Origin of the sequence: Paenibacillus wynnii (genome assembly GCF_030812855.1) — a bacterium.
Classification (GTDB): domain Bacteria; phylum Bacillota; class Bacilli; order Paenibacillales; family Paenibacillaceae; genus Paenibacillus_AQ; species Paenibacillus_AQ wynnii_A.
Window position 1 is genome coordinate 1 of sequence record NZ_JAUSTK010000008.1, and the last position, 115343, is coordinate 115343.

The following is a 115343-nucleotide window of genomic DNA, read 5'->3' on the forward strand; positions in this document are numbered from 1 at the left end:
GAAGTGCAGCAATGCATGGAGCTGACCAATACTAATCGGTCGAGGGCTTATCCAAATATCTAACACGCAGATTCGTTTCGGATTCAGTTTTCAGGCGATCAAGCCTGAAAATATATTCCCTGATAGCTCAGTTGGTAGAGCACTCGACTGTTAATCGAGTTGTCACAGGTTCGAGCCCTGTTCGGGGAGCCATATGGAGAGGTGTCCGAGTTTGGCCGAAGGAGCACGATTGGAAATCGTGTAGGCGCCACAAGCGTCTCGAGGGTTCGAATCCCTCTCTCTCCGCCATATATTTTCTTAGTAGTTTGGCCCGTTGGTCAAGGGGTTAAGACACCTCCCTTTCACGGAGGTAACATGGGTTCGAATCCCATACGGGTCACCATTTTCCACTTGATTTTATAGGTTGAAATTTGGTATGATAACAATTGTTCGTTTATGGAGGCTTAGCTCAGCTGGGAGAGCATCTGCCTTACAAGCAGAGGGTCGGGGGTTCGAACCCCTCAGCCTCCACCATCAATTTTATATTGCTTATGACGCGGGGTGGAGCAGCCCGGTAGCTCGTCGGGCTCATAACCCGAAGGCCGCAGGTTCAAATCCTGCCCCCGCAACCAATTTGGAACCGTGGTGTAGTTGGCCTAACATGCCTGCCTGTCACGCAGGAGATCGCGGGTTCGAATCCCGTCGGTTCCGCCATTTATATCTTGTACTAAGGCTCGATAGCTCAGTCGGTAGAGCAGAGGACTGAAAATCCTCGTGTCGGCGGTTCGAATCCGTCTCGAGCCACCATAAGCCTTACAACAGAATACGCCGGTGTAGCTCAACTGGTAGAGCAACTGACTTGTAATCAGTAGGTTGGGGGTTCAAGTCCTCTCGCCGGCACCATCCTTGGAGGATTAGCGAAGTGGCCAAACGCATCAGACTGTAAATCTGCTCACGTAAGTGTTCGGTGGTTCGAATCCATCATCCTCCACCAGTTTTAGGGGCATAGTTTAAGGGTAGAACAACGGTCTCCAAAACCGTTGGTGTGGGTTCAATTCCTGCTGCCCCTGCCAATAATTTTTAAAGTAATATGGCGATCGTGGCGAAGTGGTTAACGCACCGGATTGTGGTTCCGGCATTCGTGGGTTCGAGACCCATCGGTCGCCCCATTTTCTTTAAAAGTTAGTGTATTGAGAAGTTTAGTTTTGTATCATATGGCGACCGTGGCGAAGGGGTTAACGCACCGGATTGTGGTTCCGGCATTCGTGGGTTCGAGACCCATCGGTCGCCCCATTTTATTTTTTATTTGTATGTTGGGGATTAGCCAAGCGGTAAGGCAACGGACTTTGACTCCGTCATGCATAGGTTCAAATCCTATATCCCCAGCCATATTGCGGACGTGGCTCAGCGGTAGAGCATCGCCTTGCCAAGGCGAGGGTCGCGGGTTCGATTCCCGTCGTCCGCTCCAACTGTTTTATGGCGCCATAGCCAAGTGGTAAGGCAAAGCTCTGCAAAAGCTTTATCCCCAGTTCAAATCTGGGTGGCGCCTCCATTACTTTATGCCGGCGTGGCGGAATGGCAGACGCGCTCGACTCAAAATCGAGTGGGAAACCGTGGAGGTTCGAGTCCTCTCGCCGGTATCTTAAATAGGCTTATAAAATTGCTTTGGAGCAATTTTATAAGCCTATTTTTTGTTTCCAGTTTTTTGCCCGTAACCTATCATATGATGTTTTAATGCTAACTGAGAAATATAAATATAAAAGTGGTGACACAGCGGAGGAAATGCCTTATTATTTATAGATAATTTTAATGAAACAGTTTTTAAATATTCATGATACACTAGATTGGATTGCTGAAGATCCGAATCTAGGCGGAACGGAAGGGGGAAATTAGTATCCTATTTCTGAATGAGGTAAGTAAAAGCTTCAAGCTGCGGGACGGGCTATATAAGGCTGTCGATAATGTTTCACTCGAGGTCAATGCGGGAGCAGTACATGGCATTATCGGTGCAAGCGGAGCCGGGAAGTCTACGCTGCTGCGAATGATTAATTTACTGGAACAGCCCGACCAGGGAACGGTAACCATAGATGGGCTGCAATTGATGGGATTGCCGGATAAGCTGCTACGAAAAGAGAGGCAGAAGATCGGGATGATTTTTCAGCAATTTAATTTAGTATCAAATGCAACGGTCAGCCGCAATGTTTCCATCCCTCTGGAGCTGGCAGGACTGCCGAAGCAAGAGCGGATAAAGCGCGTGAAGGAGTGTTTGATTTTTGTGGGACTGGAGGACAAAGAAGACCAATATCCCGCCCAGCTCAGCGGTGGACAGCGGCAGCGTGTAGCTATCGCGCGTGCTCTGGCTAATAGCCCGAAACTGCTGCTCTGCGATGAGCCAACCTCTTCACTTGATCCTACAACTACTGTGGAGATCCTAAATGTACTGAAGCATGTAAATTCAAGACTTGGGGTAACCATTGTAATAGTCACTCATGAGATGGACGTCATCAAAACCATATGTAGTCACGTATCCGTGATGGAAAGCGGTCGAATCATTGATTCGTTTTCAAGGGAAGACGGAGAATTCCGTCCTGCCGCAGAAAGCTTTAGTTCCTATCGGGAAGAGATTATCGGTAAAGAGAGAGAAGCATATGCTAGATAGTATGATTAAGTATCAGGCACAAATGTGGCAATCGATTGGGGAAACTTTTGTGATGGTAGGAATATCGGTTAGTGCTGCACTGCTGCTGGGACTTCCTCTGGGGACACTGCTGTTTTTTTGCCGAAAAGGCCAGCTCTATGAGAATAAGTACTTGTCTTTGATACTGAACAGCATGGTTAACATTGTACGATCATTTCCCTTTTTGCTGCTGGTCGTTGCTCTGATTCCCCTAACCCGCATAATTGTAGGAACAGCCATCGGTACGATTGCTGCGACAGTACCTTTATCCATTGTCGCTATAGCTTATTACTCACGTTTGGTTGAGCAATCTTTGTTGGAGGTACCAAGAGGTACGATAGATGCTGCCCTGTCTATGGGAGCCTCTAAGCTGGGGCTTACCTTTAAATTTCTGTATGTTGAAGCCCGTACGGGACTGGTGCTCGGATTGACAACCTCGACGATCAGCTTTATATCTTTCTCGACAGTGATGGGAGTTGTCGGCGGGGGCGGAGTCGGAGACTTTGCAATCCGTTACGGCTACCAGCGTTTTGAGACTGAAGTGATGGTCTATGCGATTCTAGTTATGATCGTATTGGTACAATTGGTTCAATTCACTGGAGGTTCCTTGTCGAGATTCCTTGATAAAAGATGATGATGTGTAAATTAATAACACAACTATTCGTACTATAAAATGGAGGCTAGCTGCACTAATGAAAAAGTTAATAATAATGGTTCTTACACTTACGGTTATCATTGCAGGTTGTGGGGAGAAGAAAGCATCTGAAGGAAGCCAGGCTCCGGATTCAGCGGAGTCTAGTAAGTTGAAAGTGGCGACTCTGATTCCTCCGATGACGGATATTATGGATATTGTGAAACCATTGCTGAAAGAGGATGGTATCGAGCTTGAGATTGTAATATTGTCGGACAACGTGCAGCCGAATGAGGCGTTAGCCAATAAGGAAGTTGACGCTAACTTTTTTCAACATGTTCCTTATATGGAGCAATTCAATGCCAGCAAGGGTTCTGAGCTTGTTGCGGTCCAGCCTGTTTATAATGCGATTTACGGAGGTTATTCCAAACGTTTTAAAAATATCGGAGAATTACCGGATGGATCAACTCTTGTAATGGCAAATGATCCATCGAATATAGGGCGTTCCTTGGTAATGTTCGAGGCGGCGGGGTTAATCAAGCTGAAGGAAGGCGTAGGTATTCAAGCAACTCAGGCAGACATTGTAGAGAATCCAAGAAAGTTTGTGTTTGAGGAAGTGGATTTGCTGATGCTGGCCCGTATGCTGGATGATGCTGACTTGGTGGCCATGACTCCGGCTTACGCCAGTCCGCTTGGACTTACACCGAAGAAGGATGCACTGATAACGGAAAATGAGGACTCCGAGTTCTCCATAAATCTGGTTTCTCGCAAAGATAATAAGGATTCTGCAGCAATCAAAAAGCTGGCCGAACGGATGAGTGGTCCTGAAGTGAGAAAGTTTCTAGAGGACAACTACGCAGATATCGCGATTCCAGCTTTTAAATAAAAGAATCTTCCCAATGTATAAAAGTGATTTACCAACAGCAGGCTTCCTGAAATAGGAGGCTTGCTTTTTTTGCTAATAAATTAGGTATTTTGTCTTATTTTGTTTTCTATTTTATCTAATTTAAAGATAACAATAACACAATACAAAACTATAAAAACAAATACAGAACATATTCAAATGAATATAGGGCCTGTATAATATATTATTAAGCGCTTACAATGTAATATATTAGTATTTTTGAACCGTATTCATTAGATTTTTTGCTAAAATAGCAAAGGGAAGGGTGATGACAAAAATATATATTTGTTATTTTTTATTTGGTGAAATACATGATTCTTAGGAGGGTTCTCATGAAAGGTTCAACGAAATGGCTAGCTTCCTTCATGGCTGCGGCAATGATTGGAACCTCGCTTGCTCCAGCTTACGCGGCTACAGGCGAGGCAGGAAATGCTTCATCTACTCCTTCTGATTTGCAGGGGCACTGGGCAGCTACTGATATTAGTCAATGGATGAATAACGGCGTCATTAGCGGTTATCCAGATGGGACATTCCACCCAAATCAGAGTATCACCCGCGCAGAGCTTGTGACTATTATTAATCAAGTATTCGGTTTTACCGCTGAATCAACCATTAATTTTACTGATGTTTCAGCTAGTAGTTGGTATGCGCAACAACTCGCTATCGCTAAGGAAGCTGGTTATTACCATGGCTTTGAAAAGAATCTGGCTCGGGCCACAACGGAAATGTCCCGCCAAGATGCAGTGACACTGCTCGCAAGGGCATTTAGCCTGGCTACTGGGGAGAATTCGGCGTTTGCCTCGTCCTTTAAAGATTCAGCTGATATTCAGAAATACGCAGTTGAAGCTGTAAATGCCTTTGCAGGTAAAATCAGCGGATATCCGGATGGTTCCTTTAAGCCAGAAGGTAAAATAACCCGTGCTGAAGTGGTAACGCTTCTAGATCAACTGGTATCAGGGTATTATGCAACAACGGCTTACCATGAAGCTGCTGTCATTAATGGAAGCGTAGTCATTAATAAAAACGGAGCGAACCTGAAGGGAGCGACTATCAACGGGAATCTTTATCTCGCACCCGGTATCGGCAACGGTGAAGTTACACTTGACGGGATAACGGTTAAGGGAACCACTTATGTATGGGGTGGCGGAGAGAACACAATCACTTTCAATAACGCCAATCTTGGCAATGTGCAAGTGAACCGCCCGGATGGTTTGGTTCGAGTGGTGACAACCGGGGAGACACAGATTGATAATATCTCAATGGAAAGCAAGTCTCGCCTAGAGCTTGGGGCTGGTTCGAAAATCGATGAAGTCACAGTTAATCAATCAGTCGCCTTATTGATTGCGGACGGAGCCTCAATTACCAACTTGACGGTTAATCTAGATGCAGCCGGTACGACAATTGTCGGTAAAGGCAATATTCCGAATGCCATTGTTCGAGCTCCCGGCCTCACCGTCAACGGTGAAGTGGTTGCGGCAGGCATGGTTGCTGTGGCAAACGGTGTACCGAAATCGGTCTCTCCAACGACACCAACGACGAATAACGGTTCTGGCACTGTAACCCCAGCACCTATATCTACAGTCGACTTCGTTGACTCGAAGGCTACAGCTGAGACCAAGTCTCTTTTCACCTATCTTCAGGATATCCGCGGAAAGAATATATTATTTGGACAGCAGCACGCTACAACCGAAGGGATGTCAATCACAGAAAAGAACGGTACCCAGTCTGATTCTCTTAATGCGGTGGGTGCTTATCCTGCGGTTTTTGGTTGGGATACGCTCAGTCTCGAGGGGCATGAGAAGCCAGGAGTATCGGGTAACTTTGAGCAAAGCCGCGACAACCTGATCGATGTAATGAAAAAAGCGTACGCCCAAAACGGTGTGCTTAACCTGAGCTCACATATGCCGAACTTTGTGACAGGCGGAGACTTCTATGACCTTAAAGGCAACGTAGTATCAACTATTCTCCCCGGTGGTTCGAACCATCAGGAGTTTAATCAGTTCTTAGACAATATCGCCGATTTTGCAACAAAACTGAAGACTGACGATGGCAAACCGATTCCGGTTATTTTCCGCCCATTCCACGAGCAAAGCGGTAGCTGGTTTTGGTGGGGGGCAGCCTTCACTACAAAAGATGAATATAAAGAAATCTACAGATATACCGTCGAATATCTACGTGATCAAAAAGGTGTTCACAACTTCCTCTATGCCTACTCGCCAGGGGGAGGTTTCGGGGACAATGAGGAGAAATACCTTGAGACTTATCCAGGTGACGAGTATGTAGATATCATTGGCTTCGACAGCTATTATAACGGGGAAGGCCAAGGCTGGTTCGACAGTGTTGTTAAGGAAACGAAGCTTGTCTCCAAAATTGCTGATCGAAAGAATAAAGTGGCAGCACTTACGGAATTCGGTTATCAAAAAATGCAGGTTAGCGGAAATACAACGACTGACTTCTATACACGTTTGGCTACTGCGTTGAAGAGTGATCCTGACTCCAAGCGCATGGCTTATATGTTGACTTGGGCGAACTTTGGTGCGAACTCTATTTATGTACCGTATCCAACAGGTGACCCTGCTCATGAACATGAGATGCTTGCAGATTTCAAAAAATTCTATGATGATGAGTATTCGATATTTAGCAACGGGGTAACCGGCGCTTATAACCGGAGTGTAAATGCTGCGGTTGAAAAGCCGTTGATGCATATCGCTTCACCTACGAACCAAGGTACGATCAGCACGAATACTACGAAGGTTCGAGCCCGTGTTTTAAATGAAACGCCTGCAAAGGTTGTATACACTGTTAACGGCTCCACTACTGAAACACCAATGACGTTGGAAGCTGACGGCTTCTTGTATTCAGCAGATTGGTCACCGGCTGCCAGCCTCAACGGCAAGTCGAATACTATTACTGTTAAGGTGTATGGCGCTGACGGTACGGTTCTACAGGAACAAACCAATACGGTCTTCGTGAAAATTGGTGAAGTATTAATCCATTCGTATACTTTTGATCAAGATATCCTAGGCGTACAAAATAATGGAGGGTATCAGGCTGATGTTTCGTCTCTCTCCCACAGTACTCTGGATGGCAATGGTGTTCTTGAATTGGGTGTTACAAACGCTGTTTATAGTGATAATTGGCAGGAGATGAAGCTGGAGTTGACCAACGCGAAGTCGGTCATTAACAGTGATACCTTAGCCGATGTGTCACGTATCAAGTTCGATGCGTGGATACCGGTATCAGCGGGAAGCCCGAAAGCTACCCCAAGTATTCGTGCTGTAGTTATGCTTCCACCTGATTGGGATAACAAATACGGAATGGAAACCACACAGGTTGCTCTATCGAACATGCAAAAGGTAACCATTGACGGTGTTGAATACGCGAAGTTCTCCCCGACCATCGATTTGCCGGATGCAGCCAAACGCGCAGCGGCAGGCGATATTGCACTTTCCCTGGTGGGCAGTGGTTTGGATAGCGATACTACTTCGTTCCCGGTGTATATCGATAATATCCAACTTTACAGCACCTTTGCGGAAGCTACAGCTGATCCCGCTGTAGTTGACGACTTCGAAGGCTATCTGGGAAGTAACCTTTCATTGCAGACCAAATTTGTTCATGCCGGAGGAGATATTGCTTCAGCATCGCTAGATGCGGGCCATAAGCAAAGCGGCAGCTATGGATTAAAGTACACCTATACATTGGGCGGCAATGGGTACACGGGTATTACCAAATCGATGGGCAGTGCAGACTGGTCTGGCTTTAATGCCCTTCAGTTCTGGTATCAGCCGGATGCACAGGGTCAAAAGCTGGTTATTCAGATCAATGCCAGCGGTAAAACTTATGAATATTACCCGGACACCAAGACTACAACGGCACAATTCGTCACGGCGAAATTCAGTGATTTCAAACCGGCTAACGGTGCTACAGGTACGTTGACCAAATTGAACTTGAAGGCTATTCAAGCGTTCTCGATTTATACGAATGCCGTACCTAGCGGTACAACACTGACGTCGGATATGTATTTTGACGATATCAAAGCGGTGAATGATCCTAATGCAGGAACAGTGCCGAGCGGCAGTGCCGGCGGAGGAATTGCTCTTGGTACACTGTTTGACTTTGAAAGCTCGCTGCAGGAGTGGGGATTTGGTCAAAACACCTTAGCTACCAACCTTGCCAACTCTACAGATGGAAACAGTAAGGTACTTAGTGTTGATTTCCCAAATACCTTGCCAACGAATACCAACTTTGAGCTAAATAATATTGGGAATAGAGATCTGAGTAACGGGAGTACGTTGAAGCTGAAAGTCCGTATATCATCCGGCTCAGCAATAGCTAAGCTATTTATTAAAACTGGTGGTGGCTGGGCTTGGGCAGACTCGGGTGAACAAACACTGACCACGGATTATCAGTGGATCACTATTGATTTGAACCAGAGTACGATCGATAAAACCTTGATTCAATCGATGGGGCTCCAAATCTCTTCTCCGAGCGGCACCAACTCACCTCTAACGGTTTATGTAGACGACGTTATTCTAGAATAGAGTTGGTTTAAAAAAGAGTACTTGAGATTACAACCTCAAGTACTCTTTATTTTTATTTCTCCATGTATTGGAGTATTGGTTATTCGATTTCCCGCAGCCGCTCAACAATCGTGGATTTCGTCAGCATCCGGTAGGCTCTCATAGTTACAGAATACGCTATGACTAGCAAGACAGGTACGACCATGATAAACGGCAGCCAGCTCATTTGGAAGACCGTAAATGCCATGTTCTCCGTAATACTCTTGGAAATGCTGTAGGTCACTAGCACACCTGCGGTAGAGGTGATGATCACTGTAAAGAGCACGTTATACACCCCTTCATATACAAGCATTTTCTTCAGTTGCTTCTTGGTCATTCCTATGCTCTCCAGAACAGCAAACTCATTTCTGCGGGCAATGACTCCTGTAAGGACGGTATTAATGTAGTTGAGAACTCCGATAAGCGCAATAACAAAGCTAAGACCATAACCTAGGGTCTGAAAAATAGTGATAAAACCGGCAAGCTCTAATCTATAATCCTCTCTGGATTTGAGAGTCAGCTCATCCGTAGTACCGGTCATGGCCTTAGCGGCCTGCTCCACATCATCCAGCTTGGTCGAATCGGCTTGCAAGGTTGCCGAAAGGATCATGGAGGGGCTACTTTCCTTAGGCAGTTCCTTTTTAAGCTCGGAAGAAGGAAGGAAGGCATTATAGCCAAAGGATGAATAAATCTTTGTAGTTGCAGCATATAGTGCGTCTGTTTTTAAGATTGCCATGACTTCATAGCTTTTGCCCAAACCATCATATTTAAGAATATCACCGGGGTGATAATAGGTAACGGAAGCATCTTCACCCACGAGGGACTCCGTTACAATTACGTAATTTCCAGATTCAAATTTTTGCTGATTAAATGACCCTTCGATGATATCCTTCTTTATTAGGTCAAACCAACCAGAATCTAATCCATAAAGCGAAAGTTGAATATAACCTCCTTTTAATGTCTCGGTGATAGAAGGGTGAGGATTAGGTGAAGCCGCTATGGGTTCGAGAACTGCTCGAACCGCAGCGTCAATAGCGTAAGGCTCGAATTTGTAATACACGTTGTCTATTCTCTTCACCCCATCAATGCTCCCTAAGGTGCTGCTGAATTCCTCCGAAAATTTAAAGGGATCACCTTGTCGTTCTCCTCTATGACTGATGAGGGGCTTATTGAATACTACAAAATCTCCCGATATGAAAGAACTCAAGTACTTATTAACATCTAACGAAGAAATAATAGTAAAGATTGTACTGAATAAGGTAATGCTTAAAGACAAGGAGGAAAGCATCAGGATAAGCTTCTTTTTACTTCTGAATAAGTTTGAGAGCGCCATGCTGTTAAGCTTTGCCCCGTGATTAGATTTTTTGGATTTTTTCTTTCCACCAATAGGTACTCCTGAGAACCTCACTGCTTCCACAGGGGAGATTCGAGAGGCGATCTTGCCCGGCTTGCTGGCACCAAGCCATACCGTAATATAGGAGAATATAGCTGCACCGATAAATATGATCGGACTAACAGAATACGATGCTTCCACGGACTGGCTGGAAAAAGAGTTCATCAACGGGGTCAACAGGCATCCGATTCCATAGCCTGAGGCAAGCCCGAACGGCAGCGCGATCAGATATAGCAACTGTGCCTGAACGGAAATGATCTTTCTCAACTGTCTGGGTGTGGTTCCAATGGTCTTCAACAATCCGTAGAACTTCACATCCCGCACCACTGAGATATAAAAGATATTATAAATCAGTAAATATCCGCTCAGCATAATGATGAAGAGAACAGCCGCATAGGGAACCAGGTTCATCCAATCCTCGGCGAGAGAGACGGAGGCATAAGCCCAGTTTATTCCGATGGGTACATCCAGTTTCGTATCCACAAGGACTTTTTTCAATTTCTGCTCAATATTGAAGGAATTGTTGAACATTACGCTTAGCTGTGAAGTGTTAACATAAGAGCTGTTAGCGATGGAGGTGGATGGATCTATAGAAGAAATGTATTTTTGAGTAAAAGCCTCTGAAACAAAGGCCAGCCCGGCCATAGCCAAGTGCTTATCCGCTTCATAATACCCCGATAGAACAAATTCCCGGCTCAGGACTTTATCACCTGTATCGATTTCTAGAGTTACCCGCTGCCCTAATTCATGGACAACACCAAGCTTATCCAGTTCCCAAGTGTTCAGGGCAATCTCGTCTTCGCCTGAGGGCAGTCCACCTTCGATAAATTGGATAAACCCATGCTTGGCATAGTTTTTGTCAACTTGCAGGACCTCTACAGGGTTGTCCGCGAAAACATTGTTTTTCATTCTGCCAACTAGAAGGGAGACCCCGTATTCACGGATGGAGGGATGCTTGCGCAGTATCTCTAGTTCCGATGGGTTCAAATATTTGAAGCCTCCATGAAAATCACTGCCTACCGTCCGCATTTGGGCCTGTTCCATCGACTTGTTAATACTAAGGGCCATTGTAAATATACTGGTGATCAGAAGCGTAGTCAGAATAACGGCACATATAATTGTGAGATTACGCATTGAATTGGCTTTTAGGCTTTTGACGGCAAGGCGGCGGATAGTTGTACGGTTATTGGTTCCGATCATATAGGACTCACGTTCCGGCCTGCCTGAGCGTTCCCGGAGACCAGTGTTCCGTCTTCAATACGAATGATCCGGTCTGCGGTTTGCGCAATCTGCTCATTGTGTGTAATCATTACGATCGTTTGGTTGAATTTCTCGCTCATCTGCTTCATAAGGATAAGGACTTCTTGACTGGTTTTACTGTCGAGATTGCCTGTAGGTTCGTCCGCCAGAATAATGGAGGGTTTGGTGGCTAAAGCTCTGGCAATGGCGACCCGCTGCTGCTGGCCTCCCGACAGATTAGCGGGTAGATTGTTAACTTTCTCTTGAAGGCCCAGAGTGTGTATGACCTTATCAAGGTACGCCTGGTCGATCTTTCCGCCATCAAGTTCTATGGGCAAGATTATATTCTCAAGAACATTCAGAATCGGAAGCAGATTATAGCTCTGAAAGACGAATCCAACGGATCTGCGTCTGAATATAGTGAGTTTGTCATCTTTCATAGCAAAGATATCATGCCCGTCCACGTAAACCTTGCCTTCTGTGGCCCGATCCAGCCCGCCAAGCATATGTAAAAGCGTACTTTTGCCGCTGCCACTTGTACCGACTATGGCCACGAACTCACCTTTCTCCACAGTCAGTGATACGCCGTCCAAGGCTTTAACGGTCGTGCCACCTTTTCCGTAATACTTCTTCAAATTTTCTATTCTTATAATACTCATAAGTTCTTCCCCCTAAGTAATTTGTACCTTTCACATCTCTTAAGGTAACAAACAAATCTGACAGCACCGTGTCTGAAATCTGACGGTATTGACACATTCATATTCGGGGTAAGAAGACTGAGAAGACCGAGCCTTTGCTAACCTCAGAGGCAGCTTGAATATACCCCCCTTGAGCGGTAATAATTTCTTTAGCCAAAAATAATCCAATACCGACACCCTCAAACTCACGAACATTTTGGCCTCGATAGAACCTTTTGAATACAGAGTGAAGCTCTTCTTTGGGGATGCCGATTCCGGTGTCTGAAATATCTATGCGGGTGAACATTTCGTTGCTTTCAGCCGTAAGAAGTATTTTGCCGCCTCGTTCTGTATATTTCACAGCATTCTCCAGCAGGTTGAACAGAGCTTCGCTTGTCCATTTTGGATCGTAACGGGCTTCTATACTAGGATCACAAGTCATGCTGATAAGGATGTTCTTGCTCTCCGCCTGATCATAAACCTGGGATACGGTCTGCTTGATCATTTGAACAACAGGATGGTTCTCCATACGGAGAGAAATCATGCCTGATTCCAGTCTGGAGAGCTTGATTAAGGATTGAATAAGCCAGTTCAATTTATCCGACTGCATCATAATTTGATTAACATAATGCAGAGTATCCTTATTCAGTTCGGGTACCTCACTAAGAAGTTGGCTGTAAACCATGATATTGGACAAGGGCGTCTTGGTCTGATGGGAAATATCTGAGATCAGTGCTTTTATCTTATTCTTTTCCTGTTCTAGGTTCTGCTCATTCGCTTTGGAGATATCTATGTACCGCATTAATTTATGTTCTATAGAAGAAAGAGAAGTCTCATCATAATAAGTTAATTGTTCTCGACCATGGATAGCACCGTCAACCATCCTATCCAAGTTATCCATATAGGAGGTGATTTGGCGGCGAAGCAAGATAACCCAAACGGCACCTAACCCTAATATACAAACTAAGAATAGACAGGTGAGCTTCAACAACCTGGGATCCAGTCCTGTCACTAAAGTGATGCTGATGATGTAGATGAAGACCAAAAGAATAAAAATCATCGAAAAGAGGACATTTATCTTACCCGTATGATGAATAAGTTTGCTTTTTTTCATGGATGGTTACCGTCCGCCCACTTATAGCCCAAGCCATAGATTGTTTTAATGTATCTAGGAGAGGAGGGATCATCCTCTATCTTGGCCCGTAATCTTTTGATAGCAACGGTCAGCGCATTCTCATCTACAAACTCAGCTTCTTGGCTCCAGATCTTGTCCATTAACTGTTCTCTTGTCAAAATATTTCCCGAATGAATCACCAGAGTCTTCAGCAGCTTCTGTTCGGTTTTGCTAAGTACCAGTGGACGGTTGTTTTTATAGTACTCCATCTTGTTAAAATCAAAGGCTAAGGAACCCAGAGTTATTTGATCCTCTCTGTGATTCTCAGCTCTTCTAAGTACTGCCATCACCCTGGAGCGCAGAACCATCAAGCTGAAAGGTTTCGTGATATAATCATCGGCTCCCAGTTCAAACCCTGTAACGATGTCCGGCTCCATGTCGTTAGCGGTAAGAAAGATGATCGGCATTTGCGATGTTCTCCGTATTTTCTCGCAGTAATCCAAGCCGCTTCCATCGGGAAGGTTAATATCCAGAATCATCAAGTCTATATCATGTGACGAGACGATTTTCTCCGCAGTAGCAATATCATATGCTTGTACTATGGCTAGATCATTTTGCGAAAGTGTTAGGGCGATCCCCTTATTCAGACTGCGGTCGTCCTCAACGATTAATAATGTCCTCATTGCGGCTCTCCTTCATCAACTTGGCTGTAATATAGACTAATTATACCCCAACCAGCCCTTTTGTGGTCTGCAGTCGTAGAGTCTCCCCGCCTAAGGTCCAGTACTAAAAACCGTCCACGGTCTGTTTTGAAAAGCTTGGGATTGATCTAGAATAAGACTATAAGGTTGAGGTTAACGAAAGGCGGTGAGAAAAAATGCAAAGTAGAAAAGGAAATGGATTAGCGATTGTATTTATTGTACTCGGCGCAATTATGCTGATGGGTATCGCGCTTCCTCTGATTCACGGAATCTTCAGGCTGTTGTTCCCTGTATTGCTGGTCGTTCTCGGGTATTACGGAATTAAGAGCGGACGCAAAGTCATTGGTTGGATCGTGCTTTTCATCGGTATTATGTCTTTAATCTCCAAGCTCGCTTGGTTGATTGGACCATTACTTGGTCTGGCATTAATCGTATGGGGCATCTCAGTTTTGAAGGGCAAGAGAAGAAATACTTACTAAAGGAAACGAATACCTAAATACCTAATCGAAAATGAGGAGGGAGCAGGAAAATATGAGCGTTTTTCGTCGCATGCGGGATATAACCGTAGCTAACTTAAATGAACGACTGGAGCAAAGCCAAGACCCGGTGAAGCTGATCGATCAATTCCTTCATACTACACGTGATGAGATTGGCGAGGCCGAGAGGTTGTATCAACAATATGCTTCTCACACTAAGCAGCTGCAGCAGCAAGTAAATCAAGCCACTTCAATGAGAAATAAACGTGAGGAGCAGGCACTCCTTGCACTAAAAGCCGGTGAGGATCACTTGGCAAAGCTGGCCCTGCAGGAAAAAATCATTCACGAGGAAAAGTTGGAGCAATACAGCGGACTTTTGGAGCAGAGCCAGCAATCACTGTTTGATCTTGAAGGTCAGCTGAACGAGCTGAAAATGGAGTATCAAAATGTATACAGCAAACGACAGTATTATGCCGCTCGGATGGAAACATTACGATTGCAGCAGCGCATGAATCAAAGAGCCGGAGCCTTTGGCAACGGCGGCGACGTACCCAAAATGTTCGGTCGTCTGGAAGACCGTATGAGTGATTGGGAGCTGGAAGCAAAGAGTCTGAGTGACTTGCGGCGTATGGGGCAAGAGTATGCTGTGCAGGCAGGAGAGACTGTGGCTACAGTCCTTGAAAGAGAATTAGCACGTCTAAAGGAAAAGTTGAACAATGACAGAAAGGAGTAGCACAATGACCCGATTGTATCGTTCAACCCGTGACAAAGTGATGACAGGCCTGGCTGGTGGATTGTCTGAAACGCTCGGAATCGACTCCACGCTGCTACGCATTCTGCTGGTAGTAAGCATTCCTTTTACAGGGGGGGCGGTAATTCCCGTATACTTCATCGCAGCGCTCGTTATTCCGAAGGAGCCTACACAATATAATCCTTTTGGTGCTGGCCCCGGGATGCAAGGCAATGCCTATGGCGGGTATTACACGGAAAGACCTGAGCAGGCTTATGGACCCTATGGGCATGGACGTTCCGGGGGTTGCGGACGCCAGTCTAACCCAGCGCCTAACTTTGACAAACAAAATGCCTATTCAGCTCCTGACTCTGGCTTAGATGCCATGATGAAGGACATTGAGAAAAAGGCTCTTAAAAAAGAAGTAGAAGAACTCAAACAAAAACTGTCTAAATACGAGAAGGGAGAAGTGTAAATTATGGGAGTTTTCAAAAGAATTAAAGATATGACTAAAGCGTCGGTAAACGACATGTTAGATAAGGTAGAGGACCCAATTGTGATGCTTAACCAATATCTGCGCGATATGGAGGCTGAAATTCACGAGGCGGAGGTAACTGTAGCGAAGCAGATGGCGAATGAACGCCGTATGAAGCAACGTGTTGATGAAGCTGCTAAGATGTCCGCACAACGCGGAGCACAAGCAGAGCTGGCCTTGAAGAACGGGCAAGAGGAAGTTACACGCAAGCTGCTTGAGGAAAAAATCTATTTTGACCAAAAGCAAGTAGAATACAGCGAACTTCATGGGCAAGCGGAAATACAAGCCAAGGAATTGGTACAACAGCTGCATGAAATGAAGGATGAATTCTATAAGCTGCGCAACAAGCGCAATGAGCTTGTATCCCGTGCCCAAATGGCTAAAGCTAAAAAGCAAATGTCACAGATCAGCAGCGTACATTCCATTGAGAGCGGCAGTGCATCCCTAGGCTTCCACCGTATGGAAGAAAAGATTATGCAGCTTGAAGCAGAAGCTGATGTTATGCGTGCCCCTTACAGTCCTTCGGCAACTGTCTATAGCAACCCTATTGATGCCGAGAAACAACTGAAAGTGGAAGAACAGCTTGCCGCATTGAGAAACAAGTTGAATGATTCACCAGCAGCACCGTCCTTGGAGAAAAAAGAAGAATAAAGCCTGTTCCACATTTACAGGCTTGTATGATATGCTAAACAAGGTAAAGCCATACCGTGTGGAAATTCCATACCGGCATGGCTTTTCCGAACGTTTAAGCTTACTTGCTTTTAAATGAATAATATAAGCCGAATATAAGTCATGTAGAGGAAGTTTGGAACTGGAGGAGCGTTAGCGCTCGCCTTTGTTCTCGGATTTCAACCGCGAAGAGCGGTCCAAATCAAGAAATCTGGGAACAACAGCGGCCGGAAGTCCAAACGTTCCTCGTAATGACGTTATTCACCGGCCCTTTAAAACTTTTAGGAGGTGCGAGATGGATAAGCGGAGCCGTATAATTGCCATAGGACTGATCGGAGTAGGCTGCTTGATGATTTTTGGCAGATGGATCGGCTTTTTTTCCATAGTCGCACTTCTGTTCTTGCTGCTTGGTATTTACCGAGTTACGTCGGGAAGAATCAAACAAGGCTACACCTTGCTCGGGATCGGAGCAATAATGCTGATGTTGGAGCACTTAGTGTTGGTGCTTGGTATATGTCTAATCTCCCTGGGAATGTTTTTTACGAAATCCAGAAAGCTGCAGCATAAGAGCGGATTTATTCAGAAGCAGAATTTCTCTTCCAGCTTTGACTGGGATCAGTCACCTTGGGTAATGAAAAGTTTGAGCGCCTGGCATGTTCTGGGCGAAGCAGATCTTGACTTGTCGCTGGCGATGGCTGAGGATAAAGAAACGGTAATGTTATTCCAAGGTATTTTTGGAGATATAGATATCCATCTTTCAGAGAATTATGGGGTAGAGATTGAGGCTTTTGTGTTGTTTGGATCGATTGAATTCGGCAACCAGCGCGATACGGGCATGCTGAACAAGCTAAATTGGAAGTCCTCTAATTATGACACCAGTGAGAATAAAGTTAAGCTCAGCATCTCGTACTTAATGGGAGATCTGGATGTACGGGTTATCTAAGATTATGGATTGAGAAGGGAGGGCCCCCGAGTGGGAACCAAAAAGAACGCAAACATGGTAACACGCAGCATGGGAGAGGGGGCTCTTTTTTCCTTTGTCATGCTGTTTGTGATCCTGTACATTATGTATACATACGGTTATCTGCGGCCCTTTCAGAATTGGGAGATTGGTCTACGGACAGCCCTCACTCTGCTTGTGTTACCGATAGGTTTTGGGATCGGGTTTGGCTTCTACCAGAGTTTTCGCGTGAAGCGCAAGCTGGAACGCCTGCGGGAGACGCTGCTGTTATGGGAGAAGGGTAATCTTACCCTGTCCATGCCGGAGCTTGGTGATGATGAGTTGGGCAGGCTTGGAGAACAATTAGGGCGGATTAGTGGTAAATGGGAGAACCAGGTGACTACGCTGCAGAGGTTATCTACACACAACGCACAACTGGCAGAGCAGGCGCGAGTATCGGCCGTTATGGATGAGCGGCAACGACTGGCGCGTGAGCTGCATGATGCGGTTTCCCAACAATTATTTGCGATTTCTATGACAGCGACAGCCGTTGGCCGTACGCTGGAGAAGGACTTTGACAAGGCGCAGCGGCAGATTGCACTGATTGAAGAAATGTCTGCTGTAGCCCAGTCGGAGATGAGAGCGCTGCTTCTGCATTTAAGGCCTGTCTACCTGGAAGGCAAAGGGCTGGAACAAGGGCTGCAGGAACTGATCAGGGAGCTTAAAGTGAAGGTTCCAATCGAAATTTTGTTCGAGATGGACCCCGAGGTGCATTTACTAAAAGGTGTAGAGAATCACTTCTTCCGTATTGTGCAGGAAGCGATCTCCAATACGCTGAGGCATGCGAAGGCCAATAAACTGGAGATACGCCTTCAACGTCGGGGAGATACGGTACGCATGACTCTTCGGGACGACGGAATCGGATTTGAGATGGACGAGAGCAAGAAGACATCCTATGGTCTATCGAATATGCAGGAACGTATCATCGAGACGGGGGGCTCCATTCAATTCATAACAGCTCCGGGCAAGGGGACGCGAATTGAGATTACAGTTCCGTTAGTTAATGAATAGGAGGACAGGGGAACCATGGAGACAGATACTTCGATTAAAGTACTACTGGTAGATGATCACGAAATGGTACGGATTGGATTGGCAGCTGTATTAGGCACTGAAGACGGTATCGAAGTTGTAGGTGAGGCCGGAAGCGGTGAAGAAGGCATACGTCTAGCCCAGGAGTATAAACCGGATGTAGTGCTTATGGATCTGGTGATGGACGGTATGGATGGCATTGAGGCAACCCGGCAGCTTATGAAGCTCTACCCTGAATGTAAAGTCATAGTATTAACAAGCTACTTGGACGATGCAAAAATGTATCCGGTAATTGAAGCCGGCGCTTTCAGTTATTTGCTAAAAACATCACGGGCGAGTGAAGTGGCGGATGCCATTCGTGCGGCAGCGAGAGGTCAATCCGTACTGGTCTCGCAGGTTGCTTCCAAGATGATGAACCGGTTCCGCAGTGATGCCATGGGTGAGACCGCCGCCCATAAAGAGCTTACGGATCGGGAAATGGAAGTATTGAAGCTTTTGGCTCAGGGGAAATCCAATCAGGATATTGCAGATGTGCTCATTATCGGAATCAAGACAGTTAAATTTCATGTGACGAATATATTAGCGAAGCTGGATGTGGAAGATCGGACGCAAGCTGCTATTTATGCTTATAAAAATGGATTAGCAGAGTAATTTAAGGGATTAGATCGAAACAGTACAAGAACTGGCCAGAGGTATAGGGGGCCGGTTTTTTTGCGTACAGGTGCATTGAAAGATTGAACCTCCGTATAAAATCTTGTAAAGCGGGTATCCTGTTTAGTAGATTAATAGACCGGATTGAGAGGGTGTTTGATTATGAGGGGCGGTATTAAAGGAGTTCTGTTGGTACTCATTCTTTGCTCTATTACGTTGCTTTTGGCAGGTTTTCGAGGCCAAGTTGAACAAGAGAGCCAGTCCGCTGAATTGCAAAGATCAATTCCTCTCCTGTCTTCTTTAGGTAAAAGTGTTACAGCCCCCGGTTCCCCCCTTCGTCTTGTTGTAAAATGGCAGGGAGAATATATCGGTTCGAGTCATGCAGCAGGTCTTGCAGCCACTAATTTAACCTCCGAACTAGGATTGGGAGAGGTTAGCCGGGAAGACGGGAAGGAGCATCTTACTTACCGTTCGACTGCAGGAAGTGACGGATTTAAAACAACTATGCTGTGGACTGAGCTTGGGGACGAAAGCAGTTATGTGATTGTAACCCTGGAAACAGCTGATTTGTTAAATGCTTCGGATTTACAAGCTGCAGCGGAACAAGCCGGCACGAAATTGCGGGAAGCCGGGATTACAGCAGAGTGGAACACTTCACTTCAGGGTGTTGCGAAGGAGCAAGGAGACCCGCGGGAAGCGCTGATGTTAACGGAGCAGAATATGAAGGCACAGCTGCCCAAGCTCAAAGTACAAGAAAAGTACGAAGATGCAACTACGGCCAGCCATTCTTATTCTACATCTGCTTTGCAGCATTCCGTAGTAAGTGGAGAACATAAGATAGTCCTGCAAACAGCTATTCATCAAGATGCTGTCAAGGGCAGCAGCCGTGTTACGATAGGGTTGCCATTAATAACGATTGAATATTAAAGCTAAATATTCACGAGAAGCGCTGCCGATATTGGCGGGGTGAAATTCCTTCAATTTTCAAAAAGCTGGAGCTGAAATAGGGAGCTTGGTTAAATCCGACCTCCTCTGCAATACGTGCAATGGTAAAGCTGGTTTGCATGAGCAGCAGCTTGCTTTGCTCAATACGATACCGAAGCAGATATTCCATTGGGGAGCAGCCATATTCTCTTTTCATGCACCTGGCAATGTAAACGGGATGAAAATTAAGGTTGTCCTTCATCATCTGTGCTGTAATTTCTTCACGGTAATGAGTACGCAGAAACGAGGCCGCCTGTTCTGCACAGACTGTAGACTGGGAGGCGGGACGGTTCGAACTCATAGAAGCGGAAAGTTGCTGTACCATTTCTTGAAATAGCATCTGCTGTTTAAATTGGGTTGTACTCAAGTGAGCACTGGCTTTGAGCTGTTCTAACTGCCCCAGCAGTTCCTCTATCTTTGCAGGCTGTAGAAGTGTGACCAGTTGTGGTAAGTAAAGGGAAAAGGTACGGATGTCGAAATCAGCGGAAGGAAGGAGGGGACCTTCTGCTCCCAGTTCGCTGTAGGGCAAAAGTCCATCGTCTTTTATGACGCTCCAATTACCGGTTGTATGGAAATGGAGCCAGTAGTAAAAGGTTTGTTCCCGGCATCCCTGAGTTCCGAAATGGTAGCCATCCGGGCGGAGGATAAGTGCTTGTCCCGCTTGTAGTTCGAACTTGAGATCATCCTCGCCGATATACAAACAACCCTGCCGAACGATTAGAAGATCAAACACCTTAATGTGATGACGGCTGGAATGACGGTACCCCGGAGTACAATTAGCTGAACCACTTATAATGTAATGAAGCATTGGGGGCACAATAAACTTCAATGTATTCATAGATAATCGCTCCTGAATGAAGGTTTGAAAAGTGAAAGTTTAAGTTTAAAAACTGTTACATTTGTAAGAGTATATCATCTATAATTTATTGTTATCAAGACAGTTTCAAGCTCTGGATGGGAGGTTTATTTAGTGAAACAACATGCAGGGGAATTCGGATTATGGATGCTGGCTTGGCCTATCTTTATAGAGATTTTCCTGCAGACGCTGCTGGGTACCGTAGATACGATTATGGTTAGCCGGATTTCTGATGACGCCGTAGCGGTAGTTGGCATTTCAAACCAATTATTTGGTGCTTTAACAACTCTTTTTACAACTTTCGCAGGTGGTGCGGGAATTTTGATTGCCCAACGTATGGGTTCCCGGCGAATAGAGGATGCCCGCACTCTGGCAATTATGGGTGTAACAGCCAGCAGCTTGCTGGGCGTGATCGTCAGTATTTTTTTGTTCCTGTATTCTAATCCGATTGCACGTATGCTCAATATTTCGGAGGAGCTACTTCCTCTCTCTCATGTATATATCGCTTTTGTCGGTGGCGGGCTTTTCATGGTGGGAATGACAGCTTCTCTTGGTACCGCCATCCGAAATACGGGGAATACACGCGGTCCCATGTATACAGGTGTGGTTGTGAATGTGATTCACATTATTCTGAATTATTTACTCATTTTCGGAAGGTTCGGTCTTCCTGAGCTTGGATTGGCGGGTATCGCTGTATCTAACGTTGTCAGTAGATTATTAGGAGTAGTGGTATTGTTTTATATGTTCAGCCGTGCTTTTGAACAGACTATAAGGCTGAGGGACTTTTTGTTGTTCAAATGGAAGCTATTCTCGGAAATTCTCAAAATCAGCTGGCCTCTCGGTTTGAACTCATCCTCGTGGGTTTTCTCTCAGCTTGCGATCTACTCATTTCTAGCTATGTTGGGAGCCCAGAAATTGGCTGCCCGCACCTATCTGAACACAATGGAGTCGTTCTGCTTCACGTTAGGATATGCCGTTGCTATGGCAGGACAGATTCAAATTGCTCATCTGTTTGGCGCAGGGAGAATAAAAAGAGCTTATAGAGCTGCTTACCGCACTCTCTTTATAGGGCTAGTCGTTGTGAGTTCCAATGTACTGCTGTTATTTATCTTCGGAAAAACTCTACTGGGATTCTTCACCTCCAATCAGGAAATTATATCTATCGGGGTTTCATTACTGGCCTTAAATCTAATTTTGCAGCCCTGTAAAATGCTCAACATGGCCATAAGCAGTTCACTGAATGCAATAGGTGACACCCGTTACACCATGTTTGTCTCTCTATTCTCCATGTCATTGATCGGAATAGGAGGTTCCTACTGGATAGGAATCGAAGCGGGATGGGGACTTATCGGAATATACTCCTGTATGATTGCCGATGAAGCGATAAGAGGTCTGCTGGTTCTAATTCGGTGGCGGAATCGGAAGGTACTGCGTAAGGCAGAGGTCCAATTGGATTCAGAGCACACTTCCGCTTTAAGTAACAAAGCGATTCACTTGTGTTAAGTTGAAATAACAAGCAGAAAGCCTTAGCTCCTTTCGTTATTTGAAAGGAACTAGGGCTATTTTGCATTGAAAAACAAGGATACTGCACAAAAGTTTGAAATGTTCAGCCTCCATATATCCGGTTAATACAAAAAGGCTGCTAAGCTTCACTATTCATCGTAAGCCTGCTTTTCTATACTCAGGGCATGAGTTGGACGGAGTCATCTACTGTCCAGACAGCGGCGGAAAACGGCTGCTGCACTATATATAAAAGTATAGGAGAGTGAGTGTTTTTCTTCAAGCTCCGAAATGGTTTCAATGGTATCTAGGGATGGGAGTTCCGGTTCAGCCTGATTGGGTAACTGGTTACGCTTCTGAATGTTGCTGATGATGTCTTTAACCGTTAGGCTGAGTCTCGAAACGGCTAATTGTGCGGCATGAAAAGGAAAATGCTCTGTTCCCCGGACAATGTCCGAAAAATAATGGCGGGCTTCTTCCGTTTTACAGCTCATTAGCGCTTCCGTAAACTTTTTTTCTTTTTCTGTAGGATAATGATAAACATTGGACTTTAGAACACTTATGGAATTTGCATTTATAATGCAGCCATGTCCGCAAAATAGCCGATGATTTGAAGCTTCACGTAACTGTTTATAAAGCTGGTTCAACTGCATTGGCTTCTGATCTATAGGGCTGTAAGTTGAGGTCAAGCCGATCTTGAGATAGTCGAAGCAAGCTTGCTGAATTTGCCGGAGCAGTGTCTCAATTAGCACTGTAGCCGTATCTTCAATCGGGTCAATTATATTCAGCAGAATCAATATCCCATCGTCATTCATATCCACAGTTTCTACACGGTAGGTCTGCCCACATATTTCGGATGCAATGTTCATGATGGCAAATTTATAGGCAAGCAGATAGGAGCTTCTTGTTTCTCTATATTCGGCATAATTATCTATCCTGAGCAGTACAAGCCGGTAATCCTCATTAAATGTAAAATGAATACCCAACTGACGCAGCTTCTCAACTTGTTGAATCGTTTGTAAAGGTTTTAAGCCCAGAACGAAATCCCGCAACATATTTTGTTTTATCGTAAACATGCTGTTGCGCTTGTCAGTCTCAAGTATATTCATTTCATTGACGATCCGGTCAATCGGAATATAAAGTCTTCGAGATACCACCTGTGAGAGAACAAGACCAGCTACTATAATTACGAACGCCATAAGCAGAGTTGCGTTTCGGATATCATCAGTATGTTTGGTGATTTCATCATAAGGAGTGATTCGAACATATTGCCAATTCAAATCATCTGGAGAGGTGAATGATACCAATGACTTTTCACCTTTAAACGGGGCAATAAAGTAGCCCGCAGAGCTCCCCTTGATTTGCTCTTGTATCCATTTATGTTCATCTGTAGATAAATCCAGTTCAGCCAAGTTGTCGGCGGAGAGAAATTTCCCCTGCTCTTCAAGAATAAATGTCGTGCTTTTCGAATTGATGTCCTTAGTGATCTCCTTATTGATCCAGGGAGCAGATATGTTGACAATCACTGCAGAATTTAGAGTTCTATCCCATCCGATGGAATCAAAGCATAAAAAGGTATAACTGCTTACATTATCTCTCTGTTTTTCATTACTTGGATAGATACGGGGAATCGGCATAAACGGCTTATTATCCTGATAATGGTCGAGAATATAGAGAATATCCTGATCCTCAAGTTCTTTTTCGTTATAAACTCCGTTCTGCCCATGGGAGGATGCGATGTATACTCTCTCACTATCCGGGTTATATACATAAATGGATTCAATATAGGGCATAGAGTTCAAATAATTACCGAGTTCCGACATGGCGGAAGTGACATCATAAATGTCCGGGTTGTCATAAAATACTATTTTGGATATCGTACTGTTACGGTAGATCTGGAAGGAAAGTGATTGGGCTACTCCTGTCATATTTACGACTTCACTGCTCGTTTGGGTTAGGTTGCTGAGGTCCGAACGAAAGGCTTCTGTTTTTTCTACTTTAATGTAGTAAGTATAATAAATTAAGGTGGAGCCTATAAGAGTCAAAGAAATGCACAGGGTAATACTTATTAACAGTTTACTGTACAACGCTCTATTCGTGCGGACTTCAGACATTTTCATAAGCAGCTCCCCTTTTTTTGTTGTTATTCTAGTTGTAATAACCTGTCATTACGATGGCAGTAATTTAATTATAAACTTCACACTATGAACGGGACAGTAGAAGAAGATTATTATAGTGAACAGGATGAATATTACGAGGGTGAACAAAGCCAATATTTATGTACAAATCGTATATAGTACAGTGAAAGAACCTAACTCAGGATATTAATTGCGGGAGAAACTTAAAAAAAGTCCTCAACCTTATATAAGTTGAAATATAGTTAATAATAAAAAAGAGTAATGCAAATTTACCGAATTCCGAGAATAATAGTCAGGAATGTGATAGCATCATTTTTAGGAATGTGATAAAATGAGTTCACGTCGTCACACAATTTTTATCACGTATTCGACGCTGAGAATGGATTTCAATAAACTATATTACATACAGAAAGATGAGGAGCCATGGCTGAAAATCAAACCCTTGATGCACTGCAAACACCCGGTGCTGTATTCTTTATTTTTGGGGCAACCGGAGATTTAGCCCGACGTAAGCTTTTTCCGGCGATTTACAGCTTGTACCGCGAAGGTAAGCTGGCGCAGGATTTTGCAGTTATCGGCGTGGCGCGGCGTCCGCGTACTAAGGAAGAATTTAGAAGTGATATCAAAGAATCCATTCGTGAATTCTGCCGTTATCAAGCAGGCGATGAGAGTGAATGGAACCAATTTGTAGAGCATTTTGAATACAAATCTCTGGATATTAACAATATTGACGGGTTCCGTGAATTACGTGCCCAGACCGAAGTGCTTGAGGAGAAGTTCCACATCCCAGGCAATCGTCTTTTCTATCTGGCACTGGCTCCTGAGTTATTCGGCAGTGTGTCGTTCAACCTTAAAGAAGGTGGAATGCTGGATAGTACAGGCTGGAACCGTCTTGTTATTGAGAAGCCTTTCGGCTATGACTTGGAGTCGGCTGAGAAGCTGAACGAGCAAATCCGCCAGGTGTTCAAGGAAGAAGAGGTCTACCGGATCGACCATTACCTGGGTAAGGAAATGGTACAGAACATTGAAGTGATCCGTTTTGCTAATGCCTTTTTCGAACCCCTCTGGAATAATAAGCATATCGCGAACATTCAGATTACACTGGGTGAAACGGTGGGTGTAGAAGAGCGCGGAGGATACTACGATCATGCCGGAGCTTTGCGGGATATGGGTCAAAACCACATTTTGCAGCTGTTGACTATGATCGCCATGGAACCGCCAAGCCGTCTATTGGCCGAAGATATCCGTGATGAGAAGGTGAAGGTATTGCGTTCATTACGTCCTTACGCTTCATCTGATGAAGTCCGTGAGAATGTCGTGCGTGGACAATATACCCAAGGCTTGCACAAAGGAAAATCCCTTCCTGCATATCGTCAGGAGGACAAGGTAGATCCTGAATCCAATACCGAAACCTACTTTGCTGCACGAGTATTTGTGGACAACTTCCGCTGGGCGGGTGTTCCTTTCTATATTCGTACCGGCAAGCATCTTCCGGTGAAGACGACAGAAGTGGTTGTAGAGTTCAAAGGTATGCCTACCAATGTTTATTTAGGACAAAAGCATAAGCTCGAACCTAACCTGCTTGTTATCCGTGTTAATCCGATGGAAGGCATCTATGTCAAAATTAATGCCAAGAAGCCGGGTTCAGAGTCGGAAATTCAGCCGTTGGCTATGGACTTCTGCCAGAGCTGTATGATTGGCATCAATTCGCCGGAAGCCTACGAGCGTTTGCTCCATGATGCAACGCGCGGAGATTCCACGTATTTCACCCGTTGGGATGAAGTATCATCGGCATGGTCCTTTGTAGACCGCATTGCGAAAGCCTGGAAGGAAGATTCCAGCGATCTAGCTTCCTACCCTGCAGGTTCTTGGGGCCCGGTAGAGGCGAATAAGCTTCTAGCTAGTGATGGTTTCCACTGGTGGCCGGTAAACGGTCAGGAAGAAGATAATGTGGTATGGCAGGTAAATAGCTAAGTTATGATACGAATTATGAATATGAGTACCCTCTCCCTGCAGACCATGCAGGGAGATTTTTTGTAGAAGACGGTTGCAGGAGTAGGTTATATTTTACGTTCGCCAGCTTTTTATAGATAATGTCTGCCGGATTTTGATATACTTGAAAGGATGCTTGAACTTGAAGCGAAACTGGAGCTAAATGAATAGACCTAGTCATTAAAGCAGAAGCATGAATTTATATATGAAGGGATATGTGTAATGAACAAAGCTATCGATCAGAAGCTGCAGAAGGAAGTGGATAAACGCAGAACCTTTGCGATCATTTCCCACCCGGATGCGGGTAAAACTACTCTAACGGAGAAGCTGTTGTTATTCGGCGGCGCCATCCGACTAGCGGGAACGGTTAAAGCTCGTAAAGCGAGCAAGCATGCAACAAGTGACTGGATGGAAATTGAAAAGCAGCGGGGGATTTCGGTTACTTCTTCCGTAATGCAATTTGACTATTTGGATCACCGCGTTAATATTTTGGACACACCGGGTCACCAGGATTTCAGTGAAGACACCTATCGTACGCTTACCGCTGCGGACAGTGCAGTTATGCTGATTGACGTTGCCAAGGGTGTGGAAACACAGACAGTCAAGCTATTCCAGGTATGCGCCAAACGTGGAATTCCAATCTTTACGTTCATTAATAAATTGGACCGCGAAGGACGCAGCCCGTTCGACTTGATGGAAGAGCTGGAGAATGTATTAGGAATCCGTTCTGTTCCCATGAACTGGCCTATTGGCAGCGGACGTGAGCTCTGCGGTGTATATGACCGGATGAAAAATCAGGTAGAGCTGTTCCAGGGAGATGATCACTCCGTAATTAAGGTGCAAAAGGTAGAAAGCTACCGCGATCCAATCATTCGTGAAATGGCGGGAGAATATCTGCATGATCAGCTCTGTCAGGATCTGGAGTTGCTTGATGTAGCGGGAGACCCTTTTGATTATGATAAGGTGCTTCGGGGAGAGATTACACCTGTATTCTTCGGGAGTGCTATTAATAACTTTGGGGTACAGACTTTCCTGGACAACTTCCTAGAGCTTGCACCGAAGCCAGAACCTCGCCGCAGTACTATAGGCAGCATAGAGCCGACCAATGAGAAATTCACGGGGTATGTCTTCAAAATTCAGGCGAATATGAACCCGGCTCACCGTGACCGGATTGCGTTCCTGCGGATTGTATCAGGTAAATTTGAGCGCGGAATGAGTGTAAAGCATGTTCGTGCCGGCAAGGATATTAAGCTATCCCAGCCACAGCAATTTTTGGCGCAGGATCGCGATATCGTAGAAGAAGCATATCCTGGCGATATTATCGGCCTGTTCGATCCGGGTATTTTCCGGATTGGGGATACGTTAAGCCAAGCCGGTGATATGGAGTTTGATGAGCTTCCTACGTTCTCACCTGAAATATTTGCCAAGGTGAGCATCAAAAACGCTTTGAAATCAAAGCAGTTCCAAAAAGGAATCGATCAGTTGACGGAAGAGGGCATGATTCAGGTGTTCCGGACAGTCAGCTTTGACGATATTCTGCTGGGAGTGGTCGGACAGCTGCAATTCGAGGTATTCGAATACCGCATGAAGGGTGAATACGGTGTAGATATTCAACTGCAGCGGATGACCTATCAGTTCGCACGCTGGATTGTGGACGAGAATAAACCGGATCCTAGTAAATTCCGTATTAACTCCACGCTGGTGACGGATAAAAAGGGGAACTACGTTGTTCTCTTCGAGAATGAATACGCAATGCGTACTGCGGTTGATAAGAACCCGACGGCTAAGTTCCTGGAGACTGCACCTTAAGTTCAGTATAGATTTGCTTCATTAAAAAACCTCCGCCTTCATGTGTGCTTTAATCACCATGGCGCTGCGGAGGTTTTTAAGTTGATGGGTTCCAAATTAAGAAGTGATAGATCCTGGAGTTATGGTGCTCAGATGTTCGTGTAATAAAGTGACAAGGTTATCTTGTTTCAAGGTATCAAGGTTCTTCCACATCATTTCGAACACAGCTCCAAGTCCGGGAAGAGCAGCTTCAGGTCCATCCACGGAGCCTTCAATCATGTCCCGGAGATCGGCTTCGGATTGACCTTTCACTTTATGGATGATCGCTTGGCGCAAATCAATGGTAACCGGCATAAAAATACCTCCTTGGCATCAAAGTATACTTCGGTATAATGTGCCCTGCGGAAGGAATGAAAATTCAAGTTTTAGTGTCCTTATGCTATACTATTTGAGATGTAATTTGTTACAGGAGGTACTTAGACATGGCAAAAAAACAATATGCCATCATCGGAATGGGGCGTTTCGGGTCAAGCGTAGCCAAAGCGCTTAGTGGCATGGGTTTTGATGTGCTTGCTATTGATTCCGATGAGCATCGTACACAGGAGATTTCCAATATTGTAACTCATGCAGTAACCGCAGATTCCACGGATGAAGAGGCTCTTCGTGCGCTTGGCGTACGTAATTTTGACGTAGTGGTTGTAGCGATTGGTGAGGATATTCAGGCTAGCATTCTAACTACTTTGATTCTTAAGGATCTCGGTGTTCCGGTGATTCTAGTTAAAGCGAAGAGCGAGCTTCATGGTAAAGTACTAAGCAAAATTGGAGCAGACAAGATTATTTATCCTGAACGGGATATGGGTCTGCGGGTAGCGCATCATCTTGCCTCTCCTAATATTCTAGATTATATCGAGTTGTCGCCGGATTACAGCATACTGGACATGAAGGTAGCGGGTGAAATGCTGGGCAAGAACCTGCAGGAGCTAAATATTCGCGCAAAATATGGCTGCAACGTTATGGCTATCCGTCAGGGAGATGAAATGAATATTTCGCCCCGCGCGGAGGAACGATTAGTTGAAGGTGATGTTCTCGTAATCGTTGGCCGGAAAGAAAATCTTACGAAGCTGGAAATGGCTTATCAATAGCATGGAGCCAGGGATAGAAAGGAAGTCCTTATGGAAATTATATCTCCACAAAATACTAGGGTTAAAGAATGGGCTGGGCTCCAGGAAAAAAAACACCGTGACAAAGCCCAAAAATACATCGTTGAGGGCGTTCACTTAGTTCAAGAGGCACTAATGGCTGAGGCAGATGTAGAGTGTCTTGCGTATGACCTTGATAAAGGGATGCCTGCGGAATTAAAGGGTCTGCTGCAATCGGTTCAGGGTATGGAGGTTATCGGTGTTACGGCTGCGATCATATCTAAATGCAGCAGCACCAATACACCGCAGCCCGTGTTCGCAATCGTTCGGAAGGAACAGCAAGGGGTGGAAGTCATCCTATCGAAGCCGGATAGTCTGGTAGTCGTATTGGACGGAGTCCAAGATCCCGGTAATGTAGGCACTATTATACGCAGTGCTGATGCTGCAGGAGCGGATGGAGTGATCCTCGGGCTTGGCTGTGCTGACCTGTATAACCCCAAAACAATCCGTTCCACAATGGGCTCGATGTTCCATCTCCCGGTAGTGGAAGGCGACTTGAGCGACATCCTGCCACAGGCCGCGGATCGCGGGGCCTTGTTAGTAAGCACATCGCTGCAAGGGGACGAGTCCTGTTATCAGCATGACTTCCACGGCAGCCAATGGCTGCTCATTGGCAGCGAAGGCAAGGGCATTTCAACGGAAACGGCACAACTAGTAGACAAGAGCATCATCATCCCGATGTCGGGACGTGCTGAATCGCTGAATGCAGCGATGGCAGCTACGATTTTACTGTTTGAGGCTATGCGGCAGCGGGGTTAAGAAGAATGACTTACTTATGGTCTTGTGTGAGTTGTAATTCACTTTGTCACCGTTTGTAACGTAGTTTGTCACAACAAAGTCAGTCCCGATGTGTCAGAAATCCTTGATACATCGGGATTTTTCTATTTTCTTTGTTCAGTGAATTATTTTTCATCAGAAAAACAAAAAGATGATAGGCGGAAAAATACATTGAGAAATCGCTGTAACAACCTTTGACACAATTCGTCTTATGGAGGGGTAAATTTTGAATGTCATTGGAGAGAACATAAAAAGACTTAGAAAGATACATAACTATAATCAAATTGAGTTTGCAAAGTTAATCGGAATATCCCAAGGTAGTTTAAGTGATATTGAGGCAGGAAAAAGTAAACCCTCAATTGATGCAGTTATTTCAATTCATCAGCATCTTGGTTGCTCGCTTGAGTGGTTATTAAAAGGAAACGAAAATCATTCTTCTTTCGTTGGATCTCATATAAAAAATAAAATGCTAAATAAAGATTGGACAACTTTTGAAACTGAACTAGTTAATTTATTTCGGGAACTAGACACCAATAATCAAATAGAAGTGTTAGAAATTATTAAAATTAAATTTAAAAAAATATATAAGTTTAATTTTTTAGATGTTTAAGCCGTACTTTCGTACGGATTGTTAAGTAGCGTTTATCGCTTACTATGTTTGGAAACACTTTTTATATTCCTTTGAAATCTAAAGAATAGAGGCTCCTTAGTGGGGAAAATTCTAACTATACAATCGTTACAAAAGATAACCATGCCTGACCAGCCTGTTTATTTCTTCCATCTTGGGTTGTGATTAATAACCCGAAAAAGCAATAGGTTATACCAACCATTTGGCGGTAAGACGTTATACTTCTCCAGTGTTCTGGATATGTATAACGTTTGTAGGATACATCCTTAGTTTTAGATATAATGAGCCAACTTCCAAAACGGACAAAAATGCTCTACATAGCGACCAAGGCAGCGTATATATGTATCAGGCTTACCAGGCAGCAGTAAAAGGGAATAATATTACCATAAGCATGTCCCGTAAAGATTCTATAAGATTAAGCTTCATGTAAGCCAATTTATAAAGCGAATCAATGAACATCCGATAAAATAGCTGATTCTGCTTGTAAGGTTATAATCTTAATTACGGGTTATGTTAATCCGAATATCAAAAAATTCGATAACACAGGTGAAGATATGGAGGATCTGATCTCCATCGGAACGGACAAAGAGGGAAATGAAATTACTTTAATAGATATTTTGGGCTCAGGAGCAGATGATCTTCTGTTGACAGTGGGTCTGAATATTGAGAAGAGTAAAATCAATCGCAACCTGGACATTTTGGATGACCGGGAGAAGGAAGTTGTGGTTGGGCGGTTTGGTTTAGATACAGGGGGCGAAGAGCGTACGCAGCGGGAGATTGCTAAGGAGATGGGCATCAGTCGCAGCCATGTGTCGCGGATTGAGAAGCGGGCGCTGATGAAACTGTATCATGAGTTTTATAAAGTGAAGCGGTGAGTGTGAAAATATAAGTACAACGTAAGTTTCTGAAAACTGTACAGTATTTTGAAAGCGACTTGTCTGCGGATGAGTTGCTTTTGTTTCTAATTGTGCAATGAATACAGCTCGTGAGAATGTAGACTACAAAAATTATTATAATATAGGGGTTTCCACTACAATGAGCTACAAAGGGTCAATTGTTACATACATATGAGAAACATGAGAAGAATCAAGTATTGTATTATAATAGACAATTTTTCATGACAGAGGATGGATTTAAAAAATATTTGTATAAAATCAGCTTATAGAAATTCATGAGAAGAGAAGAGAAGAGACCAGAGTGTGAAATGGTGCCCAGAAGATTACTTTAATTGAATTCAAATAGGCGGAATAGGCTGGTTACCACTTTCATGGGGTTTCCATATGTACATTGTTAGCAGAAGTTTTAATTCGAAAAACTATTTGCGATGATCTAAATATAATAAACAAGTAATTGTAAACAGTACCAGTAAATAAAGTTTGGAACCGCTAAAGTCAGTCCAGATGATATTTTAAGGATGTTGTTATGTTAAAATCGGGTCTGTCAATAATTTTGTGTAAACTCTTTTAAGCACAGATTCCCCCGAGGGGGAAGTCGCGATTCATCGCAAGTGTTGACCGACCCGATCTGGGAAAAAGACCGAAAGCTGGAGGAACATTTGTCCCCAGTTTTGAATGCGGCCCGTACATTTGCGAGTAACGTCGACGGTGGCAAGATAGAGCATTTTAAGCAGGGCCTCATCTCATCTGTGGGGAAAATACTTTTTCCCTTTGTCACTTTACGCAACTGGCGGTGGTAACTCTCAATCATATTTGTCGTATAGGTAAGTTTGCGGATCTCAGGTGGGTACTTGAAAAAGGTAGCTAACTCCTCCCAATTAATCCGCCAGGAACGGATAATAAGTGGATATTTGGCTCCCCACATCTCTTCAAAACGGTCGAGTTCAAGCAAGGCTCCTTCTTCCGTAGCTGCCTAGTAAATGGGCTTTAAATCGGCGGTGATCTTCTTAATATCCTTGTACGAAACGTACCGTGTGGAGCTGCGAATTTGGTGAACAATACACTTCTGGATTTCAGTTTGGGGGTAGCAGGCTGCAATCGCTTGAGTGAACCCAGACAGGTTGTCCACACAGATGATGAGGATGTCCTGAACTCCGCGATTCTTCAGCTCATTCAGCACGCTAAGCCAGGATTTGGAGGACTCGTTCTCGCCGATCCACATGCCCAGCACATCCTTGTTGCCATCCAAATCAATGCCAATGACCATGTAGGCTGCCTTGTTAATAATTACCCCGTCCTGCTTGACTTTGAAGTGGATGGCATTCAGATAGACTACCGCGTAAACACCTTGTAAGGGGCGATTCTGCCACTCTTTAATGAGGGGAACCAATCTTATTCGTGACATTTGAAATGAGTGTAGGCGAGACCTCAATACAGTACATATTCTGTAGATGATTTTGGATATCCCTCGTGCTGACGCCTTTGGCATACAGGGCCACAATTTGCTCTTCGATGCCCGTTACGTTCAATTGATGCTTCTTGACGACAAGAGGCTCAAACTCACCCAGACGGTCTCGAGGGATAAGGATTTTCTGTTCTCCATACTCGCTGACTACCGTTTTGCGGCTCTTTCCGTTCAGACTGTTCGGCGTGAATTTCGTCTTGACTTCATTCTTGCCATAGCCCAAATGAGTATCCATTTCGGCTTCTAGCATCTCTTGAATCGTCTCGGCAAACAAATCCTTTAAGGCGTTCTGTACATCTTGTGCAGAGACCAAATTACTATCCTTGATAAATTCCCGCAATTGTTGTTTTGTCCAAAGTTCTTATGTATTCTCCCCAACCTTTCTCTTACTTCCATTTCAATGGGTTTGAGGGTTACACAAACTATTTTACTCATAAAATCATCTAGCAGCATCCCTCTTATCGCTTCCCACAGTCTTTGGGGACGGTAGGATCCCATTTCCACGATAGTGTTCTGCCTCATTTTTTAATAATTGGGCTCGCCTTTTGTAGCCTCAATTTGTAGTTAACGACATCCGCCCAGTGGTTAAATAAAGGAAGTAAAAATATCCCAAGTAATATATTTACATGTTAAGAGATAGGTGGTATTATTTAAACAATTGTGCAAACGATTTCTGTAATAGTTTGGAGGAACTGAATGACCAGTGAGATAAATAATAAAGACAGCCGTGTGGAAGAGATTTATCAATCTATGAGGATACGAATGATCCAGTTTGATACTAATCCGTGGTTAAATGATGTTCGTACACGAATGTTAGTGTGGATTCAAGAGTTAGCAAACCAAAGAGGTAAGGGCTTACACTATTTAGGAATGCCTTCCGTTATGTTCTATGATGTAAAGGATTGGCTTACATACCTTGGTGAAGTATCTTCAGTGGAGTTAATGACTGATATTTATACAAAACAAGCCATAAGCGGTCCTAAACTTGGGATTCCTTATAACGGATACTTAGGCGATATTGATTATGTTATACATAATGCTAAGGATTATAATGAACGGAAACTGGAAGGTCCATTTGATCTAGTTTTTTTGGATTATTGGGAGGATATTTTTTATCAAAAAGTCAATCGTTTGCACACTGCGAGTTCTTTAGCTGCACAACAGTACTTATGTGGTCAAAAAGAGTGGATATTCGCCCTTTCTCATCGTGTTGAGGAAAAAAATGAGGACGCTTACTTTGCATTAACATCCCAGATAAATGAAACGGAGCGAGTTCAGTTTGACGACAGCCAACTCCAGCATGCGTATTCTGTAATATGGAATATGAAGAAGGCTTTTGTTGAAAAAGGGTACCGTTCTGCGGGAATTGAACTGTACATGTATGCCCAGAGACTTCATTATGTTTTCAAATTAGAACACATGCTGCAGTCTGATCCCGTAAATCCCCTTATGAGTGACCTTAGAGTTTGGAAGGAAGGGAATGAGCAGGAACTATTTGTAGAACTCGATATCAGTAAAGGAGAACTTCATGGAAAGTCTAATTGATATTCAAGCTAAAGTCGTTGTGGGATTAGAGAAGGTCTTACAGGAAAAGGGACAACATAGACAGATCGAGGTAAACACTGATTTGCTGGATCGTGGGTTGTTAGATTCTTTTGCCTTAATGCATGCCCTTGTTCTATTTGAATCTATTTTTAATATTCAGTTTGATGATTTTGAGCTATTGCTTGAAAATTTTCGGACGCCTGAAATCATTGCGGTACGAATTCAATCCAAATTAATAGGTAACTGACAGGAGCACAATGGAAGAAGAAATTAAATTAGTTAATATGGGTGGTCATGAGTGCTTTCTATCCGTTATAGCTACACTGCTGCGAACGAAGGGACTTAACGAACAATTTCTTTTATCTTATACTTGGAGATTTTATTTACAGCGTGATTTCGGTGAATTACAGGTTCATGTGCTTACATGGCTTAATAATACGAAATCAAACGAAAACGAAAGTGCTATCTTAACAATTGGAGAACGCTTAAATCAATATGGATATGAATTAAGTCCTGCAACAGGTAGAAGCTGGGTTACATGTTCGGAAAAAATGCTCAGTAATGGTCAACCCATACTCTTATATTTACCAACTAAAGAATATGCTATTGTTACGGACATTGATCGAAGCGCTAATCAATTCATAATTATTACTGGGAATGACACGAGAAAAAAGGCGATACCTTTCTCCCAGCTTATTAATGTTAAGGCTTATCTCTTCGTTGAGGTGAACTCCTGTACTGCAGCGAAGGAACTTCAAAGTAATCTGATTGTTGGTTTGGACAGGTTAACACTCCTCGAGAAACTGACAATATTGTATGGGCTAGTTCTGAAATTTCAGGGAGGGTCTCAAAGTCTTCGCGAAAAAGTCAAGGATCATGCCCGTGTAATAGTAGTAGGAGATACATATCATCTTCCATTTACTGATTTATACAAAAATAAACATTTGCCTAGATATTTTATAGTTGAGAAGTATGCTGAAGGCCAATTTTATATTTTGGATCCATTAAGCGAGACTAAGGGTTGGTATGCTCAAGATGAAATTGAAAAGGCATATATAAACGAAGGCAATTCCTGCTGGACTATAGAGTGGAGAAATTATACTCCTATTACACCTGGTGAGAACTGCCGAAAGGCAATTGCTGAAACTGTTGAACACATGGAGCAGCAATGCTTTTCCGGACATGGATTCAGGGGAATGGAACAGTTAATTGAAGATATGAATCACCTTCGATCCTGTGAGACTTCAGTAATTAATCAGCGGTTACAGATTATATATTCTCAATTAAGCAATATTAATAATATACGTGATCAGGTTATGAATATATTTGTGCATGGACTACTAGCGGAAGAAAGAGAGTTTTTCGTTAAGAGATATGAAGATATTCGAAAGTATTGGATGATAATGAAGCCTTTGATGGTACGTTCCCTAGTAAGAAGCAACTGGAAGCCGGTAGAAAATGTGCAGGCACATCTTCTTAAAATTATTGAGATGGAGAAAAAATGGCTTAACGCAGTTCATGACAGAATTTTAGAAAAAGAAACAGAGGATGTGTAATATGCAACATGAGATTCGTATTTTAGTTGCCGAACTTGATGGTGCGGGCAGCTTCGGGTTTGCCTTGATGAAGACTGAAGAACTGGATGAACGTTTATTGCATCAATTAAGGGAATTGAACATATCTCCTGGAGAAGAGACCACGCTGGATACGGGAGCGTTATTCAGAGGGCTACCAATAAAATTAATAATCGCTGAGAACCGGGAAGAAGCTTACAGACTTATACCTACTGCTGATTTTCTGATAACAAAAGGGTTACCCTTGCGCAGTGAGCATTTAACTTCAGCGCACTCTCTAAAATTTATCCAGTTTTATGGCCAAGATCACCGTGAGGTTGATTTTGTTGCAATCAAAGAATCAGGTATCCCTTTCGATATTTATGCCAGGTTGGCACATTCTGCAGTTGCGGAGCAGGCACTTTTGCTGATGCTCGCTACCATGCGTAATTTGCGTTCCGGAGAAATGGTAGTTCGGAAAGCAGAGAACCCGTATGAATTGAAATACAGCAGATATATGTTTAATTGGGCCTCACTACCTTCAATCCATCTTCTGAGAGGAAGTACGTTAGGAATAATTGGTATGGGGGAAATCGGAATTCAATTAGCCCATTTAGCGGCAGCCTTGCAGATGAATATAATTTATACTCAGCGGACAAGGCATGATGCAGAAACGGAACAAAGATTTTCAATGACCTTTCACTCCCTGGAAGAAGTGCTTCAATTGTCAGATGTAATATCTATTCATTTACCTTTGGTGAGGGAGACGGTAAAGCTTATTTCTCATCGTGAGATTGGCATGATGAAACCAAATGCTGTGTTAATCAATACATCAAGAAGTCGGATTGTAGACGAGGGAGCACTCTATACAGCCTTGACAACAAATAAATTGAAGGGGGCCGGGCTTGATGTGTTTGACATTGAGCCTGTTAAACCAGGACATATGTGGGAGGGAGTCGACAATGTCATACTCAGTCCTCATGTGGGTGGAGCGCCAATCTCGTGTCATTTGGATGATGTGAAATATGCTATCCGCAACTGCCTGGACCATCTCTAAACAGAAATGCTTAAGAGGAGGTGAGGCTAAGCACAGATATTCATGAGAAATACAGCGGAAATGAAGTAAGAAGTCAATATACCTAATAATGATATGGAGTGATAGTTAATGAACAGTGAACAAGTGACGGCTAAAATTTTGGAAGTTATTAAAGATAAATTTAATAATGATCTGAATTTGGAAGAGAATAATATTCAATTGCTAGAAGCAGGCCTAAATCTAGACTCATTGCAGATCCTTGAATTAGTTATGTATCTAGAGGATGAATTATCTATTTTGATTCCTGATGATGAGCTTGATCCTGAAATTTTTACAGATATCCAATCGTTAGCTTCGTTCTTGTCCAATAAGCTGGTTCTGGTATAAGGAAATATGATTCCATTGATATCCTATAAGCCGACGATTATGAAGAAACCACAGGCTTCGCGTATATTAGTTCTAGCGCCGCATCCTGATGATGAAGTTTTGGGCTGTGGTGGATTACTCCGTAAATATTCACTTGCTGGTAATGAGATACATATCGTGTACATGACAGACGGGAGTGAAGGGAGAACATTTGGTCAAGCACGTGAGGAGATATCGAAAACTCGAAAAGCAGAAGCAAAAGCGGGCCTTGAAGCACTGGGACTAGGTAACAGTTCAAGCACTTGGCTGGACTTTCCTGACGGGCAGTTATCTGTTACTGAAGATTCTGTTCATTCAGTAGAACGCGAGATTATGTCCTTTCAGCCTGAACTCATACTATGTACTTTTATTCACGATCAGCATATGGATCATTGCGCAACTACACTTATTCTGGCTGAAGTGCTGAGAAGGAATCCGATTCAAGCGGAAATTCTAGCTTACGAAGTCTGGTCTCCGTATCCCAAGTCTGCTGTTTTAGATGTTAGTGAGGATTTCGAGTGTAAACTACAAGCATTACGCTGCCATAAATCTCAAATTCAATTAGTGGATTACGAGAGGCTGATATCAGGATTAAATCAATATCGCGCTATGCTGTATAACTCAATCCTTCGTAATCGTGCAGAACAACGTGCGAAAATAAGAAATACTGTGATTTCTGAAGGGATGCTGGATTTGATTAGTTACGCGGAAGGATATATTAAGTTCAACGTGACCACTTTTGTGCAAACGATTGATCAATACTCTCGATTGATGAAGGAGAATGTTTTTGAAAGTTGATATCGTAATTCCCGTATATAATCAGGAATTTCCATTATCGTTGACATTAGCCGGATTTAACCGGCAGAAGACTGATGCGGATTTTCATCTTATTATCATTGATGATGGGTCGGATCAAGCACTTGGTAGCCTATTGGGTCAATTTCCTCACCTTCAAATTTCCTATGTCCGTCAAGAGAATAGAGGACGGGCTAAAGCGCGAAATGCTGCTTTGGATCATATGAAGGGAGAATTTGTGATTCTGAATGATGCTGATCGTGTACCGCATCCTTTACTGATAGATAAGCATTTAAGTCGTCTGAATGGGTCGGATAATGTGGTCAGCATTGGTGTTCCCAAAGAGATTTACTTCGGTAATCCTGAAAATAACAGCGAGCGGATTCTTAGCATTTCCGAAACCGATCATCGCGCAGCACGTGAGCCCCTGTATTCTAGAGTAGTTGATTCAATTTATGAGCCATCGGGAGAAACCAGCAGCTCTTTACCGTGGATCAGTACTTTTAGCGGAAACATGGGTGTGAAAAGAAAGCATTTCGAAGCAATAGGCGGATTTGATGAGGGGTTTGTCTCCTGGGGGTTTGAACATTTTGAATTAGGCTATCGGCTATATCGCAATGGGGCGATATTTGTTCGGGAGCGGATGGCAGTAAACTATCATATCGCACATCCCCGATCTATGGATTATTTTGTGAAAGCAATAAATGACAGCCATGCGTACTTCTATAAAAAGTATAACAATAAAGAAGTAGAGCTTCTAAAACCATTTATGTTCGGTGAAATTTCATTACAACAGTATGAGGAAAGCGTATCTGGCCAAGTACCCTGGGAAGCACAACACCAAGAAGCCATATACAACAAAATATTTTAGGGGAGAATAACGGCTTGAATCTACTTGAACTGTTATCAACACATTGTAATGAACGGGGAGAACGGCCCTTTTTAATAGAAGATTCTCTTACAATTACTTACAATCAACTATCTTCATTAGTGGTGGCTGCAGCCAAGCAGTTTCGGAGGCAAGGTTTCCTAACTGGTGAAGCGATAGGTATCCATGCTGATAACAGCGGGGGAATGATAGTTTCTCTGCTAGGTTTGATCATGGCAGGCTGCATTCCTGTAATTCTTCATCCCAAGCTATCTGACCAGAGGGCAATTCATATTTTACAGCAAAAGGGAATTAAACACCGCCTGATAAATTTTGAATGGCCAGAGCCTGATGAATCATCCTCCTTTATGCAGGATGGGGATGCAGCCGCAGCAGCCGTGATGTTGTGTACATCCGGCACATCTGGTAAAGAGAAGCTGGTGGTTCTTTCTCATCATAATTTAATCAGTAATGTAAAAATGATTGTTAATTATCTGGGCCTCACCAGTGCGGATCGTATTCTTCTCAGCGGCTCTCTCGCTCATGGCTCTAATTTTTCCGGAGTCTTTCTTTCTACACTGTATGTGGGAGGGACTCTTGTTCTGTACAAAGATGCCCAGCTTCCGGGAAAAGTTTTAAAGGCTATCGCAGAGAATGAGATTACTTATTATTCAAGTGTACCGACATTTTTTCGATATCTGATCAGAAATCAGCGTCTAAAGCCGGTTCAGGTACCGGCACTTCAAAAGATTCAGTTAAGCGGGGAAGCGGTAGAACCCAAGGACCTGATAGAAATTCAACGTTTATTTGCACCCGCTACCATTTATTATTCTTACGGAATGACTGAAGGTTCTCCTAGATTAACCGTACTAGAACAAGATAAGTTTTACAGCAAAGCAGGGTCATCAGGCAGAGTACTGGACGAGATTGATTTACGTATCGTAGATGAAACCTTTCTGGAGCAGCCTGTAGGACAAAGGGGCGAGATTATTTGGAGAGGCCCTAACCTCATGCTTGAATATTATAATGATCCGGAATTAACGGCTCTTAAAAAGCATGAGGGGTACTTTTGTACAGGAGACGAAGGATGGTTGGATGACGAAGGATTTTTATATGTCACTGGCCGGTTGGATGACATGATTAATCGCGGAGGAATTAAGATTTCTCCATTGGTAATTGAACAAGTGCTTTTAGAACATCCAAACATACTGGAAGCTGTAGTATTTGGAAAGAGCGACGAGAAATATGGACAGAAAATATGCGCAGTTCTAGTTGCTGAAAATGGCTATACTCAGTGTTCTTCTATGGAGATTCAGGCCTTTTGTCGAAGCCGGTTGGCAGATTATGAAATTCCTAATGAGATCACTTGGCGGAACGAGATCCAATATACCCATTCAGGAAAGCGTATCAGAAGGGAACTGCAAATATATTCTTCAGAAAGAGGTAGTGAAATTTGAGTCAAATCAACGAACAAATTGAATTTTTACAGCATGAGGAAAATGAGAGATTAACTATTAAAATGCCCACGACATACGGAGACTTTAATCTATTAGCTATAGATGACGGGTGGCCCAATTGTACCGTAATGCTTTTTAAGGGGGATTTGAAGTCGGTAAGCGCTCCTTTAATAAGACTTCATTCTGAATGCTTGACCGGAGATGTCTTCGGATCGGAGCGGTGTGATTGTGGAGAACAATTACATCATGCGATGCAAATGATTGCGCAGGAAGAAACGGGTGCCATACTTTATTTGCGGCAAGAGGGCCGGGGAATTGGTCTATTTAACAAAATGCGGGCTTATAAATTACAGGAAGCAGGCTGTGATACGGTTGATGCAAACTTAAAATTGGGTCTGCCTGAAGACGCTAGAGATTATAAAGGGGCTGCAGATTTATTGAAATCCCTTGGTGTGGATTCTATTAGACTTATTACAAATAATCCACTCAAAATACAGTCTATTGAGGACCATGGAATTAAGGTAGTTGAACGGGTGTCCATTGAGGCTATACCAGGGGTCTTTAACCAGCAGTATCTTCATACGAAAAAAGAACGGATGGGACATATTCTTACGTTTACAGGTGGGGCCAATAAATGAGTGCGAAAATATCGGTAATAATCCCTGTTTTTGAGGGAGAAGGTCAGGTTCACAACTGTGTTCATTCTCTGCTGAGCCAGGATTATCCCCGAGAGCTAACGGAGTTAATATTTGTCGATAATGGCTCGAAGGATAGAACACTTGAAAACCTAGGACAATATAGTGACAGGATCAAAATACTTACTGAGAAGAAGCGGGGTTCATATTGTGCTCGTAATAAAGGAATTTCTGAAGCAAGTTCCGATATATTAGCCTTTACCGATATGGATTGTACGGTTGCTTCCGATTGGCTTACCAGTATAGCTGGTGGGTTTGCTTCTCATCCTGAAGCAGCAGCGTTTGTCGGCCTATCTCTAGGTTGCAATGAAAACTCTGTATCACAAAGTGTACAACACTGTTATGAAAGTACAATGAAAAGCGAAGTGATTCAGGAGAATGGTATCTGTACTCGTATTGATACGCGGAATTGTGCTGTTCGAAGAGAAGTATTTGCTGAATTGGGCGGCTTTAACGAAGAGCTTCTTTATTGGGGAGACGAGGAATTTGGGAAAAGAATAGTTAAGAGTGGTAGGGTCATTAACTACCAGCCATTAATGCAGGTAGTACATAAGAATGTGAATTCCGTCGATTTATGGGTGGAGAAAAAAAAGAAAGAAGGGTACTGGGTATATCGCCAGCTTAAGCAATTGGGTCGTCATTACACTCGGCTATTCTTCCCAAAAGCTCTATTCATCTATCTACCATTGAAGAATGCAGAAGAAATGATAAAAGAAAAAGTTATTCATCTGGAGCAAGAGCAGATTCTTATTCAAGAAGCGTTAGCGGTAGGGAATCAAGAACAGATAAATAGATTGATGTTACACATAATGGACACAGCGTTTGTGCTTGGAACAATGCTTGCAAGATTGGAAGAGGTGGAAGGAGAACAGACGAGTGTATTTAGTCAAGTCAGGGCTTGAAGAAGTATTGGGAGGCATTGAGAATCATATTTCTGTGTACAGAGAAGCCATTGAGGCGGAGAAGCGGCAGTGGAATCGTGAGGCTATAGTAGAAGTGCAAAATCGGCAATTAAGAGCCGTGATCCAGAATGCGGTAAAGAACACTACATTTTATAGTAGACACTTTCATGATGCCAATATATTACCTGAGGATATTCATACGGTAATGGATCTTGCGAGAATTCCGATTTTAACCAAACAAAACCTGCGTGCCGAATTCCGGAATATGATTACGAGGGAGTACCCTCTAAATAAATGTAACCGTAACCGCACCTCCGGCAGTACAGGCGAACCAGTGGTTAATTTACAGGATTACGTACTTCATAATCGCGTCTTTAGCATTAATTCCTTGCGTCAGCGCTGGGGCTGGGGGCATGTAGAACCGAGAAGAATGCTGCATATTATGCCCCGTAGATTTCATGGGGATGCTCCGGAATTCCCGGAGTTTAGAATTGATCTGAATGGCCTAAATAAGGTGTGGATGTTTCATCCTACGGAAGACAGTAATGATTATGTGACCGTTCTTAATCATTGCAAGCCGGATATCATTTATGGAAACCCCTATTTATTGCTAAACATGGCAAAGCAGTTATCTGGTGAGTCGAGAGACTTCAATAAGCCTGAGGTCATTTATAGTTCTTTTGAATTATTGGATAATCCGTCACGGCTCTTCTTAAGCAGTGTATTTGACTGCCGAATCTGTGATATTTATGGTTTTTCTGAGGTTGGGGATGTAGCTTGGGAATGTCCTGAGGGGCATGGCCACCATATTAATGAGGATTATTTAGTAGTGGAAGTTTTGAACAGTCAAGGACAGCCCGTTATTGGAGAGAAAGGAGAGATTGTGGTAACCAGTTTTTATAACGATGCTATGCCAATTATACGATACCGTGTAGGGGATATAGGTGTTATGGAGACAGACCCATGCCCATGTGGACGCCACACGCATCGCCTTAAGCAAATTCATGGTCGCAATGTAGATTTTATCTCTTTGCCTTCGGGAGTGAGAATATCACCTTACGACATTATGAACATTCTTGACTTGCCCAGTATTGCAAGATTTCAGGTCATTCAGGAAGCAGTGACTACTCTGCGTATAAAATACATTCAGACTCAACAACAGAATATTGTTCCTCTTCTTCATGAGCGTCTGGTGAAAAAGTTAGGTCATGACATGAATTTTATATTTGAAGAAGTAGAACATATTGCAGTTACAGGCTCGGATAAAATACGAACAGTACTTTCATATATTGAATAGAGGGGTGTAGCATGGCTCCAATAGTTTCGATCGTCATTTTAACCTTCAACCAAATCGAATATACACAAAAATGTCTGGCTTCTTTACTGGAATGTACAAAGACTCCTTATGAATTAATTATTGTTGACAATTGTTCTACGGACAGAACACCTGAATTCCTTGAAAGCTTCTGTATCGAGAAACAGAATGACATCCCAGTAGTTCTTATAAAGAATAATAAAAATCAAGGCTACGCAAAAGGATGCAATCAAGGAATCCATGCTTCAACCGCACCCTATATCTGCTTGTTAAATAACGATACAGAGTTAACTCCTGAATGGCTTGAGAATTTGCTTGAATGCCTTAAAGTTTATCCAGAAGCTGAAGTGGTCGGTCCGTATACCGATGGAATGTATCCTCCTATGTATGTTCATAGCAAAGAAGATCTGCCAGGCGGAATCCAGGAGACGGATACATTATACGGTTACTGTATGCTGTTCCGCCGTTCTCTTATTGACCGTATCGGAGGACTGGATGAGGTTTACGGTATAGGTAATTTTGAAGACGTGGACTTTATTGAGAGGGTTATCCGAATAGGTGGCAAGCCGATAGTAGCAGGCAATACGTTTATATATCACAAGCATCATGCATCATGGAACTCGGAATTCAAACTGCGTTTGATGGTAGCTAAAAATTTGCAAAGATTCAGAGCGAAATGGGGCTATGGAGAATCTTTTGACGGAGGCTTTAAAGATCGGCCCTATTTTAGCTGTGAAACAAGTCTGATCATTATTGTCCCTGTCTATCCGCGAGAGCTTCAGGAATTCATTAATGCCATCTCCCCGGAAGATATGAAGAAAACGGAACTCGTGTTCATTGATGAATATGCTAATGAAGAGGTAAAGGAAATGATCGTTGCATTGAGAAATCAGTATCGGATTATTCATATTCAAGCGTGCAGCAACCAAACGTTAACCAAAGAGCAGTTGGTCCAAATGGGTGTGAACAATTCCTTCGGAAAGACGTGCAAGTATATGCCGGTTGAAAGGGTGGAGATTAATGGATCTTCTATTTGTTAGGCCTTATTACGGAGTGAATATTAACAGTGACATGGCCGGTGATTTGGGGATAGTTGATTATACGAATCAGATTACTCCCGATCTGTCCATATTATATTCCGCTTCCTTGGCCAAGTCTAAGGGGGCGAATGTAACTGTTATAGATGGAAATGCAGAACGTTTACTGCCGAAGAGAATTATTGAACGGATAAGTGGTGTTGGAAAAAGCTGGATTATCCTTAAAGGAACGGCTCCTACCATTCAGTTGGACTTGGAATTTGCCAGAATACTTAAAGAATTATTTCCGGGAAGTAAGATTATTCTGGCGGGACATATCGTAAAGATTCTCCGACCTTGGATATTAGAGCATGCAAAGTATGTGGATGATCCCATAGAAATAGCAATGGAGGATTATGTGTACAGGCTTGTGTTTGGTAAAGAGCATGATGTGCAAATTGATGAATTTCCGGCACCAGACTATGGATTAATGCCCCTTCATCTTTATCAGGATGCCGGAAAGACAAATAGCGCTTATATGTGGACCAGCAGAGGCTGTAAATTAAGTTGTGTCTATTGTCCATATATCGCTTATTATAGCCGTTCAATGGAGGAACGCGATCTCGACAAGGTTATGGATGATATCCAGGCTGTATTGGAGCAAGGTGTGGATTATATCCAGTTCCGTGATCCTTATTTTACAGCTAATAAGCAAAGAGTTATTGATTTCTGTAACAAAATTCTGGAGCGCGGGTATCAGTTTAAATGGTATTGCGAAACCCGAATTGACTCTTTAAACAAAGAGTTGCTGGATCTTATGAAGGCTTCGGGCAACGTAATGATTGGTTTTGGCGTAGAGTCAGCTTCTATAGATACGTTAAAGAAATACAAAAGGCCTACATATAATTTAGAGAAAGCTAAGAGTATGATTTCTTATATGACAGAGCAAGGAATTGAATCTCTTGGTTTCTTTATGATCGGATTTCCCGGAGAAACCTTTCTATCCATGAAGGATACCTACCAATTAGCCCGTTACCTTAGCCTAACCTATGCACAATTTAATGTATGGACGCCCTATCCCGATACGCCGAACTGGGCAGAGATTGAGAACCCGCCAAGTATTACTCCAGAACTATTTATTCAGTTCGAAAATCGAGTAACCGTAAATCCGGTCAAGAACTTAACAAGAGAAGTTCTTGATTTTACCGCTAAGCAATTCGGCTTTATGTATAACGAAGCGCAGCATGGATTGGAGTATGCCTATCGTGCATTCCGGCATCAGAATATACGGGAAGAGCGTGGGCGCAGACATGCGGATATTTTGTTTAAACAAGGTATTACCGAATTGCAGGAATTAAGCACACAGTTGGTGATGTGAAATGTTAGAGCAAATTATTAAACAAGCTTACATGTACACCGCCTCTACATCTTATGTCCACATTGAGAAAAGCTGTCTGGAGGACCTTTCTTCACAAATTGAAAACCATTTGAGAAGCTCGACAATCGAACTTCCTTTATGGAATGGTGCTTCTTTTGCTCCATGGCTGCGATCCATAGAAGAAATAAGTCAATTCTTTTTCATAGGAAATTCTATTAATTTCCGATTTTGGAATCGGAATCATCTGGATAGGTACAGCTATGGCGAATGCCGAGGCTCAGAGGCGATGTGGAAGGCTCTATCAGATTGGCCGGAGTTATTGGACGCAGATGTTCTCGCAAACTTAAATGAAGAACAATTCAGATTAAAATTCGGTGCAATCTCCATGACCAAAGAACGCGTAGCCAGCCTGAGGGAAGTAGGGAATATCCTAAACAAACACTATGATGGAAAAGTGATTCACTTATTGGAGCGTGCCTGCTTCGAGACGGATGAAATTGTAAAGTGGATTGTAACGGATTTCCCAATGTGGAATGATTCTACCGGTCCCCTGCTTTTTTATAAACGTGCACAATTGTTTACGGCTATGCTCGCAGGTAGATTACAGGCCAATTCATTCATTACAGGTCTACAGAAGCTTACTTTACTGGCTGATTATCATCTGCCGAAAGGACTTCACAATCTTGGGGTTCTGCGCTATGACGATAACTTAAAATTTCGAATAGATAATTCTCAAGTTCTTCCCTGCAATTGCAGGGAAGAACTTGAGCTGAGGGCCTCGACCATTTGTGTGGGCGATCTGCTGGTACAATCACTCTCCAGAAAAGGGATACAGATAAACGCAATTCAGTTAGATGCATTTCTTTGGGAGGTCTCAAAGAAAGTTAATACACCATACCATCTTACAGTAACAAGCTTTTATTAATAGTAAGTTAAGGAGACATTTATGAGGGTGTATTTTGAATTTATGAAAAAGGCTGTTAAAAATAGTGTCGCGTACCGCTTTAATATATGGGCCCGCATGCTAGGAGATTTAGCCTTTATCATAATGTGGATTTCGGTATGGGCTGCCTTGTATCAAGGTCATTCCGATATGAACGGGATAACTATGCAAAATGCGTTACTCTACGTCATGATTACTCAGCTGCTAATTTCTTGTAATCATGCGGCCTATCCTATTGGACGAATGGAGGGGCTTGTAAGAGAGGGACGTATTTCATCAGAAATTTTGAAACCGTATGATTTTATCACACGCTGCATTGCTGAGGATTCGGGACAAATATTCTCTTATTTTATATTGAGCGGCTTCCCTGTTTTTATGATTACATTTCAGTTCATGAATATAGGACTTCCAATTGGGCCTCTAAAAGTGCTGCTCTTTATTTACTCAGCATTGTGCGGTTGCATGATTAAATACTTTATAGAACTGAGCTTTGGGCTATTATCTTTATGGTTCATTCAGACGCGTATTCAACCTATTTTTTCATTCACGATTTCATTGTTTTCCGGCGCAGCTGTACCCTTATGGTTTTTTCCTGACTGGCTTGAGAACATTGCCAACGTCTTGCCATTCAAAGGGATTTATTTTGTGCCTAGTGCTATTTTTACAGGGCAGTTGCAGGGGAGTCAGCTGCAGCATGAGCTTTTAGTTCAAGGAATGTGGGTTGTTGCATCGTTTTTATTATTGCGTTGGATGTGGGCGACGGCAAGTAAGCGTGTAGTTGTTCAAGGCGGTTGAATAGGAGGTTTGTTCGTATATGTACATTAAATTACTACAGCTTCAATTGAAAACATTGCTTGAGTACCGTTTTGCTTTCTTCAGTCAGGTTCTGGGGATCTTCATAGGATACATTAGTACTGTCATTGTATATTGGCTAATGTTTTTAAGATTTGATGAACTTAATGGTTGGACATTTAAAGAGACTATGTATGTGTATGCATTTGCTGCACTCACCATCAACATCGCGGCTATATTCTTTAATCACTTCAAGACAATGGACCAAGAGATTATTAACGGGACATTCGATAAGTATTTGATCAGACCACACAATGTTTTTTTTAGTTATTTAATCTCAAAATTCGATGTGGCGGAATTCGCCAATTTATTTCTTTCCATTGCAGTTTTAATTTATGTCATAGATGTAAATCACATTCACTTTACCGCGGTAAAAATAGTTTTCTTATTTCTGGGAATCATCGGGGCAGTCCTGGTGAACGCCGGTTCGTTGGTGTTGATCGGTGCGGTATCCTTTTGGACCTTAAAATCAGAAAGTCTTTACGACACTATTTTATGGCCGGCACAATTTTTATCTTATTTGCCAATGGGTATATTCCCAAAAATCATTCAAGTATTATTCACGTTTGTACTTCCCTTTGCGTTCATAAGTTATTATCCTTCAACAATTACACTTGACAAGGTAAATATCTTATCTGCACCTGGACTGGCGTATTCCAGTATTGGTATAGGCATAATTTTTTTCCTGATATCATTATCCGTCTGGAACAGCGGCTTAAAGAAGTATAATGGCACAGGATCTTAGAATAGAAGATGCAGGAGTTGTTTAGAATATGGCACTGATTGAGATTAACGATATTCATAAGGAATATGTTACGTATAAACAGGAAAAAGGCTTCCTGAATACATTCAAAGGTTTTTTCTATCGTGAAAAGCAAATTAAAGAAGCAGTTAAAGGGATCTCCTTTCAAATTGAGAAAGGTGAAATGGTTGGTTATATCGGTCCTAATGGTGCGGGGAAATCAACGACACTCAAGATCTTATCAGGTATCTTAACTCCGACATCCGGAGAAGCACATATAGCAGGAATCGTTCCCTATCAAAATCGAAAGCAACATGCTAAAAAAATAGGCGTAGTTTTCGGCCAGAGAACACAGCTATGGTGGGATCTTCCTGTAATTGAATCTTTTGAATTAATGCGTTATGTCTATCGAATCGACGAAAAGACGTATCGGGAGAACATGGAGATTTTTACTGATTTGCTGGAGCTTGATCAATTTTCCAGCCGTCCGGTTCGGCAGTTATCTCTTGGACAGCGGATGCGTGCTGATATTGCATTGTCTTTACTACATAATCCTGACATTCTCTTTCTTGATGAGCCCACTATTGGTTTGGACGTAGTAGCCAAACAGAAAATTCGCGAGTTCATCAAACAAATTAATTTGAAGCGTCAGGTTACTGTTATTCTTACTACCCACGATATGGGGGATATCGAATCACTTTGTAATCGCGTTATTTTAATAGACGACGGATTAGTACAATTCGATGGGGAAATCGAGAAATTTCGTCACACGTATGGAAAAGAAAGATGTTTAGTAGTCGAAACTAAGGAACCTGAGGATATTGACAGACTGGTACTTGATCATGGTCAAATCACGAAAAGAGAAGGCAATCGGATCTGGATCCATTTTGATAGAGATCAAGTATCTCCTACTCAGTTAATCCCACATATCACCTCACAAATTGAGGTTGTTGATCTAACTATTGAAGAGCCGAGCATTGAAGGTATTGTAAGTCGTGTGTACCAGGATAAAACTAAGAATTAACAGCAGGGAGTTGATCCAAATTAGTAGTTTGATTGGTAAGGGGATTTGTCATTTTTTTGGTGCTCGTGAAATCTTGAAGAACCTGGATTTTAAAATAGAAAAAGGCGAAAGTATCGGGTTGATTGGCAAGAATGGAGAAGGGAAATCTACCCTATTACGCATTCTTGCTGGTGTGGATCAGCCGGATGCAGGGCGGCTTAGCAATGGTTTCAAAGTTGCTTATGTTCCACAGTCTCTGGATACTGATGTCCATCAAGTAGTACATCAATGGTTGAATAACAATCAACAAGATATGGATCCGGAAATCATCGAAGGATTGAGAATGCCAGAATATATTTGGAATCTTCCTGTCAATAATCTGAGCGGCGGCGAACAAACAAAAGTACTTTTATTGTCGGCGCTCAGCCAACCATCGGATCTGCTTCTTTTGGATGAGCCTACAAATCATTTGGATATGAATACTGTGCTGTGGTTAGAAAAAAAGTTAATTTCATTAAAACAGAGCGTTATTATCGTTTCGCATGACCGCCGGTTTCTGGATGAAGTGACTAAGACAACTTGGGAACTGAAAGAGGGGGAAATAAACAAGTTCTCCGGAAACTATTCATTCTACATGCAGCAAAATGCGGGAACCCGTAAAAGAGTGGAAAAAGAATATAACGAATATCTTAAGGAAAAAGATAGGCTGAAAAAATCAATTATCAGAAAGCAAATTTGGGTTTCGAAAGGAGAACGGGGGCGCCGTCAAACAGATTCTTTTAGCAAAAATTTAAAGACTGCTGATGGAAAAAGTGCTGCCAAAATGGCTAATGCGATTAAGGCAATGAAACATAGGCTGGAACAACTTGAGCCAACCGAAAAGCCCGACATAAAAAGGGAGGTGACCGCAAGATTTTTAGATATCGATCCTTTAAAAAGAATGATTTTGGTTCGCGGAGAAGACGTTTCGTTTGGGTATGAACAGCAGTTGCTTCTTAAGCAAGTGAATTTTCAGGTGACCAAAAATGCCCGGATCGGCCTAATTGGCTTGAATGGTTCTGGCAAGAGTACATTGCTAAAAATAATCGCAGGGCAACTTAAACCTCAACGGGGCACTGTAAGTTTAACACCGGCTGCACAGGTAGGTTATTTGGATCAAATGCTGGCTGATCTTCAAACGGATCAATCGCTATTTGATAACATTATGACGATAGCAGGAATGGATGCTTCTACAGCCCGATTATATCTAGGAGCCTTCTTGTTTCAAAAGGAGGATGTCTTCCGCAAAATTTCCACATTGAGTTATGGTGAGAGAGTTCGACTGGCGATATTGAAATTAATTTTGTCCAAAGTAAATATGCTTTTGCTGGATGAACCAACCAACCATTTAGACATATTCACCAATGAGAAAATAGAAGAAGCACTCGAGGACTACCCCGGTGTAATTATTTGCGCGTCCCATGACCGTTATTTTTTAGATAAAATTGCAAATGAAATCTGGAGTATTCACGAAGGCAGATTGGAGATTCATCATTGCGGTTTCAAGGAATTTCTGCAGAAAGAGCAGAAGCACACAGCTAAGCAGGATATAAACCAAAATCAGGTTAAAGAAGAAATTATGTTATTAGAAACCCGTATTGCCCAGATTGCATGGGATTTAAGTATTGTAAATGGGTTGGAAAAAGTGAATCTTGATCATGAGTTCATTACACTGAGCCGTCAGGCCGAAAAACTTCGTCAAATTTTAAAGAAAGCTGGAGGGAGATCATCATAAAGGACTATCCCGTAAAGCCCAATCCCTGTAATAGAAGAGCTGTATTTATTGATAGGGACGGCACGATTAACAAAGATACACATTATCCGCATCAAATTGAGGATCTAATACTGTTTTCGGAAGCAACAAAAGGAATTGAACTGCTCTCAACTTTGCCGTTAGATATCATTGTGATTACCAATCAAGGTGGAATTGCCCTTAATATGTATACTGTCCAGCATATGACCGCTTTTAACGCTGAATTAAGAAGAAAGATAAATGCAGATAAGGGCCGCATTGATGCATTTTATTACTGTCCTCATTTTGAGAAAAAGAATTTGCCGGAAGACACTAAGATGTGTTCGTGTTCCAAGCCGTTGCCTGGACTGCTGTTTGAAGCTGCTGAGGATTTTCAGATAAATTTAGCTGAAAGTTATATGATAGGTGACCGGTTTACTGATATTGAAGCCGGAATTCGTGCCGGATGCAAAACGATCCTTGTTAAATCAGGTGCTTCTATCGTCAGAAGTGACGAGACAACAGTTGAACCTGATTATATCACTGAGAATCTACTTGAGGCCGCTTTAATTATTAAAGGTGAGTTTGTATAACTCGAAGTTTCCGACAATCCAAATTGAAGAAGATAAGGTGATGTATATTATGAATAATATTGAAAAACTTTTTAACCAATCTACGAACGCAAAACAATTTGCAACAGGTTACTTTTTATATTTGAAGCATCTGCTCAATAAAATCGACACTGATTCGATTAGTGCATTTATCAATGAGCTGGAGCATGCACACAGACAAGGGAAAAATATATTTGTAATAGGCAATGGTGGTTCTGCTTCCACAGCGTCTCATTTGGCCAATGATCTTGGATTCGGAATTTATAGAAAATCACGAAATGAAACCCCTCTTAGAGCGATTTCACTGACTGACAACATTTCAATTATGTCTGCTATCTCAAATGATGAGTGTTATGAGAATGTTTTTTTGAAGCAGCTGCATCTTTATTATCAGGAGGGTGATATTCTAATTGCCATTTCAGCAAGCGGAAATTCAAAAAATATAATAAACAGCGTAGAGTGGGTAAAATCCCGAAATGGAAAAGTAATCGGCCTGTCCGGGTTTGATGGGGGAAGATTGAAGAAATTAAGCGATGTTGTGATTAATGTAGAAACGCCTTTAGAGGAATTCGGTCCGGTTGAGGATATTCACCTGATTATCGGTCATTTGGTTTCAGCCTGGCTGCAATACAGTATGAATAATTATGAGCTGACCAATATTGAGGAGGACCTCCACAATGCTTACATATGAAACATCGCTGGACCCGGAGTTTAAGGAACGTTTCGAAGAGGGGGCGAAGCTGCTTCAGGAGAAATATACTTCTCTTTATGGAGAAACAAAAGAGAATTATGAGAATTTGGTAGGAATTATAGAAGCTGCCTTTCAAGGTAGGAAGAAAGATTTAAGGTTACAGGATAATCAGAGATCCAGACAACCTCAGTGGTACATGAGTGAGAAACTCGTTGGTATGTCTATTTATGTGGACTTATTTGCTGATAATCTTACAGGTGTGAAAGACAAAATTGAATACTTTAAAGAGCTTGGTATCACGTACATTCACTTTATGCCCGTTCTAAAGACGAGAGACGGCAAGGATGACGGTGGGTTTGCAGTCTCTAGCTATAAGGAGATTAACCCTAAACTTGGAAACATGAGTGAATTCGAAGATTTGGTTGATGCATTAAGGAAGGAAGGTATCGTTACTTGTATTGATTTTGTACTGAACCACACAGCGAAGGAACATGAGTGGGTTCTGGAAGCCATGAATGGAAATGAAAAATACCAGCAAATGTACTATATGTTTGATACATATGATATTCCTCGTGAATTTGAAAAAACTTTACCGCTTATATTCCCGGAAGTTTCGCAGCAAAACTTTATTTATTCGGATGAACTGAAAAAGTGGGTTTGCTCCATATTTTATGAGTATCAATGGGATTTAAATTACAAGAACCCTGTGTTGTTCAATAATATCGCCGAAAGCATGCTCTTTTTATTAAACCAGGGCGTCGATATACTACGTCTGGATGCTATTCCCCATATCTGGAAAGAAGTTGGAACCGACTGCTTCAATTTACCTCAGGTCCATGAAATTCTGAGTATGTTGAATATTATAGTTGATATGGTTGCTCCAGGTTCGATTTTTAAAGGTGAGGCGATCGGCAGCACCGAGAGTATTATGGGATTTTTTGGGGATAAGTATAATGGATGCAGTTTAATGTATAATTTCCCGCTAAGTGTTAGTTTGTGGAATGCACTGGTGACTGAAGACACACGAGAGATGCAAATTACACTTGACCGATTGAACGAATATGAAAAGAACAGATGCTTTATCAATTACATTAGATGTCACGATGATATTGCTTGGGATATGGATGGCGAAACTCTTCGTCAGCTCGGAATAGATAGTACCGCTCATTTTGAATATGTGACTGATTTTTATTTGGGAAAGATTCCTGGAAGTTTTTCAAAAGCGGAATCCAAAGATTTTGATAGCAAAGCCAAGGAAGGGAGAAAAACATCGGGAACTGTAGCATCTTTATGCGGCTTGGAAAAAGCAGTGGAAGATGCGAATGAACTTCAGACGGATTTGGCTATTAAAAAAATTCTATTGCTTCACAGCATTATTCTCTCCTACGAGGGAATCCCGATGTTATACGGTGGGGACGAGATTGGAATGTTCAATGATCCTTCTTATAAGGACAGTTGGGAAAAGGCTGATGATAGCAGATGGTTGCATCGGGTAAGTCTTGACTGGGCAAGGGCAGAGAAGAGGGGCGATGGTGAGACGATTGAGGGAAGGATATTTCAGAGTCTGAAAAAGCTGATCACTGCCAGAAAGAGTAATCCGTTATTTAACTCCAGTTTGCATACTAAATTTTTAGAAACCGGAAATCAAAGTGTATTTGGGTATTGTAAAAAGAATCAAACAGATGAACTGCTTGTACTATGTAACTTTTCTGGTGAAAACCAAAAGATCAATAGCAAGATAATGAACTCTGAAGGATTAAGAAGAGAACTTTGTAATATGGTTACCGGTGAAATCATAAGCCTGAATGAACATTCGCTTACTCTTCAGCCCTATGAGTTTATGTGGTTGACATAGAGATTAGGTTTAATACTAAAGGAACAGGAAAGGGATTTTAATGACTATTCTAAAAGATTTTAATGCTACTCTCGATTTGCCGTATTACATTCCTTGCCTATACCCGCCTATACATGAACAGCTTAAAAGAATGGGAATTCCGAGTAAGTTGAGTCTGTTAATAAATCTTAACTTGGCTGCAATTCCTTGTATTTATGTGGATGAGACAGGAAATGGAAATAACGCTGTGCAAACTACATTATGGGCCTCAGAGCATCTGGGATATTATGATGCATACAGCTATTTGGGAGTAAAGCTGAAAGTTGAAGAGGTTCCGTCATTTGAAAGCGGATTGGCGCTGATAGTAGAGACCTTGAATAGAGGAGATCTCTTTATTGCTTCAGGTACAACGTATCATCTACCCTATTCGACAGATTATCAGAATGATAATTACTTTCAATCTCTATCCCATCCCATTTTAGGACCCAGAAATCACTTTTTAGCTTTGTATGGTATAGATAAACAAGAGGTCTATATTTATGACCCAAAACCATGGAAATTTATGAACAGTATTAATATCAAGGAGTTTGAAAGCTTTTGGAAAGGTGATCGTTACGTAAGCGAAATTGACAGCGGGTTAACTAAGTCTCTACTGGTTATGGGACAAGCTAAAGTTGAACAAGTTAGGGAACCGATGCAGGAAGAGGAATTGAGCAATCTTTTTCTAAGAGTGTTAAAAACAGTTGCCACGGAGTTTTTGCAGGGATCGATTATTAATGATCACTATTTTTTTGGGAAAGCCTTCTACGTTAAACTTATTGAACAACTAAAGGGTTATGTTGAGCTTGATGTAGATAAAAAAACTTTCGAGAATTTTTATCTCCAGTGCTTGGATGAAATGAAGTATGGAAAGTACTTTTTCAGGGATATGTTAATCGAGTACTCAGATGTTTTAGAAAGTATCCAACTGAATATTATTGACGAATGTCTGGATATCATCAAACTTATTGAACTGTCTTTGAATACGTTATACATAAAAATATCAAGGAATAATACTGATCTTATTGTCGAAATAACAAAATTTATTGCCGAGATTGTTGAAATAGAATCCAGAGATATTGGACTATTCGAAAAAATATATAATGCACTGCCACATATTGCTTTGCTGCCGTCAGAGAGGAGGAATTAGTATAATTAATAGAGAGGGTAAACTACAATGAACAACATAAACATAACGGTAATAGGCGCAGGCTATGTAGGTTTGGTGTCCGGGATATGTTTTGCTGAAATGGGGCATCAGGTAATCATCGTGGATCAAGACGAGGATAAAATATGTACTCTGCAAAACGGCGAGATTCCCATATATGAGTATGGATTGAAGAAGTTATCACAGAGAAATATGATGGAAGGGCGTCTTTCTTTTACCGGAGTTTTGTCAGAGGCGGTCAAAGCAGCAGAAGTGGTGATTATCGCGGTGGGTACCCCGCAACTGCCTAATGGAGAGGCTGATCTTTCCTTTGTTAAATATGCAGCTCAAGAAATCGGCAGGTCCATGAACAGCTATAAAGTTATTTGTGTCAAGAGTACTGTTCCCGTTGGTACTAACGACAAAGTAGCCGGGTGGATTAAAGCTTGTTACTCAGGCAGTTTTGATGTCGCTTCACTGCCTGAGTTTTTAAGAGAGGGTTCTGCCATTCAGGATACTCTTCATCCAGACCGGATCGTAATCGGTGCGAATCGAGAACCTGCTATTGAACTGCTAACTCAGCTTCATGCTCCGATAGGGGCACCACTGGTTATTACGGATATTCACAGCGCTGAAATGATTAAATATGCTTCTAATGCATTTTTGGCCACCAAAATTTCTTTTATTAATGAGATTGCGAATATTTGTGAAAAGGTTCAGGCCGATGTAACAGAGGTAGCCCGGGGAATGGGACTGGATAAAAGAATTGGTTCTTCTTTTTTAAAAGCTGGCATTGGCTACGGCGGCTCCTGTTTTCCCAAGGACACAAAAGCATTGATTCAAATTGCCGGGAATGTTGAATATGATTTCAAACTTCTTAAGGCAGTCGTTGAGGTCAATAATGACCAATATAGTAAAATCGTTGAGAAATTGCAACAGGCACTAGGTAATCTTGCAGGACGAACAGTGGGGGTGTGGGGACTGGCTTTTAAGCCAGATACGGATGACGTTAGAGAAACACCCGCTTTTCAAATTCTTGATGCATTGATTAAATTGGGGGTAAAACCAAAAATATTCGATCCGGTAGCGATGAATAATTTCCGCCGTGTTTACAACCCCCCATCATTGACATGGTGCGATTCAGCACTGCATGCGGCAGAAAACTGCGATGCTGTCTGTCTGTTAACAGAATGGATGCAATTTGTGGAAATAGATCTGGAGTTACTCAAATCAGTCATGTCCGGGGTTGTATTAGTCGATGGTAGAAATGCGATCTCGGCAGAAAAGGCAAGGTCGCTTGGGTTCTCCTATTATCCTGTTGGCCGGCCGGCACTTCAATCTAATATCAATATTCCTGTAAATTTTTAATTTCCGAGAGGATCCTTTCCAAAGCACCTGGTTTAATCAAATCCCAAAAATCGCTCCGTACTAGAAATTATAGGAATGATGGAGATAGCCCGGAAAGCGTCCGGTACGGGTGCTGGTCAGAAAAACGGTATCCGAATAGCCCGTTACAAAGACGACAGGAAATGAGCATAAGGTGACTTTTACGGGCTTCTTCAGCAGCGGTAATAGTAGGATAATCGAATCAATCGAGATGATCCCCAAAAGCTTCCTGATCCAAATAGGAGTTCTGCACTTCAGATTGTTACATTAGTTTGAATAGATGTGAATAAAAAAGGACAAGCCTGATTAAAGGTTTGTTCTTTTTTGGATACTTTTTACACACTATATATTCTGGAAGAATATATAAATATTTAATCACAATACTGGAGATCAATAAGATAGCTCATAAATTATATTGAGATAGGTGAAGTGTATGGATCCATTAACAGTGAGGATGAAGATATCAGATCACGAATCACTTCAAAGTTATTTAATTCGTTGTGCCAAAGTAAATGGAAGAAGCTTTCTTGAGCTTTTTAATTTATTTAGGAAAAACAAATATAAGTTATATAGCTGGGATTTTCATAGACTTGATTATTGTCCAACGAGTGTTATTAATATTGACCTTCAGATGTCTGCATAAGACTGTCAAAGACACCTCTCCGTTCTCCACAAACCATGGAACAAAGGGAGCTGAGTTTTGCAGTATAGTATGTTTCATTGATGATAATGATTGGAATTCATATAGTCTGAATAAGTACTTAGAAGGACGTCCTGATATTGGAACTATTAATACCAACAATTTTGATATACAGGCAAGGACAAGAAACTTACTTTATGTAATTTGCTCTCGAGCGAAGCACAATCTTGCTATTGTTGTTATGTCCGAGATGTCTTCGAAAAGTATTGCTGAAGCGAAAAACTTATTCGGTGAGGAAAATTTCATTGATTATTTCGCGCAAGAGCAATCAGATCAATTAAAATCTGATTGACGGTCGTAGCATGTTTTCAAATTACTAACAAACGATAAGTGACAAACAACTTTACAGGAAACCACGATAAATGCCAAATATCGTTACATTATATGCCAATAGAACGTTACAGATTGCTCGAATTGGCCGTTTTTAGTGACAAGATGAATTACAACTCACAGGTCTTGTGAGTTGTAATTCAATTTGGCACAGCAAAATCAGTTGTGAAAGTCAAATTAAATGGGCGGCAAAAAAAAACTACGACTAACTAAGACAATATACCGTAAAAGGCGTCAGCAGGAATATTCTGCTGACGCCTTTTGAGTTCTCGTAACGATATGTAAATAAGTTAATATCAAAAGCCATAAGAAAATAAGCGGCTGCGGTATTTAACCTATCTCCCGTAATTGATTATTTAAGATAACCTCTTGTAAAAGCTATCGAACCATCATAGTCTACATACACATTTTTAACATTCGGTTTTGCTAGAACATCAGCCACATAATAGTAAAGTGGGAGGATGATCATTTCATCCATGAGCAATTTTTCAGCTTTGGCATAAAATCGCATCCGCCCAGCGGGTTCTTGTTCTTGCCGTGCTTGTCTCAGATAGCTGTCATATTGCTTATTGTTCCAGCCGGAATCGTTGTCCTCACTCCATGAAGTGAAATATTCCAAGAAAGTAGCAGGATCATTATAGTCCGCTCTCCATCCTGCTCTAGCCACCGTAAAGTTCTGACTGTAGCGGTTATCCAACAGTTCATTCCAACTCTGAACCTCAACATTTGCCTCAATCCCTAAGTTTTCTTTCCAATCGGAAATGATGAACCGGGCAACCAAGTCATGGTTTTGCTCTTCATTCACTATAATGTTGAACTTCGGCAGCTTCTTGGCCATTTTTAGATCCTCGTTGAAATAAGTACTATCCGCTATCTCCGACCGAAAAGGTTGTTTAACACCATGAATGGTTGGAGCAACGTTACCATAGGCTGGTGTACCATAGGGTAAGCTCTCACGGTCAACCGCCATAGCTAAAGCTTTTCGAATCTTAATATTATTAAAGGGAGCTTTGTTCAAGTTAAATTGATAATAATAGAGTCCGACGTATGGCAATTCATATTTCTCATTAAAAACTTCAGCACTTAGGAGACTATAATCAATAGCTGTAGTTTCCACGCTGCCGATCCAGTCTAGATTGTCATCTAAGTATGCGGCTGTATTCGAAGGCTGTCCCGCAGCTGGAACAAGGAACTGAACTTCGGAAAATTGAATCTCCTTAGCTGCATAATAGTTGGGATTCTTGGCCAAGACGACCTTATGATTGTTCCATGCTATTTTCCGCAAGCATCTGAATGAAGGTATAGTTTTTCTCTGTAAGAGTCACTTGAAGCGTGTAGTCGTTCAGCGCCTTGATCCCTACTTTTGAGGCGTCCTTCTGCTTGCCGTTGTGATAGTTCTCTGCCCCGGCAATCATAAACATTTTGAACGCCAGTCCATTGGTAGCTTGTGGGGACAACGCCAGTTTCCAAGCATATTCGAAATCAGAGGCCTTTACAGGCTGCTGGTTACTCCATTTGGCACTGGAACGTAGCGTGAAGGTGTACGTTTTGCCGTCATTGGATATTTTCCAAGACTTAGCTATGCCCGGTACGGCCTGACCGGATTGATTTAGACGGACTAAGCCTTCGAACAAACCTTTAATGACCGAAGATGCCGTACCGTCAACAGTTGGGGCAGGATCAAGCACAGCAGGAATAGCATCCACACCAATTCTTAAGACCTGCTTCGCTACAGCTGCCGAAGCTTCCTTGCCTTCAGTAATAATGATACTCAAAAGCAGCCCCAAAGCCAAAAGTACATGAAGCAATTTCTTCATCTATAATTCTCCTTTACCTCTACTAAATTTATCCATTCGACCTATCATAGCACGAAATTTTCTTCCAGAGGCGGGAATATCTTCACTTCCTTGGTATCTGATAAATAGCTGAAGGGTAGGGTAATTGAACGAGATGATCATTAGCTTGATCCTTGCGGACCGTAGAGCTCTTATTTTGGATTTTGGATCATTTGGCCGGACATGCGGACCGTAGGGCTCTTATTACATCTTCCCCGAGCATATTTGGAGTATATTTCAGTAAATAGTTGCATCTGAGTCCGCATGCTAGATGAAACCTTATGTTTTCTGCAAATAAGAGCTCTGTGGTCCGTATAAACCTATCTAACTAATTCTTAACCAGAAAAAATTAAATCACCGGTTATGATTCCCGACATTTTGCTTGGTTCGGGAGTCGTTGGTGGTGTAGGGGCGAATGGTTTTCTCGGACTCATGGCACCTCATGCGGTGCGGATGATGATTGGGCATCACACGAGACGCTCTATTATCCGTATAAATAGTTAAGTCCTAATGGTTATGAAACTTCTCATATTCATTTTGTGCTATTCAATACTGTCATTGTCCTAACGATAAATTTAAAGCTAATTTATAATATGGAATATAGTTCAGTAAGGAGGCGGCCACAGGGTGAGGTTTGAAGCAGCGAGAAATAGAAGGTTGTTTGATGAGAACTGGAGCTTTTACAAGGGAGATATCCGCATTCCCCATGCGGTCAAGGCTGGAATGACGGGCGGTATTACCGACTGTGGCTCCATCCGCGAGGGGGAATGGCTGGATATCGCTTTTAACGATAAAGGGATGGGCAATCAGCAACTGGAATGGGCTTCTCTTCGGCTGCCGCATGACTGGTGTGTGGAGCAGCAGTATGTTCAGGATGAGTCACTGGGTTCCAGGGATGGGAGCCACGGTTATTTGCCGGGCGGAATCGGATTTTATCGCAAAAGCTTTGAGCTGCCGGCAGAAGCAGCCGGCCGCAAGTGGTCGGTGACCTTTGATGGAGTCTCCGGAACCAGCACGATATGGGTTAACGGACATTTGATCGGCGAGCATCGAGGAGGATATATCGGATTTACTTATGATCTGTCAGATGTGCTACGTTATGGGGGCGAAGGCCGGAATGTCATTCTTGTCAAAGTGGATGCGATGGAATGTGAAGGCTGGTGGTATGAAGGCTGCGGCATTTACCGCCATGTCTGGCTGGAAGAGACAGACCGCCTGCACGTAGCCGAGTACGGAACCTATATTACGACACCGGAAGCCACGGCACAGGAGGCACTGGTGCTTATCAATACCCGTATACGTAATGACTACACAGAGAGCAGATCGGTAACCCTGCTGACGGAGATCTACGATGCAGCCGGAGTGCAGGTGTGCTCCAAGTCGGTGCAAGCCTATGCGGATTGGTACGGTGAAACGAAGCTGGAGCAGATGTTCAAAGTGGAGCAGCCGGCATTGTGGTCTCCTGACTCACCGTATCTTTATAAGGCGGTATCCATCTTGAAGTATAACGGAGCGGAGGTAGACCGGTATGAGACGGTTTTCGGCATCCGCAGCATCCGCTTCGATGCAGATGAGGGTTTTTTCCTGAACGGAGAACCACTACTCATTAAAGGCACCTGCAATCATCAGGATTTCGCCGGAGTGGGCGTGGCACTGCCGGACAGTCTTATTGAATACAAGCTGAGACTGCTGAAGGAGATGGGGGCCAATGCCTACCGTAGTGCGCACCATCCGCCGACCCCGGAGCTTCTGGATATCTGCGACCGGATCGGAATGTTGGTCATGGACGAGAACCGTAAGCTTGACAGCAGTCCGAATGGATTATCCCAGCTGAAGCGGATGCTTCTCCGGGATCGCAATCATCCGTCGGTGATCATCTGGAATTTGGAGAATGAAGAGGTGCTCGAAGGCACCGTAACGGGGGCACGCATTTTGAAGACCCTCGCGGATACGACGCGAAAAATAGATCCGACACGGCCGACCTCTGCGGCGATGAACCACGGCTGGAGCGAGAATGGCTACAATGATGTTGTTGATATCACGGGCTACAATTACGGGCACCGGGATCATCTGGATATCAGGGATCATGAGCAGCATCCTGGCCGTCTGATGATCGGCACTGAATGTGCCAGTTATACGGTGACCCGGGGAATCTATGAGGATGATCCGGTACGAGGCTACTGCTCCGAATACGGCACGAACATTCCCTCATGGGGCTGCAGCCCGCAGCAGGCATGGAGTGTTATGGTGAATCACCGTTTTTTGACGGGAGTCTTCATGTGGACCGGCTTCGATTACCGGGGGGAGCCGACTCCTTATCAGTGGCCTTGTGTGAACTCGCATTTTGGGCTGATGGATACCTGCGGCTTCCCCAAAGACAGCTATTACTATATGCAGGCGGTATGGAAGGACGAGCCGATGGTTCATCTGCTGCCACATTGGAATTGGCCCGGGTCAGAAGGCAAGCTGATTGAGGTGCGAGTGTTCTCTAACACGGATACGGTAGAGCTGATTCTGAATGGGAAGAGTCTGGGGCAGCAGGAGGTCGACCGGACCGGGTATTTGTCCTGGCAGGTCATTTATGAGCCAGGGGAATTAAAAGCAGTAGGCAGAAGCGGCGGGCGGACGGTTGCCGAGAAGGCGGCAGTTACCGCAGGCCAGCCGGTTCAGATCCGCTTGTACCCGGACCGGCTGGCGGGGAAAGCGGACGGCTCGGACACGATCCCAGTCCGGGTTGCCGTGCTGGACGGGCAGGGGCATGTCGTTCCGGCGGCCGACAACGAGATCCGCTTTGAAGTGGTAGGCGCAGGCCAGCTTCTCGGCGTAGGCAACGGCAACCCGAGCAGCCATGAGCCGGATAAGTCTGAGGTGCGCCGGGTATTTAACGGATGGTGCCTGGCGCTGATCCAGGCTTCCGCTGAAGCGGGTCCGATCACGGTGAGAGCCGTATCCACGGGCCTTGCCGCAGCAGAAGTGGTGCTGCAAACCTCTGAAGCAGCTATATAAGCGAGAGGCTTAGCGCCGGAAGAGATTCCGGCGCTTTTACCCCGACCTATTTATTTTTGGGCAGGGGAACGCTAATATAGACATACCGAAATTCAAACAGAGGATGTTTTCCGAATGATGCCTAAACTGAAGAAATACATGCCCTTTACCTACAAAATGATGATTCCCTACCTGCTGCTGGTGCTGCTGACCGATGTATTCATCGGCTACATCTCCTATTCCATGCTGACCGATTCCCGGACAGAAATGGCCGAGTCGAATATCCGAACGGGAATGGAGCAGGCAAGGAACAATATCCGCTACCAGATGGATGAGATTCAGCGTATGTCGGACAACCTGTTCGGGAGCCAGCCCTTTCAGCACGCGCTTGAACTGAAGGGGACGCCGTTTGAAATTTACCTGGTTATGCTCGATGAGATTGTTCCCCAGATTACCGCACCGCTGCAGTTGTTCGGAAACAAAATACGCTTCATGCTCTATACCCCGAACAGTGACCTCAATATTATTTCCGGGGACAATCTGGATGAGCCGATCTATGACAGCGATTATTACATTCTGCCTTTTACGGACATCGAAGGTAGCGAGTGGTACCAGTCCCTCAAGGATTCGAAACGGGACAATCTCTGGCTGCAGATTGATACGGATCAGAAGCTAGGCAACATTTCCCATGTCCGCAGATTGGTCAACTTCAGTGATTACAAAACGGTGATCGGCTATGTACGAATCACCGTGTCCTTGGAGGATCTCTTTGGTGGGTTTGACACTTTCCCCATAGAGGAGGGGATTGCCGTCCGGCTTGTGGAAGAGAACACCGGTGATGTCCTATTCCAGCGCGGCATGGCGAATTATGAGGATGGAGGCGAGAATTTTCTCAGTCTGCATGAAAAAATCCCCGACAGTAATTACGTGATTGAATCCCTGGTGCCCGATACGTATTTGACGAAGGATGCCGGCAAGCTAGGCCGCGTGATCTTTGCAGCATGTGCGCTCAGCTTTCTGGTGATGACCACTATCGGATATATGGTTGCAAGGCTTTCCGGGCGAAAAATGAGCCGAATCGTAGGACTTGTCCGTTCTTTTCAGGAGGGGAACTTCCAGAAGCGGATACGCTTCTCCGGCAATGATGAATTTGTGCAGATTGCGGATTCGTTCAATGTAATGGCCACCAACATCCAGGAGCTCATCAACAGCGTCTATGTGCAGGGGATTCAGAAGAAACAAGCCGAGCTAGAAGCACTGCAGGCGCAGATTAATCCGCATTTCCTGTATAATACACTCTCAACGATAAGCAGTCTGGCAAATCTTGGGGAAATTAGCAAGGTCACAGAAATGGTGCAGGGACTCTCGCGATTCTATCGGCTGACGCTGAACCAGGGCAATGTGTATATCGAACTGCAGAAGGAGCTGGAGCAGGTCGCTACCTATCTTGAAATCCAGCGGGTCAAATATGCGGATTCGTTCAAGGTCTATGTCGATGTAGACCCGGAGATTATGCAAATGCAGGTGATCAAGCTGGTTCTGCAACCTTTTGTGGAGAATGTCTTCAAGCACGCGTGGTTTGGCGAGACCATCATCATCCGCCTGACGGGCCGGCGGGTGGGCAACAATATTGAGCTGAAAGTCATCGATAATGGAATTGGCATGCGTCCCGAAACCATCAGTAATATGATGAAAGGGCCGAGTCAGGTCGGTGGCTACGGCGTTAAGAACGTGAATGAGCGGATCAAGCTCAGATATGGAGACGCCTACGGGGTCACCATCGCCAGCATTTTTGGTGGGGGCACAACCGTTCAGCTTCTGCTTCCCGCAGGGCTTCAAGCCGGTGAGGAGGGGGAAGAAGGATCTGCTCCAATGTAAGGATGTGATTCACAAACACAGGGGGTTCTTTTCGATATGAGCATCAATGTATTGCTGGTGGATGATGAAGCGGTGGATCTGGAGTGGTTGCGGCGCAGAGTACTGGCCAGCGGACTGAATATAACAGTAGTGGGTACCGCGAGTAGCGGTTTCAATGCGCTTAAGGTCATGGAAGAAGAACGGGTGGATATTATTTTATCCGACATACGCATGCCAATCATGACTGGAACCGAGTTTGCGCGCAGGGCAAAGGCTGTGAATCCCAAGACCAAGATTGTATTCATCAGCGGTCATGAGGATTTCAGTTACGCCAAAGAGGCCATTGAGATCAACGCTTCGGGGTATTTGCTGAAGCCCGTTGAGGATAAGGATTTGTATGAGATGCTGGGTTCACTATGCGCCAAAATGGAACAGGAGAAAGAGCAGGACCGTTCCTTCATCGAAGCGCTGTCTCTTGTGAACAAGGAGCTCCTGCTGCGCTGGTTCGAGGAAGGAACGACTGATCCCGCAGAGCCGCATCTGCGAAGCCTTCTGACTTCACTGTTACAGAAGGGCTCTGCGGCTGCGATTGTGGAAATCGATGACCTGGAATGGAAAATGCGTGATTTGCCTGAAGAGGAAGTGCGCAATCGTACGCGGCAAGTTACTGAAATGATTAAAGCCTTTGTGGAGGAGGCTAAGCTGGGCACGCTCCTTGCTGTTCATCATACCCGTTGTGTCATTCTGGCCGCTCTCTCGCAGGAGAGTTTCCTGCATCAACTGGAGGAGCTTGTCGGAAAAATAGCAAAGAAGTCAAAATATACAGTGACTGTAGGTGTCGGCCGTTACGCCCAGGAGGAGACAGGGCTGCATGAATCCTACCAGCAGGCGCAGGCTGCGCTCAGCGCCAAGTGGCTGCTGGGTAAGAACCGCCTGATCCGTGATACAACAGAGTCGTCGCCGCGAGGAACACCGGGGGCATCCCTTGAACATACCGTTGACCGGCTGTTGGAGGCCATTATCCAATATGATCTGGTGGCGATTGATGATCATCTGCTGGAGTTGTTCACGAAGGATCTGCCGGCTGCCGGCAAAAAGGATGTCTACGGGCTGATTATCCGCATCACCTCCAAGCTCCATGCGGATCTTCAGCAGCAGAACGAGAATCTGTATGAGCTCTTGCAGTGGGAATCGCATCAGCCGGATATCCTGTTTCAGTTCGAGACCATTCACGACATCCTGTCCTGGTTGAGACGGCGATTCTTTGAGCTGTCGGAGCAGCTGTACGTGAAACGGCAGCGCCAGAAGCGTAAGCTGATCGATGAGATCATGCACTATGTGGAAGAGAATCTGGAGAAGAAGATTACCTTGAAAGAGGTTGCCGCACATTTCGACTTTACACCCAATTATCTGGGCTACCTGTTCAAGGAAGAATACGGGCTGCCATTCAGCGAATATGTCAATGAGCGCAAGACGAACCGCATAACCGAGCTGTTGAGCGATCCGACCCTTAAGATCTATGAAATTGCCGATCGCATGGGCTACAAGAACATCATATACTTCAACCGGCAATTTAAGCAGACGACAGGAATGACACCCGGAGAGTACCGCAAAAAGAATAAAATCTAGCCCTTTTTTCGTGTTGCCCCGGCCGTTTTTAGACCGCGGGCGATTTTTTTTGAATAGAGGACACAGCATATGTTTTAACCGATCGTTGAAAAAGTATTAGTTTTAGTTGTTAGGCTTAATCCCCTCCAGGGAAGCGCTTCTTTATAATAAAGCTATAGAGAAATCGTGACAAGGAAAGGGGATTTGAGATGAAACTGAAACAACATGGATTCTGGGATGATGTCAAGAAGTATAGATCTTTGCTCCTGATGCTGACTCCTGCGATATTGTTTTTCCTGTTGTTCGCGTACGTGCCCATGGCGGGAATTGTACTAGCGTTTAAACAATTCAATTACACCGGGGGTATCTTCGGAAGCCCATGGAATGGACTGGACAACTTCAAGTTCTTCTTTGGTTCAGGTGACGCTTGGCGTGTAACACGAAATACGGCGCTGTACAATATTGCATTTATCGTTGTGAACAACTGCCTTCAGATTTTTGCAGCCATTATGCTCTTTGAAGTTGCGGGTAAATGGTTCCGGAAGCTGACGCAAACCGTATTGTTCCTGCCTTACTTTATTTCCTGGGTTGTCGTTGGAGCCATTGCCTATAACCTGTTCAACTTCGACGTAGGTACCATTAACGTATTGCTGAAGGGACTCGGCATGCAGCCGATCGATATTTACAACACCGCCTCTTACTGGCCGGTCATCCTCGTAGTTGTATCCGCCTGGAAGACACTGGGCTACGGGTCGATCATGTATCTGGCAGCAATCACAAGTATTGATACGGAGATGTATGAAGCGGCCGAAATTGACGGAGCGAATATCTTCCAGCGTATTATGAAGATTACGATTCCGAACTTGATGCCAACCGTAATTATTCTGGTCCTGCTGGCCATCGGCAATATCTTCCGCGGAGATTTCGGAATGTTCTACAACATGGTCGGCAACAACGGCTTGCTGTTCTCGTCCACCGATGTTATCGACACCTTCGTGTTCCGCTCGCTGACCACTTCGAATGAAATCGGTATGTCTGCTGCGGCCGGCTTCTATCAATCATTGCTGGGTTTTGTGACCATCATGCTCGCTAACTATGCCGTACGTAAATATGATAAAGATCGTGCTCTATTCTAGGAAAAGGAGGTAATGCCATGAGTTCAACTACTGCAAATATCCAAACCACGGAGGTGCGCCGCAAGCGCGGCAACACAGACCGGCTCGTACTGTCGATCATCGGATACTTGACACTTACGCTGCTCGCCGTATTCTGCATCATTCCTTTCATTTTGGTGGTGTCCTCCTCTCTGAGCGAGGAGAGCACCATTATCGAGAAAGGGTTCCAGCTCATCCCGTCAAACTTTTCCACGGAAGCCTACAGCTTGCTGTTCAAATTTCCGGCTGAGATGCTTAGAGCTTACGGTGTGACGATCTCCGTTACCTTAATCGGCACTGTGGTAGGATTGTTTCTGACCTCCATGACGGCTTACGTGTTGTCCCGGAGAGATTTTAAATGGCGCGGCCGCTTCTCGTTTTTCTTCTTCTTCACTACCTTGTTCAGCGGTGGTCTGGTGCCTTGGTATCTGATGATCATCAACTACCTGCATCTCAAAGACACGTTATTGGTGCTGATTCTGCCGATGCTGATGAATGTGTTCTATATTATCGTCATGAAGTCGTTCATGAGCAGCATCCCGGATGCGATTACAGAATCCGCAAAGATTGACGGAGCAGGTGACTTCCGGATCTTCATGCAGTTGATTGTGCCTTTGTCCAAGCCAGCTCTGGCTACCATCGGCCTGTTCATTGCGCTAGCCTATTGGAATGACTGGTATAATGCATTGCTCTTTATTTCCAAGTCCGAGCTCATGCCGCTTCAGTATTATCTGTACAAAATGCTTGGCAATATGGATGGAATGCGCAAGGCGATGATGGCTTCAGGCGCGGTTGTAAATACCAATATCCCTACCGAAAGCCTGAAGATGGCAATGACGGTTGTGGCTACAGGGCCGATCCTGCTTGCTTATCCGTTCATTCAGAAATATTTTGTGCAAGGTTTGACGATCGGCGCAGTCAAAGGATAGTCTCAGGGCAACCTGATTATCAATAAATAACTTAACCAACTATTCGATTAGGGGGAAACATCAGTCATGATAAACAAAAAAAAGAAACTAACAGTGACGTTGGCAACGATGATGACACTAGGCACCATTCTTAGTGCATGCGGCGGCAACAACAACACCAATACAGCTGCGGAAGCAACGAATTCCAGCGCAACCGCTACAGAGGGAGCAGCTACGAATTCCGGTGCTCCTGACACTTCCAAAGAGGTTAAGCTGAAAATGATAATGGTTGGCAGCCAGCCTGCCGACTACGATAAGGTGTTCGGCGAGTTGAACACTAAATTGAAGGAAAAAATCAATGCTACAGTGGAAACGGAATTCCTGGACTGGTCGGACTGGACTCAGAAGTACCCGCTAAAATTTGCAGCCAATGAGGATTTCGACCTTGTGTATACTGCGAATTGGGCCTTCTATAACGATCAGGCGCTTAAAGGCGGATTCCTGGAACTAACAGAGGATATGTTGTCCAAGTACATGCCGCAAACCTGGGAAGCCATGCCTAAAGTTAACTGGGATCAAGCAAAAGTGGATGGCAAGCTCTACATGGTTCCGAACAACAATGTTGAGGTTACAGACAAGGTTGTGTTGTACCGTGAAGACTTACGCAAGAAATACAATCTTCCAGAAATTAATAGTCGTGAATCCTACGCCAATTACTTAAAAGCGGTTGCTAAGGATGAAAAAGGGATGACCGCTTATGGGGCCAAACCTGCCGATGGCTGGAAATTTCATGAGCTAGACCAAACCCTGCTGGAGCAGAATAACAACTTTAATCTAGTCGATGCCAACTTGCTGCCGCTAGCTTACAAGCTGGACGATGCTTCCGGTAAAGTATTCAACATCTATGACACTCCTGAATTTACAGACTTGCTTAAATACTATAAAGATCTGGCCGACAATGGCGCATGGTCCAAAAACGTAGTCAGCAACAAAAATGATGTATGGCAGGATCTAAAAGCAGAAAAGGTTTCCTCTTATGCCCATAATCTAGGAACTGTAGCAGCTAACCTCGCCGAAATGCGCCGCGACAAACCGGGTGTAGAGTTGGGCATTGCCGACCTTACTCCGGACAAGAAGAAGATTGCTGCCATTTCAACTCAGAACGGTATGTCTATCCATGCAACCTCGAAAAATGCAGAACGTTCCCTGATGCTGATCGATCTGCTGCAGAATGACAAGGAAATTCACGATTTGACGATGTACGGAATATCCGGAACCCATTATATTCCGGAAGGTGATGACAAGTTCACTGCAGGTCCTGCAGCCGCTAATTACACCGGCTTCTCGAACTGGGGCTGGAACTCTCCTCTAAACCGTCAAGATGCGGCTTATCCGGTGGAAGCAGACGATATGTTCAACAGCTGGCAGTCTAGCATTTACCACTTCCCGCTGGAAACCTTTGTCTTTGACTCCACTCCGGTGAAGAATGAGGTGGCTAATATTGGTAACGTAATGCTGCGTTACGCCATTCCACTAGAATATGGTTTGATCGGTGATCTCGCTAAGGGTCAGGCTGACCTGATCAAACAGCTGAAATCGGCTGGTATTGACAAGGTTCAGACTGAAATGCAAACCCAAATTGATGCCTTCCTGGCTGCTCAAAAATAATAGCTGACAGAAAGCAAAGTTGGTCCATGGTAATTGAACCTACAAAAGAAGCCTCTCCTATTAAATGGTTGTGTGGTAACTCCATTTTATCAAGGGGAGGTTTCTTTTTGATTTAAGCGGAGAGGACGGAGCGTCTTTACCAAGGTTAACGTTGATCCTACATAATCCTTTTTATTTCAAATCGTAGATTTAGTATTACTTTTAGTTGTTTGCCTTTATTATGGCGCTTCAGAATTCTATATATAATGAGTACACCAAGGGCTTAATGAAAGCGCTTAATGAAGTGGAAAGAGTAAGACCCAAGTTTTACGATATTAAATATGGAGGTTGTAAAATGAAAAACAGAAAAAGAGTTATCGCAATCATTCTTACATTTGTAATGATTTTATCTATGACATCTATCGGTTTTCCCACAAAGGCAGAAGCTTCATTTGCTCCAGGCTCATTCGCAAAAGGCGCGGATATCAGCTGGCTGCCCCAAATGGAAGCCAGTGGTCAGAAATTTTATAACGATAATGGGGAAGAAGATGATCTTTTACAGATTTTAAAGGATCATGGTGTGGATTCTATAAGAATTAGGGCATGGGTTAATCCCTCAGATCACCCTACCAATGGTCATAACAGTACGGAAGAAGCGGTTGCATTAGCCAAACGCGCCAGTGATTTCGGGTTTCGGATAATGATTGATTTTCACTACAGTGATTCTTGGGCTGATCCGGGACAACAGAATACACCTGCTGCATGGAAAGATGATAATATCGAGCAATTGAAAGCCCATGTATCGGAATACACCGCTGGAGTGATGGATGCTTTAAAAGCGGTAGGAGTAACACCAGAGTGGGTACAAATAGGAAATGAAATCAATTCTGGAATGATGTGGCCCTTAGGGAACTACAGCAATACTACTAATCTTGTTCAACTAATACAAGCCGGTTCAGCTGCGGCTAAATCCGTTTTTCCAGACATCAAGGTGATCATCCATAGAGCAAGTGGAGCGGAAGCAGGCGTTGATTCGTATTATGCGGGTCTCGTAGCTGCAGGTCTTCAAGATAGCGATTACGATATCATAGGCTTATCTTATTATCCGGATATCATTTATACTTCCACCATTGATGCTTTAAGTGAGAATTTAAACAAACTGGCAACGAAATATGGGAAGGAAGTTATGATTGTTGAAGTTGGCGGAAATGCTTCCATCGATGTGGACAGCATTTATAACATGCTAGTAGCCGTCCAAAATAAATTACATGCCGTCGCTGACAATATGGGCACGGGTATATTTTACTGGGAACCTCAAGGTATCTTGTTCGGATATCCCTTATCCATATGGAACACAGATGGCTCACCGACATTCGCTTTGGATGCATTCATGGATGGCGCTGCCGAAATCAACCGGAATCCTGTTGTATCGGTAGCTCTGGATAAATATACGGATACGATTGAAGTCGGAAGCGCTGGGAAGTTAACGGCTATCTTAAATCCGACTAATGCAACCTATAAAGGAGTTAAGTATACGAGTTCTGATTCAGGGATTGTAAAAGCAGACCCCTACACTGGTATTATTGGCGGGATTTCCGTTGGGACTGCAACCGTAACGGCTGTTACCTATGATGGAGGTTTTACTGCCGCAAGCGAAATTACCGTAGTACCTAGTTCAAGTTTGATTCAGAACCCTGGCTTCGAGGATGGTTTGAATTCGTGGACGATTACAGGGGATGCAAGCGCAGTTGAAATCACTGATGACAAACACTCCGGTGCAATGACATTACACTACTATAGTGCGAGTGCTGCTGAATTCACTACTTCTCAAACCATTACGGGGCTTGAAAATGGGATCTATACATTGTCCGCTTGGGTCTCCGGTGGAGGTGGCGAAGAGGTTTCGGAGATTTTTGCAGGCAATGCCACTCAGAGCTTCACCAATACCGGCTGGAGACAATGGAGCAAGCCTGTACTGGATAATATTGAAGTAACGGATGGAACGCTAACCGTAGGTGCCCATTATAAACTATCCGGTGGGCAGTGGGGGAACATTGACGAATTCCAACTGACCAAGAAAGATACCACCCAATTAGCAGAATTAAAAGTGAATGATGTTTCTGTTCCGGGTTTTGATCCAATCATTCAAGACTATAATGTGGTGCTGCCGTATGGGACGACTACCATACCTTCAGTTACGGCAACAACAGGCGGCGGAGTGGCAGTAATTACGCAAGTTACTGCTTTACCTGGCAGCGCAACGGTTGTTGTAACTGGAGGGGGTACAAGAACGTACACCATTCATTTCACTGTGGACCCGAACCCTGTTGTGAATTCCAGCTTTGAACAAATCAGTGGAGAGGGTACTCCGGAAGGCTGGATCATTCCTGATGCTACGCCTTTAGCATCGAATTCCGCCTATACAGGTACAAAGTCACTTGGATATTGGAAGGAAACAGCCTATACATTTGAAGCCTTCCAAACGATCACCGGATTGTCGAATGGAACCTACACTTTGTCAGCTTGGTCGCAAGGCGCTGGTAAAGAAGTGAAGAATCAGATATATGCAGTAAGCGGTGATCAGACTACATTAACTTCCAGCTTTGCAAATAAGGGTTGGAATGTATGGAACCAAACAAAGATTGAAAATATTAAGGTCATGGACGGAACGCTAAAAATAGGGGTTAATCTGGACGCGGAGCCTGATGACTGGGGTTCTTATGACGACTTTGTTCTCGTTAAAACCAGTGATGCCCCAGTGACACAAGTTCCTCCGGCTACTCCTTCTGGTAGCGGTACTGGGGAAATTAGTACTCCAAAAACAGAGCCTATTATTCTTATCACTGGCAACACCACGTTATATAGCGTTGTAATTAAGGCCACAAACGACATGGCAACCCATGTAACCACTGCCAAGCTTGAATCAAGCGTGATCACTGACCTGATCCAAAAGGCTAAAGAATCTGAGGCCGCTGGACAAAAAGTAGTGATCGATATCCAGATTGAATCTGCAGCAGATGCAAAGTCTGTTAATCTAATCATTCCTAAGGAAGCTCTCAAAACGTTAGTAGACTCTACAAAAGCAGAACTGAGAGTGGATGCAGGAATTGCCGAGATCACCTTTGATCCAAAAGCAGTAGCTGCCATTGGGAGTGCAGCGGCAGATAACATGATAAGCATCGAGAAGCTGGCTAAATCCGAACTGCCTGAAAACGTTCAGAACAAATTAGGGGAGAGTCCGGTGTATGATTTCTCTGTAAAAGCAGGTAATGCTGAAATTACAGAATTCAACGGAGGAAAGGTAAAGATTAGCTTGCCTTATACTCCAGTGACGAGTGAAAAGAATAATAACATTGTCGTATATTACATCGACAAAGCAGGAAACCTCAAACCGGTTAGGGGAGGTTATGATGCGGCAACAGGTAAGGTTAATTTCCAAACCACTCATTTCTCGAAATATGCCTTGGGATATAACGAAGTGAAATTCAATGATGTTGCATCAGGTAATTGGTATAGCGATGCCGTTGACTACGTGGCGGCAAGAGGGATTGCGAATGGTGTGGGCAGCAGTACTTTTGCACCTGAGAAAAAGGTGACACGGGCTGACTTCCTGATGATGGTTATGAATGCTTACGGGATCGAGACAGATGCTGCACTATCCCATAATTTCTCGGATGCAGGGAATAGGTATTATACCGCGTACCTAGGCACTGCGCTGAAATTAGGGTTGGTTTCTGGTGTAGGCGGCAATGAATTTATGCCTGAAGCAACCATAAACCGAGAAGATATGTCTATTATTCTTTACAACATACTGAAGCAGCTGGATGTGCTGCCAACTGCTACAAACGGTAAGAGTTATGAAAGCTTTGTGGATACAGCTGCTGTAGCCGTCTATGCAAAAGATGCAATGAAGGTATTAGTGGAAGCGGGATTGATCAAGGGAAATGGCAAAGAGCTGGATCCTACGGCTACTGCTACCCGAGCACAAGTTGCACAAGTAATATACAACTGTCTTAAATAAGCCCATAGTACCCCAAGCCCGCTCCACGGCAAAGAAATTCGCTATGGTAGCGGGCTTTATGAATGAGAGGAGTTTCTACCATGGAATATGCTATTAATGCTCGTATTTCCCCTAAATCGATCTATCCGTCAACCCTTCGACTGGGCGGCATTAATCCGGAGGGAGTGCGAATTTCTTTTACAAATTATTACATGGAGCTTGGAGGAAAGCCGTTTATCGCCATCTGCGGCGAATTTCATTACTCGCGTTATCCGGTATCGGATTGGGAAGCGGAACTTGCTAAGATGAAAATGTCGGGAATTAATGTCATCGCTACCTACATCTTCTGGAACCATCATGAAGAGACGGAGGGTCTGTTCGACTGGCAGGGATCGCGTGATCTGCGGAAATTCACGGAACTATGTGGGCAGCACGGACACCATGTCATTCTTCGGATTGGTCCATTCTGTCACGGAGAAGTACGAAACGGCGGATTACCGGATTGGCTGTTCGGCAGACCGTTCGATGTCCGCTCAAACGATGAGGGGTATTTGAACTACGTTCGTAGGCTGTATTCGGAAATCGCCAAACAAGCGGACGATCTGATGTTCCAAGACGGCGGACCTGTAATCGGAATTCAGCTTGAGAATGAGTTTAATGCCGCCGCTGCACTGTGGGAATTGACTGCCAAGCAGGGAGATGAGTACCTAAGCGGTGGTAGCGGAGGCGAGGAACACATGCGACTGCTCAAACAGTTTGCAGTGGATGTCGGCTTGGTTGCTCCAATCTATACGAGTACGGGATGGGGACAGGCACCTGTGCTCGAAGACGAGGTTTTACCTCTATATGGTGGATACGCCTATACGCCTTGGAGCATCAGTGCAGTAAATCCCACACAGAGACCTACGAACGAATATGTCTTTGTCAGCTATCACGACGATGAAGCGGAAACGGGTGAGTTCCAGCCAACGTATCCCAAAACAAAATACCCCTTTGCCTGCTGCGAAATGGGTGGCGGAATGCAAACATGGTATTTATCCAGGTTTCAAGTGGAACCGGTGAGCGTTCTGGCGATGAGCCTGGTCAGGATCGCCGGCGGATGCAACTTCCTTGGTTATTATATGTTTCACGGAGGCACCAATCCAGTCGGAAAGACCGGTTACTTGAATGAAAGTACGACACCGAGGATCACCTACGACTTTCAGGCTCCAATCGGAGAATTTGGACAAATTCGACTCTCCAATAATCTGCTTCGGCCTCTTCATTATTTCCTGCAACGGTTCGGTGATCGGCTGGCCCCGATGGCTACCGTGCTCCCCGAGGGAGCAGAGTCAATCCGTCCGCAGGACATTGAACCGCTACGCTACGCTGTTCGTACGGACGGCACTTCGGGATATGTATTTATTAATAATTATCAGGACCATGTCGAGATGAAATCACATGAGAATGTATGCTTTAAGGTAACCACTGATAGAGGGACATTCACGTTCCCGAGGAAGAACCCGCTCACTGTGCAACGGAATGCTGCCATGATGTTTCCGTTCCACTTTGACATGGACGGGCTGAATTTGTGTTATGCAACGGCGCAGCCCGTAACGACCGTTGAGTCGACGGATGCGGTGACGTATTTCTTTGCTTTACCGGAAGGTGTGGACGGGGAGCTAGCATTCGAATTAGAAGAAACAGACCATATTACAACCGAGGGTGCTGAGGTTGAGTTGGAACAGGGTGGTACAACCATAGTTACAGTGCCACACAGCGATTCCGCTATGATTCGTATTATGCGTGAGCAAAAGCGTGAGGTCCGAATTTATGTCATGAAGGCAGAGGAAGTCACTACATTGTGGGAGGCTGAAGTTGCCGGTAAACGGCGTATTCTTTTTTCTGACACCCCTATGGCAGTGACAGATAAAGGTCTCGAATTCTTCATGAATGGAAAGGAAGAGTTTACCCTTCGTGAGTACCAATATGAAGAATCACTGCCCGGGTGGCTGCCAAATTCTGCGATGCACAAGGTGCTTATGAAACAACAAGGACTATTTCGCAGCTATTGTGTGCAAATCCCACAAATGCAGATTCCCGTTGAGATTAACCGTTTGCATGATCATAAAGTGGTTGTAAGTATTAACACCGATGTACTTCTGGATGTGGATGACGTCCTTCTGAACATCGATTATACAGGGAATGTCGGGTATGCTTTCTCCGGAGGAAGTCTCTTTCACGATCATTTCCATAACGGAGCCCCATGGGAGATAGGCTTGAGCCGATTTAAAGATCAGCTTCAGAATGGTGAGATTGTCCTGGAGACCACACCGCTTCGCAAAGGAAGCGTAACTATTGATGCGGATGCAGCCATGGCAGTGGAACGACATTTTTCAGGGGAAACACTGGCCAAATTCCATCAGATTAGCGTAGAACCGATACGTCGTATCACGTTGATTGGCGACCTGACAGGAGTATAATAATTAAGACTACCTTCCATACTTGCTGAATATGAACTTATGAATCGGGAATAACTATAAATCTAAACTTATGAAATGGAAGGTACATAAGATGATATTTATATATAACGATTTCGGGGGTACTCATACTACGGCAATGGCTGCTGCATATCATCTTAAAAAGTTAGATGAAAATCGCGAGCCAACAAAGGATGAAATATTAAATACTCACAATTACAACAAGTTAACCTATAACGATAGGGGAAAGTTGTATTTTCACGGCTTGGATGAAGAAGGAAATAAAGTCTATACAGTGGGTAGAGGCAGATCAAAAATACTTGTTCCGGGATTATACAACTTGATCGAAATGCTTCAAGAGGAGAATGTTCTACACGAAAAAATAATTTTATCCAATACTTCCCCGACAGTACCTTTTGCCATGACCATCGGCGGGATGCTTTCCCGCTGGCTCAAAATAGACTCCATTGGTGTTCCATTATTAGTATTCGGGACAAAACAAACTTATAAAAACATCGTACAAGTAGTACATACAACAAAAAACACAGCAAAAAACTCGACTGAAAAGTTGGTCATGCTTGATAATAAAGCATTTCAAACTAAGTCGTAAGACCTGTTTTGATTCTCAGAAGGTGGTAATTACTAACTATTGATTTTATAATCGATCATTGTCACAATGAGATTACTACTATATATTACGGAAATGTTACTTTTATCTGACCTTTTAAGGTCTTTTTTTTATGTTGAAAGGGATGTCCGGCTTGGTAAAGAGCGTTGGAATTAATTCATAGCTGTTATGTACATTGGGTAGGAGGGGCTGAAATGCCGCAAGGGGATATCCGCCCGGATCAGGAAGGGCAGAGCGCGAAGAAGATCAGCAGTACGGCAAGAGAATTGGCCATGCGTCTAATTGAGTTGTCAGGGGGACCAGACAATGTATTGGAAGCTGCTCACTGCACTACACGGATCCGCCTTAGGTTGCGAAATAGTTCACAGGCAGATCAAACCGCACTTTCCGGCATAGAGGGGGTTCAAAGCGTATTCGTTCTAGCCGGGCAACTGCAAATTGTACTGGGACCGGCAATCGTCTTTAAGGTACACCGTCAGATTGTCCGCATCCTTCGGGACTGTAAACCGTCCCGGAAGCCGGATGAGGAGAACCCTAACGGGCTGTACGAGCCTGGAAATACGGGCAGTATCGACGGACCCGACCACGGACTCGACCACGGACCCGACCATACCCTGTTCCCTTCCTTGTCAAAATTGTGGAAAAAAAGGACTCTACAGATACGTCCTGCTTCTTCATCATCGAAGTTGGAAAGCCCGGCAAAACCGGGGGTGCTCCGCCGCGTTATGGATGCGGTAATCTTCTTTTCCGATATTGTCGTGCCGATTATTCCGCTCTTTGTCGCGGTTGGCCTGCTGCTCGGCCTGCTTGGGATGATGGAAGCCTTCGGTTGGGCGCCACGCGGTAGCATCTGGTTTCGGACTTTATCATTGTTGACCGGCTCGGCTTTTCAGATTATGGCCGTGATGTTCGGTTATCATGCGGCCAAAAGATTTGGGGGTACCCCGGCGCTCGGCGCTGCGATAGGGATTGTAATGACCCGACCCGATCTTGTAGGAATAAGTGGTTCCGGCGGAGGTGTTTTAAGAACCGTAGATTTAATGAACGCGCCGCAGTTCGGATACCAAGGAACCGTAATTCCGATTATTCTTGCGGTATTGCTGATGACTTTTATCGAAAAGGGATTACGCCGGATCATTCCGGCGTCAGCTGCTATTATAATAATTCCCTTTCTAAGTTTTGCCGTAGGTGGCAGCCTTGCCGTTATGGTTATAGGACCACTCGCCACGGAGCTGGGCGGCTCTCTTAGCAGTGTGCTAGAACAGGTGTTCAAATACGGGAGTACGGTGTTTGGGCTGCTGCTTGGGGGAGTCTATAGCTTCATCGTGGTGACCGGGCTGCACCACGGAATTCAGGCCGTTGAAATTGGGCTGATATCCAATCCGGACATCGGCGTCAATTTTCTGCTTCCCATCTGGTCGATGGCGAATATTGCGCAGGGTGGGGCCGGACTTGCCGTGTATGCCCGAACCCGGGACGACGCCTTGAGAAAAATAGCGCTACCCGCCTCGATCACCGCCTTTCTTGGCATCACCGAACCGATTGCTTTTGGCGTCAACCTGAAGCTAGGCTATCCCTTTTTGGGAGCTGCGGCGGGCGGCGCCGTAGGTGGGGCTTATGTTGCTTTTCATCAGGTTGTAGCCAATTCGTTCGGTTTGACCGGCATTCCGATGATTGCCTTTATCGTCCTGCCCGGACAGATGAATCTAATCCATTATTTAATCGGGTTTCTGCTAGCGGCAGGATCGGCCTTTGTTGTTACTTGGGTCCTTGGAGTGGACAAACCGACCATCAGGAGTGCTGATAGAAAATACTTTTTGTAAATGCATAGGAGAATATCATGAAAATCAAAAAAATTCTTAACAATAACGCGGTTGTGGTAAATGACCTTGGAGAAGAGAAGATTGTCATGGGTTCCGGTATTGCCTTTCAGAAAAAGAAAAATGATATTATTGATCAGTCCCGTATTGAAAAAGTGTTCATTATGGGTGATCCTGATCAGTACGGCCATCTTCAGGAAATGCTGCGGACACTGCCTGAAGAGGAAATTGCGGTGTCCGAGCAAATTATTTCGTTTGCCGAACGTAAATTGGAAGTAACGTTTAATGAACATATTCATATCGCGCTGACGGATCACCTTTCATTCGCTTTGGAACGGATCAACAAAGGAATGGTGATTCAGAATACGCTGCTGAATGAAATTCGTATTTTATATCCTAAAGAGTTCCAGATCGGACTTCATGCGAAAAGGATTATTCTCGAAAAACTGCACATCGAAATTCCCGAGGATGAGGTGGGATACATCGCCATGCATATCCACACTGCGTGGAATAATGCAGGAGCTTACGGAATGGGTGTAGATATGACTGCAATGATTCGGGATATTGCCGATGGAGTGGGTCAAACAGCCGGGGTTTTATTGGACCGGGGTTCTGCCAACTATGAGCGTCTGGTGACCCAGCTCGAAAATATTCTGCAATCCGATGAAACAGGGAAGCTTCGCAACGAGTTAAACCCGGAAATTGTGATGATCGCCAAGGAGCGCTACTCGCTGGTCTACTCGCAAGCCGGACAGATCGGGGATCAGGTGGAAGAAGACTACGGATATACGTTCACCGACAGCCAACTGGTGTTTATCGCCATGGAGATCAACCGGATAAGTACTCGGTTAAAGAATTTGCCTTTATTGTAAATCAATAGATATCATAGGTAATTAGACCCTCTATATGTTAAAAAATAACAATATTTCAGGAATATAGATGGATTCACTACAATATAAATCCTCCTATAGGCTTAAATAAAAAGGGAGTTTTGGTCTATAGTAATCCTCTATTGAAAAATTATAGAATAGCCGTGACAACAAAATATGTTGGGATTGTTACTGTTAAGCAGGCAAGACCTAAAAATCCATTGGGGATAGCACGATTATTTCCATAGGAATTTTTAGGTCTTTTTTTCTGTTTAAGAGGAGACAAAATATGAAGTGGAAAAGGAGCTAGAGTATGAATATCAAAAAGCTAGTCAAACAAGCAACAGCCGTTACATTTATGTCAACATTGCTGGTAGGAGGTGGAGCTCAAGCTTTTGCAGCAGAAAAAGACAGTATGGATTATAAAGATAGTTATGACTTTTCCCACATTACACGTGCTGACATGCTGAAATTACCTGAGCAGCAAAGCAGCGAACAATTTAAAGTGCCCCAATTCGATGCTTCGACAATAAAGAACATTCCTTCTGCCATAAAATATGATGAGTGGGGCAACAAGATCGAAATGGATGTTTGGGATACCTGGCCGCTGCAGAATGCGGATGGGACAGTGGCAAATTATCACGGCTACCACATCGTTTTTGGTTTGGCGGGAGACCCTAATAGAGGATCGGACACTTTTATTTACTTGTTCTATCAAAAAGTAGGCGAGACTTCCATTGACAGCTGGAAAAATGCGGGCCGAGTATTTAAAGATACTGATAAATTAGTTCCAAACGATTCTATCCTAAACAATCAGGCGGAAGAATGGTCGGGTTCAGCAACTTTAACCTCTGATGGAGAAGTTCGCTTGTTCTATACCAATCGACATCCTTGGATTGAGGAATCCGGATTTTTTGGTAAGCAAACCTTAACAACGGCTCAAATTAATGTATCGGAGCAAGATCCTAATACACTGAAAGTAGATGGCGTAGAAGATTTCAAATCGATCTTTGATGGAGACGGTAAGTTCTATCAAACGGTTCAGCAAGCTTTTAGCGGGGGAGATTATTCCGATAATCATACATTAAGAGATCCTCACTATGTTGAAGAAAATGGCCGTAAATACCTTGTGTTTGAAGCGAATACCGGTTCAGAAACGGGTTACCAGGGAGAGGAATCTTTCTTTAATAAAGCTTTCTATGGCGGAAGCAATGTCTTCTTCGAAGCTGAGAAAAAGAAAATGCTGCAAAGTCCCGATAAGAAGTTTATGTCCATCGCGAACGGTGCATTGGGTATCGTTGAGTTAAATGATGACTATACTTTGAAAACAGTGATGAAACCGCTGATTGCATCCAATACAGTAACTGATGAAATTGAACGGGCTAATGTATTTGAATTGAATGGTAAGTGGTATTTATTCACAAGTTCTAGAGGCTCTAAAATGTTCATCGATGGAGTGGATAAAGAAGATATTTACATGTTGGGTTATGTATCTGATTCATTAGCCGGACCCTACAAGCCATTAAACGGTACAGGACTTGTATTGCATCAGGATCTGAATCCTTACGATATTACCTGGAATTACGCTCACTTTGCAACTCCGCAAGTTGAAGGCAATAATGTGGTAGTTACAAGCTACATGACAAACAGATCTTATTTCTCTGATCATCATTCTACCTTTGCACCAAGTTTCTTATTGAACATTCAAGGTTCCAAAACTTCTGTGGTAAAAGATAGCATCCTTGAACAAGGGCAATTAACGATTAATTAAAAAAACTTCTAAAACAAAAAAAGAGAATGCTGATGTAAATTGGCATTCTCTTTTTATTTGCAGGATCACCTGGTTCAGGTCGCGGAAGCTGTTGCCGACGGTTCGGGGACGCTTGCGAGAACCCGGAAGAAGTCGTTTCACTGGTATAAAAAAGTGATTGAAACCAACGGGCAGAGCTTGTTCGAATAAGAACTCAAAATAAACCGAAGGGAAATTCCCTTCGGTTTTTACTAGATTATTTTAATCCATGGACTTAACTCGTAAAAATATGTTTCCCAATTTTAAGATTTTGGGGACGGGACCAAATCCACTTACTGGTCGCTGTATCCGGATTAAAGTAATAGAGTGAATGTTGTGTCGGGTCCCATCCGCGAACAGCATCCAGAGCAGCTAAATAAGCAGTCCTGTTGGGAATAAGCCAATACTGGCCATCATCTACAGCCGTAAATGCACCAGGTTGAAACACAACACCTTTTATATGATTTGGAAACAGGTTAGATTGAATCCGGTTCATTACCACAGCACCAACAGCAACCTGCCCCTTATAGGACTCGCCTCGTGCTTCACTGTAGATGATTTTAGCCAGGATATCCATTTCGTATATATTCAAGGAATGTTTCTTAAGCAATTGCCAAGTACGAGCTCCTGTGATGCCGTCGGGCGATATTCCGTATTCTTTTTGAAATTTAAAAACGGCTGTTTTCGTATGTACACCATAGCTTCCATCTAGAGGCTGAGTATAAAAACCTAGCGTGGATAACCGATATTGGAGATCCCACACATCTCCTGTTTGGCTCCCGGATTTCAGAACAGGTGCAGCACTGATAATAGGACTTCTAATGGTTGCATTTAGTAACAGAAACAATAGCAATATAGCAAAAATTTTAATTTTATTCATAGTCCCCTCCTAAGAAAGGATTATATAGGGGCTTTTTTGTGTGTACAACAATCACATATTGGAAGTTAATATTCTCTATACTTTTTGATTAATATGAAATAAATCAAGATCAAATACTATTTTGAAAAGAAGGTAACGATTTTGCTAAGAATGAAACGTGGAGATTTTATAATTATTGCGATTGTGTTGTTGCTGTCCAGTTCTATTTATGGCGTAAAATGGTTTAAAATTCGAAGTGATGGGTTCAAGGTGAAGACGAACTTGACGCTGTAATTTAGGAGTATTTAAAAGTCCTTGAAATACGCAATCTTTCTACATGATAATCACACATCATCCTTCTACAATGAAAATATCAAAAGAAAGCAAATTAAAAAGGAGGTACCACAAATGGATTGGTCTTTGCTGTTATTGTTGATTTGTCCGCTGATGATGGTATATATGATGTTTGGGATGAAAGGAATGCATAGCCGTAGCTCCCATTCAAATCAAGCAGAAATGGATTGGACCCTTCATCAAGACTATAATGAGTTAAAAGTGCAAAATGAAAGAATGAAACAAGAAATTCTGAATTTGTCCCAATAAATGATCAAAGAATAGCCCCAAAGCCACTCGGCTTTAGGGCTATCCATTTTTATTAGCCAACTACGCTAGTTTTCGAGATTCGATCAAGAACGCTCATAGAGTTTCCGAATTTACACATTGCATCGCAATGACATCGCAAATCAGAGAATAAAATATAAGAAATGTTATGAACCTTCTCCTGCTGTAGGGAAGGGCGCACCAGCTGAGCTTGAACTTCTTTTACCCGGCTGTCCGGACAAATCAAGTAGAGCTGGGCGTCCTGATTGGCAAGAGACAGCGACAAATCGTGCAGTCTTAAAATGCCAGAATATATAGAGGTGCTTTTTTCAACTTCAAAGGCAGAAATTATGTTGTTAAGATCATCCAACCAGATCACGTCTATGAAGGATATGGTATCCGCCACCGATTTAGGCACCTTTAATTCAGGCAGGGATGGGATAGACAACGGACCCAGTGACTGCTGCTTCCACTCCCGTTTATGATCATTTTGCGCTACCCAAACTTTATATCCCAGCGCTTTGCCAAGTGTAGCCAGATAAAACTGCATTTCGGAGTATAAATATATTTAGGCTCGGCCAACCTATTCATAGATTATGAGAAGGGGTTGTTAATGGGGCATACTGTGTCCATTAGTCCCACTAAGGGATGGTTGTTGAGTCTTTTCAGGCATTTGGACATGTCCACCTGCTGCGTAAATGGAAAGTAGTGCAACAGTTACAAGCAGCATAAGAGCAGGGGTGCGAAACATCCAGGGAGAGTGGTCAAGGGATTCCTCCTGAATCTGTCCCTGAAGCATTAACGTGTGAACAAAATGAAGAATACCACCGATCACCATAAATGCGAAGATACCTTGGTTCCATTGTGCAGAGGGCAACATGCTTATTAGCATTACGCCCATCATCCCTGCCATCATGCCAGATAGCGCCCCGTTCAGAAAAGCTCCCATACTTATTAACGCCCCCATGATACCACCGGCAAGAATGCCGATCAGCACACTGATGAACAACGAGAGTAACAAATTTGGATTATGTTGTGTACCCACTATTGTTCCCCCTCCAAAGCCGATAATCATACCGATAACCATCGGTGATATCATAGCAATCGTGCTTGTAAGCTTAGAACGGAAGCGGTAAATGAACCCGAATGACCAACATGTCATAAAAGAATAAAAAATAGCAGCAACAATCCAGCTTGGCATTTGTACAACCCCCTGCTTGTTTATAATGTTATCGTATGGCCATAGAGAGGAAATCATGCGACTCGGTTATTAAATACACGTTTACTTCAATGATTCAACATATTTTCTACACATTCAGTCCGTACAATGAAGATAGTATACTAATCAAAATCAGAGCATAAAGAAGGTGGGCATGATGTCGAAACTTCAGGTATTAATAGTAGATGATGAATGGAATATGAGAAACTTACTTCGTATTTATCTAATGAAAGAAGGATTTCGTATTCAAGAAGCTTCAACGGGTCTAGAGGCATTGTCCATGATAAAGAAACATGAATTTGATATTATCTTGCTGGATGTAATGATGCCTGATATGGACGGATGGCAAGTGTGCAAGGTAGTTAGGGAGACCTTAACGGTACCCATTCTGATGCTTACGGCACGGACTGAAACGAAAGACAAGATTCATGGGCTTGGAATGGGTGCGGATGATTATTTAACAAAGCCTTTTGAACCTGAAGAGCTATTGGCCAGAATCTATTCTTTAATTCGTAGATCAACGATTACTCAAGTCTCACAGCCACAGCAATGGGTGATGGAATTTCCGCAGTTAAGCATTTTACCGGATGCTAGAGAGGTTCGTATTCAAGATCTTGCAGTCGATTTCACCCAAAAGGAGTTTGATCTTCTTGTTGTTTTAGCCCAGAGCAGCCAGCGTGCCTTTACTAGGGAGGAACTGGTGGAAAGGCTGTGGGGACACGATTACGAGGGTGAGATTCGAGTTGTGGATACTCATATTAAAAATATTCGCGAAAAGCTGCAAAAGGCGGGAATGAGTTATAATCCGATTCAAACAGTTTGGGGCGTCGGTTATAAATTTCATGTATCCCAAGAATTAGAATGAGAAATAACCGGATCGGTCTTAAATTGGGTCTTGTGATTATCACGGTATTCCTGATCGTAATAGTATTTTTGGGCTTTGCTATAGATAGAATGTTCACGAATTTTTATTCTGGCGAAATGCGGAGAGAAACGGAGGAGATTACCTCTCACTTTACCGTAATGGCCAATGCCGCCGATACTACATCGGAGCAAACCATGATGACCTTTGCGGAGTTTTCAAATGTCAGTATTTTTAATATATTGGAGAATGGAAATGTAATTCTTCATTCAGGTGTGCATGATTCAACAGATAGCACCTTTATCCGGACTTCAGACCTTAAGAAGATTTTCTCTGGGGAAAAGGTAAGCTTACTATACGAAGATCCATCGGGAAATCGATATTTTGTTTCAGGGCAACCGATAACTGCTGGTGGAGACATTACCTCGGCTCTTTATGTGATGTCCTCTACGGAACAGATGGAACAATCTTTATCAGGGGTACGAAACTTACTGATCCTCTCCGGTATGGGTGCATTTTTGTTAGCTTTAGGAATTACGTGGATTATTGCCCAAGTGTTATCACGGCCGCTTCTACAAATGCAAAAGGCGACTCGTAAAATTGCAATAGGTGAACTAGAAACCCGGTTGGAAATCAAAAGTAAAGATGAAATGGGAAGTTTGGCGGATGCCATAAATGATTTAGCGATCGATCTTCAGCGTTATCGAGATACTCGCCAAGAGCTATTTTCCAACATTTCTCATGAATTACGAACGCCCATCACCTATTTGGAGGGATACTCCAAGGTGGTTAAAGATAAGCTGTATGAAACCGAGGAAGAGAAGGATCGTTATTTGGATATTATTTATCAAGAGGCCGTAAGGCTTCAGCATTTAGTTGATGATTTATTTGATATGGCAAAGATGGAAGAAGGGAAAATTTCACTGGTATTCGAACAAATCGATCTTTCTGAGTTGGTTGGACAGGCCGTCAGGAAGGTAGAATTGAAGGCAAAGGATAAAAGCCTAAGACTAACTAATAGTCAATCTGGAAAAGCATCGTTGGTTCATGCAGATGGGAAACGAATGGAGCAAATCGTACTAAATCTGCTTGAAAATGCCATTCGTTATACAGAGCAAGGGGGCATCAATGTACATTTGATGTATACCTCTAAATGGGTAACCTTAATCGTAGAGGATACAGGGATAGGCATTCCTGAGGAAGAGCTACCTTATATTTTCGAACGTTTTTATAGAGTAGAAAAATCTCGTTCCCGTCAATTCGGAGGGACCGGATTAGGCCTGTCCATTGTGAAAAAGCTGATTGAGATACAAGGTGGAGAATTAAAAGTTACCAGTAAGCTAGGAGAAGGCACCCGGTTTGAGATACATTTTGTTCCGCTAAAGGACAATGGGGGGGAAAGCACATGAAAAAAATAGAATGGCTAATGGCTATTCTCTTCATGGGAATGGGTGTAATGTGTATGGCCCTATCGGCGGTTTCTTTCCGGAACGATTCTCTTCTTCAATTTGGAGGTTATGTAAAAACATTTGTATTTTGTGCAGTTCTACTTGCCTTAGGTCTATTTCTGTTATTGAAATTGATCGGCCTAAGCTGGATGAAAAAAAACTAAATGGTCTGTTTGCTCAAGCGTATTTTGCTCGTATTCGAGTAAAATACGCTATTTTTTTTGCGAAAACAGGGTTTCTTCATACTTTCCCCAAAGTACATTGCTATGCTTTAACTACAGCAAGAGTAGCGCGAATCAATGGCAGGATAGTCAATTTGAGGGAGGAATAAAAAAATGGATATGGATTCAAGTATGTCATCAGGGGTCAAGATCTCGGGTAACATACTAGGGACACTTTTCTCAACATTGACTCAGCTGCTGTTTGTTGCTCTGATTCTCAGCCTTGTTGTCGGGCTGGCCATATGGCTTAAGAACACGTACTTTAAAGAATCCTTTAACAAGGGGAAGCAGTTCATTAATAATGATCCAATGTTAAAAACAATTTTCGTTCTGGCTTCTACCCTGGTGGGGGTTATCGTCGTTTTATATTTCCTGGGAATGTTGATGAATGGGGGATTTAACCCCAATCAAATCGGATTTGTATCAAGCTTGAGCGTTTCGGGAATTTTAACATTTTTTGTTAAATTATTAACCCTGCTATTTATAGGTGCTTTGATCGCTTTTTTATTCAACTATGTGAGACAAATGACAAAAATTAATATGGATTGAGGTTGATGTGGTAATGAAGTTTGATTTTATCCTACACTGGCTATGGGCGCTTGTGTTCTCCATTTTGGCGATAAGCGGGATTGCTATGGCAGGAGCTAAGTATGGTTGGGTTATGCAATATGATATCGTAACAGCGGATGTAGTCCACCGTGTGGCAGCCGTCGTCTATGTATTGCTAACCCTTATTGTTATCGCCTACGAGATCATTCGCATCCTTAGACGAGATAAGACCATAAAGCCGTGGCTCGTATTTGGCCCAACCGGTTATGGACTTTTCACCTTCATTACCACCTTAATTTTTATTATTACGGGTGCATTTATCTGGTTATTCATGGATAGCGATAAGGCCGCAACTGCTTTTTCACTATGGGTCCATGAAAAGTTGACATATCTTGCGGTAGCGAGTGTGATCTGGCACATCTACATGAAGACACACGCTTTGAAGTGGCCCAAGCAAAAGACGCAGCGTGCAAAATAATAATCATAAAGAAGAAGAAATGTGGAGGAGATCAATAATGAAAAATAGTAATGGTTGGTTTAAATTGGCCATAATCTCGTTTGTCGGATTAATCATCTTAGTAGTACTGGTGAATGTAACAAACCCCGCAAATGCAAACACGATAACCGGGTCTAATAACCAACATACAAATATGGTAAATGGTACAGTAAATGGAGTGACCATGGACCAACTGAATAATATGATGCAGCAAATGAGCCAATTACAACAGCAAATGATGCAAATGCAAGGAAATGTAGGTCAGCAAGGTTCCAGTATGGGAAGTATGGGAAGCTCGGGTAGTATGGGTGGTATGGGTAGTTCCGGGGGTATGGGTATGATGGATATGATGTAAATAGAAAGATTTATATAGGAGGTAACTTATGGATTGGTCTTGGTTAGTGACGCTAATTTGTCCGTTAATGATGATATTCATGATGTTTGGTATGCGTGGAGGTCATAGCCATGGGTCTCAGAAGAAACAGGTTGATATTATACAGGTTCAGAATGAGCTGTCAGAGTTAAAAGAACAGAATGAGTTAATGCGAAAACAAATGGCCACTCTCTCATCTAGTAATCATGCCTCTGCTTATGCGAAAGAAAAATTAAATAATGTGGATAATTGAGACAAAAAAAAGTCTTCGAAATCATTTCGAAGTCTTTTTTAGTCTTGCTATATTAATGGGTCATACCAGCCATTCCGCTTACAATTTCCGGATTAACCATTCCGAAGATCATTGCGATGTGTGCTACAACTAGAAAACCGCTAACGAGAATAAAGTGTAGTTTAAGTTTTCCTTCTTCAGATCGTTTACGGCCGATAAGTCCAAGATCAAGAAGAGCAAGAGGTAACAGGAAGAATACACCGCTTAAGTAAAATCCAACGGCCACTACGTCTACCCAAGAATGCCACTCTCCATTTACTGTTAAAGGAACAAAGGCGGTAGGGAACAGATATAAGAACACTCCTGTAAAGTAAAGACCAGCAATGATGCTGCAGATTCTGTTAAAAGATTTTAAGCTGCCTTGAACACTTTTGTTAAAAAGGATGAAAAATTCAGTTACTGTAATCGTTTCAGCCAGAATTACCGGTATCGCCATAAATATGATTAGATTCCATGGCTGGTTGTCCATAAGCAAGGACATGTAGTGTGTCATGTTCATTGATTAAATTCCTCCATATATAAATTAACTGCAAGACTTATTATATGAGAGAAATATGTAGAAAGTATGTAGAAAAAAACATTGTCAGCGAAAGACCATTTATTACATTTTTGTTTCTTTTATTCATGATACTATACTATAAAAAAATGTAGAAATTATGTGGTTTTAAAATAGTAAAACAAAATCTTTGAAAGGATTGACAGGTTCTTTCATGATAGATTAAAGTATAATTAGTTACAAAATATTAACCAACTGCCGAATTTCGTTTTGAAAACGGGGGAACCATTCCGGGTGAATTATTCTTGTATGCAAGAGAGTATAGGGAACCTTTAACCGAACCCTCAGCTAACTCCGTAGGCATTGAAGGGAGAACAAGGTTCTGAAGAAATTCATCTTATCTTTACTAGGAGCTGCAATCTTATTCACTACCGCTGCACCCAGTACATTTGCAAGTGAGGCTGGACTTGAAAGTGAAGTGAATCAGGTACTGGGAACACCGTATTTATGGGGTGGTACCACTTCCGCAGGGTTTGATTGTTCTGGATTTATCTTGTATGTATTGAAAAAGTTTGATGTAGATAATCTTCCCCGTACATCCCAATCACAAGCAAAAGTAGGAACACCAGTGGCAAAAGAGAACTTGCGATCAGGAGATTTGGTGTTTTTTAATACCTTTGGTTCGGGTATCTCTCATGCGGGAATCTACTTAGGAGACAATCAATTCGCTCACTCCTCAAGCAGTAAGGGAGTAAGAATAAGCAAGTTGTCGGAAACTTATTACAAAGATAGTTATGTTACAGCTCGACGTGTAGTAGATGAAAAGAATTATCTTAAAATGGTAGACTAATTTAAAGTAAAAAGGACAAGCCTGTATATGGGACTTGTCCTTTTTTTTCAGAAAGCAAATTATGTATGTTATAACTTATAAATAACCTATTTGCATAAAGGGAGGGTGAACAATGATGAAGAAGTCCGGCCATGAGCAAGTCGTTGAATTTTTGAACAATCTAGAACATCCCTTAAAGAAAGAAATTGAGGAAGTTCGAAACATTATTTTAGGCGTCAATGAATTCATTACGGAACATATTAAATGGAATGCGCCGAGTTTCTGTTTCAATAATGAAGATCGAGTGACCTTTAATTTACAAGGAAAAGGATTTTTTCGTCTTATTTTTCATTGCGGCGCTAAGAAAAGTGAATATGCAGGGAATGGGGCTCTCTTTGAAGACAATACGGGTTTATTAGAATGGGTTGCAGCCGACAGAGCAATTATCAAGTTTACGGATCGGAGTGACGTGGAGGCTAATAGGGAGAAGCTTGCCGCAGTAGTTACTAAGTGGATTGAAGTGACGAGTTCAAAATAGAGAGGTATTCAGGACGAGCTGTCTCCGGTTTCAACCGTTGCCCTAAGTCCAAAGTTTCACCGTACTTACGAACAACAATTGTGAGATGATTTTTTAGTGCATACCCGACAGTTACTTTACCTGCTTACACAAACTTCTTTATTCTTCCATTTTCGGAGGTAGTCAGTGAATAGATGTATTTTATACATTTATTTCTAGATTTTGGCGCTCGGATATATGGATAGATGTACTTTGTGCAACTAAAAACACGAATATGCTGGATAAACCCCGGAATACCCAAAAATAAGTGTATAAAGTGCAATTAAACCCCTTAAAGTGTGCTAAGGGAGAAATATAAGTGTACGTTGTGCAACTATATATATTGAAACCTATGTAGGTAGACGATTTGCCTTATTTGTCGCGGATACCCGAGGAGCTACTTCTACTCTCATATACAAACTTCTTGACGCTATCAGCTGATGAGCTGGAATAGGCTAATTCCAAGGTGAATGGGTTCGTCTTCGTCGTAAGTAAAAGGTATACTGAATGAATTACCCCATCTTTATCACTCTAAGTGGGTAATTATTTTGTATATGAATAAATAAATTCAAGGAAAAGAGAGGTATTGTATCCAGATGAAAAAGCGAGTGTTCATTATTGTTATTGTTGCTGCCATTTTTGCTCTAGCCGGATGTGGAAATAACCCAAGCCAACAATCATCTACCATGAACCATACAGATATGAAGCATTCTAGTTCAGGTGAGGTTCCTAAAGGGTTAATAGAGTCGAAAAACCCGACCTTCTCTGTTGGAAGTGAAGTGATTATCCAATCAGAGCATATGCCGGGTATGAACGGTGCGGAAGCCACGATTGTGGGTGCTTATGATACGATAGTCTATGCTGTTTCGTATACTCCGACAACGGGTGGTGAACCGTTGAAGAATCATAAATGGGTTATTCATGAAGAGATTGAAAATGCAGGCAGCGAGGCTCTGAAACCTGGGGCAGAAGTTACATTAGAGGCTGACCACATGCCTGGGATGAAGGAAGCGGTAGCAACCATTGATACAGCCGAACAGACTACCGTATATATAGTTGATTACAATCCGACAACCGGAGGAGAGACAGTGAAAAATCATATGTGGGTAACAGAAAGTGAACTCTCAACAAAATAAAATCTTGAAGCATAAATAAGACGTAAAAAAGACTTCGAGTATTAATTCGAAGTCTTTTTGTTTACCTTTTTAATTATTTCATTCCAGGCATTCCGGCCATCCCATTCACAATTTCCGGATTAACCATTCCGAAGATCATGGCGATGTGTGCAACAACGAGGAATCCACTAACTAGTATGAAGTGAAGTTTTAGTTTTTCTTCTGAATTACGTTTACGTCCGATTAAACCAAGTTCAAGCAGTGCAAGCGGCAATAGGAAGAATACACCGCTTAAGTAAAATCCGACGGCAACTACGTCTACCCAAGTATGCCATTCGCCATTTACTGTTAAGGGAACAAAAGCAGTTGGGAATAGGTACAGGAATACTCCTGTAAAATACAGCCCGGCTATGATACTGCACATTTTGTTGAACGTCTTTAGACCACCCTGAAGGTTCTTGTTGAAAAGGATAAAAAATTCAGTCACGGTAATCGTTTCAGCTAATATTACGGGAATTGCCATAAAAATGATCAAATTCCATGGTTGGTTATCCATAAGCAGAGACATGTAATGCGTAACATTCATAGTTTGATTTCCCCCATAAATTTATTAACTACAGAACTTATTATAAAAAATAGATATGTGGAAAGTATGTGGAACAGCCAAGATAACCTACGCCGCAAGGCTATCACCCTTTGGCTGTCGGATGTATAATCATGGAAGAAGATTGATGACAGTAAATGGACAATTCATGACATCGTCAGCTCACTGACAATCGAACATCTTGATTTTGAAAAATTCAATAAAGATGCAGTTGAATATGGCAAAACAAAAACTAAACGAATTATAGAAGGAGTGTTAACGTCATGTACGAACATCTTGTCGTATTCAAGTTTAATACTAATATCTCACCCGCCAAACAACAGGAACTACTGGATCAATTGCTTTCATTTCGGGACCGTATCCCAGGGATATTGGATATAAGTGCAGGTATTAACCTAACTGAAGAAACGGCGAACATTCAAGGTTACACGCTCGGATTACGGGTTACGTTCGAAAACTTGGAGTCGCTTCGTTCCTATGGGCCGCATCCCATCCATCAGGAATTTGTGAAATCGCTGGACGGTATGTTGGACAATGTTATCGTAGTCGATTACCCGAAGGTTTAGTTCTTTGTTTATTGTCCAAACGACTCCTGGCTTATTTTGCACCAATTAGACCTTGCGAACCTTATTAATATTGGAGGAGTACTCATGAAAAAAAAGATTAGTATTTCATTTATTTTATGTATTTTTTTAATAGGTAATGCAGTCGGAGTTTTTGCAGCAACACAGTACAAGGAAGTAAAGGCATTGTTTTATCCTGGAGTAAAAGTTGAATTGAATGGTCAAGAAGCTAATTCTATTAAAGCTTTAAAATATGAGGGTTCACTTTATATATCGGTTAAAAGTATGTCTGAGTATTTTGGGTTAGACTCCACTCTGAAATATGATAGTAAGAATAATAAAGTAACAATTGGAGGGCCTAAATATGTAAATATCTCTGATTCCAAAACTAAAAACTTCTATCAAGTTATAGTAAACGGAAATTGGAATTCTTCTATACAAACTAATTCAAGGCAAATGTTAAGTAACTACTATATGGGTATTGACATTAATTTGGATATCCAAAGTGAGACAACAATAGATGAATATTATAAAAACTTATTAAAGAATGAATATAAAGATATCAAAGTATCAAATGAAGTGAATACTAAAATTTCTAATGCAGAGGCTAAAATTGTAGATTATACAACTACTGATAGTATTGGTAAACTTGCAGTAATTCATAAAGACTCTGATTTTGTAACCCTATTCTTTTTTGTTGATAAAACAAGGTTCAAAGAGACTGATATTAAAGAATATGAAAAAATCATCAATAGTTTTAATATTCAATAAAGAACAATCTAGGTACCCTATAACCCCATATGATCTAATAACGGAGGTAAAAGCCATGAGTGAGATTGCTAGAACACCACAACCACCATATTATGCAGTGATTTTTACATCTGAACGTACAGATGGTGATTACCAATATGCGGAAATGTCAGATGAAATGGTGAAGCTTGCGTCTGTTCAACCTGGATTCCTAGGCATAGAAAGTGCTAGAGAAGGTGTTGGCATTACCGTATCTTATTGGGAATCTCTTGAAGCTATACAACAATGGAAACAGAATGAACGACATTTAGTTGCCCAAAGAAAAGGCATTACGGATTGGTACCTTGCTTATAAAACTAGAGTGTGTAAAGTTGAACGGGATTATGGATATGAAAAAAGCCTCGAATGATTGGAGACGTCCTTAACAAAAAAACTTGAATAATAAAGGAGCGGAAAGATGGAACACTATTTGTTCAGACAGTTAGCATTCGTGAGGTCTCGACTCTTTCAAGCGATAGAGGGAGTTACGGAAGAAACGGCAGATCGGATTCCTGAAGGGTATCGAAACTCTATTCGTTGGCAACTGGGGCATGTTTATGTTGTCTGTGAACGGTTCGCTTTTCAGTACATAGGGCTACCTCTTCATATGCCGGAAGGTTACAGGGAGTTGTTCGAGAATGGTACTACGATGCTGAATGTGTCCGATTCTGTTTCCCTGCCTAATCTCCAAGAGCTAAAGACCCTGCTGGAGGACCAGCAAGAGCGAATGCGCGAAGCACTCAACGACCGAATGCAAACTCCAATTGTGCCGTCTTATACCACATCTGGGGGAATGACTATGGAAACACCAGAACAGTTTTTAAGTTTTGATCTGTATCATGAGGGCATGCATACGAGTGTTATTAAGATGTACAAAGATATGTTATATAGACTGAACTAAATAACAACCTCGGGGTGGTAGTAACGAAAGGTAATTTTGGAACTGGAAGAGTGTCAGCGACCGCCCGAAAGCTTTCCGTAGGAAAGCTCGCTTCGAAAGCATAAGCTGTCTCCGGATTTCATCCGCGGCTGGAAGTCCAAACATTCACTGTAGTAACTACCACACTCCCAACGAGTAAGTCTTTAATACAATCTATATATATAAATTGTACTAAAGATTTACTCCTTGGGAATTGGGAATGTAGTAGTAACTATGGAGTATGTTTAGACTTTGAGTTTCCAACCGTGAGAGGCCTTACGAAGATGTTTAGGAGTTCATATAGGACCAAGCGGTGAGAACCACTCACAGTTTGATTGTTCTCTAGTAACTGATAATTACAAGTTTGTTTTAGAACCAGTTTGCTACGAGGACTCTGTACCTGTCATAAATAAAGTTTAGAGGGAAAGCTTCCCTGTAAATCATAAATAAAACCGTTAAATCAACATATAGAGGGAAAAAATCCCTATAAATTCAACAAAATTATCTATATTATACTAAAACCTGATATTAGAGGGGAAGATTCCCTCTAAATAACACCAAAGGGTTTGAATCCTTAAATTAGTAGGAAAAATTCCTTCTAAATAAGCTGAAGAAAAAAAATTCAAAGAGCGAGAAAGAACGAAAGGTAATATGAAAACCATAGGAGAGCGGTAGCAAGCGCCTTGTATCCGAATTAACGTTACTACGTTTATGAGAAGCATCAATACGAACCTGTTGGAAGTTAATGATGGGCTTTGAATTCACCTGTAAATCAAAAGTTCAGTCTATATAGCAAGATAATTTCTGTACTACGTTCTGGTTATCAAGCGAAGGATAATCAGAACTTTTTTATTATGATCCGATTATCCTCTATTGAAATCGATTTCATTTCTCTTTATAATTGATTTTATCAAACCATGAAAGCGTGAACAAATATGAGAGACAGTAAGATCATTGATGTAGCCCGGAAAGCGGATGTATCTCCCGCTACCGTATCCAGAGTGCTGAACGGAAGCCCTTTGGTTACAGGAAAGACTAAGGAGAAGGTGCTCCAGGCTATTCAAGAATTGAATTATACGCCTAATGCGATGGGGAAGCAGCTGCGTTCCCGCAAAACCATGACCTTAGGTGTTGTAGTAACAGATATAGGGGTTGCCTATAATGCGGAAATTATAAAAGGCATAGAGAATACTGCCAATGGACTGAAGTATAAAATCCTAATCTGTGATTCGCAAAATGAGAGGGAGAAGGAGCTGGAGTTCCTTTCTCTTCTGCAGAATCGTACGGTCGACGGATTGATTCTAGTTACACCACAGCTAACGGATTCAGAGATTTTCTCCTTCGCGGATGAGGATTATTCAATCGGAATCATTGGCCGCCAGATTAATCATCCGTTCATTCCATGCTGCTTCACGGATAATATCAGGATTGGCAGGGAGGTTGTGCAGCATCTGATGGAACAGGGGCACTGCCGAATCGCTTATATTAGCGGTTATGCAGATGCGCCTGACAGTATTGGGCGGCAGGAAGGTTACCGGGAAGAACTTGAGTCCGCTGGGCTGACGTTCATACCCGAGTTAATGGATATTGGAGACTTCGATGAGCAAGGCGGATATGAGGCATTTAAGCGATTACGGGCAAAGAACCAGGAGTTCACGGCTGTTTTTACGGCTAATGATGAAATGGCACTTGGTGTGTACAAGGCCTGTGCGGAGCTTAAGATCTCCGTACCGGAAAGCATGGCAGTCGTTGGTGTAGATAATATCCGAATTACCAATTATGTTGAACCGAAAATAAGCTCTGTGGAACAGCCTCTGTATGCAATGGGCGCTTTGTTGGCTGAGAAACTTATTGACCAGATGAACGGCAGCGTTCGGGCGGAGCAGCAGCTTTTTATGCTACATTCAACGATTATGGCCAAAGGATCTTCGGTAAAAGGGGGATAACACCATGTCCAAGGTGTTGAGCGGAAAAGAGAACAGGTACTATGGCAAGTTTTTTTCCGTTATGACCGTCATAGTCTTTCTTACGATTTCAATCCTATCGAGTATCCTGTATTTGAATTTCGAACGAATTGCACTGAACCAATCTTATGACCAGACGATGGACAGCCTTGCGCAGACTACGCAGGAGGCTTCGGTTATGGCGGTAACGGCTGCAACCTTTGCCAAGCAAATTCATAATGATCAGAATATCGCCAATCTGCTTAATTTTTCAAATGTAAGCGCAGTGGACGTATCGACGGCCATAAAACAATTAACCAACTATCGCGAAACGTCTCCCTTTATTGATTCGATCTATGTCTATAATTCAGAAGCCAGCACCTTTTACGTCAGTACGGATATGAGTGTCCCTGCGGTGTTCAGTGAATCAGAGTTTTATGATCTGGATATGAAAAAGATGCTCCGGCACATTGAAGACTATGAGACACTGATGCCCATTCCCCGTAAGCTTCGGATCGAGGGACTTGCCGGGAATATTGCAGAAAAGAAACGTGATACTTATACCTTCCTGCTGTATGATACGCTCGCCAAAAGTCCCCGCAGAAATGCCATTATCGTAAATATAAAAGAAACTCAGCTGCACAAGCATATTGACGGCTCACTTACCAATGACCCGGCGAATACATTCCTGATCGATAAGAATGGACGTCTTGTATCGAACAGCTGGACTACACCGATGCTGACCGATATGCGGGGCACTTCTTATATTGATCGTATTTTGCAAAATGGTCAGTCTTCCGGTTACTTTGCCTCCTCTGTAGACGGCATAAAGTCACTGGTCACCTATAGCGAACCTGATTACTTGGGCTGGAGATATATACGCATTGTTCCGTATGCAGTGATAAGTGAGCGTATCGACAGCATGCGTTTCAAAACATTTTGGATTGCGGCAGCCATCCTGCTTGCAGGTTTAGCACTCTCTTATTTAGGTTCCCGGAAGTTATTCTCGAGCTTGAACCACAAGCTCTCCCGTCTTGTTAATCTGGAGTCGGAGCAGCGAGAAAGCCTCCAAGTTATGCGGTCGGAGTATCTGCGCGGCTTATTGAACGGTTATACAAATACAGACTCTGAACGGGCAAAGGTTATGTTCGAGCGTTTTGGAATCAAGCTTGACCCTTCACAGCCATGTCGTGTTCTCCTGATCACTATGGATGACTATCGCTCACTGATGGATCAATATACGATCGATGACCGCAAGCTGCTGCGTTATGGCATTCTCAATATTGCTCAGGAACTGTTAACCCGTGTAGGACGCTCAGCCGCAACTGCCGATTTGGGGGAGGACCGCGGAGCCATTATCATTCAGGCTGCAGACTCTGGGGAGGACGAAGGTGAAGCTTATCGCCATTACTCTGATCTTCTGCAAGGAGCTGTCACGGAGTATTTGAAGCTATCGATAACGATTTCATCGAGCATGAACGGTTTGGGAATACAATCTGTGCATTCTCTTTACCAACAGGCAGTAGAAGCGTCATTCAGTCGTGTATTCAGCGGTCCCGGCAGTTATATTGATGCAGAAACCGTTGAGCAGAACAAAGCAAAATCTTACGAATACCCACTGAACAAGGAGAAACAGCTGGTTGATGAATTAATGCTGGGTCGAATGGTTGAAGTAAAGCGTTTGTTCAATGAAATCATAGGGGCAACGGTCAACTTCTCCTACATCTCTTATCAACTGGCAGTCTCCCATTTAACGTTTGCGGTTCAAAATGCCATTCGAACGATCCGGCAGCATTCACCGTCCTCAGAAGAACTAACGATTCCGTCACATCAATTGTATACGCACACACAGGTGGAGACACTTGAGGAGGTTACGAAGCGGTACATGGATCTGTTCGATCTTCTGGAAAAGTATATGGATGAGAAAAAGAAGAACAGACAGGATGATTTGCCCGGACGCATCAGAAGGTTTATTGACGAACAGTACGCCGATCAGAACCTATCTCTTGAAATGCTGGCGGATGAAATGGGAATGTCAGCTACCTATATCGGCAGGGTATTTAAGCAGCATACCTTTCAGACAATCCTCGGATATATCCAGGAGGTAAGGATGACTAAGGTTCGTGAACTGTTGATTGAGACCGATGATTCGATCGGGGACATTGCAGAGCAGACCGGATTTGCGAACAATCCCTACTTTTATAAAGCGTTCAAAAAGCATAACGGGGTGACGCCGGCAGAATATCGCAAAAGTGGCAGAGGACAACTAAATGACGGCAATGCGGATGATGCTATTCTCGCCTAAGTTTATAGCATCAGGGTTGGAATGGGAAGGTGGGAGGATGTCTCCTGCCTTCCTTTTATTTTGCCGAAAGCCTTGATACAACTGGGTTGTGTCGGAAAAAGGGAGTGTGTTCGGAATAACGTAGTTCCGATTTCGGGCTGAAAGTGAGTCATATCGGGTATGGTTAGTTGCCCGCTTATCCGGCGTCTTCTAATATGGGGATTGCAGCCGAGGAACAAGAATAACGGCTCATGACAATAAGAAAAAGGTTAAGGAGGTTATAACATTATGCCTGGAAAAGGCGGGATCATTCGGGAGTTTAATCGGAACAAGGTGCTGTTTCTGATGGTTGCTCCTACACTGTTATTTTTTCTCATCTTCAGCTACATACCTATGGTTGGCGTGTACTACGCTTTTACCAAATTCGATTTTGACGGGGGACTGTTCGGAAGCGAGTTCATCGGGCTGAAAAACTTCGAGTTTCTGTATAAGTCGGGTATCTTATGGAATTTGACGAAAAATACAGTGCTCTACAATCTGGCGTTTATCATTCTGGGTAACATTATGCAGGTGATCTGCGCCATATTTCTAGCTCAGCTCTCCAGCAAGTTTTTCAAAAAAACAGCGCAGTCGCTTATGTTTCTGCCCTATTTTTTATCTTGGGTGCTTGTAGGAGCATTTGTTTTCAACCTGTTCTCCGATTTCGGGGTCATTAACACCTTGCTGAAGCAATTAGGATTACAGCCGTACGATTTCTACCTTCAGACGACACCATGGAAGTACATCATTGTATTCTTCAATATTTGGAAAGGGATCGGTTACGGGACGGTTATCTATTTGGCAGCCATTATGAGTATTAGTGATGAATATTACGAGGCTGCTAAGATCGATGGGGCTAATATATTTCAACAAATCCGCCGCATCACGCTGCCGCTGCTCATGCCTACCTTCATATTGCTGATTCTGTTCAGTCTCGGTGGCATCATGAAAGGCCAGTTCGATCTGTTTTATCAAATTATCGGGAACAACGGCATGTTGTACGATGTCACAGATATCATTGATACCTATGTTTTCCGTTCACTAACCGTCAACTTCGATATTGGTATGGGAACAGCTGCGGGGCTCTACCAGTCCTTCTTCGGGTTCGTAATCATCATGCTTGTTAACTACATTATTAAGAAAACACGCGAAGAATACGCATTGTTCTAAAGGGGGGATAAGCATGAGTACGGAGATTGAAACGCTGCCGAAAGTTCGGAGGATGAGAAAAAAAAGCACTAGAATCAAGGATGACAAAGAGACCCTAATATTTAACCTTATCGGATATACCTTGCTGTCCCTCATATCGGTAATCTGTCTCATTCCATTCTGGCTCATTGTTGTGGGTTCGTTCACGGATGAATTAGAGATCATATCCGAGGGGTTTAAGCTCTTCCCCAGCACCGTATCGTTCGAAGCCTATAAATCTGTGTTTAGTACACCGGAGCAGATTTACCACGCTTACAGTGTAACCATTGGAGTAACCGTAGTGGGATCGCTGCTGGGATTATTTCTTACCTCAATGGCTGGATATGTATTGTCCCGTAAGGATTTCGCTTATCGTGACAGTCTTTCATTCTTTATTTACTTCACGACGCTGTTCAGCGGCGGACTGATCCCTTGGTATATCATGATGACGAAATATCTGGATCTGAAGGACAGCTATTGGGCTTTGATCCTTCCACCGTTGCTTAGTGCCTGGAATATCATCCTCATGAGAAGCTTCATGAAGTCTATTCCAGAATCCATTGTGGAATCAGCCAAGATTGACGGTGCCGGAGATTTCCGAATTTATTGGAAGCTGATCCTTCCGCTGTCCACACCGGGACTTGCAACGATTGGTTTGTTTCTTGGGCTCGGATACTGGAATGACTGGTTCAATGCCAACATGTTTATCACATCGGATCAAAAGTTCCCGCTGCAGTTCCTGCTCTATAAAATTCTGTCCAGTGCAGCGGTTCTGCAGACGAATAACGGGTCATATCTGGCTGCGAACGTCGTACCGCCTACAGAAACGTTAAAGATGGCTGTCGCAGTCATCGCCACGGGTCCGGTTATTTTGCTCTACCCGTTCGTTCAGCGTTACTTCGTGAAGGGACTAACGGTTGGAGCTGTCAAAGGTTAGAACCGGGTGACCGGCTGACATAGCATTTATTTTTATAGTACTGACAGGGTGACAAACTTTAAGGAGGAGTCAATTGTGAGAAAGAGAACAAAGAGATTAACGCTAGTTCTTATGATGTCTTTATTGATCTCGCTGGTTGCGGGCTGTGGGGGCGGAAATAACAACGGGGCAGCGGAAAACAAAGGTACAAATACGAATGAAACCAAGGTTGCCAATGAAGGTGAAGCGGGCAAAGAGACGCTAAAAAAGGTGAAGCTTACCTGGTATCTGGTTGGCGATGCGCATAAGGATCAGGATAAGATTATCGCCGAGTGGAACAAAATGCTCGAGAAGGACCTGAATACAACCATCGACGTGAAATTTACGACATGGAATGACTGGATGACCAAATATAACCTGCTGTTAACCTCTGGAGAAAAAATCGATATGATTTTTGCCTCCAACTGGGCCGACTTCTACAAGCTGTCTAAGCAAGGTGCCTTCTTGGATCTAAAAGAACTGCTGCCCGTGAATGCTCCGGTGACTTGGGGAAATGTGCCTAAGCAGGACTGGGATTCAGTTACGGTGGGCGATGGGATTTTCGCAGTGCCTAATACCAACTCCGAGTACACGCCGGACGGTTATGTCTACCGGGAAGATTGGCTTAAAGAATTCGGCCTACCGGAATTTACGGATCTGGCTTCCATTGAAGCGTATTTTGATGCGGTAAAAACCAAGAAAAATGTAACTCCGATCAACGGAGCGGCCTATGAAAACGTAAACCGCCTGTTCCGGTTCTGGAATGATTTCCAGATGATCAGCGGAGAGATTATCGGTGCTACCTCCTATGAGAACCCGCGTGATATTCAGATCGTTCCTTTCACGGATGAGTATGAGGCTTGGGTGAAAAAGATGAAGGAGTGGGAAGAAAAGGGCTACTGGAACAAAAACTCCCTCTCCTCTAAGCAAGAAGCAGGCGATTTCATTAAGACTGGGCAAGGCGCTATTTACTGGCGTAACCCGTCCAGTGCGGGCGGCTTTATTAACGAGATCCAAGCCAAGGGACTGAAGATGGATGTTGGGTATTTCCCATTCACCCGTTTCCACAACTATGTTATTCCTACACTCCCAATCGCAAACGGTATGGCGATTCCGAAGAGCTCACAGAACCCGGAGCGTTCACTCATGGTGCTCGACAAGCTTCGTAATGATCCGGCGTACTTTAACCTGATGACGTACGGAATTGAAGGCACGCACTGGGCTAAAGGCGAGGACGATAAGACGATTGTCATTCCGGCACCGGGCGTAGACCTGAACGTGACTCCGCGTTATGACATAGCAAGCTGGGGCTGGCGGTATGAAGGGAATATGAAGAAAGAAAAAGGAGGCTGGGAGGGACTGGATGCACTGAAGGAAGAGTTCAAGCCAATCAGCAAACAGGACATTTTCGGGCCTATCTATCTGGATTATGAGCCTGTAAAAACCGAACTGGCAGCTGTTAACCAAGTCTTCGAGCAATATGGAAAACCGCTTATGCTGGGCTTGACCCCGGATGTAGATGCTTCTTTAAAAACCTACCGTGAGAAGCTGAAAGCAGCGGGTGTTGAAAAACTACTAGCTTATGTTCAAGAGGAATCCGGTAAGTATTTTGATGAAAAAGGAATTCAATAAACTGGATTCATGAAAAAAGGGGGAGCGGCGGAGTTTTCGCCGCTTTCTTTTTATCCATAAAGGGAAAATCTAAACCCATATATTAAAAGGAGAGATTCAGCACATGGCTAGTAGAATAGGAACCTCAGAAAAGGTGGAAGTATGGCTCAGTTCGGAATCGATGCCCGGGGATAAAAAATGGTTTCAAGATCCTGCTGAACTTACCCACCAGCTAAGTCGTCAGCCGGATATTCAGTGGACGGCTCCAGAAGCAACTAGTAGGAGCACTATTATAATCTCACCAGATCATACCTATCAAGAGATTCTGGGGATAGGCACCTCTGTGGAAGAAACAACAGTCCATAACCTGTCTAAGATGAGTTCTTCAGTACGTACGAGTATTCTGAGACAATTGACGGACAAAGGGGATCAGGGAATTGGATTTAATTTTTTTCGAATTACGCTAGGAACGTCGGATTTTACGGCACAGTCTTTCTACACTTATAATGATATCGCCGATGGCGAAACGGATTTCGAACTGAAGCAATTCTCGATTCAAAAAGATATAGATTTATCGATTATAAATACGATTCAGGAGCTTCTGGCGGCTGCACCAGACACCCTTCTATTCGCATCACCCTGGAGCCCCCCTGCATGGATGAAGACGAATGGAAGTTTGAAAAGAGGACAGTTAAAGGAAGGTATAGAGTACACTGAAGCATTAGCTAAGTATTATCGTCTGGCGATTCAAGCCTACCTAGAACAGGGCATTCCAATCTATGCAATGACTCTGCAAAATGAACCCTTGCTGGAAACGGATTATCCGAGCTGCTACATGTCCCCGGAGCGGCAGAAAGAGTTGGCGTTGGCCTTAAAAAAGGAATTCACTGAGCATGGATTGGAAACGGAAATCTGGATTTTCGATCAAAATTTCAGTGATGTCCGGGCTTATGTAACACCGATACTAGATGATATAGACGGATTCGCGGCAGTAGACGGGATTGCTCTTCACGATTATGAAGGAGAGCCGGAACTTATGAGCGAGATCCATGCCTCATACCCGGATAAGCCGATTTATCTGACTGAGCGATCAGTATGGGGTACACAGGGAGCAGATCGCATAGCGTTGTATTTTCGTAACTATGCCAGCAGCTACAATGCGTGGGTCACTATGCTCGACAGCCGAATTGGAACGCATCAATGGCTTGGAACACCGGGGCCGACAATGTTCATTCAGGATGCAACAGAGGCAGATCGTTATTGGCTGACTCCCGAATATTATTTGCTGGGGCAGTTTACCCGTTTTGTTCGGCGGGGTGCGGTAAGGATCGAGAGCACTTACGGCTCAACCGATACCGTAACGAATGTTGTATTCCGAAACCTTGACGGTAGTGTGATTGCGGTGGTCATCAATCAAACCGAATCGGAACAGGAGTTTCGAGTGTTATGTGAGGGGAATCAGTTCACGGCTGTACTTCCAGCAAAGACGGTGGGGACGTATTGTTGGAGGACTACTTAAGGCATTAATCTTGATTTTACTTTAACTATGGATGCCTGCTCTCTATACCTGTATGATGGGTTTAATAGAGGGGTGGAGCAAATGCGGTATAGATGGCGAAAAATTTCCATCTTTGTTTTACTGGCTCTTACGCTGGTTCTTTTATCCGGTTGCGCCAAAGGATCTGCCAATGTTACCGTGAATAGGAACGGGAGTATTGATACGGCAGTCAACCTCCGTCTGGATTCTCGTACACAATCGATGGTAAGCGGTAGGATGGATGACCTGATCACTAGATTGCAGGAGGTAGGCATTCCACTTCAGAAAAGCCAAGACGGTAGCTCAACAGAGTATCAATATCTGAAAACGTACGCTTCCTTTCAAGAGTTGAGGTCCATGATGAGCCACAGTAACAGCGATCTGGTGGATACGAACGTGGAGACAACAGACAGGTGGCTGTATACCAAATATGCAGTGGAAACGCAGCTTCATTTAAACTCCTATTCCGATAAAATCCTGCAAAATATAGATTCATCAACTCTATCAAAACCACTAGTCCGGCTGATGCTGCAGGGCTTCGCTTTTGATTTTAGTCTAACCTTGCCTTTCAATGTCTATGGCGATAACAATGCGGCGGTGCAGGATGGAAGGACTTTAACCTGGCATATTAAGATGATTGATTCCGAACCCATTCGTATGGTGATTTACGTACCCAACTTTAGGAATATTGGCATTGCTGTAGGCCTTTTTGTTATTTTAGCGGCGGCAGCTGTGATTATTGGGTTGAGAAAAAGAAGATTGCGGAAGTCATAGCTGTTCTGAGAAAAAGCTTCAATGGATTTGAGAATGTTTGACTGCAGTTGCAGATCAGGCTTTCTCTTTGTTATAATTAGTACCAAGTACTAATACTAGATACTAATTAGAGGGGTGAAGGGATGACAGGAGCTAAAATTACAGCTATCGGATCTTACGTTCCGGCTCAAAGACTAACGAATACTGATCTGGAACGTATGGTGGAGACCAATGATGAATGGATTGTTCAACGAACCGGAATCCGGGAACGTAGAATCAGCCGACAGAATGAGTTCACCAGCGATTTATGTGTGGCTGCCGTAGAGGATTTGATCGTGCGGTACGGTAAAAGCGTTCAGGATGTGGACATGGTAATTGTGGCTACCAGCACACCTGACTTCACCTTTCCCACAGTAGCTTCCATCATTCAGCATCGTTTGGGGATTCCAGTGACTTCCGGGACTATGGATTTGAGTGCGGCCTGCTCAGGTTTTGTATATGGATTGCATACAGCCAACAGCTTTGTGGCCTCAGGGCTACATCGTAAGGTATTAGTCATCGGTGCGGATACTATTTCTAAAATAACAGATTACACAGACCGCAGTACCTGTATCTTATTTGGTGATGGGGCAGGTGCAGTATTGGTGGAGAAGTCTGAGGAGTTATCAGGATTTCTCGGATTTAACCTGGGAAGTGACGGAAGCGGGGCTCAGCATGTGTATCGAACAGCTCTATCCCGCTCCATTAATGATATCGAGTTGATTGACTCACAAATGTTAGTTCAGAACGGCAGAGAGGTGTTTCGCTGGGCGGTTAGAACGGTTCCTCAAGGGGTCGAACAGCTGCTTATGAAGGCGGAAACCGGGCTGGATCAAGTAGATTGGTTTATCCCTCATAGCGCCAATCTGCGAATTATTGAACCCATTTGTGAGAGAATGAATTACTCCATGGAGCAGGTTCTGTATAGCCTTGTGAACTTTGGCAATACCTCCGCTGCGACGATTCCTTTGGCGCTCGATATGGGTATCCGTGAAGGCAAAGTGCAGAATGGCCAGAAGGTTCTAATGTACGGCTTCGGTGCCGGACTTACGCACGCCGGGTTGTTGGTACAGCTGGATTTGGATCAGCAGATATCCGATCCTACGCCTCTATAAGCAGCTTAGTTAAGAATCGAAAATAAATACCCATATTCAGATAAATATTACTTGATATGTTAAATTAAATAAGACATAATATCATCGAAATCGTTTTCGGTAAAGTGAGTGATTTAACTTCGAATAACTTACGAATTTCGCTATTTTCGATGCCGGAATTCACGAAAACGACTTTCCACCCTTTATTTAGGAGGCTTTCAAATGAAACATGTGTTTCGGTTTGGATTGGTTTTCCTTCTTATGCTTAATATGCTGCCGGGCATAGGTTCTGCATTCTCCGGCGAGGTTCCTATGGGTTCAGGCAGTTATTCGACCGTCTTACCTCCAGGTGTTACTGATGTACTGTCTCAAATCTATAAGTCTAGTAATGTTACCGGAAAAATGCCGACGAACGACTGGTGGAGCAGCCTTGCGTGGACTCCATACTCCAATGCACAGTTTCCGCATCCCCTAGCTGTCAAAAACCAGAGTGACGGGATGAGGATTTATTACCCAGGCAATCGGATTACGACGAACAGCGCCGCCATTGCGGGCTGGATGAATGATATCCATGACTTTACCGTCGGTCATTCCGCTTCAGCAACGTTCCCAGATGCCAAAGTGGACGGTTTTAATGATTGGTTTGTGAAAGCGCTTTATCAGAGCAGTACGAACTCCATAACAGCTACGTACGGACACGGTTCCCCTTTCGTTTACTTCTCATACGGGGGCGGCAATCCCGCACTGAAATTCTATTCTCCACCTACGATATGGTCGGGAACAGCGAGCAGCTCCGTGCTCGGGATTACGATGGAAGGAGCTCATTACGCGTTGTTTGGTCCGACAGGAAGCACCTGGTCCGGAATTGGAACGAACACCCTGACGAACAATCTGAATGGAAAGAATTATTTTTCGATAGCGGTACTCCCCGATAATACAGCAGCCACACTGAATAAATTCAAGCAATATGCCTATTCGCATGTAACAGACACGAAGATGAACTACTCCTACAATCCGGCTAACAGCGAGGTCTCTACGACTTTTACTTATACGACAACACCTAAAGAAGGTACCCAAAACGGCACGATCTACGCTCTTTACCCACATCAATGGAAAAATACAGCACAGTCGCTTTTGTCCTATACCTACAACTCCGTACGAGGAACGATAAAGACGGGTGAAGGCTCCTCTTTTACTACAAATATGAAGTTTACGGGTGTACTGCCGTCTCTACCCGATAAAGGAAGTTATAACAAAACGACCCTCGGCGGGTACGTCAACGAAGAAGAAGCCTTGACCTACACGGGCGGAAACGATACTTATTATCTCGGTAAACGGTTAGGCAAGCTGGCTGTGCTGGCACCGATTGCGGATCAGGTCGGAGATACGGCGGCCGCCAATCAGTTCCGGGGAGAAATCAAAAACCGGCTGCAGGATTGGCTTAAGGCAAGTGATGGTAGCGGCAATCTGAAGAGCAGCAACCTGTTCTATTACAACAACAATTGGGGAACATTAATCGGCTATCCTGCTAGCTTCGGCAGTGCAGATGAGCTGAATGACCATCACTTCCACTATGGTTATTTCATTAAGGCAGCGGCAGAGGTGGCTCGTACCGACAAGACATGGGCCAGCAACTATGCGCCGATGGTGAATTTGTTGATTCGCGACATTGCGAACATTGACCGCAACGATACCATGTTTCCATTCCTCCGTAATTTTGATCCTTACGCGGGCCACACCTGGGCTTCGGGTCATGCTAAGTTCGATGACGGCAACAATAACGAATCCTCTTCTGAGGCAATGAACGCCTGGACGGGGCTGATTTTATGGGGTGAAGCCACAGGCAATACAACGGTGCGTGATCTTGGCATTTATCTCTACACTACGGAAATGAATGCGGTTAACGAATATTGGTTCGATGTTCAGGACAATACTCACCCTGCATCCTACACGCCTTCTGTTGTAACTATGATTTGGGGCGGCAAGGGAGCCAACGGAACGTGGTTCACTGCAAATCCGGAGCAGGTCCACGGCATTAACTGGCTGCCAATTACAGCGGGATCATTGTATCTGACTCATTATCCTAGCTACGCGAACAAAAATTACAACGCCATGCTTTCGGAAAATGGCGGAACGAGTTGGGATATGTGGCGGGATCTAGTCTGGATGTACCGGGCAATCTCAAATCCTACGGAAGCCAAATCCCAGTTCAGTGCAGGAATTGGCTCTATGGTTACCGGAGCGGCTGAGGGATCCGGGGGAACGGAAGGCGGCAACTCCAAGGCCAATACGTATCACTGGATCTACAATTTGGATGCCATGGGCAATGCAGATTCAACGATTACAGCTAATTCCCCGATAGCAGCAGTGTTTAACAAAAATGGAGTAAAGACCTACATTGCTTATAACTACACCAACGTTGCGAAGACCGTTACCTTCTCTGACGGTACTAGTGTTTCGGTTCCGGCCAACAGCTTCAACACCGGGAACGGGGGTGGAGGCGGAGATACAACTGCACCTTCAGCACCAGCTAATCTTGCTTCTACAGGCAAAACATCAAGCAGTGTATCCTTGTCATGGTCAGCATCAACCGATAATGTGGGGGTGACAGGCTACACCGTTTATTACAACGGTGGATCACTGCCGGTGACAGGAACATCAGCAACCGTAAGCGGATTGTCCGCGAACACAGCATATACCTTTACGGTAAAAGCAAACGATGCGGCGGGTAATGTGTCAGGAGCGAGTAATGCGGTTGCAGTAACAATGGACAGCAGCGGCGGAGGTGTGATTACAACGCCGGATTATACTGCACAGGTTACGAAGACAGGGGCGACTACAGCTAAGATCGCCTTCACACCTACAACTAGTGCTCTCTATGTAGATGTGCACTACACAATAAATAATGGGCCGCAGCTCAATTTACGTATGACTTTGAACGGCTCAGCATGGGAGTATACGGTAAGTGGAATTAGCACCGGTCAGGCTCTGAAGTATTGGTTCACGTATGAGAAATCCGGCCCGCAATACGATTCACCGCAATATACGTATACGATGGAATAAAAATTTAGATAAAAACAGCGCGGTTCTTGGAGAAATCCTGGGCCGCGCTGTTTTGTGATGTGTTTGTGTGCAAAAATACAGCAGTTTTAGGTTGACAAGGTATAGAAACGCATGTTATTTTCTTATTGGGAAACCGGTTTCCCTAAGTGATGATTCTTTTTACAGCTACACCTATCGCCTCGTTCCAGCTAGCACCACGAATCCTTTTTACCTTTTAATTGTTAACCTACACTGCAGCTGCATCCTCCGAATTTGACCATTATTTCAGCAGAAAAGATTGATTTACCCCGGGGAGTTTCTAACCATTACCAGGCAGAGAAGTTAATCCACAGTTTTGTATGCGCTTTATTAAGAAAGGGAGATGAGGAATTGAAACGTAAATTATGGCTTTTACCGATTCTGATTACGTCTATGGTTCTTTCCATTGCTATTCAACTGTTTGTTTTATCACCATCAAAAGCTCATGCGGCGAGTATTGGCACCATAACGGAGAACGACTCTATTTATCAGATTATGGTTGACCGTTTCAACGATGGAGACTCCACCAACAATGCTACAGGCTCAGCAATACGTTACGGGGAAACTTCTGAAGATGATTTTCGATATATGAAAGGCGGGGACTGGCAGGGGGTTATCGACAAGCTTCCCTACATTAAGAATATGGGCTATACAGCCATCTGGATCTCACCGGTAGCTGAGCCGCAGATGACCAATCGGGATAACAATGGAACGGGGAAAAACACAGCCTACCACGGGTACAATGTTAAGGACCCAAATGCGGCTAACCCTTACTTCGGAACGAAAGAGAAACTGAAAGCACTGGTGGATGCAGCGCATGCACAGGGCATCAAGGTAATCATCGATGTCGTACCGAATCATATCGGAGACTATATGCTTGGAACTCAGGCTTACTATGATATCGCCGGCCTGCAGCCTGTGGCACCGTTCAATAATCCGGCGTGGTATCACCATAACGGAGATATTAACTGGAGCCTTACAGACGGTAGATATGATCAATGGGCACAAGATTATCTTGAGAATCACGATTTAGGTGGACTGGATGACATCGACTTTGATGTTCCAGAAGCCAAAGCGGCTGTTTTTAACTCCATCAAGGCATGGTTTGACTATACAGGAGCCGATGGAGCACGTGTGGACGCCGCTAAGTTAATTAAACCTACAGATATTGGCGAATTGCAAAATTTGCTGGGTGTGAATACCTTTGGAGAGAACTTCGATGGCAATGTATCCTTTGTCTCACGCTGGGTCGGCACCAATAAAGAGTGGGGCATGCTGGATTTCCCTATGTTCTTCTCTGTGCTTAACAGCTTTGCTTATGGACAGTCGTTCGATGCTAATGTCAAAAGCACACTGGCACTCGATTCTAACTACAATGGGAATGCCAATCACATGGTTACTTTTATCGATAACCATGACCGTAACCGCTTCTTAACAGAGGCTGGCGGAAGTGTGGAGAAGCTGCAGAATGCTCTTACCTTCATCTTTACGGTACGGGGAACTCCAGTTGTTTTCCAAGGGACAGAACAGAATAAAGGAAATGGCAATGGACAACTGATGACAGGCGGAATCGCCGATACGTGGAACCGTTGGTCCATGGTGAAGCGGGATGCGAGCGGTAATGTACTGGAGAATTATTTCAATGAAAATACAAGCACTTATCAATATGTGGCGAAGCTGAACGGGATCCGTAGTAACTACGAAGCCCTGAGAACGGGAACACAGCGTGAAATGTGGTCTGCTCAGAATCTGTATGCTTTTTCCCGTCGTGTGGATAGTGGAGCCAATCTGGGACAGGAAGTCATCTCTGTGTTCAGTAACGCAACCAGCGGTACACAAAGTGTAACCATTCCTCTGCGTGCAGAAAGCACCTTGGCTGTGGGAACCGTTCTAGTGAATCAATTAAATACAGCGGATACAGTGACTGTTCAATCCGGTGGAGCTTCCGGGAAGCAAATCTCAGTCTCTGTGGGTGCGAATAGCTCCAAAATTTACGCGAAGCAGCTGATCGTAGATACGATTGCTCCAACTGCTCCTACAAATGTGACAGCAGTGGCACAAGGCGCTTCCAGCGTATTGGTGAGCTGGACCGCTTCTACAGACAATGTGGGTGTAACGGGATATGAGGTTTACCGCAATGGAATTAAGGTTGGAACAACGGCTTCGACTTCCTATTCGGATAATGGCTTAACTTCTAGCACTACCTATCAATATACGGTCAAGGCCTTTGATGCTGCAGGTAATCTATCAGGACTAAGTGCAATTGCCTTCGCAACGACACCGGCAGGGAATAATGTGACTGTCTATTATAAGCAAGGCTACACTACACCTTATATCCAGTACCGTCCTGTCGGAGGCACGTGGACGACGGCACCGGGTGTGGTGATGCCTGTATCAGAGGTCACTGGCTATAACAAAATTACGATTAATATCGGCTCGGCAACCCAACTTGAAGCTTGCTTCAATAACGGCAGCGGCACGTGGGACAGCAATGGCGGTTTGAATTATCTGTTCGGCACAGGGACTTGGACGTATACACCAACCGGAAGCATCCAGTCGGGCGCACCAGTGCCTCCGATTATAGATACGGAAGCTCCAACCGTACCGTTAAATACAGCCGCACAGGCCGTGTCGGCAACTTCTGCCAGCATCACCTGGAGTGCAGCGGGTGACAACGTAGCGGTAACGGGGTATGAGATTTACCGTGATGGCGTCAAAGTTGGCACCTCATCAACAACTGCGTATACAGATAACGGATTAACGGCCAATACGTCCTATAGCTATACGGTGAAGGCGTATGATGCAGCCGCGAATTTATCTGGGGCTAGCGCAGCGGCATCAGTGACAACACCGGCGGGAAACAGTGTTACGATCTACTATAAGAATACATCGTTCAGCAGTTCCTATATTCATTACAAGCTGGATGGAGCTACAACTTGGACGACGGCGCCAGGCGTACAAATGCAATCCTCTTCTTATAGTGGATACAGTACGATCACTATCCAGTTAGGCAGTGCCACGGGGTTGACTGCAGCCTTTAATAACGGCAGTGGTACGTGGGATAGTAACGGAAGCAGTAACTATCATTTTGACAGCGGGACATGGAGTCTTGTTAACGGCAGCATCACTGCAGGAGTACCACAGGCGGACAGTGTTACGTTCCGAGTAACCGTTCCGTCCACTACACCAGCCAGCGGACCAGTGTATCTCACCGGCACGTTCAACAACTGGAATGCTGCCGATCCTGCCTACCAGCTCACCAAAGGAAGCGATGGCATTTATTCCATTACATTAAGTCTTCCTGCTGGAACAGCAGTACAGTACAAGATGACACGCGGAACCTGGGCGACAGTGGAAACCACTACGGCAAATGCGGATATAGCCAACCGTACGCTGACACCATCCGGCGGAGCACAGACCGTGACGCTAACGGTTCAACGCTGGAAGGACCAATAAATCTTTAAGTAAAACATTAAGAAGCCTATATCTTTGAAAATAATAAAAGCCAATAAGCGGCTCCCAGCGGGAGTCGCTTATTGATAAGTTAAGAATTCCTCAGGGTAGATTCGCGCGGAATGAGCTCGGGCTCCAGCAGTACATGACGTGTTGGCATATTAGGGTTAAGGATTCGGTCCATCAGCAAATGACCTGAAGATACACCGAGCTTAAAGGTATCAATATTAAGCGATGTTAAAGGAGGTGTTGTATATCGGGATAAGGGATATTCATCGAAAGCGGCGACACCGAGCTGTGAGGGTACATTAATGCCGAGTTCCTTGGCAGCCTGAAGTACACCGAAGGCAACATAATTACTCATGCATACGATGGAATCGGGCGGGTTTTCCCCTTGCAGAAGCTTTAGAGCGGCTTGGTACCCTTCATGCTCATTGGCTTTACAATTCACAATCCATTCCTTATGTACGGTGAAACCGGACTGATGAAGAGCCTGCATGTAACCGTTACAGCGGTGGGTAAATATTTTTTCCTTCTCTTCACCACCAATAAAGGCAACAGCGGAGTAGCCTTGTTCCAGCAGATGGCTGGTTAGCATTCTTCCGCCCAGTTCATTATCAAAGTCCACCCAGCCTGCGGAGCCCGCAAGCTCACCAATGGATATAAAGGGGAACTGGAGGCGACCCAGTTCTGCAGACAGTTCCTCCGTCAACACAGAGTTGTTGGCAATAATCCCGTCAACACGTTTACTAAGCACAAGTCTATTGAGAAAATGCCCTTCTGGGTTACTATGCTGCACATTCGAAAGGGTCAGTTCATATTTCAGAGAGACGATTACGCTCTCAATTCCACCGATAATGTTATAAAAGAACTGGTTCAAGAATTCACTTTCTTTGGACATATCTACAAGCAAGCCGATGTTGTAACTGCTTTGTCTGGCTAATTGCGTAGCAATGCTGCTGGGGGTATAGTTCATTTGCTTCATGATTTCCCGGACTCTTTGCTTCGTTTCCTGCGATATTTTTGGAGAATCGTTTAGCACCTTTGATACGGTGGATTTAGCCACATTGGCAGCTTTGGCAATATCCGAAATGGTTACCTTCATCGTTTTCCCTCTCGACTTGTAACATGATTTGTAACCATAATAACATAAATATAAACGAACGATAGATGGATAGAAGGAGAGTTGTATTTTATGTCCCAAAAATGGTTTTTGTATCATACGTGTGAAGATCCGTTTGCTTTTCCGGTAGGTCATGGTGTCTTGAAGCTCAGATTATTTGTTCAAAGCGGCCAGCAATTATCCTGTACCGTTATTCATTCCGACCGATATGATTCCCCGGGAAAGGAAATCCCTCTATTAATGGAGAGAATCGGATCAGCCGGTGCCTATGAGATTCATGAAGCTATGATTAAGACGGACACTAAAAGAAGCAGATATTTGTTCTATGTAGAAAATACATCCGGTGATTATCTATGGTATGGAGAGCGGGGAATTTCGGAGAATCGGGAACGTGCGGGATCTTTTCAATATGCGTACTTTCACCGTTCTGAAGCGCTGGAGGTTCCTTCATGGATCTCGGATGCAATTACCTACCAAATTTATCCCAGCAGCTATAATCAGGGAACCTTGCAAGGGATAACGGACAAAATTCCATACCTGCAGGAGCTGGGGATCACCGTTATATATATGACGCCTATATTTGAGTCTCCTTCAGAGCACAAGTATGATACCACCGATTACTATAACATCGACCCGGCATTCGGGGACTTGGACGGTTTGAAGAAGCTGGTAAGTGTGGCACACCAGCATGGAATCAAGGTTGTTTTAGATGCCGTGTTCAATCACTCAGGGGACGCTTTCTTTGCCTTTAAGGATGTGCTGCAAAAAGGGGAGAACTCCCTGTATAAGGATTGGTTCTTCATTCATTCCTATCCGGTCACACAGAGCCCGGCTCCGAGTTATGAAACGTTCGGCAAAGCTGAAGTGAGTATGCCTAAGCTGAATATGGACCATGTGGAAGTAGCTGATTATATGATTGACGTTGCCAAGTACTGGGTGCGGGAGGCAGGTATTGATGGCTGGCGTTTGGATGTGGCTAATGAAGTCAATCCGTTATTCTGGGCACGTTTTCGCAAAGAACTTAAGGCGGATTATCCTGAATTGCTGCTGATTGGTGAGATTATGCACGCTTCCGGGCCATGGCTGAGAGGGGATCAGTTCGACGGTACTATGAACTATGTGCTGCGTGATGCGATGTTGGAATTCTACGCTGAACAATCGACGGGTCCTGCCCGCTTTATGGAACAAGTCCTCCATCAGGAAGCCTTGTATAACGACCGAGCTAATTCGGCAATGTTCCAGCTTATTGGAAGCCACGATACCCTGCGGTTTATGACGGCTTGCAAGCAGGGAGGACGTGGATGGGACCGGGAGAGCACTGCAGAACGGCGGATGAGGCTGGCTGTTTTCTTTCAGCTGACCTATGTAGGCATTCCGATGATCTATTACGGAGATGAAGTTGGCATGGAAGGCGCTACCGACCCTCACTGCAGAAAACCAATGCTTTGGCAGGAGCAGGATCAGAATACGGAACTGTTCAAATGGTACCAACAGCTGATTTCGTTAAGAATGAGCCATGATGTGCTGCGAAAAGGTTCGTTCCATCCATGGTTTACGGATGAAGCACGCAATGTACTTGGCTATGTAAGGAAGAGCGGTCTACACAATATGGGACTAATCATCAATAACTCTCCAAATAGCTATCAACTGGAACTGTCCCCTTACCACTCGAATAAGAGTGTTCTTACAGATT

97 protein-coding genes, 16 tRNA genes, 3 pseudogenes and 1 riboswitch (1 of these 117 running past the window's edge) are annotated in these 115343 nt (G+C 43.6%); of the genes and pseudogenes, 100 read left to right on the forward strand and 16 right to left on the reverse strand.

The window, feature by feature from the left end:
* Positions 1-116: 116 nt before the first annotated feature.
* The 20 genes from J2T20_RS10055 to J2T20_RS10150 all read left to right on the forward strand — a co-directional run bounded on the left by J2T20_RS10055 (position 117) and on the right by J2T20_RS10150 (position 8732).
* A tRNA-Asn gene (locus tag J2T20_RS10055) sits at positions 117-192 on the forward strand.
* A gap of 3 nt (positions 193-195) precedes the next feature.
* Positions 196-288, forward strand: a tRNA-Ser gene (locus J2T20_RS10060).
* Between the two features lie 19 nt (positions 289-307).
* Positions 308-382: transfer RNA gene (locus J2T20_RS10065), tRNA-Glu, on the forward strand.
* A 55-nt stretch (positions 383-437) separates the two neighbouring features.
* Positions 438-513: transfer RNA gene (locus J2T20_RS10070), tRNA-Val, on the forward strand.
* Between the two features lie 21 nt (positions 514-534).
* Positions 535-611 (forward strand) — tRNA-Met (locus J2T20_RS10075).
* A 4-nt stretch (positions 612-615) separates the two neighbouring features.
* A tRNA-Asp gene (locus J2T20_RS10080) sits at positions 616-693 on the forward strand.
* Positions 694-710: 17 nt separating this feature from the next.
* A tRNA-Phe gene (locus J2T20_RS10085) sits at positions 711-786 on the forward strand.
* 20 nt (positions 787-806) lie between these two features.
* Positions 807-882, forward strand: a tRNA-Thr gene (locus J2T20_RS10090).
* Between the two features lie 5 nt (positions 883-887).
* Positions 888-973: transfer RNA gene (locus tag J2T20_RS10095), tRNA-Tyr, on the forward strand.
* A gap of 5 nt (positions 974-978) precedes the next feature.
* Positions 979-1052 (forward strand) — tRNA-Trp (locus J2T20_RS10100).
* A gap of 20 nt (positions 1053-1072) precedes the next feature.
* Positions 1073-1148: transfer RNA gene (locus J2T20_RS10105), tRNA-His, on the forward strand.
* A 48-nt stretch (positions 1149-1196) separates the two neighbouring features.
* A tRNA-His gene (locus J2T20_RS10110) sits at positions 1197-1272 on the forward strand.
* Positions 1273-1293: 21 nt separating this feature from the next.
* Positions 1294-1368, forward strand: a tRNA-Gln gene (locus J2T20_RS10115).
* A 4-nt stretch (positions 1369-1372) separates the two neighbouring features.
* Positions 1373-1447, forward strand: a tRNA-Gly gene (locus J2T20_RS10120).
* Positions 1448-1457: 10 nt separating this feature from the next.
* Positions 1458-1531, forward strand: a tRNA-Cys gene (locus J2T20_RS10125).
* Between the two features lie 9 nt (positions 1532-1540).
* Positions 1541-1619, forward strand: a tRNA-Leu gene (locus tag J2T20_RS10130).
* 254 nt (positions 1620-1873) lie between these two features.
* Positions 1874-2638 (forward strand): methionine ABC transporter ATP-binding protein, encoded by a 765-nt coding sequence (locus J2T20_RS10135; RefSeq protein WP_307588249.1) that lies wholly within the window; start codon positions 1874-1876, stop codon positions 2636-2638.
* Positions 2628-3290: a methionine ABC transporter permease gene (locus tag J2T20_RS10140; protein WP_307587959.1), complete on the forward strand. Its 663-nt coding sequence runs from the start codon at positions 2628-2630 to the stop codon at positions 3288-3290. The genes J2T20_RS10135 and J2T20_RS10140 overlap by 11 nt, the downstream gene beginning before the upstream one ends.
* Before the next feature lie 58 nt (positions 3291-3348).
* A complete protein-coding gene (locus J2T20_RS10145; protein WP_307587961.1) occupies positions 3349-4173 on the forward strand; it encodes a MetQ/NlpA family ABC transporter substrate-binding protein in 825 nt (274 codons plus the stop codon).
* Between the two features lie 350 nt (positions 4174-4523).
* Positions 4524-8732: a glycosyl hydrolase gene (locus J2T20_RS10150; protein WP_307587963.1), complete on the forward strand. Its 4209-nt coding sequence runs from the start codon at positions 4524-4526 to the stop codon at positions 8730-8732.
* A 79-nt stretch (positions 8733-8811) separates the two neighbouring features.
* Here J2T20_RS10150 and J2T20_RS10155 read toward each other — a convergent pair whose 3' ends face one another.
* The 4 genes from J2T20_RS10155 to J2T20_RS10170 all read right to left on the reverse strand — a co-directional run bounded on the left by J2T20_RS10155 (position 8812) and on the right by J2T20_RS10170 (position 13856).
* Positions 8812-11343: an ABC transporter permease gene (locus tag J2T20_RS10155; RefSeq protein WP_307587965.1), complete on the reverse strand. Its 2532-nt coding sequence runs from the start codon at positions 11341-11343 to the stop codon at positions 8812-8814.
* Positions 11340-12041, reverse strand: a complete 702-nt coding sequence (locus J2T20_RS10160; protein WP_307587967.1) for an ABC transporter ATP-binding protein — start codon at positions 12039-12041, stop codon at positions 11340-11342. Before J2T20_RS10160 ends, J2T20_RS10155 begins: the two co-directional genes overlap by 4 nt.
* 97 nt (positions 12042-12138) lie before the next feature.
* Positions 12139-13173: a sensor histidine kinase gene (locus J2T20_RS10165; RefSeq protein ID WP_307587969.1), complete on the reverse strand. Its 1035-nt coding sequence runs from the start codon at positions 13171-13173 to the stop codon at positions 12139-12141.
* Complete coding sequence (locus J2T20_RS10170) at positions 13170-13856, reverse strand: response regulator transcription factor (RefSeq protein WP_307587971.1); 687 nt, start codon at positions 13854-13856, stop codon at positions 13170-13172. The genes J2T20_RS10165 and J2T20_RS10170 overlap by 4 nt, the downstream gene beginning before the upstream one ends.
* Before the next feature lie 194 nt (positions 13857-14050).
* Between J2T20_RS10170 and J2T20_RS10175 the strand changes: the two genes are divergently transcribed.
* From J2T20_RS10175 to J2T20_RS10210, 8 genes are all read left to right on the forward strand, one after another.
* The gene (locus tag J2T20_RS10175; RefSeq protein WP_307587973.1) at positions 14051-14353 is read left to right on the forward strand and encodes a LiaF transmembrane domain-containing protein; all 303 of its coding nucleotides are present in this window, start codon (positions 14051-14053) and stop codon (positions 14351-14353) included.
* A 52-nt stretch (positions 14354-14405) separates the two neighbouring features.
* Positions 14406-15083: a PspA/IM30 family protein gene (locus tag J2T20_RS10180; RefSeq protein ID WP_307587975.1), complete on the forward strand. Its 678-nt coding sequence runs from the start codon at positions 14406-14408 to the stop codon at positions 15081-15083.
* Positions 15084-15087: 4 nt separating this feature from the next.
* Positions 15088-15555 (forward strand): PspC domain-containing protein, encoded by a 468-nt coding sequence (locus J2T20_RS10185; protein ID WP_307587977.1) that lies wholly within the window; start codon positions 15088-15090, stop codon positions 15553-15555.
* A 3-nt stretch (positions 15556-15558) separates the two neighbouring features.
* Positions 15559-16266 carry a PspA/IM30 family protein gene (locus J2T20_RS10190; protein WP_307587979.1) on the forward strand — a complete coding sequence of 236 codons (708 nt, stop codon included), beginning with the start codon at positions 15559-15561 and terminating at the stop codon, positions 16264-16266.
* A 313-nt stretch (positions 16267-16579) separates the two neighbouring features.
* Positions 16580-17227 (forward strand): cell wall-active antibiotics response protein LiaF, encoded by a 648-nt coding sequence (gene liaF, locus J2T20_RS10195; RefSeq protein WP_307587981.1) that lies wholly within the window; start codon positions 16580-16582, stop codon positions 17225-17227.
* A 30-nt stretch (positions 17228-17257) separates the two neighbouring features.
* Positions 17258-18295, forward strand: coding sequence for a sensor histidine kinase (locus tag J2T20_RS10200; protein ID WP_307587983.1), 1038 nt, complete (start codon positions 17258-17260; stop codon positions 18293-18295).
* A 15-nt stretch (positions 18296-18310) separates the two neighbouring features.
* Entirely contained in the window at positions 18311-18964 is a 654-nt protein-coding gene (locus tag J2T20_RS10205) for a response regulator transcription factor (protein ID WP_307587985.1), read from the forward strand.
* A gap of 162 nt (positions 18965-19126) precedes the next feature.
* The gene (locus J2T20_RS10210) at positions 19127-19891 is read left to right on the forward strand and encodes a YwmB family TATA-box binding protein (protein ID WP_307587987.1); all 765 of its coding nucleotides are present in this window, start codon (positions 19127-19129) and stop codon (positions 19889-19891) included.
* Positions 19892-19901: 10 nt separating this feature from the next.
* Here the strand turns inward: J2T20_RS10210 and J2T20_RS10215 are convergent, their stop codons facing one another.
* Entirely contained in the window at positions 19902-20786 is an 885-nt protein-coding gene (locus J2T20_RS10215) for a helix-turn-helix transcriptional regulator (RefSeq protein ID WP_307587989.1), read from the reverse strand.
* Positions 20787-20918: 132 nt separating this feature from the next.
* Between J2T20_RS10215 and J2T20_RS10220 the strand changes: the two genes are divergently transcribed.
* Positions 20919-22307, forward strand: coding sequence for an MATE family efflux transporter (locus J2T20_RS10220; RefSeq protein WP_307587991.1), 1389 nt, complete (start codon positions 20919-20921; stop codon positions 22305-22307).
* 200 nt (positions 22308-22507) lie between these two features.
* Here J2T20_RS10220 and J2T20_RS10225 read toward each other — a convergent pair whose 3' ends face one another.
* Positions 22508-24424 (reverse strand): AraC family transcriptional regulator, encoded by a 1917-nt coding sequence (locus J2T20_RS10225; RefSeq protein ID WP_307587993.1) that lies wholly within the window; start codon positions 24422-24424, stop codon positions 22508-22510.
* 441 nt (positions 24425-24865) lie between these two features.
* Between J2T20_RS10225 and zwf the strand changes: the two genes are divergently transcribed.
* Positions 24866-26416, forward strand: coding sequence for a glucose-6-phosphate dehydrogenase (gene zwf / locus J2T20_RS10230; RefSeq protein ID WP_307587994.1), 1551 nt, complete (start codon positions 24866-24868; stop codon positions 26414-26416).
* Between the two features lie 240 nt (positions 26417-26656).
* Positions 26657-28243, forward strand: a complete 1587-nt coding sequence (locus tag J2T20_RS10235; RefSeq protein WP_307587996.1) for a peptide chain release factor 3 — start codon at positions 26657-26659, stop codon at positions 28241-28243.
* A gap of 96 nt (positions 28244-28339) precedes the next feature.
* Here J2T20_RS10235 and J2T20_RS10240 read toward each other — a convergent pair whose 3' ends face one another.
* On the reverse strand, positions 28340-28576 hold the full coding sequence (locus tag J2T20_RS10240; RefSeq protein WP_036647686.1) for a small acid-soluble spore protein SspI: 237 nt from the start codon (positions 28574-28576) through the stop codon (positions 28340-28342).
* A gap of 128 nt (positions 28577-28704) precedes the next feature.
* Here J2T20_RS10240 and J2T20_RS10245 point away from each other — a divergent pair, with 128 nt between their 5' ends.
* The 4 genes and pseudogenes from J2T20_RS10245 to J2T20_RS10260 form a co-directional block, all read left to right on the forward strand.
* Entirely contained in the window at positions 28705-29364 is a 660-nt protein-coding gene (locus J2T20_RS10245) for a potassium channel family protein (protein ID WP_307587998.1), read from the forward strand.
* 30 nt (positions 29365-29394) lie between these two features.
* Complete coding sequence (locus tag J2T20_RS10250; protein WP_307588000.1) at positions 29395-30180, forward strand: TrmH family RNA methyltransferase; 786 nt, start codon at positions 29395-29397, stop codon at positions 30178-30180.
* 244 nt (positions 30181-30424) lie between these two features.
* On the forward strand, positions 30425-30808 hold the full coding sequence (locus J2T20_RS10255) for a helix-turn-helix domain-containing protein (RefSeq protein WP_307588002.1): 384 nt from the start codon (positions 30425-30427) through the stop codon (positions 30806-30808).
* 542 nt (positions 30809-31350) lie between these two features.
* Positions 31351-31701: pseudogene (locus J2T20_RS10260) on the forward strand (sigma-70 family RNA polymerase sigma factor); the annotation flags it as partial.
* 623 nt (positions 31702-32324) lie between these two features.
* Here J2T20_RS10260 and J2T20_RS10265 read toward each other — a convergent pair.
* A pseudogene (locus tag J2T20_RS10265) lies at positions 32325-33527 on the reverse strand (IS256 family transposase).
* 356 nt (positions 33528-33883) lie between these two features.
* On the opposite strand from J2T20_RS10265, the gene J2T20_RS10275 reads away from it, so the two are divergent.
* From J2T20_RS10275 to J2T20_RS10390, 24 genes are all read left to right on the forward strand, one after another.
* The gene (locus J2T20_RS10275; RefSeq protein WP_307588004.1) at positions 33884-34732 is read left to right on the forward strand and encodes a hypothetical protein; all 849 of its coding nucleotides are present in this window, start codon (positions 33884-33886) and stop codon (positions 34730-34732) included.
* Positions 34716-34979, forward strand: coding sequence for a hypothetical protein (locus tag J2T20_RS10280; RefSeq protein WP_307588006.1), 264 nt, complete (start codon positions 34716-34718; stop codon positions 34977-34979). The genes J2T20_RS10275 and J2T20_RS10280 overlap by 17 nt, the downstream gene beginning before the upstream one ends.
* A gap of 10 nt (positions 34980-34989) precedes the next feature.
* Positions 34990-36288, forward strand: coding sequence for a hypothetical protein (locus tag J2T20_RS10285; protein ID WP_307588008.1), 1299 nt, complete (start codon positions 34990-34992; stop codon positions 36286-36288).
* Position 36289: 1 nt separating this feature from the next.
* Positions 36290-37342: an NAD(P)-dependent oxidoreductase gene (locus tag J2T20_RS10290; RefSeq protein WP_307588010.1), complete on the forward strand. Its 1053-nt coding sequence runs from the start codon at positions 36290-36292 to the stop codon at positions 37340-37342.
* Positions 37343-37450: 108 nt separating this feature from the next.
* On the forward strand, positions 37451-37708 hold the full coding sequence (locus tag J2T20_RS10295; RefSeq protein ID WP_307588012.1) for a phosphopantetheine-binding protein: 258 nt from the start codon (positions 37451-37453) through the stop codon (positions 37706-37708).
* 6 nt (positions 37709-37714) lie between these two features.
* On the forward strand, positions 37715-38524 hold the full coding sequence (locus tag J2T20_RS10300) for a PIG-L deacetylase family protein (RefSeq protein WP_307588014.1): 810 nt from the start codon (positions 37715-37717) through the stop codon (positions 38522-38524).
* A complete protein-coding gene (locus tag J2T20_RS10305; protein WP_307588016.1) occupies positions 38514-39392 on the forward strand; it encodes a glycosyltransferase family 2 protein in 879 nt (292 codons plus the stop codon). Before J2T20_RS10300 ends, J2T20_RS10305 begins: the two co-directional genes overlap by 11 nt.
* 14 nt (positions 39393-39406) lie before the next feature.
* On the forward strand, positions 39407-40846 hold the full coding sequence (locus J2T20_RS10310; protein WP_307588018.1) for a class I adenylate-forming enzyme family protein: 1440 nt from the start codon (positions 39407-39409) through the stop codon (positions 40844-40846).
* Entirely contained in the window at positions 40843-41484 is a 642-nt protein-coding gene (gene ribA, locus J2T20_RS10315; protein WP_307588019.1) for a GTP cyclohydrolase II, read from the forward strand. The genes J2T20_RS10310 and ribA overlap by 4 nt, the downstream gene beginning before the upstream one ends.
* A complete protein-coding gene (locus J2T20_RS10320) occupies positions 41481-42443 on the forward strand; it encodes a glycosyltransferase (protein ID WP_307588021.1) in 963 nt (320 codons plus the stop codon). Before ribA ends, J2T20_RS10320 begins: the two co-directional genes overlap by 4 nt.
* Positions 42418-43740, forward strand: coding sequence for a phenylacetate--CoA ligase family protein (locus J2T20_RS10325; RefSeq protein ID WP_307588023.1), 1323 nt, complete (start codon positions 42418-42420; stop codon positions 43738-43740). The genes J2T20_RS10320 and J2T20_RS10325 overlap by 26 nt, the downstream gene beginning before the upstream one ends.
* Before the next feature lie 11 nt (positions 43741-43751).
* Positions 43752-44798, forward strand: coding sequence for a glycosyltransferase family 2 protein (locus J2T20_RS10330; protein ID WP_307588025.1), 1047 nt, complete (start codon positions 43752-43754; stop codon positions 44796-44798).
* Complete coding sequence (locus J2T20_RS10335; protein WP_307588027.1) at positions 44779-46152, forward strand: B12-binding domain-containing radical SAM protein; 1374 nt, start codon at positions 44779-44781, stop codon at positions 46150-46152. The genes J2T20_RS10330 and J2T20_RS10335 overlap by 20 nt, the downstream gene beginning before the upstream one ends.
* Before the next feature lies 1 nt (position 46153).
* Positions 46154-47077 carry a queuosine salvage family protein gene (locus J2T20_RS10340; RefSeq protein ID WP_307588029.1) on the forward strand — a complete coding sequence of 308 codons (924 nt, stop codon included), beginning with the start codon at positions 46154-46156 and terminating at the stop codon, positions 47075-47077.
* A 27-nt stretch (positions 47078-47104) separates the two neighbouring features.
* Positions 47105-47890, forward strand: a complete 786-nt coding sequence (locus tag J2T20_RS10345) for an ABC transporter permease (protein WP_307588032.1) — start codon at positions 47105-47107, stop codon at positions 47888-47890.
* Positions 47891-47909: 19 nt separating this feature from the next.
* Positions 47910-48692: an ABC transporter permease gene (locus tag J2T20_RS10350; RefSeq protein ID WP_307588034.1), complete on the forward strand. Its 783-nt coding sequence runs from the start codon at positions 47910-47912 to the stop codon at positions 48690-48692.
* A 28-nt stretch (positions 48693-48720) separates the two neighbouring features.
* A complete protein-coding gene (locus tag J2T20_RS10355; protein ID WP_307588037.1) occupies positions 48721-49713 on the forward strand; it encodes an ABC transporter ATP-binding protein in 993 nt (330 codons plus the stop codon).
* Between the two features lie 10 nt (positions 49714-49723).
* The gene (gene abc-f / locus J2T20_RS10360) at positions 49724-51466 is read left to right on the forward strand and encodes a ribosomal protection-like ABC-F family protein (protein ID WP_307588039.1); all 1743 of its coding nucleotides are present in this window, start codon (positions 49724-49726) and stop codon (positions 51464-51466) included.
* A gap of 47 nt (positions 51467-51513) precedes the next feature.
* Entirely contained in the window at positions 51514-52056 is a 543-nt protein-coding gene (locus J2T20_RS10365) for a D-glycero-alpha-D-manno-heptose-1,7-bisphosphate 7-phosphatase (RefSeq protein WP_307588252.1), read from the forward strand.
* 49 nt (positions 52057-52105) lie between these two features.
* A complete protein-coding gene (locus J2T20_RS10370) occupies positions 52106-52765 on the forward strand; it encodes a D-sedoheptulose-7-phosphate isomerase (protein WP_307588041.1) in 660 nt (219 codons plus the stop codon).
* Positions 52752-54620: an alpha-amylase family glycosyl hydrolase gene (locus J2T20_RS10375; RefSeq protein ID WP_307588043.1), complete on the forward strand. Its 1869-nt coding sequence runs from the start codon at positions 52752-52754 to the stop codon at positions 54618-54620. Before J2T20_RS10370 ends, J2T20_RS10375 begins: the two co-directional genes overlap by 14 nt.
* 40 nt (positions 54621-54660) lie before the next feature.
* Positions 54661-55788 (forward strand): hypothetical protein, encoded by a 1128-nt coding sequence (locus J2T20_RS10380; RefSeq protein ID WP_307588045.1) that lies wholly within the window; start codon positions 54661-54663, stop codon positions 55786-55788.
* A 36-nt stretch (positions 55789-55824) separates the two neighbouring features.
* Positions 55825-57153, forward strand: a complete 1329-nt coding sequence (locus J2T20_RS10385; protein WP_307588254.1) for a UDP-glucose dehydrogenase family protein — start codon at positions 55825-55827, stop codon at positions 57151-57153.
* A 545-nt stretch (positions 57154-57698) separates the two neighbouring features.
* Positions 57699-58163 (forward strand): hypothetical protein, encoded by a 465-nt coding sequence (locus J2T20_RS10390; protein ID WP_307588048.1) that lies wholly within the window; start codon positions 57699-57701, stop codon positions 58161-58163.
* Positions 58164-58553: 390 nt separating this feature from the next.
* On the opposite strand, the gene J2T20_RS10395 is transcribed toward J2T20_RS10390, so the two are convergent.
* Positions 58554-59450 carry an ABC transporter substrate-binding protein gene (locus J2T20_RS10395; protein WP_307588050.1) on the reverse strand — a complete coding sequence of 299 codons (897 nt, stop codon included), beginning with the start codon at positions 59448-59450 and terminating at the stop codon, positions 58554-58556.
* 7 nt (positions 59451-59457) lie between these two features.
* The gene (locus J2T20_RS10400) at positions 59458-60018 is read right to left on the reverse strand and encodes an ABC transporter substrate-binding protein (protein WP_307588053.1); all 561 of its coding nucleotides are present in this window, start codon (positions 60016-60018) and stop codon (positions 59458-59460) included.
* Between the two features lie 366 nt (positions 60019-60384).
* On the opposite strand from J2T20_RS10400, the gene J2T20_RS10405 reads away from it, so the two are divergent.
* From J2T20_RS10405 to J2T20_RS25760, 14 genes and pseudogenes are all read left to right on the forward strand, one after another.
* Positions 60385-60540, forward strand: coding sequence for a hypothetical protein (locus J2T20_RS10405; RefSeq protein WP_307588256.1), 156 nt, complete (start codon positions 60385-60387; stop codon positions 60538-60540).
* 123 nt (positions 60541-60663) lie between these two features.
* On the forward strand, positions 60664-63042 hold the full coding sequence (galA, locus tag J2T20_RS10410; RefSeq protein ID WP_307588055.1) for a beta-galactosidase GalA: 2379 nt from the start codon (positions 60664-60666) through the stop codon (positions 63040-63042).
* Between the two features lie 114 nt (positions 63043-63156).
* Positions 63157-64899, forward strand: a complete 1743-nt coding sequence (locus J2T20_RS10415; protein ID WP_307588057.1) for a sensor histidine kinase — start codon at positions 63157-63159, stop codon at positions 64897-64899.
* 36 nt (positions 64900-64935) lie between these two features.
* Complete coding sequence (locus tag J2T20_RS10420; protein WP_307588058.1) at positions 64936-66507, forward strand: response regulator; 1572 nt, start codon at positions 64936-64938, stop codon at positions 66505-66507.
* 188 nt (positions 66508-66695) lie between these two features.
* Positions 66696-67622, forward strand: a complete 927-nt coding sequence (locus tag J2T20_RS10425) for an ABC transporter permease (protein ID WP_307588060.1) — start codon at positions 66696-66698, stop codon at positions 67620-67622.
* Between the two features lie 17 nt (positions 67623-67639).
* The gene (locus J2T20_RS10430) at positions 67640-68569 is read left to right on the forward strand and encodes a carbohydrate ABC transporter permease (RefSeq protein WP_307588062.1); all 930 of its coding nucleotides are present in this window, start codon (positions 67640-67642) and stop codon (positions 68567-68569) included.
* A 66-nt stretch (positions 68570-68635) separates the two neighbouring features.
* Positions 68636-70216, forward strand: a complete 1581-nt coding sequence (locus tag J2T20_RS10435) for an ABC transporter substrate-binding protein (RefSeq protein ID WP_307588064.1) — start codon at positions 68636-68638, stop codon at positions 70214-70216.
* A 334-nt stretch (positions 70217-70550) separates the two neighbouring features.
* A complete protein-coding gene (locus J2T20_RS10440) occupies positions 70551-74216 on the forward strand; it encodes a glycosyl hydrolase 53 family protein (RefSeq protein ID WP_307588066.1) in 3666 nt (1221 codons plus the stop codon).
* A gap of 80 nt (positions 74217-74296) precedes the next feature.
* A complete protein-coding gene (locus tag J2T20_RS10445; RefSeq protein ID WP_307588068.1) occupies positions 74297-76657 on the forward strand; it encodes a beta-galactosidase in 2361 nt (786 codons plus the stop codon).
* A 91-nt stretch (positions 76658-76748) separates the two neighbouring features.
* The gene (locus J2T20_RS10450; protein WP_307588070.1) at positions 76749-77264 is read left to right on the forward strand and encodes a DUF3189 family protein; all 516 of its coding nucleotides are present in this window, start codon (positions 76749-76751) and stop codon (positions 77262-77264) included.
* A 212-nt stretch (positions 77265-77476) separates the two neighbouring features.
* Positions 77477-79105, forward strand: a complete 1629-nt coding sequence (locus J2T20_RS10455; RefSeq protein WP_307588072.1) for a PTS transporter subunit EIIC — start codon at positions 77477-77479, stop codon at positions 79103-79105.
* Positions 79106-79122: 17 nt separating this feature from the next.
* Positions 79123-79974 carry a transcription antiterminator gene (locus J2T20_RS10460; RefSeq protein ID WP_307588074.1) on the forward strand — a complete coding sequence of 284 codons (852 nt, stop codon included), beginning with the start codon at positions 79123-79125 and terminating at the stop codon, positions 79972-79974.
* Between the two features lie 310 nt (positions 79975-80284).
* The gene (locus J2T20_RS10465) at positions 80285-81742 is read left to right on the forward strand and encodes a glycoside hydrolase family 68 protein (protein ID WP_307588076.1); all 1458 of its coding nucleotides are present in this window, start codon (positions 80285-80287) and stop codon (positions 81740-81742) included.
* A 54-nt stretch (positions 81743-81796) separates the two neighbouring features.
* Positions 81797-81931: pseudogene (locus J2T20_RS25760) on the forward strand (family 1 glycosylhydrolase); the annotation flags it as partial.
* A gap of 64 nt (positions 81932-81995) precedes the next feature.
* Here J2T20_RS25760 and sleB read toward each other — a convergent pair.
* Positions 81996-82640, reverse strand: a complete 645-nt coding sequence (sleB, locus tag J2T20_RS10470; protein WP_307588078.1) for a spore cortex-lytic enzyme — start codon at positions 82638-82640, stop codon at positions 81996-81998.
* Positions 82641-82781: 141 nt separating this feature from the next.
* Between sleB and J2T20_RS10475 the strand changes: the two genes are divergently transcribed.
* Both J2T20_RS10475 and J2T20_RS10480 read left to right on the forward strand, forming a co-directional pair.
* A complete protein-coding gene (locus J2T20_RS10475; RefSeq protein ID WP_307588079.1) occupies positions 82782-82913 on the forward strand; it encodes a hypothetical protein in 132 nt (43 codons plus the stop codon).
* Positions 82914-83027: 114 nt separating this feature from the next.
* Positions 83028-83222, forward strand: a complete 195-nt coding sequence (locus tag J2T20_RS10480) for a DUF2933 domain-containing protein (protein WP_307588081.1) — start codon at positions 83028-83030, stop codon at positions 83220-83222.
* 52 nt (positions 83223-83274) lie between these two features.
* Here the strand turns inward: J2T20_RS10480 and J2T20_RS10485 are convergent, their stop codons facing one another.
* Both J2T20_RS10485 and J2T20_RS10490 read right to left on the reverse strand, forming a co-directional pair.
* On the reverse strand, positions 83275-83769 hold the full coding sequence (locus J2T20_RS10485; RefSeq protein WP_307588083.1) for a hypothetical protein: 495 nt from the start codon (positions 83767-83769) through the stop codon (positions 83275-83277).
* Positions 83770-83829: 60 nt separating this feature from the next.
* The gene (locus J2T20_RS10490; RefSeq protein WP_307588085.1) at positions 83830-84420 is read right to left on the reverse strand and encodes a hypothetical protein; all 591 of its coding nucleotides are present in this window, start codon (positions 84418-84420) and stop codon (positions 83830-83832) included.
* 175 nt (positions 84421-84595) lie between these two features.
* On the opposite strand from J2T20_RS10490, the gene J2T20_RS10495 reads away from it, so the two are divergent.
* From J2T20_RS10495 to J2T20_RS10525, 7 genes are all read left to right on the forward strand, one after another.
* On the forward strand, positions 84596-85303 hold the full coding sequence (locus J2T20_RS10495; protein ID WP_307588258.1) for a response regulator transcription factor: 708 nt from the start codon (positions 84596-84598) through the stop codon (positions 85301-85303).
* Positions 85300-86709: a sensor histidine kinase gene (locus tag J2T20_RS10500; RefSeq protein WP_307588087.1), complete on the forward strand. Its 1410-nt coding sequence runs from the start codon at positions 85300-85302 to the stop codon at positions 86707-86709. The genes J2T20_RS10495 and J2T20_RS10500 overlap by 4 nt, the downstream gene beginning before the upstream one ends.
* Complete coding sequence (locus J2T20_RS10505; protein ID WP_307588088.1) at positions 86706-86912, forward strand: hypothetical protein; 207 nt, start codon at positions 86706-86708, stop codon at positions 86910-86912. Before J2T20_RS10500 ends, J2T20_RS10505 begins: the two co-directional genes overlap by 4 nt.
* A 171-nt stretch (positions 86913-87083) precedes the next feature.
* Positions 87084-87518, forward strand: coding sequence for a hypothetical protein (locus tag J2T20_RS10510; RefSeq protein WP_307588090.1), 435 nt, complete (start codon positions 87084-87086; stop codon positions 87516-87518).
* A 13-nt stretch (positions 87519-87531) separates the two neighbouring features.
* Positions 87532-87996: a cytochrome b/b6 domain-containing protein gene (locus J2T20_RS10515; protein WP_307588091.1), complete on the forward strand. Its 465-nt coding sequence runs from the start codon at positions 87532-87534 to the stop codon at positions 87994-87996.
* Between the two features lie 37 nt (positions 87997-88033).
* Positions 88034-88369, forward strand: coding sequence for a hypothetical protein (locus J2T20_RS10520; protein ID WP_307588092.1), 336 nt, complete (start codon positions 88034-88036; stop codon positions 88367-88369).
* A 28-nt stretch (positions 88370-88397) separates the two neighbouring features.
* Complete coding sequence (locus tag J2T20_RS10525) at positions 88398-88640, forward strand: DUF2933 domain-containing protein (protein WP_307588094.1); 243 nt, start codon at positions 88398-88400, stop codon at positions 88638-88640.
* Between the two features lie 52 nt (positions 88641-88692).
* On the opposite strand, the gene J2T20_RS10530 is transcribed toward J2T20_RS10525, so the two are convergent.
* On the reverse strand, positions 88693-89178 hold the full coding sequence (locus J2T20_RS10530; protein ID WP_307588096.1) for a DUF6803 family protein: 486 nt from the start codon (positions 89176-89178) through the stop codon (positions 88693-88695).
* A gap of 243 nt (positions 89179-89421) precedes the next feature.
* Positions 89422-89553: riboswitch (cyclic di-AMP (ydaO/yuaA leader) on the forward strand.
* 4 nt (positions 89554-89557) lie between these two features.
* Between J2T20_RS10530 and J2T20_RS10535 the strand changes: the two genes are divergently transcribed.
* The 3 genes from J2T20_RS10535 (at position 89558) to J2T20_RS10545 (ending at position 91696) form a co-directional block, all read left to right on the forward strand.
* The gene (locus tag J2T20_RS10535; protein WP_307588260.1) at positions 89558-90025 is read left to right on the forward strand and encodes a C40 family peptidase; all 468 of its coding nucleotides are present in this window, start codon (positions 89558-89560) and stop codon (positions 90023-90025) included.
* Between the two features lie 112 nt (positions 90026-90137).
* Complete coding sequence (locus J2T20_RS10540) at positions 90138-90542, forward strand: DUF1801 domain-containing protein (protein WP_307588098.1); 405 nt, start codon at positions 90138-90140, stop codon at positions 90540-90542.
* Between the two features lie 614 nt (positions 90543-91156).
* Entirely contained in the window at positions 91157-91696 is a 540-nt protein-coding gene (locus tag J2T20_RS10545; RefSeq protein WP_307588100.1) for a YdhK family protein, read from the forward strand.
* Positions 91697-91769: 73 nt separating this feature from the next.
* On the opposite strand, the gene J2T20_RS10550 is transcribed toward J2T20_RS10545, so the two are convergent.
* A complete protein-coding gene (locus J2T20_RS10550) occupies positions 91770-92261 on the reverse strand; it encodes a DUF6803 family protein (protein WP_307588102.1) in 492 nt (163 codons plus the stop codon).
* 281 nt (positions 92262-92542) lie between these two features.
* On the opposite strand from J2T20_RS10550, the gene J2T20_RS10555 reads away from it, so the two are divergent.
* The 14 genes from J2T20_RS10555 (at position 92543) to J2T20_RS10620 (ending at position 112530) form a co-directional block, all read left to right on the forward strand.
* Entirely contained in the window at positions 92543-92845 is a 303-nt protein-coding gene (locus J2T20_RS10555; protein WP_307588103.1) for a Dabb family protein, read from the forward strand.
* An 84-nt stretch (positions 92846-92929) separates the two neighbouring features.
* Positions 92930-93613, forward strand: coding sequence for a hypothetical protein (locus J2T20_RS10560; protein ID WP_307588105.1), 684 nt, complete (start codon positions 92930-92932; stop codon positions 93611-93613).
* A 55-nt stretch (positions 93614-93668) separates the two neighbouring features.
* Positions 93669-94001 (forward strand): antibiotic biosynthesis monooxygenase family protein, encoded by a 333-nt coding sequence (locus J2T20_RS10565; protein ID WP_307588106.1) that lies wholly within the window; start codon positions 93669-93671, stop codon positions 93999-94001.
* Positions 94002-94049: 48 nt separating this feature from the next.
* Positions 94050-94532 carry a DinB family protein gene (locus tag J2T20_RS10570; protein WP_307588107.1) on the forward strand — a complete coding sequence of 161 codons (483 nt, stop codon included), beginning with the start codon at positions 94050-94052 and terminating at the stop codon, positions 94530-94532.
* 953 nt (positions 94533-95485) lie between these two features.
* A complete protein-coding gene (locus J2T20_RS10575) occupies positions 95486-96496 on the forward strand; it encodes a LacI family DNA-binding transcriptional regulator (RefSeq protein WP_307588109.1) in 1011 nt (336 codons plus the stop codon).
* Positions 96497-96500: 4 nt separating this feature from the next.
* Positions 96501-98798, forward strand: coding sequence for an AraC family transcriptional regulator (locus J2T20_RS10580; protein WP_307588110.1), 2298 nt, complete (start codon positions 96501-96503; stop codon positions 98796-98798).
* A gap of 267 nt (positions 98799-99065) precedes the next feature.
* Positions 99066-99986, forward strand: a complete 921-nt coding sequence (locus J2T20_RS10585) for an ABC transporter permease (RefSeq protein WP_307588111.1) — start codon at positions 99066-99068, stop codon at positions 99984-99986.
* Positions 99987-99999: 13 nt separating this feature from the next.
* Complete coding sequence (locus J2T20_RS10590) at positions 100000-100941, forward strand: carbohydrate ABC transporter permease (RefSeq protein WP_307588112.1); 942 nt, start codon at positions 100000-100002, stop codon at positions 100939-100941.
* Positions 100942-101016: 75 nt separating this feature from the next.
* Positions 101017-102591: an extracellular solute-binding protein gene (locus J2T20_RS10595; RefSeq protein WP_307588114.1), complete on the forward strand. Its 1575-nt coding sequence runs from the start codon at positions 101017-101019 to the stop codon at positions 102589-102591.
* A gap of 103 nt (positions 102592-102694) precedes the next feature.
* Entirely contained in the window at positions 102695-104089 is a 1395-nt protein-coding gene (locus J2T20_RS10600) for a glycoside hydrolase family 30 protein (RefSeq protein ID WP_307588116.1), read from the forward strand.
* Positions 104090-104170: 81 nt separating this feature from the next.
* A complete protein-coding gene (locus J2T20_RS10605) occupies positions 104171-104881 on the forward strand; it encodes a hypothetical protein (protein WP_307588118.1) in 711 nt (236 codons plus the stop codon).
* 122 nt (positions 104882-105003) lie between these two features.
* Positions 105004-106014 (forward strand): ketoacyl-ACP synthase III, encoded by a 1011-nt coding sequence (locus tag J2T20_RS10610; protein WP_307588120.1) that lies wholly within the window; start codon positions 105004-105006, stop codon positions 106012-106014.
* 201 nt (positions 106015-106215) lie between these two features.
* Positions 106216-109056 (forward strand): glycosyl hydrolase, encoded by a 2841-nt coding sequence (locus J2T20_RS10615; protein WP_373457785.1) that lies wholly within the window; start codon positions 106216-106218, stop codon positions 109054-109056.
* A 369-nt stretch (positions 109057-109425) separates the two neighbouring features.
* Complete coding sequence (locus tag J2T20_RS10620) at positions 109426-112530, forward strand: carbohydrate binding domain-containing protein (protein ID WP_307588121.1); 3105 nt, start codon at positions 109426-109428, stop codon at positions 112528-112530.
* 88 nt (positions 112531-112618) lie between these two features.
* Here J2T20_RS10620 and J2T20_RS10625 read toward each other — a convergent pair whose 3' ends face one another.
* Positions 112619-113632 (reverse strand): LacI family DNA-binding transcriptional regulator, encoded by a 1014-nt coding sequence (locus J2T20_RS10625; RefSeq protein ID WP_307588123.1) that lies wholly within the window; start codon positions 113630-113632, stop codon positions 112619-112621.
* A 90-nt stretch (positions 113633-113722) separates the two neighbouring features.
* Here J2T20_RS10625 and J2T20_RS10630 point away from each other — a divergent pair, with 90 nt between their 5' ends.
* Positions 113723-115343 carry the 5' portion of an alpha amylase N-terminal ig-like domain-containing protein gene (locus J2T20_RS10630; protein ID WP_307588125.1) on the forward strand. Its footprint extends 80 nt past the window's final position, so only the first 1621 of its 1701 coding nucleotides appear in the window; the start codon lies at positions 113723-113725; the stop codon falls past the right edge of the window.

Coding starts and splice junctions, on each gene's coding strand:
- J2T20_RS10140 (WP_307587959.1), top strand. CDS start 2,628: ATGCTAGATAGTATGATTAAGTATCAGGCACAAATGTGGCAATCGATT.
- J2T20_RS10145 (WP_307587961.1), top strand. CDS start 3,349: ATGAAAAAGTTAATAATAATGGTTCTTACACTTACGGTTATCATTGCA.
- J2T20_RS10150 (WP_307587963.1), top strand. CDS start 4,524: ATGAAAGGTTCAACGAAATGGCTAGCTTCCTTCATGGCTGCGGCAATG.
- J2T20_RS10155 (WP_307587965.1), bottom strand. CDS start 11,343: ATGATCGGAACCAATAACCGTACAACTATCCGCCGCCTTGCCGTCAAA.
- J2T20_RS10160 (WP_307587967.1), bottom strand. CDS start 12,041: ATGAGTATTATAAGAATAGAAAATTTGAAGAAGTATTACGGAAAAGGT.
- J2T20_RS10165 (WP_307587969.1), bottom strand. CDS start 13,173: ATGAAAAAAAGCAAACTTATTCATCATACGGGTAAGATAAATGTCCTC.
- J2T20_RS10170 (WP_307587971.1), bottom strand. CDS start 13,856: ATGAGGACATTATTAATCGTTGAGGACGACCGCAGTCTGAATAAGGGG.
- J2T20_RS10175 (WP_307587973.1), top strand. CDS start 14,051: ATGCAAAGTAGAAAAGGAAATGGATTAGCGATTGTATTTATTGTACTC.
- J2T20_RS10180 (WP_307587975.1), top strand. CDS start 14,406: ATGAGCGTTTTTCGTCGCATGCGGGATATAACCGTAGCTAACTTAAAT.
- J2T20_RS10185 (WP_307587977.1), top strand. CDS start 15,088: ATGACCCGATTGTATCGTTCAACCCGTGACAAAGTGATGACAGGCCTG.
- J2T20_RS10190 (WP_307587979.1), top strand. CDS start 15,559: ATGGGAGTTTTCAAAAGAATTAAAGATATGACTAAAGCGTCGGTAAAC.
- liaF (WP_307587981.1), top strand. CDS start 16,580: ATGGATAAGCGGAGCCGTATAATTGCCATAGGACTGATCGGAGTAGGC.
- J2T20_RS10205 (WP_307587985.1), top strand. CDS start 18,311: ATGGAGACAGATACTTCGATTAAAGTACTACTGGTAGATGATCACGAA.
- J2T20_RS10210 (WP_307587987.1), top strand. CDS start 19,127: ATGAGGGGCGGTATTAAAGGAGTTCTGTTGGTACTCATTCTTTGCTCT.
- J2T20_RS10215 (WP_307587989.1), bottom strand. CDS start 20,786: ATGAATACATTGAAGTTTATTGTGCCCCCAATGCTTCATTACATTATA.
- J2T20_RS10225 (WP_307587993.1), bottom strand. CDS start 24,424: ATGAAAATGTCTGAAGTCCGCACGAATAGAGCGTTGTACAGTAAACTG.
- zwf (WP_307587994.1), top strand. CDS start 24,866: ATGGCTGAAAATCAAACCCTTGATGCACTGCAAACACCCGGTGCTGTA.
- J2T20_RS10235 (WP_307587996.1), top strand. CDS start 26,657: ATGAACAAAGCTATCGATCAGAAGCTGCAGAAGGAAGTGGATAAACGC.
- J2T20_RS10240 (WP_036647686.1), bottom strand. CDS start 28,576: ATGCCGGTTACCATTGATTTGCGCCAAGCGATCATCCATAAAGTGAAA.
- J2T20_RS10245 (WP_307587998.1), top strand. CDS start 28,705: ATGGCAAAAAAACAATATGCCATCATCGGAATGGGGCGTTTCGGGTCA.
- J2T20_RS10250 (WP_307588000.1), top strand. CDS start 29,395: ATGGAAATTATATCTCCACAAAATACTAGGGTTAAAGAATGGGCTGGG.
- J2T20_RS10275 (WP_307588004.1), top strand. CDS start 33,884: ATGACCAGTGAGATAAATAATAAAGACAGCCGTGTGGAAGAGATTTAT.
- J2T20_RS10280 (WP_307588006.1), top strand. CDS start 34,716: ATGGAAAGTCTAATTGATATTCAAGCTAAAGTCGTTGTGGGATTAGAG.
- J2T20_RS10285 (WP_307588008.1), top strand. CDS start 34,990: ATGGAAGAAGAAATTAAATTAGTTAATATGGGTGGTCATGAGTGCTTT.
- J2T20_RS10290 (WP_307588010.1), top strand. CDS start 36,290: ATGCAACATGAGATTCGTATTTTAGTTGCCGAACTTGATGGTGCGGGC.
- J2T20_RS10295 (WP_307588012.1), top strand. CDS start 37,451: ATGAACAGTGAACAAGTGACGGCTAAAATTTTGGAAGTTATTAAAGAT.
- J2T20_RS10300 (WP_307588014.1), top strand. CDS start 37,715: ATGATTCCATTGATATCCTATAAGCCGACGATTATGAAGAAACCACAG.
- J2T20_RS10320 (WP_307588021.1), top strand. CDS start 41,481: ATGAGTGCGAAAATATCGGTAATAATCCCTGTTTTTGAGGGAGAAGGT.
- J2T20_RS10330 (WP_307588025.1), top strand. CDS start 43,752: ATGGCTCCAATAGTTTCGATCGTCATTTTAACCTTCAACCAAATCGAA.
- J2T20_RS10335 (WP_307588027.1), top strand. CDS start 44,779: ATGGATCTTCTATTTGTTAGGCCTTATTACGGAGTGAATATTAACAGT.
- J2T20_RS10340 (WP_307588029.1), top strand. CDS start 46,154: ATGTTAGAGCAAATTATTAAACAAGCTTACATGTACACCGCCTCTACA.
- J2T20_RS10350 (WP_307588034.1), top strand. CDS start 47,910: ATGTACATTAAATTACTACAGCTTCAATTGAAAACATTGCTTGAGTAC.
- J2T20_RS10355 (WP_307588037.1), top strand. CDS start 48,721: ATGGCACTGATTGAGATTAACGATATTCATAAGGAATATGTTACGTAT.
- J2T20_RS10370 (WP_307588041.1), top strand. CDS start 52,106: ATGAATAATATTGAAAAACTTTTTAACCAATCTACGAACGCAAAACAA.
- J2T20_RS10375 (WP_307588043.1), top strand. CDS start 52,752: ATGCTTACATATGAAACATCGCTGGACCCGGAGTTTAAGGAACGTTTC.
- J2T20_RS10380 (WP_307588045.1), top strand. CDS start 54,661: ATGACTATTCTAAAAGATTTTAATGCTACTCTCGATTTGCCGTATTAC.
- J2T20_RS10400 (WP_307588053.1), bottom strand. CDS start 60,018: ATGAAGAAATTGCTTCATGTACTTTTGGCTTTGGGGCTGCTTTTGAGT.
- J2T20_RS10415 (WP_307588057.1), top strand. CDS start 63,157: ATGATGCCTAAACTGAAGAAATACATGCCCTTTACCTACAAAATGATG.
- J2T20_RS10420 (WP_307588058.1), top strand. CDS start 64,936: ATGAGCATCAATGTATTGCTGGTGGATGATGAAGCGGTGGATCTGGAG.
- J2T20_RS10425 (WP_307588060.1), top strand. CDS start 66,696: ATGAAACTGAAACAACATGGATTCTGGGATGATGTCAAGAAGTATAGA.
- J2T20_RS10430 (WP_307588062.1), top strand. CDS start 67,640: ATGAGTTCAACTACTGCAAATATCCAAACCACGGAGGTGCGCCGCAAG.
- J2T20_RS10435 (WP_307588064.1), top strand. CDS start 68,636: ATGATAAACAAAAAAAAGAAACTAACAGTGACGTTGGCAACGATGATG.
- J2T20_RS10440 (WP_307588066.1), top strand. CDS start 70,551: ATGAAAAACAGAAAAAGAGTTATCGCAATCATTCTTACATTTGTAATG.
- J2T20_RS10445 (WP_307588068.1), top strand. CDS start 74,297: ATGGAATATGCTATTAATGCTCGTATTTCCCCTAAATCGATCTATCCG.
- J2T20_RS10450 (WP_307588070.1), top strand. CDS start 76,749: ATGATATTTATATATAACGATTTCGGGGGTACTCATACTACGGCAATG.
- J2T20_RS10455 (WP_307588072.1), top strand. CDS start 77,477: ATGCCGCAAGGGGATATCCGCCCGGATCAGGAAGGGCAGAGCGCGAAG.
- J2T20_RS10460 (WP_307588074.1), top strand. CDS start 79,123: ATGAAAATCAAAAAAATTCTTAACAATAACGCGGTTGTGGTAAATGAC.
- J2T20_RS10465 (WP_307588076.1), top strand. CDS start 80,285: ATGAATATCAAAAAGCTAGTCAAACAAGCAACAGCCGTTACATTTATG.
- sleB (WP_307588078.1), bottom strand. CDS start 82,640: ATGAATAAAATTAAAATTTTTGCTATATTGCTATTGTTTCTGTTACTA.
- J2T20_RS10480 (WP_307588081.1), top strand. CDS start 83,028: ATGGATTGGTCTTTGCTGTTATTGTTGATTTGTCCGCTGATGATGGTA.
- J2T20_RS10485 (WP_307588083.1), bottom strand. CDS start 83,769: ATGCAGTTTTATCTGGCTACACTTGGCAAAGCGCTGGGATATAAAGTT.
- J2T20_RS10490 (WP_307588085.1), bottom strand. CDS start 84,420: ATGCCAAGCTGGATTGTTGCTGCTATTTTTTATTCTTTTATGACATGT.
- J2T20_RS10495 (WP_307588258.1), top strand. CDS start 84,596: ATGTCGAAACTTCAGGTATTAATAGTAGATGATGAATGGAATATGAGA.
- J2T20_RS10500 (WP_307588087.1), top strand. CDS start 85,300: ATGAGAAATAACCGGATCGGTCTTAAATTGGGTCTTGTGATTATCACG.
- J2T20_RS10505 (WP_307588088.1), top strand. CDS start 86,706: ATGAAAAAAATAGAATGGCTAATGGCTATTCTCTTCATGGGAATGGGT.
- J2T20_RS10510 (WP_307588090.1), top strand. CDS start 87,084: ATGGATATGGATTCAAGTATGTCATCAGGGGTCAAGATCTCGGGTAAC.
- J2T20_RS10515 (WP_307588091.1), top strand. CDS start 87,532: ATGAAGTTTGATTTTATCCTACACTGGCTATGGGCGCTTGTGTTCTCC.
- J2T20_RS10520 (WP_307588092.1), top strand. CDS start 88,034: ATGAAAAATAGTAATGGTTGGTTTAAATTGGCCATAATCTCGTTTGTC.
- J2T20_RS10525 (WP_307588094.1), top strand. CDS start 88,398: ATGGATTGGTCTTGGTTAGTGACGCTAATTTGTCCGTTAATGATGATA.
- J2T20_RS10530 (WP_307588096.1), bottom strand. CDS start 89,178: ATGAACATGACACACTACATGTCCTTGCTTATGGACAACCAGCCATGG.
- J2T20_RS10540 (WP_307588098.1), top strand. CDS start 90,138: ATGATGAAGAAGTCCGGCCATGAGCAAGTCGTTGAATTTTTGAACAAT.
- J2T20_RS10545 (WP_307588100.1), top strand. CDS start 91,157: ATGAAAAAGCGAGTGTTCATTATTGTTATTGTTGCTGCCATTTTTGCT.
- J2T20_RS10550 (WP_307588102.1), bottom strand. CDS start 92,261: ATGAATGTTACGCATTACATGTCTCTGCTTATGGATAACCAACCATGG.
- J2T20_RS10555 (WP_307588103.1), top strand. CDS start 92,543: ATGTACGAACATCTTGTCGTATTCAAGTTTAATACTAATATCTCACCC.
- J2T20_RS10560 (WP_307588105.1), top strand. CDS start 92,930: ATGAAAAAAAAGATTAGTATTTCATTTATTTTATGTATTTTTTTAATA.
- J2T20_RS10565 (WP_307588106.1), top strand. CDS start 93,669: ATGAGTGAGATTGCTAGAACACCACAACCACCATATTATGCAGTGATT.
- J2T20_RS10570 (WP_307588107.1), top strand. CDS start 94,050: ATGGAACACTATTTGTTCAGACAGTTAGCATTCGTGAGGTCTCGACTC.
- J2T20_RS10575 (WP_307588109.1), top strand. CDS start 95,486: ATGAGAGACAGTAAGATCATTGATGTAGCCCGGAAAGCGGATGTATCT.
- J2T20_RS10580 (WP_307588110.1), top strand. CDS start 96,501: ATGTCCAAGGTGTTGAGCGGAAAAGAGAACAGGTACTATGGCAAGTTT.
- J2T20_RS10585 (WP_307588111.1), top strand. CDS start 99,066: ATGCCTGGAAAAGGCGGGATCATTCGGGAGTTTAATCGGAACAAGGTG.
- J2T20_RS10590 (WP_307588112.1), top strand. CDS start 100,000: ATGAGTACGGAGATTGAAACGCTGCCGAAAGTTCGGAGGATGAGAAAA.
- J2T20_RS10600 (WP_307588116.1), top strand. CDS start 102,695: ATGGCTAGTAGAATAGGAACCTCAGAAAAGGTGGAAGTATGGCTCAGT.
- J2T20_RS10605 (WP_307588118.1), top strand. CDS start 104,171: ATGCGGTATAGATGGCGAAAAATTTCCATCTTTGTTTTACTGGCTCTT.
- J2T20_RS10610 (WP_307588120.1), top strand. CDS start 105,004: ATGACAGGAGCTAAAATTACAGCTATCGGATCTTACGTTCCGGCTCAA.
- J2T20_RS10615 (WP_373457785.1), top strand. CDS start 106,216: ATGAAACATGTGTTTCGGTTTGGATTGGTTTTCCTTCTTATGCTTAAT.
- J2T20_RS10625 (WP_307588123.1), bottom strand. CDS start 113,632: ATGAAGGTAACCATTTCGGATATTGCCAAAGCTGCCAATGTGGCTAAA.